This window comes from Cryobacterium sp. Y62 (assembly GCF_002929785.1).
Classification (GTDB): Bacteria; Actinomycetota; Actinomycetes; order Actinomycetales; family Microbacteriaceae; genus Cryobacterium.
In genome coordinates this window covers 115344-229386 of the sequence record NZ_PJJK01000121.1, presented here as the reverse complement: position 1 = coordinate 229386, position 114043 = coordinate 115344, and the positions used below count along the sequence as shown (strand labels likewise).

Genomic DNA, 114043 nt, shown 5'->3' with positions numbered 1-114043 from the left:
GCCACATCGGCTCTCAGATCTTTGGTGCAGACGGATTCGCCGAGTCGGCCGCCCGGTTGCTCGACCTGCACGCCGTCCTGCTCGCCGGCGGCCCGGTCCCCGAACTCAACCTCGGCGGTGGCTTCGGCATCGCCTACACGAGCGCCGACGAACCCACGCCGATTCGCGAGCTCGCCCTGGCCCTGGCCGACATCGTCGCCACCGAGTGCGCCCGACTGAACATTCCGCTGCCGGTCGTCGCGTTCGAACCGGGCCGCGTCATCATCGGTCGGGCCGGCGTGAGTCTCTACCGTGTCGGCACCACCAAAGCCGTCGATGTGTCGGGCATGCAGCGCCTCTACGTCAGCGTCGATGGCGGCATGAGCGACAACGTTCGCCCGGCCCTGTACGGCGCCGATTATGCGGTGCGCCTCGCCGATCGCACGTCGACCGCCGAGCCCGCGCTCGTTCGCATCGCCGGCAAGCACTGCGAGAGCGGCGACATCGTCGTCGACGCCGACTATCTGCCGAGTGATGTGACCCCCGGCGACCTGCTCGCCGTGCCGGCTACCGGAGCGTACTGCTGGGCGCTGTCCAATAACTACAACTACCAGGGCCGCGCGCCCGTCGTTGCCGTATTGAATGGTTCCGCGCGCGTGCTCGTGCGCGGCGAAACGATTGCCGACCTGCTCGCGCGGGATGCCGGGGCACAGCAGCCCTTCAATGGAGGAGAATCTTGAAGATCGAATACCGCAATCTGCGCGTCGCGCTCCTCGGCGGTGGCAACGTGGGCGCCCAGGTGGCCCGCCTCTTGCTGGAACAGGGCCCTGAACTGGCCAACCGCGTCGGCGCCACCCTCGAACTGGTCGGCATCGCGGTGCGCGACGTGAACGCGGAGCGCACGGTCGACCTGCCCCGCGAACTGTTCACGACCAACGCCGAAGAGCTAATTCTCGGCGCCGACATCGTGATCGAGCTGATGGGCGGCATCGAGCCGGCTCGCAGCCACATTCTGCTGGCGATCAATAGTGGAGCGGATGTTGTCACCGCCAACAAGGCGCTCCTCGCCCAAGCCGGACCCGAGTTGTTTGCGGCCGCCGATCAGGTCGGTGCCCAAATCAACTACGAGGCCGCGGTTGCCGGGGCCATCCCCATCGTGCGCCCGCTGCGCGAAAGCCTCGCTGGCGACCAGGTCAAGCGCATTCTCGGCATCGTCAACGGCACCACGAACTTCATTCTCGACCGGATGGATATCGACGGGTCCAGTCTCAAAGACGCGCTGGCCGAGGCGACCGCGCTGGGTTACGCCGAGGCTGATCCGACCGCAGACATAGGCGGATACGACGCGGCGCAGAAGGCGGCCATTCTGGCGAGTCTGGCGTTTCATACGACGGTGCCGCTGGCATCCGTTTATCGCGAGGGCATTGAATCAGTCACACCGGCGCAGATCGAATCGGCCCGCAAGGCAGGCTACGTCGTGAAGCTGCTCGCCATTTGTGAGCGGGTCATCGATGAGAATGGTGTCGACGGTGTGTCGGCGCGGGTCTACCCGGCAATGGTGCCGCGCAGCCATCCGCTGGCCGCGGTACACGGCGCCAACAATGCAGTCTTCGTCGAGGCGGAATCCGCTGGCAGTCTCATGTTCTACGGCGCCGGAGCCGGGGGAGTGGAGACGGCCTCCGCTGTGCTCGGCGACGTTGTTTCTATTGCGCGTCGTCACGTCGCCGGTGGGCCAGGCGTCGCCGCCTCGACCTACGCCGAACTGCCCATCTTTGATATCGGCCGGGTCACCACCCGGTACGCAGTGACTCTCGAGGTCACCGACGAACCCGGTGTGCTCGCGACCATCGCGAGCGTCTTCGGCCAACGCAACGTGTCGCTCGCGCTCGTGGAACAGTCCATGACGCCGGCCGTGATGGCAACGAAGAGTCGTGCAGCCCGTTCGGCCACGGCTACCCTAGTGATCGGGACCCATGACGCAACGGAGGCCGCACTCGCCGCCACCGTGCGAGACCTGGCCACCAACAGTGTTGTTACCGAAGTCGCATCCGTTTTGAGAGTTGAAGGAGTCTGATGTTTAGCCCAAGCGAGACCAGTACCAACCTGACCAAGCCCGGCGCGATCATTAGCAGCCAGTGGCGCGGGGTGCTGAACGAATACTCCGATCGACTGAATATCTCCGAGAAGACTCCGATCATCACCCTCGGTGAGGGCGGCACGCCGCTCATTCCGGCCGCTGCGCTCTCCGCGCGCACCGGCGCCAAGGTGTGGATCAAGTTCGAGGGCATGAACCCGACCGGTTCGTTCAAGGACCGCGGCATGACGATGGCCATCTCCAAGGCCATGGAAGACGGCGCCAAGGCCGTCATCTGCGCCTCGACCGGAAACACGAGTGCTTCCGCCGCCGCCTACGCGACTCACGCCGGCATCACCGCCGCCGTGCTCGTGCCCGAGGGCAAGATCGCCATGGGCAAGCTCAGCCAGGCCGTCGCCCACAACGCGCAGCTGCTGCAGGTGCAGGGCAACTTCGACGACTGCCTCGACATCGCCCGTGACCTCGCCACCAACTACCCGGTGCACCTGGTCAACTCGGTCAACCCTGACCGCATCGAAGGCCAGAAGACCGCCGCCTTCGAGGTCGTCGAGGTGCTCGGCGACGCCCCGGACTTTCAGTTCGTTCCGGTCGGTAACGCCGGCAACTACACCGCCTATTTTCGCGGTTACAGCGAAGAGGTCGCCCGTGGCGCCACCACGAAACTGCCGCGCATGTTCGGTTTCCAGGCCTCCGGCAGCGCCCCGATCGTGCTCGGCCACCGGGTCGAGAACCCCGACACCATCGCAAGCGCTATCCGCATCGGCAACCCGGCATCGTGGGACCTTGCGCTGAACGCGCGTGAGCAGAGCGATGGCTATTTCGGTGCCATCACAGATACGAAAATTCTTGAAGCGCACCGCATTCTCTCGGCCGAGGTTGGGATTTTCGTGGAACCGGCATCCGCTATTGGAGTGGCTGGTCTGCTCGAGCGCGCCGAGGCCGGATTCATTCCCAAGGGCTCGACCGTCGTGATCACCGTCACCGGCCACGGTCTGAAGGACCCGAACTGGGCGCTGCGCACCGCCGACGGTTCCGACGTCGTGCCCACCATCGTTCCGGTCGACACCGCCGAAATCGCCAGCGTGCTCGGCCTGGGCAAGGCATGACCAGTCCTGTCTCGCTGATCGGGCGCGCCGTTTCGGTGCAGGTTCCGGCCACCACGGCCAACCTCGGCCCAGGTTTCGACACGCTCGGCCTCGCGCTGGCCAAGTACGACCAGCTCGAAGTCACCGTGCGCAGCGAACCCGGCGTCTTCGTCGAGGTGCACGGAGTGGGTGCCGGTGAGGTACCCACCGACGAGAGTAATCTCGTCGTGCGTGCGATCATTCACACCTTCGAGGCAGTGGGTCAGCCCATGCCCGGGCTCAACGTCGTCGCGCATAACGTCATTCCGCACGGGCGCGGCCTCGGCTCCTCCGGTGCGGCCATCGTGTCGGGCATTATGGCGGCCAAGGGACTGCTCGAGGGCGTGGTCGACATCGACGCCGAAATGCTGCTCGTACTCGCCACCGAGATGGAAGGGCACCCGGACAATGTCGCCCCCGCTCTGTTTGGCGGCTTGACCATCGCCTGGACCACCCCTGAAGGCCCGCGTCACAAAAAGCTCGTGGTACACCGCGGCGTCAAACCGCTCGTGTTCGTTCCGGAGCAGGAGATGTCCACCGCGCTCGCGCGCAGCCTGCAACCCGCTTCCGTACCGCACGAGGACGCCGTTTTCAACCTGTCTCGCTCAGCGCTGCTGATTGCCGCGCTGATTCAGAGCCCGGAACTGCTGCTGGCCGCGACCGAGGACAAGCTGCACCAGAGCTACCGCGCCGCCGCCATGCCGGAGACGAACAAGCTCATCACCCTGCTGCGCGAAGCCGGCTTCGCGGCAGTCGTGTCCGGTGCCGGGCCCTCCATTCTGGTGCTGGCGAGCGACCCGGGCCAGCGTCTGGTCGCAGCCGAACTCGTAGCGAGCCAGTCAGACACCCCGTGGCGGGCGCTCATGCTCGCCGTTGACGTGCAGGGAGCCACCGTGCATTCGCTCGCTACTGTGAGCACGGCTGAGAGCGCCGCGTAACGCGCGTCTGATCGGGTTGACGTTCCTCGTGCGCGTCGGCCCGCCTGTCGATTCGACCGTCGGTGGAGTGCTATGATTGACTCGCACCCGATAGAAACCGCCCATGGCGAAATCTTCTCCGATGCATTCCCTGTACCTCACTGCTATTGCGATTTCGTGCGTAGCTGTGTGTGTTTACACCAATCCCCTCCATTTGTCGGATTGGATCACCCGCAGCGCACTCGTCGCTGCATACATCTCCTGGCCTGAATTTTTGTTCGGCAGGGGAAAGGAACCCCCTTCGTGACTGATGTCAACCTCCGTGCCACTGGCTCGGATCTTCCCCGTCTGAGTACCCTTCGCGTGTCCGAGCTTCAGGCTCTGGCCCTCGAACTGAAAATCCCCGGCGCTTCCAAACTTCGTAAAGGAGAACTCGTGGAAGCAATCGAAACGGCTCGATCCAGCACCGAACAGGCCGACACCTTGCAGACCAGCACCGCACAGGTCAGCAACCCTGCTCCGGCCCTGACCGTTGCTTCCCTCGACGTTGCTCCCGTAGTTGAGACGGCGCCGGCCGAGTCCGCATCGATCGAGAGCCTCGCTGAGGCCATCGAGACCGCTCCGCGCAAGCGTCCACCACGTCGTGCCAGCACCAGCACCGCGGCTCCCGCCAAGTCCCACGTCAATGCCGACGCCAGCACCGGTTTCGGCATCATCCTGCCCGACGCTCCCGCCGCCGGTTCTCGTATTGCACGCAACGCCCGCGGCGCGGCGGCTGCCACGAGCGCGCCGATAACGGATGCTTCGGCATCCGTTTCTGAAAACACCGGCGAGAACACGGAACCGGTCACCGACAAGCCAGTTCGCCAGGCACGCAAGCGCGTGCAGGTTGCACCGGTTCACCAGGGCGGTGCGGCGTCCGTTGTCATCAAATCCGCCGACAGCGCCCAGATCGAAAGCGAAGCCACCGACAGCGTCGAGGCCGAGAATGCACCGGCCGAGACGGCACCGGCAGCCCGTCGTCCGTCCCGTCGGGCGTCGTCGCAGCGGAACGTTCCCGCGGCCGACGCCGGCACCGACGCCGCCGCGCCGGTCGAGGCGCCCGGCGATACAGCGGACTCACAGGTCGAAGCAGCAGACGAATCAAACGAGTCGACCGACGACTCCAACGAGTCGAACGCGCCGCGTCAGGGCCGCAGCCGCAGCCGCAGCCGTGGTGGCGACCGGGTGCAGGGCACCGACCGCAACCAAGTTGATCAGAACAACCAGAACGACCGCAACCAAAACGGCTCAAACGACGAGGGTATGACCCGCGCGCAGAGCCAGCGTCAGGCGCGCAATGAGCGCANAAACGACGAGGGTATGACCCGCGCGCAGAGCCAGCGTCAGGCGCGCAATGAGCGCAACCAGGAACGCAATCAGGAGCGCGCGCAGGCGCAGGCCGACCGTAACCAGGACCGTAACCAGGACCGCAACCAGGACCGCAACCAGGGCCAGGACCGCAACCAGGGTCAGGATCGTAACCAGGGTCCCGACCGTCTCGACGACGACATGAATAGCCGCGGCAACCGCAACCGCTATCGTGACCGCAAGCGTCGCGGCCCGAACCAGGGCGATGACTTCGAACCGGAGGTCAACGACGACGACGTGCTCATTCCTGTCGCCGGAATCCTTGACGTGCTCGACAACTACGCGTTCGTTCGCACCTCCGGCTACCTGCCCGGTGCGAGCGACGTCTACGTCTCGCTCGGCCAGGTCAAGAAGTACAACCTGCGTAAGGGCGATGCCGTCGTCGGCTCCATTCGCCAGCCGCACGAGGGCGACCAGTCCGGCCGCCAGAAGTACAACGCCATCGTCAAGGTCGACTCGATCAACGGCCAGACCGTTGAAGAAGCCGCGTCCCGCGTCGACTTCCACAAGCTCACGCCGCTGTACCCGACGGAGCGCCTGCGCCTCGAAACCGAGCCGGGCAAGCTTACCCAGCGCATCATCGACCTCGTCGCTCCGATCGGCAAGGGCCAGCGTGGCCTGATCGTTGCACCGCCCAAGGCCGGCAAGACCATCGTCATGCAGCAGATCGCGAACGCCGTTGCCACCAACAACCCCGAGGTTCACCTCATGGTCGTTCTAGTTGATGAACGTCCCGAAGAGGTCACCGACATGCAGCGCACGGTGAAAGGTGAGGTCATCGCCTCCACCTTCGACCGTCCGGCCGAAGACCACACCACGGTCGCCGAGCTCGCCATTGAGCGTGCCAAGCGTCTGGTCGAGCTCGGCCATGACGTTGTCGTGTTACTCGACTCGATCACCCGTCTGGGCCGCGCCTACAACCTGGTGGCGCCGGCCTCCGGTCGCATCCTCTCGGGCGGCGTCGACGCATCCGCTCTGTATCCGCCGAAGCGTTTCTTCGGCGCGGCCCGCAACATTGAGAACGGTGGCTCGCTCACTATTCTCGCCTCCGCGCTCGTGGAGACGGGCTCCAAGATGGACGAGGTCATCTTTGAGGAGTTCAAGGGCACCGGCAACATGGAACTGCGCCTGTCCCGCCAGTTGGCCGACAAGCGCATCTTCCCTGCCGTCGACGTAAACGCATCGGGCACCCGCCGCGAAGAAATGCTGATGAGCGCGGATGAAGTGAAGGTCACCTGGAAGCTGCGTCGCGCCCTTGCTGGGCTCGAGCAGCAGCAGGCGCTCGAACTCATCCTCGGTCGTCTCAAGGAGACCTCGTCGAACGTGGAATTCCTCATGCAGGTTCAGAAGTCGATGCCGACCCTGAACGGGTCAGACAAGGACAAGTAATGTTCGAATCCGTCCTTACGCTGCTGGCAGAGCACGACGACCTGCAGTCGCAGTTGGCGGATCCGGAACTGCACTCGAATCCGGCCCGTTCGAAGAAGGTAAACCGGCGCTATGCCGAGTTAAGTCGCATCATCGCGGCGTACCACGAGTGGAAAGCGGTTGATGACAACCTCGAAGCCGCTCGTGAACTCGCCGACGAAGATGCTGCCTTCGCCGACGAGATTCCTGATCTGGCCGAGCAGCTGGAGGTCACGGCCGAAAAGTTGCGGCGCCTGCTGATTCCTCGCGACGAACTCGACGCCCGCGACGTGATCATGGAGATCAAGATGGGGGAGGGCGGTGCCGAATCGGCACTGTTCGCCGCCGATCTGCTGCGCATGTACCTGCACTACGCCGAGTCGAATCGCTGGAAAACCGAGATCATCGAGCAGACTTCGAGCGACCTCGGCGGCATCAAAGACATTCAGCTCGCCATCAAGGGCAACTCAAGCGACCCCGCCGAGGGTGTGTGGGCGCACCTAAAGTACGAGGGCGGCGTGCATCGCGTACAGCGCGTGCCGGCGACCGAGTCGCAGGGACGCATTCACACCTCAGCGGCCGGTGTGCTCGTGTTCCCCGAGGTCGACGAGCCCGAAGAGGTCGAATTGCACCCGAACGACCTCAAGATCGACGTGTATCGCTCGAGCGGGCCCGGTGGCCAGTCGGTCAACACCACCGACTCCGCCGTGCGCATCACTCACCTTCCGACCGGAATCGTGGTGGCGATGCAGAACGAGAAGTCGCAGCTGCAGAACAAGGAAGCCGGGATGCGCGTGCTGCGGGCCCGGGTTCTGGCGCGTCAGCAGGAAGAAATCGACGCGGCGGCCTCGCTCGTGCGCAAGGGACAGATTCGTACCATGGATCGCTCCGAGCGCATTCGCACGTACAACTTTCCCGAGAACCGCATCGCCGATCACCGCACCGGCTACAAGGCCTACAACCTCGACGCCGTCATGAACGGAGCCCTCGGCCCCGTGATCGATTCCTGCATCCACGCCGACGAGGAAACTCGCCTGGCCGAGCTCGGCGACCCCGAGTAGCACCCGCCTCAACCGACCGGGCTCGGAAAGCGGGCCCGGTCGCAGTACTAGAGGTAGTACTCGGGCTCGAGCGTGCCGCCGCGGGCCGACTCGACGGTCGCTGGAGTTTGCGGGCGAACCGTCGCGGGAATGCCGACCAGCAGTGACCGCGGCGGGGCATCTTTGGTCACGACCGCGTTCGAGCCGATTGTGCTCCAGGCCCCGATGGTGATCGGGCCGAGGACCTTGGCGCCAGCTCCCACGGTTACTCCATCGTCGAGAAACGGATGCCGCCGCACGCCGCGTGAATGCCCGTGCCGGCTTTTGCCGCCCAGCGTCACCGCGTGGTACAGCATCACGTCATTGCCCAGCACAGCCGTTTCGCCGATCACAACGCCCATGCCGTGGTCGATGAACAGGCGGCGCCCGATGGTCGCCCCCGGATGAATCTCAATTCCGGTCAGAAACCGGGTCACCTGAGACAGCAGGCGAGCGGGTAGGTATAATCCTCGCCGCCACAGACAGTTCGCGATCCGATACGACCAGACCGCGTGCAGCCCACTGTAGGCAAGGAACACCTCGGTGTTGCTTCGCGCGGCTGGGTCGTGGGTGCGCGCTGTCACAATGTCTTCGCGGATGCGTCCGAAAACGCTCACTGACTCTGGGGGATTCATTGAGAGGCAGGCAGCCTAGTCGAGCAGGTCTTCGTACAGCACGGTCGAGATGTAACGTTCGCCGAAGCCGGGAACGATGACGACGATGGTCTTGCCCGCGTTCTCGGGCAGTTTCGCCTGCTCCAGTGCGGCCCAGACGGCCGCACCGCCGGAGATGCCGCCGAGGATGCCCTCATCGGTGCCGAGCTTGCGTGCCGTGGCGAGAGAGTCGGCCAGGGTCACATCGGTGATCGAGTCGTAGACCTGGCGGTCCAGGGTTTCCGGCACGAAGTTCGCGCCGAGGCCCTGAATCTTGTGCGGGCCGGGCTTGCCGCCGGTGAGAATGGGGGAGTCGATTGGCTCAACGCCGACGACCTTGAGGCCTGGCTTCTGCTCCTTGAGATAGCCGCCCGCGCCGGAGAGTGTGCCGCCGGTGCCGATGCCTGCCACGAGAATATCGACGGTGCCCTCGGTGTCGTTCCAGATCTCCACGCCGGTCGTCGCGCGGTGGATGGCCGGGTTGGCCGAGTTGGTGAACTGACTGGCCAGCACGGCACCCGGAGTGTTCGCAACGATTTCGGCGGCCTTCTCGACAGCTCCGCGCATGCCATCGGCACCAGCCGTCAGTACGATCTCGGCGCCGTACGCCCGCATCATGACGCGGCGTTCCTTGCTCATTGTTTCGGGCATGGCCAGAATGACCGCGTAACCGCGGGCGGCGCCGACCATGGCGAGGGCGATGCCTGTGTTGCCGCTGGTCGCTTCGACGATGGTTCCGCCGGGCTTGAGCGAGCCATCCTGCTCGGCCGCGTTGATCATAGCGACGCCGATGCGGTCCTTCACGCTGCTGGAGGGGTTGTAGAACTCGAGCTTTGCGAGCACGGTGGCACCGAGGCCTTCGGTCAAACGGTTCAGCTTGACGAGGGGGGTCCCACCAACGGCTTCGGTGATGTCGGAATAGATCTTGGGCACGAGAGCAACTTTCGTTCGGTGAAATTCAATTAAATTCGATGGGTAGGGCCGTCTCCACCCTATGGCCCACGGCCGTCAATGGCCGGGTGCGTTACATTTCACTACGTGCCTTCTTCAGATTCCGCTCTGCCCTCCACCATCACGTCCCTGCGAAACCAGGCGATTGCCCGCCTCAGTGCTGCCGGAATCACCGACCCGGAAGTCGACGCCGACCTGCTGATCGGCCATGTGCTCGGTCAAAGCCGCGGCGAAGTGCAGGCCGCCAGCATCATGGCCAAACCCGTCAGCAAAGCGGATGCCGCCGACATTGACCTCCTGCTGGTCCGCCGCAGCGCCCGCGAACCCCTGCAGCACATAACGGGGCGCGCCCCCTTTCGGACGTTGGCCCTCAACGTTGGACCGGGCGTCTTCGTGCCTCGCCCCGAAACCGAGCAGGTCGCCCAGTTCGCCATCGACGCGCTGCGCTCGATGCCCGACGCTGAGCCGATCGGCGTCGACCTCGGCACCGGCAGTGGCGCCATCGCCCTGGCTCTGGCCACCGAGGTGCCGCACGCCCGCATTTTCGCCGTCGAGAACTCGGCGGAAGCGTACCCGTGGACCTCGCGCAACTTCGCCGAGGTCGCTGCCCCCAATGCCACCCTCGCCTTCGGCGATCTCGCCGACGCCTTCGTCGAACTCAATGGCACGGTCGCCGTCGTCATTTCCAACCCCCCATACATTCCAGCGAATGCAATTCCCCGCGACCCAGAGGTACGCCTGTTCGATCCGGCCCACGCCCTGTTCGGTGGCCCGGACGGCCTCGACGTGGTGCGAAGCGTGTCGGCGACCGGCTTGCGCCTGCTGCGAGCGGGCGGTGTGCTCGTGATCGAGCACGGCGAGCTGCAGGGAGCGGCCATTCGGGCTCTGCTGGCCGCGGACGGCTGGCGCACCCCGGCCACCCACCGCGATTACACGAGTCGCGACCGGGCGACCACGGCGGTGCACCCCTGATTGACTCTGCACCTCTGATCGACGCTTATGTGTGGCAGCAGCCGTGGCATCCGCTTCTCACAACCGCGCGGGGTTAGAATTGCCGGAAATGACACGTATCTACGACTGCACGAGCGACTCGGACACGGGCGAATCCGACACGAGCCAATCGAAATACCAGGCGGCCATCGCGCTGGCGCGCTCGGCGATCGGCCGCGGGGCCCTCGTCGTCATCCCCACCGACACCGTCTACGGGGTTGCCGCCGACGCGTTCAATGCCGAAGCCGTGCAGCTGCTTCTAGACGCAAAGGGGCGCGGGCGCCAATCGCCGCCTCCCGTGCTGATTCCCGCCGTCAGTACCCTCGATGCCCTCGCCGTCGACGTACCGCAGCCGGTACGCGACCTGATCGCGGCGTTCTGGCCGGGCGGATTGACCGTCATCGTCAATGCCCAGCCGTCACTGGTCTGGGATCTTGGCGAAACCCGCGGTACCGTCGCCCTGCGCATGCCGAGCAATCAGGTTGCGCTCGACCTGCTCGCCGCAACTGGCCCGCTCGCGGTGTCCAGCGCAAACCTCAGCGGCGCGCCCGCCGCCCTCGACGCGCTTTCCGCCGAAGCCGCCCTCGGCGAGAGCGTTGAGGTCTATCTCGACGGCGGCACAGCCGGCAACACGTATGAAAGCGCCTTCGGACTGGCCGGTGAGGGCTCCTCGACCATCGTCGACGCGACCGGCTTTGATACTAATGGCGGCCTGCTGCACATCGTGCGCTCCGGGGTCATCTCCCGAGACGCGATCTCAAACGTCATCGGCGCACTGCTGGCCCCGGAGAAAATGCCCGACGCAGCGGTCGACCCGATCGATCCAGTCGAAACGGATGCAACACCCACACTCTCCGCACCCTCTCAGGATGATACGGATACCAGCCGGTAGCCCATGACAGTATTCATTCTGCTCGCGCTCGTATCGGCGATCGTCACCTTCGCGCTGTCGATCGTCGTTTACAAGGTCAGCCACAAGTACCGGCTGTACCCGAAGATTCGTGAACGCGACGTGCACACCCGCCCGACACCACGCCTCGGCGGAATCGCCATGTTTCTCGGCATCCTGGTCGCATTCGGTATCGCCTACCTCACAGCCGGAGCATTCGCGCCGCTGCGCCTGGTCTTTGCCGATCCGCAGCAGATCCTCGCGATTCTCGGCGCGGCGCTGCTGATCGTGCTTGTCGGGGTGGCCGACGATATCTGGGACCTTGACTGGATGACGAAGCTGGCCGGCCAATTCATCGCCGCCGGGCTTGTAGCCTGGCAGGGCGTGCAAATCTACTCCCTGCCGATCGGCGGATTGACGGTCTGGAGCGGCTGGACGTCGATCGTCGTCACGGTTGTCGCCATCGTCGTTGTCATGAACATGATCAACTTCATCGATGGCCTCGACGGTCTCGTCACCGGCGTCGCCCTCATCGCCAACGGCGTGTTCTTTCTGTACAGCTACCTGCTCGTGCGTGATACCTCGCCGACCAACTACTTTAACCTCGCGTCGCTTATTGCTGCCATCCTGGTCGGCGCCTGTGTGGGGTTCCTGCCGTTGAACTGGCATCCAGCGAAGATGTTCATGGGCGACGCCGGTGCGCTCCTGGTGGGTCTGCTCATGGCCACGAGTGCGATAGCCATCACCGGGCAGATCGACCTGACCTCCCTCAACCGTTCACAGCTGTTCCCGGCCTTCATTCCCCTCTTGCTGCCTCTGGCGATCATGATCATCCCGCTGCTGGACTTCGGGCTCGCCGTCCTCCGTCGCGTACACGCTGGCAAGTCACCCTTCAGCGCCGACCGAAAACACCTGCACCACCGCTTGCTTGATATGGGACATTCCCACCTGCATGCCGTGCTGATCTTCTATGGATGGACAGCAGCAGCATCCATCGGATGCCTGCTCTACTACATCCTCCCGGTTTACCTCGGTCTTCCCACCGGCTACGCCACCATCTTCCTGGTCGTGTCCCTGCTTGTCTGCACGATCGTCACCCTCGCCCCGCTCGGCCGCCGCAAGACCGGCGAGTTTGCCAGCCAGTCGGCGCCGTTGCCGGTGATCGTGCTGAATCAGCTCGACCCGCTCGACGTCGCGGCCCAGGGTGCAATCAGCGACACGGCACTATCAGACACAGCACCATCAGATTCTGTACCATCAGGCCCGGAACCATCAGAACCGACGCCATCAGACCGCCCACCATCAGACCCCGTAACGACACGAGCGAACGCCCCGGTGGCGACGCCTGCCGAGGAGAACGCATCATGACCAGCACCAGCCAGCCAGCCTCCACCCAGCCCACCTCGATCCCCGTGCTGCGTCGTATCCTGATCTACGGGGTGTATGTCGCCCTCGCCATCGCCGTGGTCGGGTCCATCGTCGGCTTTGCAGTTGACGGCGGTACCGGAGTGCTCAGTGCCCTGATCGGTACGGCCATGTCGGTCGCTTTTATGGGGATCACGGCCGGCAGCATCCTTCTGGCCAACCGCGTGGCCGGAAGCGAATCCGCCATCGGTGGATTCTTCGGCATCATCATGGGGGGCTGGCTGCTTAAATTCGTCGTTTTCCTGGTGCTTTTGGTGCTGCTGCAGGACCGCGCCTGGATCCAGCCGATGGTGCTGTTTTTCTGCATCATTGCTGGAGTGATCGGCTCCCTCGTGGTCGATGCGGTCGTGGTACTGAAGAGCCGAATGCCCTATACGAGTGACGTTATGTTGCCCCCGGCACCCGGCGACGACTGACCCAGGCACCCAAGCCTCAGCCCATCCGGCTCTCGATTCGGCCCAGCGCCTGATCTTTGCTAGAGTAAACACCGATCCAACCCCGGTTTGCACATGCTTTACAGCGTCGTGAACCTGCCCATATTCGTCGATGCGCGAGCAGAGCTCACCGCCCCGAAACAGGAGAAAGCGCTGCTAAAAATCGCCGTAAACCTGATGGTCCCGTCCGCCACCGGCGACGGTGAATTCCACGGTCCCTCCATCAATGAGTTCTTCCCCGATGTAATCTTCTTCGCCGATACTCCGTTCGAGATCAACCGCATTATTTTGATTCGTTTCCTCGCGGTTGCGGTTCTGATGCTGGTCTTCTGGCTTGGTACACGTCGTATGAAAATCATTCCGACCCGCGGTCAAAGCCTGGCCGAAATGGGGCTCGACTTCGTTCGCGTCAATATCGCCGAAGACTTGCTCGGAAAGAAAGACGGCAAGCGTTTTTTGCCGCTTCTGACCACCATCTTCTTCATGGTGTTGTTCATGAACCTCACGGGAATTATTCCATTCCTTAACATTGCCGGCACCTCGGTGGTTGGGGTTCCGCTGCTACTCGGTGTCATCGCCTACGTGACGTTCATCTATGCCGGCGTGAAGAAGAGCCCGGGAAATTTCTTCCGCAACTCTCTTTTCCCGCCCGGCGTGCCGGTCTTTCTCTACATCATCGTGACGCCGATCGAGTTCATCTCGACGTTCCTGGTGCGACCGTTCACCCTCACACTCCGATTGATGATGAACATGATCGTCGGACACCTTCTGCTGGTGCTGTTTTTCAGCGCAACGCAGTTCTTTTTCTTCACCGCGGATGGCGGGTTCAAGCTCTTCGGCGCTGGTACCCTCGCTTTCGGCTTCGCCTTCACTCTGTTCGAAGTGCTGATTGCCCTCCTCCAGGCTTATATTTTTGCCCTACTCACCGCCGTCTACATCCAGCTTGCGCTGGCTGAGGAACACTAGACACTTTAGGAATCCGGCACTCGCCGAATTCACCATCACGGAAGGAAACATACGTGGACGCAACAACCGTTCTCGCGGAAATCAACGGAAACATCGCTACCGTCGGTTATGGCCTCGCAGCCATCGGCCCGGCAATTGGTATCGGTATCGTCGTTGGCAAGACCATCGAAGGTGTCGCTCGTCAGCCTGAACTGGCCGGCCGTCTGCAGGTGCTGATGTACATCGGTATCGCCTTCACCGAGGCGCTCGCCTTCATCGGTATCGCCACCTACTTCATCTTCACAAACTAGTCCTCTTTACTACTCAGTTAGGAGGCATGATGCTTCACGCAGTAATTGCAGCCGCGACGGAAGAAGTGGCTAAAAACCCGCTCATCCCGGAGATCTACGACATCATTTGGTCGGCGGTCTGCTTTGTCGTGATTTTGTTCTTCTTCTTGAAGGTTGCGCTGCCCAAGATGCAGAAGCTTCTTGACGATCGTGCAGAAGCCATCGAGGGCAACATCGCCAAAGCCGACGACGCCCAGCGCAAGGCCGAAGCTGCGCTCGTGCAGTACACGGCCCAGCTTGCTGACGCTCGCGCCGAAGCCGGTCAGATTCGTGACCAGGCCCGCACCGACGGCCAGCGCATCATCGCTGAGCACAAGGAAGTGGCAACGGCCGAGGCCGGTCGCATCACGTCCAGCGCGAAGACGCAGATCGAAGCCGAACGTCAGGCCGCCGTCGTGTCGCTTCGAAGTGAGGTCGGTACCCTCGCCATTGACCTAGCCTCGGGTGTCATCGGTGAAAGCCTGTCCGACGACGCCAAGGCCAGCGCCATTGTCGATCGTTTCTTGGCCGAACTTGAAGCCAGCGAAGCACCAGTAGCAGGAAAGAACTAGCGAATGGGAAGCGCCACCAGAGAAGCACTCGCCACGTCGAGGGCGGCACTGTTCGTTCCCGGCGGTACAACCGATCTGGCGACGGGCGAGAGCCTGTTCGGCGCCGGTCGCGTGATCGGTTCATCGTCGCAGCTCTTGTCTGCGCTTGGCGACGCATCAGCGGATGCCGCGGCCAAGGTCACCCTCGTTCGTGCCGTCTTCGGCACCAGCGTGACGCCTCGCGCGTTGGACCTGCTCGCGGCCGTCGTCTCCGAACGTTGGTCCAGCCACGACGACCTGCTCGCCGGGATCGAAGAACTGGGCCTTCGGGCATCCGCCCTGTCTGCTTCGGCCGGCATGTCGATCGAGGGCGAACTGTTCGCCTTTGGTAAGACCGTCTCCTCTGACGCGGAGCTCGAACTGGCCCTCGCCAGCAAACTTGGCAAAATCGATGCCAAAGCAGCCCTGGTTGAAAAGCTTCTAGCCGGCAAGGTGTCCGGTCAGACGCTCGCAATCGTTCGCCACTTGGTGCAGCAGCCTCGCGGCCGTCGCATCGGCGAATTGCTGCGACAGGCCGCATCCGTTGTCGCCGATCAAGCCGGAACGTCGATTGCCACCATCACTTCGGCGAGCGTTTTGACGCCCGCCCAGCTTGACCGTCTGCTGAAGAGCCTCCAGGAACGCCATGGCCGCGCACTCACCATCAACCAGGTCGTTGACCCGGCTCTGGTCGGGGGAGTACGCGTACAGATCGGCGATCTGGTCATCGACGGCAGCATTGCAACCCGCCTGGCCGATTTGAGACTCCAGCTCACCAGCTGATTTTTGCGCAGTTTGACAAGACCGGCAGCACCGTAAACCACGCAGTACCAGATTCAGGGCGGCAGCGTCCTGAACAGACAGAACCTGTACAGCCGTACAGAAAAGGGAAGATGATGGCAGAACTAACGATCAGCCCCGATGAGATCCGTGGCGCTCTCCAGGACTTCGTGAAGTCCTATGAGCCCAACAAGACATCGACGACCGAGGTCGGCTACGTCACCACGGCCGGTGACGGTATCGCCCACGTTGAGGGTTTGCCCGGCGTGATGGCCAACGAGCTCATCAAGTTCGCCGACGGCACCCTGGGCTTGGCCCAGAACCTCGACGAAGATGAGATCGGTGTTGTTGTGCTCGGCGAGTTCGCCAGCGTTGTCGAGGGCATGGAGGTTCACCGCACCGGTGAGGTTCTCTCCGTTCCCGTCGGTGACGCCTTCCTGGGCCGCGTCGTCGACCCGCTTGGCGCCCCGATCGATGGTCTCGGCGAGATTGTCAGCGAGGCTCGCCGTGCCCTCGAGCTGCAGGCTCCCGGTGTCATGCACCGTAAGAGCGTGCATGAGCCGATGCAGACCGGTATCAAGGCCATTGACGCCATGATCCCGATCGGCCGTGGCCAGCGCCAGCTCATCATCGGTGACCGCCAGACCGGCAAAACCGCCATCGCGATCGACACCATCATCAACCAGAAAGCCAACTGGGAGTCCGGCGACACGACGAAGCAGGTTCGCTGCATCTATGTCGCCATCGGTCAGAAGGGCTCCACCATCGCTTCGGTGAAGGGTGCGCTCGAGGATGCCGGAGCGATGGAGTACACTACCATCGTCGCCGCTCCCGCCTCTGACCCGGCCGGCTTCAAGTACCTCGCGCCGTACACTGGTTCGGCTATCGGCCAGCACTGGATGTACGCAGGCAAGCACGTTCTCATCGTCTTCGACGACCTGTCCAAGCAGGCCGAGGCCTACCGTGCCGTGTCGCTGCTGCTGCGTCGCCCGCCGGGACGCGAAGCGTACCCCGGAGACGTGTTTTACCTGCATTCTCGTCTGCTCGAACGTTGCGCCAAGCTGTCCGACGCCCTCGGCGCCGGGTCGATGACCGGTCTTCCGATCATCGAGACCAAGGCCAATGACGTTGCCGCCTACATTCCGACCAACGTGATCTCGATCACCGACGGCCAGATCTTTCTGCAGTCCGACCTGTTCAACGCCAACCAGCGTCCTGCTGTCGACGTGGGTATCTCGGTCTCCCGCGTCGGTGGCGATGCGCAGGTCAAGTCGATCAAGAAGGTGTCGGGAACGCTCAAACTTGAGCTGGCTCAGTACCGCTCGCTCGAAGCCTTCGCGATGTTCGCCTCCGACCTCGACGCGGCCAGCCGTCGCCAGCTCGCCCGTGGTGCTCGTCTGACCGAACTGCTGCGTCAGCCTCAGTATTCGCCGTACCCCGTTGAGGATCAGGTCGTCTCGATCTGGGCCGGCATCAACGGCAAGCTGGACGAGGTGCCCGTTCCCGATGTGCTGCGTTTCGAGCGCGAGCTGCTTGACTTCCTTGGGCGCAACACTGAGATCTTGAAGAATCTGCGCGAGACCAACGTTCTCTCCGACGAGACCGTTGCCGCTCTGACCGCTGGTGTCGACAAGTTCAAGCTCGAGTTTCAGACCGGCGAGGGCAAGCCGCTCGCCTCGGTCGGCAAAGAGAAGTTTGAGGCCATTGCCGCCGAAGACGTCAACCAGGAAAAGATCGTCAAGCACCGCCGCTAGTCGCTGATCCGACTTACGGCGCCACTGATCTCATCAAACTGAAAGACAAGGAAGCAGACACATGGGAGCGCAACTTCGCGTCTACCGGCAGAAGATCAAGTCTGCCCAGACGACCAAGAAGATCACTCGGGCCATGGAGCTGATCTCCGCCTCGCGCATCCAGAAAGCGCAGGCGCGAGTCGCTGCGTCAACCCCGTATTCGCGTGCAGTGACACGTGCCGTTTCGGCCGTGGCGACGTACTCGAACGTCGAGCACGTGCTCACCACCGAGCCGGAGAAGATCGAGCGCGCAGCGGTCGTCATTTTCGCCTCCGATCGCGGCCTGGCCGGTGCGTTCAGCTCGCAGGTTCTGCGTGAAGCGGAGTCGCTCAGTGAGCTGCTGCGCGGCCAGGGCAAGGACGTCGTCTACTTCTTGGTTGGTCGCAAGGCCATCGCGTACTTCACCTTTCGGGGCCGCACGTCTGAGCGAGTCTGGACCGGCGGCACCGATCAGCCACAGTTCGAAACGGCCAAGGAAATCGGCGAGGCGTTGCTCGAGTCGTTCCTCACGGACTACGCCGATGGCGGCGTCGATGAGATTCACATCGTCTACAACCGATTCGTGAGCATGGTCACCCAGGTTCCAGAAGTCATTCGACTGCTACCGCTCGAGGTCGTTGAGGGTGTTGAAGAACCGGGTAACAGCACGGTTCTTCCGCTCTATGAGTTCGAGCCTGACGTGGAAACGGTTCTGGACAGCCTCCTCCCGGTCTACATCGAGAGTCGCCTGTACAACGCCATGTTGCAGTCGGCGGCATCCGAGCACGCGAGCCGTCAAAAGGCGATGAAGTCGGCCAGCGACAACGCCGACAAGCTGATCACGGACTACACACGGTTGTCGAACAATGCGCGTCAGTCCGAGATTACCCAGCAGATTTCCGAGATCGTGGGTGGAGCCGATGCGCTCTCATCCGCCAAGAAGTAACCAGAGAAGAGAGAGCAATGACTGACACCGCAACCGCGCCAGTCCGCGCGGAGGATACGGCCGGCTCTGTTGGCCGCATCGCCCGTGTCACGGGCCCCGTGGTCGACATCGAGTTTCCGCATGACTCGATCCCCGGCATCTACAACGCCCTAAAGACCACGATCACCATCGGCGACGAGTCGAACGAGATCACCCTCGAGGTTGCTCTGCACCTCGGCGACGACCTGGTTCGTGCCATCGCGCTCAACCCGACCGACGGACTTGTCCGTGGCCAGGAAGTGCGAGACACCGGCAGCCCGATCACGGTTCCGGTCGGAAACGTCACCAAGGGCAAGGTCTTTAACGTCATCGGCGATGTGCTGAACGCCAAGCCGGGCGAGACAATCGAGATCACGGAGCGCTGGCCGATCCACCGCAAGCCGCCGCCCTTCGACCAGCTCGAGTCCAAGACTCAGTTGTTCGAAACCGGCATCAAGGTCATCGACCTCCTGACGCCGTATGTTCTCGGTGGAAAGATCGGTTTGTTCGGTGGTGCCGGAGTCGGCAAGACCGTGCTCATCCAGGAAATGATCCAGCGCGTTGCGCAGGACCACGGTGGAGTGTCGGTGTTCGCCGGTGTCGGCGAGCGTACCCGTGAGGGCAACGACCTCATCGCTGAGATGGAAGAAGCCGGCGTCTTCGACAAGACCGCTTTGGTTTTCGGCCAGATGGACGAGCCGCCGGGAACGCGTCTGCGCGTGGCCCTCTCCGCCCTCACCATGGCTGAGTATTTCCGCGACGTGGAGAAGCAAGACGTCTTGCTCTTCATTGACAACATCTTCCGTTTCACGCAGGCCGGATCCGAGGTGTCGACCCTCCTGGGCCGTATGCCTTCCGCCGTGGGCTACCAGCCCAACCTGGCCGACGAGATGGGCATCCTGCAGGAGCGAATCACGTCGACCCGTGGCCACTCGATCACGTCCCTTCAGGCGATCTACGTTCCCGCTGACGACTACACCGACCCGGCTCCGGCGACCACGTTCGCGCACCTCGACGCCACGACCGAGCTGTCGCGTGAAATCGCGTCGAAGGGCCTCTACCCGGCCGTCGACCCGCTCACTTCGACCAGCCGTATTCTCGACCCCCGCTACCTGGGTGCCGATCACTACAACACGGCCGTTCGGGTCAAGGCCATTCTGCAGAAGAATAAGGAACTCCAGGAGATCATCGCGATCCTCGGTGTTGACGAGCTCTCTGAAGAAGACAAGGTCACGGTTTCTCGTGCGCGTCGCATTCAGCAGTTCCTCTCCCAGAACACCTACATGGCGAAGAAGTTCACCGGTGTTGAGGGCTCCACGGTTCCGCTGAAGGACACCATTGAGTCCTTCACGGCGATCGCCAATGGTGACTTCGACCACGTGGCCGAGCAGGCTTTCTTCAACGTCGGTGGCATCAACGACGTTGAAGAGAAGTGGGCTCAGATTCAGAAAGAGAACGACTAAACATGGCAAAGTCGCTGTCCGTCAGCGTGGTGTCGGCCGACCAACAGGTTTGGACCGGCGAAGCGACGATGGTTGTCGCCAAAACCGTCGAAGGCGAGATCGGTATTCTTGCCGGTCACGAACCGATGTTGGCGATTCTGGCCGTTGGCGATGTTCGCCTCACTCTGGCCGATGGTTCCAAGGTCGTTGCGAAGGCTGAAGATGGCTTTCTGTCCGTCGACAACGACATTGTGACCGTCGTGGCTCGCAAGGCTGAACTCGTCAGTTCCTAGCAACGTACAGAACACCTTTGCTGATACTGCTACCGCCGTCGGAGACGAAACGCTCCGGCGGCGAAGCTGTACCCCTGGACTGGTCGCTCCTGGCTTATCCGGTACTCAGCGTCAAGCGCCGGTCCCTCGCACGGTCACTGGTGAGCCTGTCCCGGCATCCGGAAGCGGCGATGGCCGCCCTGAAACTCGGTCGTACGCAGCTGTTCGAACTAGACCGCAACCGCGAGCTTCTGCGGTCGCCGACCATGCCCGTCATTGATCGTTACACGGGGGTGCTCTTTGATGGGTTGGACGCTGCCACTCTGACGGCCCTGCAGCGCGAGTTCGCGCATGCCCACCTTGTGGTGCATTCCGCGCTTCTCGGGCCGATCACCGCCTTGGACCCGATTCCGGCCTACCGTCTGTCGCACGACTCGCGGGTGCCGGATCTGACTTTGAACAAGCATTCGCTCAAACAACACTGGTCGGCTGACGTGCAGAAGCTCCTCGGCCATACCGAGGGCCTGCTGCTCGATCTGCGTTCGGAGGCCTACGTCGCCCTCGGCGCCCGACCGGTGCGGCCCGACTCGATTTACCTACGGGTTGTCGCCGACGCCGGCGACGGCCAGAGACGTGCCCTCAACCACTTCAACAAAAAGTCCAAGGGGGAATTCGCGCGGGCCCTGATCGACAACGGGCAGGACTTTGGGGCTGTTGCTGAGCTGATCGACTGGGCCCGATCGGTCGGTATCAGCCTGACACCCGGTGCGCCCGGCGAACTTCAGCTGCTCGTCGAGCAGCACTTGGCCAGCAAGGGCCGGCCGGCGACGTCGACGATCTACACGGCACGGTAACGCAGAAGCATCCTCGGGAACGGGCTAGCGATGCATGATGCTCTCGTGATCGAGTAGCCAGGCTTTGGTAGGGATTCCCTGACCAGCGCTGTAACCGGTGATGCGGCCCGTGGTCGCGAGCACGCGGTGGCAGCCGATGATGATCGGCACCGGGTTGGCGCCGACGGCTCCGCCGATGGCGCGGCCCGACCCGAACCGCCCGATGTCGCTGCCGAGCGCACCGTACGAGATGACCTCGCCGAAGCCCAGAGTTGAGAGGCGAGCCCACACGCTGCGTTGAAAATCGGTGCCGCGGGTCAGGTGCACCGGAAGATCGAAGGAGTGTCGGGTGCCGGCGAAATACTCATCCAGCTGCTTGGCCGCCCGTTGGAGTACCGGGGAGGGGTTCTCGGCGGATTCTTCGAGCGGAAGGTGACCGTCGGTTTCGATCGAGAGTGAGAGGATGCCGTCATCATCGGCGGTTAGTTCAAGCCGCCCGAGGGGGCTCGGTAACCGAAGAAGCGCGGGAGGCGTGGTGGTCATATTTCGACTGTAGCCGCACCCGCATGAGCGCCCTCGCGGGTTTCGGACTTCGATGCCGAACGTCGGCAACGGTGCAGCTGTGCAGGAGACGGTCGGTTTGCGCCGAGCCGCCCGAACGGTCCTAGTCTAAAGGGATGGCTCAGATTGAATATCGCAGACTTGGCTCCTCCGGACTGACCGTTTCAACGATCGGACTGGGTTGCAACAACTTCGGCCGCAGGGGTACGGCGTCGGAGGGACAGGATGGCACGACCGCCGTCATTGATGCGGCCTTCGAGGCCGGGGTCACTCTCTTTGACACGGCAGACATCTATGGCGCCGAGCGAGGGCTGAGTGAGACCCTGATGGGTCACTCGCTGCGCGGCAAACGCGATCAGATCGTGCTCGCGTCCAAGTTCGGCATGGACATGGGCGGGCTGAACGGTCCGGACTGGGGTGCGCGTGGCTCGCGCCGGTACATCCGTTTGGCTGTTGAGGCATCCCTTCGACGCCTGCAGACCGACTGGATCGACCTGTATCAGCTGCACGTGGCCGATTCATTGACACCGATCGAGGAAACGCTTTCCACGCTCGATGATCTCATTACCGAGGGTAAGATTCGTTACATCGGCCACTCCAATCTGGCCGGCTGGCAGATCGCGGAGGCGGAGTTCACTGCGCGAATGAACGGGCATCCCAAGTTCATCTCGAGCCAAAACGAGTACAGCCTGCTGGTGCGCGATGTCGAAGAAGAGGTCCTTCCGGCCGTCACTGCTTACGGCCTGGGTTTTCTACCGTTCTTCCCCCTCTATAACGGGCTGTTAACCGGCAAGTTCTCCCGCGCGGGCGGACCAGCCGACAGCCGCATCATGATGATCCGGCGTCACCTCGCTGACCATGCTCCGTGGGACGTGATCGAGCAGTACCAGCAGTGGTGCGACGCGCGTGGCGTGAGCATGCTCGTAGCGACGTTTGCCTGGCTGCTCGCCCAGCCCGGACTCACGAGTGTGATCGCCGGCGCGACCAAACCCGAACAGATCCGTCAAAATGCCAGCGCCGCCGCTGCATGGCAGCCGAGCGCCGACGAGGTGGCCTACATTTCGGAGCTCTTTGCCTGAACGCCTCATGTGAAGTTTTGCAATAAATCGTTGATTTTTGCGCACGGCGCAATACTTCGGACGGCGCAATACTTCGCACGTCGACGCATCGGAAAGAGTGCACTATTGCATCGAAGGTAGCTGTGCCGACCCATCCGGTCTGGGGCGGTGTTTATGCACGCATCCAGACGGTTCAGTAGGAGAGTTTCGTGCTTTGGTCCTTGCTCGTGAGCTATCTGCGGCCGTACTTGCAACTGCTCACCGGGGTGTTCGTCTTTCAATTGGCCTAGTCGATCGCGTCCCTCTTTCTACCCACTCTGAACGCCGACATCATCGACGAGGGCGTCGCTACCGGCGACACCGGCTACATTCTGCGTGTTGGCGGCTTGATATTGCTCATCACCCTCGCCCAGATCGGGTGCGCGATCGTCGCCGTGTACTTTGGTGCCAAGGTGGCGACGAAAGTCGGCCGGGACCTGCGCGGGGCGGTCTTCAGCCGGGTGGGCGAGTTCTCCGAGCAGGAGGTCACCCGGTTCGGCGCGCCATCGCTGATCACTCGCTCCACCAATGACGTGCAGCAGGTACAGATGCTCGTGCTCACAACCTGCACGTTGCTCGTCTCCGCGCCCATTCTCAGCATCGGCGGCGTGATCATGGCGATCCGTCAGGATGTACAACTGTCTTGGTTGATCGCGGTGAGCGTGCCCATATTGCGCATCGCGGTGGGACTCATCGTCGTAAGAATGGTTCCGCTGTTTCGCAAGATGCAGACTCGCATCGACATCGTGGGCCGGGTGCTGCGGGAACAGCTCACGGGCATCCGCGTCGTGCGGGCGTTTGTGCGGGAAGACGTGGAAATCGCCCGTTTCGCCAAGGCCAACCAGGACGTTACCGACGTGGCCCTGAGCTCGGGCCGGCTGATGGCGCTCATGATGGCCACGTTCATGGCCGTGATGATTCCGCGTTCCGCCGTCTCGGCCGACCGCATCGGCGAAGTGCTGGCCACCGCGTCGAGTGTCGTGCCGCCGGCGAACCCGATAAACGTGCCAGTCGGCCATGGCGAGCTCGAACTGCTCGACGTGGGCTTCGCCTATCCCGGCGCCGAACAGCCGGTGCTGCGTAACGTGAGCTTCATCGCTCGCCACGGCGAGACCACGGCGATCATCGGCAGCACGGGGAGTGGCAAAACCACCCTAGTGAACCTGTTGCCGCGGCTGTTCGACGCCACAAGCGGTTCCGTTCTGGTAGACGGCGTGAATGTGCGCGAGTTGAACCCCGAACTGCTCTGGGGCAATATCGGTCTCGTACCGCAAAAGCCGTACCTGTTCTCCGGCACCGTGCGTAGCAACCTGCTCCACAGCAAACCGGATGCGACAGAAGAGGAACTTTGGCAGGCGCTCACCATCGCCCAGGCCCGCGACTTCGTCACAGAGATGGACGGCGCACTCGATGCCCCGATCACGCAGGGCTGCACCAATGTGTCTGGCGGCCAGCGACAGCGCCTCGCCATTGATTGGGACCTGGTGAAACGACCGAACCTCTACATTTTCGACGACTCGTTCTCGGCGCTCGACCTCACGACGGATGCCCGGCTGCGGCTCGCGCTCAAACAGAGCACCGACGGAGCCACCATGGTCATAGTCGCCCAGCGGGTATCGAGCATCATCGACGCCGACCAGATCCTGGTCCTTGAAGACGGCCGTATCGTCGGCCGAGGAACTCACGAACAGCTGCTCGAGTCCAACACGACCTACCAGGAAATTGTGTCATCCCAGCTCGCCGCGGAGGAAGCAGCGTGAGCGAGACGCGCGCTGATGACAAGCCGTTGCCGCGCCCACAGCGCGGCGGCGGGCCCTTCGGAGGGATGAATCTGCCGGCCGAGAAATCCCTGAATTTCACGGTCTCGGGCAAACGACTGCTGGGCCAGCTGCGACCGGAACACCTGTGGCTCGCGCTCGTGTTCGCCCTCGCTGTGATCAGCGTGACCTTCTCGGTGCTTAGGCCGCGCCTGCTGGGCGAGGGCACCAACCTGATCTTTTCCGGCGTGGTGTCGAAATCGCTGCCGAGCGGCAGCAGTCAAGCCGACGCGATCGCAGGGCTGCGGGCATCCGGTGACAGCACGCAGGCCGACATGCTCAGCGGCATGACGCTCACGCCTGGGCTCGGCATCGACTTCGACTTCGACTTCGACTTCGCTATGCTCTCCGCCTTCCTGTTCTGGGCGCTCGCACTCTACATACTCTCGAGCGTGTTCAGTTGGATGCAGGCCTACGTGCTCAACGGAGTCGTGCAGCGCACCGTCTACCGGCTGCGCGAAGAGATCGAGGCGAAAATCAATCGCCTGCCGCTGAGCTATTTCGATAAGAAACCGCGCGGTGAACTGCTCAGCCGGGTCACCAACGACGTCGACAATATCTCGCAGAGCCTTCAGCAGGCGCTTAGCCAGGTAGTCACAAGCCTGCTCACAGTGATCGGTGTCATCGTGATGATGCTCATCCTCTCGCCCCTGCTCGCCCTGATTGCGCTCGTCACCGTGCAGCTCACCCTCGTGATCACCGCCTTCATCGCCAAGCGTTCGCAGAAACTGTTCGTCGCCCAGTGGGCGAACACCGGGGAGCTGAACGGTCAGATCGAGGAGACCTTCACCGGCAATGACCTTCATTGGCTACCTCGTCTACGTAGCCATCGCGGTCGTCGGTGGCCTGCAGGTCGCCTCCGGTACCATGCAGCTCGGTGACGTGCAGGCGTTCATTCAATACTCCCGCCAGTTCACCCAGCCACTCGCGCAGCTCGGGTCGATGGCCAACCTGCTGCAGTCGGGCGTGGCCTCCGCTGAACGAATATTTGACCTGCTCGATGCCGCGGAGCAGAGCGAAGACGCGGACTCGGTGGAGGCCCCCGCTGAGGTACACGGCCGTCTGGTCTTCGAAAACGTCTCGTTTCGATACACCGAGGACAAACCGCTGATCGAACAACTCAGCCTCGTTGCCGAACCCGGGCAGACTATCGCGATCGTCGGCCTGACCGGGGCCGGCAAGACCACCCTCGTGAACCTCATGATGCGGTTCTACGAGATCAACTCCGGGCGCATCCTGCTCGACGGCGTTGACGTAGCGACCATGACCCGGCACGACCTGCGCAGCCGCATAGGAATGGTGCTGCAGGACACCTGGGTGTTTGGCGGCACCATCCGCGACAACATCGCCTACGGCCGACCGGATGCGACGGAGCAGGATATTCGCGCTGCCGCCGCCGCCACCTACGTGGATCGATTCGTGCACTCGCTTCCGGACGGATATGACACCGTGCTCGACGACGAGGGAGGCAACGTCAGCGCGGGGGAGATACAGCTGCTCACCATTGCCCGAGCATTCTTGGCCAAGCCGAGCGTGCTCATCCTCGACGAGGCAACGAGTTCGGTCGACACGCGCACCGAGGTGCACGTGCAAAAGGCGATGAGCGCGTTGCGGGCCGAACGCACCATCTTTGTCATCGCACACCGGCTGTCGACCATTCACGACGCCGACCTGATTCTCGTGATGGAGTCTGGCCGCATCGTGGAGCAGGGCAAGCATGTGCACTTGCTCACCGCGAACGGTGCCTACCAGGCGCTGTATGCGGCGCAGTTCGCGGCCCCGGTCGCCGACGAGGTGTAAAGCGTCTCCTCTACAGGGGGCCTGCCGCCGAGGTGATCCCCAGATACGCGCTCAGCAGCGGCGGGTTTGCGCGCGACCGGGCACAGTGGCGGCATGCAACCAACCCGTGTTAAAGCCCAGAAGACCCAGGACTTTCTGGCACTTGTTCCCCAGCTGCTCGGGTTTCTGCCCGAGACCAGCGCGGTTCTCGTCGCGTTTCGCGGCAATCGCACCTGCGGCGCCTTGCGCTTCAACCTGCCCGAGGATGGCGCATCGCAGAAGGTGTACAAACGCATCGCCACGACACTGGCCGGGATGCTCTGCAAAATTCCCGGCGTCGACGCTGTCGTTCCCGTCATCTACACGGAAGACTCCTTCGTCGAAGCTCGCGGAATCCCACGTGAGGGTTTTGCGGAGATATTGAACCGGCGGCTCGAGCTCAGCGGTTTTCTGTTGCGTGATTCTCTCTGCGTGTCAGTGGATGCCTGGGGCAGCTATCTCGATCCGCAGTGCCCGGCGGGCGGACATCCGCTCAGCGATATTGCCGAGTCTCCACTGAACCACGAGGTGGCCGACCAGGCTGAGCGACCGCTCGGCACGCTGCAGAACGGCGCGGAACCGGTCGGCGTTAATCTGGCCACCAAAGAACGCCTCGCCAGGGTCTACCGGCGTTACCACCGCCTGATCGCGCGGGCCGAAAATGCCCCGGAGTTGTTTCCTACCCTCGGCGCGCTGCTCGACCCGGTCGCGATCGCGGAGGAAGCGCTGACCTGGAGCAACCCGCCCACCGAGGACGACGCAGCAGCGCTGCTCGTGCTCGTGCAGTCGCCGCCTAATCGCGACCAGATCATGGTGCAGTTCGCCTTCGGCCGCGAGGAAGGCGTGCGCGCCCATGCGGTGAACCAGCACTATGCCCGGCTGCAGCAGAAAACTGGGCGCAGCCTCGACGATATCGTCGCGGAAGAGATGGACTCCGGGGATGCGAGCGCCCAGCATACTGGGGACATTATGCTCGGGCTGCAGCAGGAACGACCGGATGTCGACCGGATCCGGATGGCCATCACCTTGCTGCGCACCGTGGTTGCGATGGCGCCGCATTCGGCCAGGCCGGCGCCGCTTTGCATGCTGGCTTGGCTATCCTGGGCTCTCGGCAGTGGCTCGGTGGCCGGAATCTTTGTAGACCAGGCGCTCGGCATCGACCCTCAATACAGTATGGCGAACCTGCTGGAAGTGCTGCTCGAATCGGGACACCTGCCGGAGTGGGCGTTCGCGATGCCACGCCAGGACGACGAGACGAGCGACGATCTCGGCTACGAAAACGACGAAGACTTTGGCGAAGACGCCACGCTCAGCGACGACGCTCTGTGGGCTTTCGAGAGCGAGCACAACGAAGACGACGACGAGGTGCGGGCCGCCGGCGGTTGAGGCGGGTGCGGCCAGACGGCGACCCGATCGCGCATCCAATTGGAGGCGAGACCGGGTCGCAGTGAATGAACTACATGTGCTTCGGTGCCTCCGAGAGCACGCCGCGCAGAATCTCGCCGATCTCGGCGAATTCCTTCGGGCCCATGGTCAGCGGGGGTGCGAGCTGGATGACCGGGTCGCCCCGGTCATCGGCGCGGCAGTACAGGCCGGCTTCATACAGCGCCTTAGATAGGTAGCCGCGCAGCAGGCGTTCAGACTCTTCGTCGTTGAACGTCTCCTTGGTGCCCTTGTCCTTGACCAGCTCGATGCCGAAGAAATAGCCGGCACCGCGCACGTCACCGACGATCGGCAGGTCGAGCAGCTTCTCGAGCTCTTTGCGGAACAACGGCGAGTTCTCGCGCACGTTCTCATTGAGCTTTTCCTCCTCGAAGATGTCGAGGTTAGCCAGGGCGACGGCCGAAGAGACGGGGTGGCCGCCAAAAGTATAGCCGTGATAAAACGTCGTATCGCCGTGCTTGAACGGTTCGTAAATACGGTCGCTGATGATGGTCGCGCCGATCGGTGAGTATCCGCTCGTCATGCCCTTAGCACAGGTGATCATGTCGGGCTGAATGTCATAGGTCGTTGAGGCGAACATGTTGCCGATGCGACCGAAAGCTGTGATGACCTCATCGGCGACCAGGAGCACGTCGTACTTGTCACAGATCTCCCGCACGCGCTTGAAATAGCCGGGAGGCGGCGGGAAGCAGCCGCCGGAGTTCTGGACCGGTTCGAGGAACACGGCGGCTACGGTCTCTGGTCCTTCGAACTCGATCATCTCTTCGATGCGGTTGGCGGCCCACTGACCGAACATCTCGAGGTTGTCGCCGAGGCCAAGGCCCGGGCTCATTTCGTCGGCTCGGTAGAAGTTGGTGTTGGGAACACGGAAGCCGCCGGGGGTGACCGGCTCGAACATTTCCTTCATTGCCGGAATGCCGGTGATGGCCAGCGCACCCTGCGGGGTGCCGTGATAGGCGACGTTGCGGGAGATGACCTTGTGCTTGGTCGGTCGCCCCATCAGCTTCCAGTAGTACTTGGCGAGCTTGAACGCGGTTTCGACGGCTTCGCCGCCGCCGGTCGAGTAGAACACGCGGTTGAGGTCGCCGGGCGCGTAAGAGGCGAGGCGGTCAGCGAGCTCGATCGCGTTCGGGTGGGCGTACGACCAGATCGGAAAGAATGCGAGTTCTTCGGCCTGCTTAGCGGCGACCTCGGCCAGACGCTTGCGTCCGTGTCCGGCGTTGACGGTAAACAATCCGCTCAAGCCGTCGATGTACTGCTTGCCCTGGGAATCCCAGATGTGGTGGCCCTGGCCCTTGACGATGATGGGCACTCCAGCGCCGGATTCCATCACGGACTGACGGGAGAAGTGCATCCAGAGGTGATCCTTGGCCTTTTGCTGCAACTCGGCGTTGTGCGCGTCGCTGAAGGCAACTGGTGAATCGATGGGTGTGGTGAGTGTCATTTTCTTTACCGTGTTCCCCAGTTATAGAACTGTTTGTGGAGTTTGAGATAAACGAAGGTCTCGGTGGAAAGAACCCCATCGAGATTGCGGATCTTGGAGTTGAGCAGTTCAAGTAATTCGTCGTCGTCTTCGCAGACGACTTCGGCGAGAATGTCAAAGGTGCCGGCCGTGAGTACGACGTAGTCGACGGCATCAATCGCTGCGAGCTGTTCGGCGAGAATCCGGGTGTCGGCCGAGGCTCGAATGCCGATCATCGCCTGGCGAAAGAAGCCCAGCTGCATCGGGTCGGTGACGGCGACAACCTGCATGACGCCGGAATCGGTGAGCTTTTGCACTCGCTGCCGCACGGCCGCCTCGCTGAGGCCGACAGCTTTGCCGATCTCCGCGTACGACCGACGTCCGTCGACCTGCAGTTGTTCGATGATCTTCTTCGACACATCGTCGAGCTGGGCCGGCTTGGGCGGGTGACCACGCCTTTGTCCATTCATGCATCGATTGTGTCAGTCAAAATGCACTTCAGCAAGTGAATCCGTAGCAGTCTTCGCAAAACACTGCGGATTTCATTTGTGAATCTGGGTGCGTATTAAACCGAAATAGATACACTGGGCCGCATGAGCGCCCCCGAACTACGCAACTTCATCAATGGCCAATACTCTGATTCGACGTCGACGGAACGGTTCGACCTGATCGATCCGGCGACCGAAACGGTCTATGCCAGCAGCCCGGTCTCGAACACGACCGACGTCGATGCTGCATACCGAGCCGCGGCATCCGCTTTTGAAATTTGGGGAGAAACAACCCCGGCGGTACGGCAGCTCGCGCTGTTTCGCATAGCGGATGCCATGGAGACGCGTGCCGAGGAATTCGCAGACGCCGAGTCGCTCGACACCGGCAAGCCGCGCTCGACCCTCGTTGACGACGAGATTCTGCTCTCGGTCGACCAGATTCGTTTCTTCGCCGGAGCAGCCCGCAATCTGGAGGGCCGCGCGGCCGGTGAGTATCTGACCGACCACACCTCGTTCATTCGCCGCGAACCGATCGGTGTCGTCGGTCAGGTCACGCCCTGGAACTACCCGCTGAACATGGCGGTCTGGAAATTCGCACCCGCGCTCGCCGCGGGCAATACGACCGTGCTCAAGCCCTCCGACACGACGCCGAGCGCGACGCTCCTGCTCGCCGAGATCGCCGCGGAGTTTCTGCCGAAGGGCGTGCTCAACGTGATCACCGGTGACCGCACGACCGGTGCGGCCATGATCGACCACAAGACTCCCCAGCTGGTATCGATCACCGGATCGGTGCGGGCCGGTATGGCCGTCGCTGAAGCCGCCTCACATGATCTCAAACGAGTGCACCTCGAACTTGGTGGCAAGGCACCGGTGATCGTTTTCGACGACGCAGATATCGAGCTCGCCGTGGCCGGCATCGTTGCCGCCGGCTTCTTCAACGCCGGCCAGGACTGCACCGCTGCGACCCGGCTGCTCGTGCAGGCCGGAATTCACGACGAATTCGTCGCCGCGCTAGCCCTCTACGCTCGGGAGAACGCGCGCACTGGAGCTCCCAGCGAGCAGGGAGTCTTGTTCGGCCCGGTCAACAACGCCAACCAGCTCGCTCAGGTCTCCGGTTTCGTCGACCGGCTGCCCGACCACGCAGTGCTCGAACTCGGCGGTCATCGTGTCGGCCAGGCCGGCTATTTTCACGAAGCGACCATCGTCAGCGGACTGCTGCAGACCGACGAGGCCGTGCAGCACGAGATTTTCGGCCCGATGATGACCGTGCAGTGTTTCACCGACGAGGCCGAGGCGCTGCGCTGGGCGAACGACGTGCAGTATGGTCTTGCGTCGTCGGTGTGGACGCAAGATCACGGTCGGGCGATGCGCTTTGCCAAGCACCTCGACTTCGGGTGCGTCTGGATCAACACCCACATACCGATCGTTGCCGAGATGCCGCACGGCGGTTTCAAGCACTCCGGGTACGGCAAGGACCTCTCGATGTATGGCTTCGAGGATTACACCCGGATCAAGCATGTGATGAGCTACATCGGACACTAGGCCGGTACGGTGTCAACGGACGGTGACGTTATTATGGTTCGAGTCCTTCGGTGAACGTTGGAACGGCGGGGCCGGCTTCGCGCCCCACACTCGGAAGGCACTACCCGTGACCCAGATTGGTCAAGGTTCGACCGAATTTCGTGTCGAACTGCCCAGCGTTGGAACGACGCTAACGCTGGCGTGGGCTGCCCTGACCGACGTTGGTCATCGCCGAGAGGTCAACGAAGACAGCCTGCTCGCCGCGCCGCCGCTGTTCGCCGTCGCTGACGGTATGGGTGGGCATTCGGCCGGCGATGTCGCCAGTGCCGCCGTCGTCAACCGGCTGGCCGAGCTATCCGGAACGCTCGTTGCCGAGGCCGGTTCGATTGACCGGGCCCTCGTGCTCGCCGTCGACGATATGGCGCAGGGTGTCGGAGTCACCGACCAGGGCACCGGAACAACGGTGACCGGGGTTGCACTGGCCCTGGTCTCGGATGCCGTCAGTTGGATCGTCTTCAACATCGGCGACTCCCGGGTTTATCAGTTGTTCAACGGTGTACTCGAGCAGGTCACCAACGACCACTCGGTCGTGCAGGAACTCGTCGATGCCGGGCGCATTACCCGCGAAGAGGCCGACGTACACCCGCACAGCAACATCATCACCCGGGCAGTCGGCTTTCACGAACCGCCCATTCCTGACTATCGCATTCTGCCGATTCAGGCCAGCATGCGCATCCTGGTTTGCTCAGACGGGCTCACCAAGGAACTGACCTCGTACGGTATCCGTCATTTTTTACTCGAGAAGAAGCTGGCAGCGGACGCCGTCTCCGCGATGGTCGAGGCGGCCCTCGAAAACGGTGGTCGCGACAACGTCACCGCGATCGTGGTTGACGTGCTCGCAGTCGAACCCTACGAGGCGCCGGAAGCCTGATCGCACTGGGCGCGGAGTCGAACGCTTACGTGATCGTGATGGCCGAACCGCTCACGATGATTCCGCCGGTTCGCGGGATATCGACGGTGAGCAGGCTCGGCCGCCCGATATGACTGCCCTGGTGGACCAGCACGCGCGTTGGCCCGTCGACGAGTGCCAGTTCGCGCAGATACCCGCCCAGCGCGGCCGCGGCCGAGCCGGTAGCGGGGTCTTCGAGTATTGTACCAACGGGAAACAGATTGCGGGCGGCGAATATATTCGGGGCCAGTGCGAAGAGCGTGGTGACCGTGCCGGTCCAGTTCTGCTCTTCGATCAGGCTGGCCATCGGTTCGACGTCGAACTGGAACGTGTCGAACGTCGTCTGGTTGGCGAAAACCAGAATCGGATGCCAATTTCCCGCAAAGGCAACCTGCGGCGCATACTGGGGATCCAAGTCGCCCCGGCCGATGCCGAGCAGATCCAGCAGCCGATCAAGGACTCCGTCGGAAAAATCGGCCAACCGCGGTTCCACACTCGTGAACGACGCGATGATGGCACCCTCGTTTAGTGTGGTCGTGATGACGATGACACCAACTGCCGTCTCGAACCGGAGAGTTCCCACGCCGTCGCGGGTCGCCAGGGCGATCGCTGTGGCGATAGTGGCGTGACCGCAGAAGGGCACCTCGGCGAGTGGGGAAAAGTACTTGATGCGGGCGTGTCGTTGGTCGCCGTCGATGGCAGGTTCGGTCAGAAATGCTGTTTCGGCATACCCGACTTCCGTGGCAATGTCCTGCATCTGCCCATCATCGAGATTCCGAGCGTCGAGGAGCACGCCGGCCGGGTTGCCGCCGCCGGGCTCGGCCGCGAATGCGGCGAGGCGCAGCAGGGATGGCGGAAGAGTCATGCCTTCAATCTAGGGCAGTGTCTTCCTCACATCGTGGTGCGAGAACCGGATCGCCAAGGAATGGCACGTTCGGGTCCGCTCACCCTACGCCACCGACTCCACCAGTCCCACCCATGAGTATTCCGTGGAACTCCGTCTGGAATATTGACAACCCCCACTTCCCAACCGTTCTGATTACCGGGTGAAGTGATTGATCAGATCATGCCATCAGTACACGCAGCGCCAGTGTAGACCAAGCGGTGAACTGGCCTGCATTGCGCTGCGGTTCGGTGGGGGCATTTTTTGCTAGATGGCATGCACAGCTATTAGGTCTCGCCGACTACCTGCTCGATGTTGATAGTCATGACGCAACCACCGAGTGTTCCGGCAGTGCAGCAAGACGCGCAGTCCTTACGCGGTGTGCTGCCCATGCTGATCCTGAGCCAATTGCACCGCGCCGAATCGTACGGCTACGAACTCGTTGTGCGGCTGCAAGACATTGGTCTCAGTGACCTCGCGACCGGCACCGTCTACCCGGTGTTGTCACGGCTGGAGCAGGACGGCTCGCTCACGAGCCGCCTGGTCGCGTCGACAGCGGGACCCGCCCGCAAATACTACACACTCAGCCCGGCGGGAAAGGAAGCCCTCAAGCTTTCGACTGCTCGATGGCGCTACCTGGTTGCGATCGTGCACATGGGCCTCGGTCCCATCCCGACAGATGAACCAGACCAGCCAGAATCACTCCGGGAGGAACCGAAATGAAAACCCAAACCACCCAGACCCGATCCGCGTTCGGAGTCTGGCGTCGCCGGGAGTCCTACCTGTTTCGGCTCGACCTCTGGCTCGAAGAATTGGTGTCGATGCGCGAACGCCGATCGATCCTGCGTGAGATTCGCGGCAACATCAAAGTGGATGCCGCCGCCCGCGACATCGACACCACCCTCGACTCGCTCGGCCCACCGCGCACCCTGGCCCGAAGTTTCGCCGAAACCAACCGCAGCAACCGGCCATTCTGGAATCGGGCTATCTACTGGTTCACCGGCCTCCTGCTTCTCTGGTTCACCCTGTCCTTCTTCTACACGGCCGGCATGTTGTCGGCACTGCTGTCCTCCGGAGCGCATTCGGCCGAGTCTTACTTCCTCGGGCTGCCGGTCTCGGCGTTCAACCGCGAGTCCGGAATCGGGATCGGTCGCCGATAGCCGGCGCAGGCAATCGCGTATTATAGAACGAGTGAATGAGACCTTGCCCCCGTGCCCTGAATGCTCCAGCGACCTGACCTACGAAATGGGCGCGCTGCTGGTTTGCCCGCTCTGCGCCCACGAATGGTCGAACGAACCGGTTGAAGAAGAGCAGGAAGCCGTCGTCAAAGACGCCTTCGGCACCATCCTGATCGACGGCGACACCGTGTCGATCATCAAGGACCTCAAGGTCAAGGGTCAGGCCCTGTCGATCAAGGTCGGCACTAAGGTGCGCAACATTCGATTGGTCGACCCGGTTGACGGACACGACATCGACTGCAAGGTCGATGGTTTTGGTTTCATGCAGCTCAAGTCCAGCTTGGTCAAGAAGGTTTAAGTGAGCCGGTCGTGACGTGTCAGATTTGCGGTGCCTGGCTGCCGGTTGGTGCCATGTTTTGCGGCGAGTGCGGTAGCTCTCGATCGGCTACCGTGGAATCGCGTAAGCGCCCGGATCCGCGCCCGAACGACACGACCATCATCGCGCGCCTTCCGCGAAAGGCAGTGATCATCTCCGTTCCGATTCCCGCACTCGTGCCCGTTCCGGTGCGCGCGGCCGCCGCCGTTACGAACGATCCCCCCGCAGCATCGACGCTGCCGAGCAGCAGGACCTTCGTTTTGACCTTCAGCACCGGTCAGAAAGTGACCGTCCAGGGGTCGGGCCTGATCGGGCGCAAGCCTCTGCCGCAACCTGACGAGATCTTCGACGATCTTATTCGGGTAGTGGATGCCGACCGCTCGGTCTCCAAGACTCACCTCGAGTTCGGCCAGCACGACGGCGAGTTCTGGGTCAGTGACCGGGTCTCCGGCAATGGCACCGTAATTCGCCGGCCCGGCGAAACGGCCGAGCCGCTCGAACCGGGACGACGCTACGTGCTACCGCACGGTACGCGGGTCGAAATCGCCGACCACTCGTTCACCGTCGCCTGAGCCGTTTGCCGTGGCGGGTTGCTCCTCCACCAGGCACCCAAACGCGGATTACGCACGGATAGCTCTCGCCCGCCCCACGCGGAGCCGATCCTCTGGTCTGCTGGTGCTGTGTCGACCGTTGACGAGAACCTCAGCCTGCCGCCGGCGTCCTCCGCGGCGCCACCGGCCGGATTTCCGCTTCTCGCCACTGTGGCACCACTGGCTGCCGCCGGCCTGATCTGGTCGATCACCGGGTCAGCGTTCGCACTGATCTTCGCCGTGCTCAGCCCGCTCATCGCGGTGGCCAGCATGGTCGACTCGCGGCGCGCCGGGCGCAAACGCCGCCGGACCGAAACTGCCGCACAGGCCGACGCCGTCGCGGTGCTTCGGGTGGCGATCACCGAACGCCAGGCCCGCTGGAGGGAGGACGCCTGGCAGCAGACTCCCTCGGCCAGGGACATCGTGCTCGGCCGTACCTCCGCCGCGCGCTGGCGGCAAACGGATGCCACGCTCGTCACCCTGGGCTGTGGCCCGGCACCGAGTGGCATTCGGTTGGGCGGGGCGACAGCTCCGAACGACCATCGAGAACTTCGTGACTGGGCCGCGATCATCACCGACGCTCCGATCGTCGTCGACCTGACGCACGGACTCGGCATCGTCGGGGCTGCACCTCTTCCCGAAGCCCTGGCCCGGGCGGTGCTCGTGCAGCTGTGCTTCGCACTGCCCCCGACCGACGTCGGCCTGGACCTGGATACCGGCCCCGAGTGGGAGTGGGCAGCCGCGTTTCCACACGACGACGTGCGACCAGCAACTCGGCACATCGTGCTGCATCAGGCGACGTCGGGAACATCGGCACGCACCGCGCGCGACCGCGGCCAGGGGCGACTGTTGGTCGCCGTTGCGACCCGGCTCGACGATCTGCCGCCGGGGTGCGGAACCGTTGTGCGGGTGATCGGTCCCGGCCGAGCGCAGCTGGTCCGGTCGCCGAATCGGGCGCCGGCCATCGATTTCTTCCCGGAACTGCTGACCAGGGCCGCGGCCACCGACTTTGCAGCGGCGCTCACCCGCCAGGCCAGCGACGCCGGCCTCGTCACCTCGGCCGGGGCGATCCCGGTCGGCGTTACCCTGACAGACTTACTCACGGCAGGCGGCAGCGCAACCGCCGACCCGGCGTCGGTTGCCCCGACCGGCCTGGGTTGCGTGATCGGAGTCGGACCAGCTGGGCCGGTACTCATCGATCTAGTGCGAGCCGGACCGCACGCCATCGTGGGCGGCACGACCGGCAGCGGCAAGAGTGAGCTCTTGACGACCTGGGTGGCGTCCCTGGCCGCTGTGCATTCAGCGGAACAGGTGAATTTCTTACTCGTTGATTTCAAGGGCGGCGCCGCATTTGCGCCCCTCAGCCGGCTTCCGCACTGCGTCGGGCTCATCACCGATCTCGATTCCCAGACGGCTGCCCGCGCCCTGGCCAGTCTGGGGGCCGAACTGCGCTTCCGAGAGCGGATGCTCAGCACTGCTGGCGCGCGGAATCTGACCGAGCTGGAGCATCCGCTGCCCCGACTGGTCATCGTTGTCGATGAATTCGCGGCCATGCTCGGGGCCTTTCCGGAGCTGCACGCCCTGTTCGTCGACATTGCTGCGCGCGGGCGGTCGCTCGGCGTGCACCTGATCTTGTGCACTCAACGACCGGCCGGGGTGGTGCGCGATGCCCTGATGGCCAACTGCAGCCTGCGCCTTTCGCTGCGGGTCAATAACCGGGCTGACAGCCAGGCCGTGATCGGAACGGATGCTGCGGCCACGCTGGATCCAAATCAACCCGGTCGGTGCGTGATCGCCACCGATACCGTCGAGCCGGTGCTCTGCCAGGTCGCCTCGACCGGGGAGAGCGACATTCTGGAGATTGCGGCGCGTTTCTCCGGCGGTACTGCACCGCGGCGCCCGTGGCTGAATGCGCTGCCGACGCTGGTGACCGAGGCCGATCTGCGCCGGTTCACCGTCGAGGGTGTCCCGGCTCCCGGCTACCCCCTCGGTGTGCTCGACGAGCCCGACAGCCAGCGGTACCGCGTGTTCGCCTACGCCCCCGAGATTGACGGTCACCTGCTCGTCGTGGGCGGGTCCGGCTCGGGCAAGTCCACGCTGCTGTGCACCATCGCCCGGGTGGCCGAACGCGAGCGTGGTGCCCAAATCGCCATTGAATTAGTGAACGCCGACGTCGAGTCGACCTGGGACGCATTGGAACGGGTGAGCATGCGCATTGAAAGCGGACAGCAGACCACAGCGCTGCCGCGACTGTTGCTGCTCGACGACTTCGATTCGGTTTCGGCGCGCTGGCAGCCGGATCATCGACTAGCCGCCGCCGATCTGCTCACTGGATTACTGCGCGATGGCCCTGCCGCCGGCGTGCACCTCGTCGTCGCCGTGCAGCGGCTGACCAGCGCGGTTCCCGGACTCGCTTCCCTCTGCCCGAGCACCCTGTTGCTCAAACTTTCCAGCGTGCAGGATCATCTCGCCGCCGGCGGGCTGTCGGCCAACTACCACGCCTCCCTGCCGGCCGGTGGGGGAGTCTGGCACAACACCTGCGTGCAACTGCTGGCTCCGGTGCCCGTGCAGGTGCAACTCACCCCGCTCGCCCGATCGACTCCGCAGCTGCCCGACCACGGCCCGCTGCTTGTCGTATCGTCGTCACCGGCGCGCACCGCCGCGCGACTGCGCGCTGTGCTGAGGGTGCCGGTGGTGGAGCTGGCGGGAACGACCGGGCCGACAGCATCCGCCCTGATCAGCGTCGAAACCGGTCAAACGGATGCTCCCGGCCGGCTGGTCGTCGTCGGTGACGCCGAAATCTGGCAGGCACACTGGACCCTGCTGACTCGGCTGCGTGGCCAGATTACAAGTGGGCAGACTGCACGCGGTCGGCTCAACGGCGGGCCGGCCAGCATCGTATTCGATCGGTGTGGCCTGTCCGATTTTCGGATGGTCAGTCACCGCCGTCAGTTGCCGCCACCGCTGGCTCCCGGGCGCGGCCGAGTCTGGGTGCTGCACCCCGATGGCGACGTGACTCGGGCGGTCCTGCCGGAACCGGACGGCAGCTTGGCGAGCGGCTAGGCCAGCACCTCGGCGAGCTGCCGGTGCGTCATCCCGTGGGCGAGCGCGACCGGGGGACTGATCAGGCGGCCGCCGAACACGTTGAGTCCCTGCGCCAGCGCGGCATCGGCGCGCAGTGCATTCACCCAGCCGAACGTGGCCAGGGCGCGCACGTACGGCAGGGTCGCATTCGTCAAGGCATAGGTCGAGGTGTGCGGCACAGCGCCAGGCATATTGGCGACACAGTAGAACAAGGATCGGTGCACGGTGAAGGTGGGGTCGGCGTGAGTGGTCGGATGGCTGTCAGCAAAGCAGCCGCCCTGGTCAACGGCGATGTCCACGAGCACGCTGCCCGATTTCATGCGCGACACTAGCTCGTTGCTGACCAGCTTGGGTGCCTTGGCACCAGGAATCAGCACCGAACCGATGACCATATCGGCCTCCATGACGGCTTTGTCGATCTCGAAGCTATTCGAGGCGATGGTCTTGACCCGACCGAAGTGCAGGGCGTCGATCTCACGCAGCCGAAACAGATTCGTGTCGAGCACGGTCACCTCCGCGCCGAGGCCGAGCGACACCTGCATCGCAGCGGTTCCGGCGACACCGCCGCCAAGCACGGCGATCTTGGCCGGATGCGTGCCGGGAACGCCGGGCACCAGCAGACCCGGGCCACCGTTCGGTTTGAGCATGGCATTGGCACCCACGATCGGTGCGAGGCGACCGGCGACCTCGCTCATGGGCGCGAGCAGCGGAAGCGCACGGGAGGGTAACTGCACGGTTTCGTAGGCGATCGCGGTGACCTGACTCACAAGCAGCGCCCTCGTCAGGTCGGGTTCGGCGGCGAGGTGCAAATAGGTGAACAGCACCAGATCGTCCCGAAAATAGCCGTACTCGCTCGCTATCGGTTCTTTCACCTTGAGCAGGAGGTCGGCGGCCGCCCAGACGCTCGCGGCGTCCGGCAGAATCGTCGCACCGGCCGAGCGATACTGCTCATCGCTGATCGAGGAACCCGCCCCAGCCCCGGCCTGCACGACCACATCGTGACCGTGCAACACAAGATCGTGCACCCCCGCCGCGGTGATCGCGACCCGAAATTCATTATTCTTGGTCTCGGTGGGAACTGCGATTCTCATGGTGTCCCTCTCTCGCTCCTGGCCACCACCCTAGTCTCGGTGAAGCGACGATTTCACGGGCGAATGTTGCAAGTATGTGCTGATTTCGTGACAAATCGGTTCCAAGATCAATGTTTTGAACACTTTTAAGTGTAATTTCCACCGATATGTGCAACTATCGACCAACTCGCAACGTCGTTAGCCCTGACAGTCTGCGTGCTCAGAATGCTAGGAGAACCAGATGAAGTCCAAGCCGCTGCCTGCTGATCCCATGATCCGCCAGCTCATTCGTCGGGCGCAGAACTCGCAAATGGGCCGTCGTACACTGCTGGCCGGCGCCGGTGCCGGCGCTACCGCGCTCGCGCTCGCCGCGTGCTCCTCCGGCGCCACAGCCAAACCCACCGCCGCGGCCGATACCTCGGCCACTGACAAGTCCATCCGCTGGGACAACTGGGCGCTCTACATCGACGTGGATGATGCCGGCAGCTATCCGACCCTCGACGCGTTCAAGGCACAGACCGGCATTTCGGTCAAGTACACCGAAGCCGTCGACGATAACAACTCCTATTACGGCAAGGTCAAGGACCAGCTCGCCCTTGGCCAGGACATCGGTGCCGATGTCGCCTGTCTGACCGACTGGATGGTCAGCCGCATGATTCGATTCGGCTACACCCAGGAACTCGATCACGCCAACATTCCCAACCTCGCCAATCTGCTGCCGTCGCTGCAGGACGTCGACTTCGACCCGGGGCGGGCCATGAGCGTGCCGTGGCAGGGTGGCTTCGCGGGTCTGGCTTGGAACAAGGAGAAGTATCCCCAGGGGTTGGCCTCGGTCGAAGACCTTTGGGCTGCCGACCTGAAGGGCCGCGTCGGTGTGCTCTCCGAAATGCGCGACACGATGGGCCTGATCATGCTCGATCAAGGCGTCGACATCTCCGGCGACTGGGGCGAAGATGAGTTCACCGCGGCTATCGACGAATTCGAGAAGCAGGTCTCTGACGGCCAGATCCGAAACATCAAGGGCAACTCCTATAAGGAAGACCTCGCCAACGAAGACACCCTCGCCGCCATCGTCTGGTCCGGCGACATCGTGCAGCTCAACGCCGAAAACGGCGACAAGTGGGGCTTCATCGTTCCCGAGAGGGGTGGCACCCTCTGGAACGACAACTTCGTGGTGCCGATCGGCTCGCCCGGTAAGAAGAATGTCGAGGAGCTCATCAACTACTACTACGACCCGGCCGTCGCTGCCGAGGTCGCCGCCTACGTCAACTACATCACCCCGGTCGTCGGGGCCAAGGAAGCCATGATGGCCATCGACCCGGCGTTGGCCGAAGACCCGCTGATCTTTCCCGACGATGCCACTCTCGCCAACGCCTACGTCTTTCGCGGTCTCGACGGCACCGAAGAGCAGACGTTCAATAACCAGTTCCAGGCGATCCTGCTGGGCGCAGCCTGATGGCCGTCGGTGCGTTCGCCGATCGTGGTGCTGACCTGGAACTGGTCGGCGTCGAAAAACGTTTCCCCGGGTTCACCGCCATTGAAAACCTCAACCTCACCATTCCGGCCGGATCGTTCTTCGCGCTGCTGGGCCCCTCGGGCTGCGGAAAAACGACGACCCTCCGCCTCGTCGCCGGACTGGAAGAACCGACCAGCGGCCGCATCCTGATCGCGGGAGCGGATGTGACGAATCGGAAATCCTTTCAACGTCCGGTCAACACCGTGTTCCAGAGCTACGCACTGTTTCCGCACATGACCGTGCTGGAGAACGTCGCCTTCGGGCTGCGCCGACGCAAAATCGCAGGCCCGGTGGCCAAGGCGCACGAGGCGCTTCTCCTGGTGGAGCTCGACCACCTCGCCCACCGTAAACCGCAGCAACTATCCGGCGGCCAGCAACAACGCGTTGCCCTCGCTCGCGCCATCGTCAATCGGCCCGCGCTGCTGCTGCTCGATGAGCCGCTCGGCGCCCTCGACCTCAAACTGCGGCGTCAGATGCAGCTCGAACTGAAAACCATCCAGGAGGAGGTGGGCCTGACCTTTCTGCACGTGACCCACGACCAGGAGGAAGCCATGACCATGGCCGACACCATCGCGGTCATGAACAAGGGCCGAATCGAGCAGATGGGTGAGCCGCAGCAGCTTTACGAACTACCCAAGACCTCGTTCGTCGCAAACTTTCTGGGCCAGTCCAACCTGTTCACCGGTCCGGTCGTGTCCACCACGAGCACCGCCATCGCCGTCGACGTTTCTGGCCAGAAGATCGTGGTGCCGCTGGAGCGAGCCCACCGAGTGTCGGGCGAAGTCACCATCGGTGTGCGTCCCGAGAAGGTCATCCTGCACGCTGAAGCACCGGTCCAGGACACCGGCCGCAACGTGCTGGGCCCGGGCCGGGTCATCGATGTGTCGTTCAGCGGGGTCAGCACGCAATACCTCGTCGACGTGCCGGGCGTCGGCACCCTGGTGGTATTCGCCCAGAACATGGTCTTCGGCCCGGCCGCGCACGTCGGCGCCTCTTGTTGGCTCAGCTGGAATGTCGTCCACGGCTTCGGTCTCGACGACGATCCCGCCCAGAGTCCGAGATTCGAAGCCGACCTCGACACCAAGACAATCGCCCAGCAGCGTCGGTCATCGCTGCTCACGGAGCTCGAGGAGGCCTGAGATGGCCTTCGCCGCATTTTCCTCGACCGCGCCGCCACCCACGACCGCGCCGTCGACCGATCCGGCCGCCAGGCGCCGCAGCCCGGTGGCCTTGTTTCTGCTGCTGCCGGGCATCCTGTATCTGGTGCTGTTCTTTCTCACCCCGCTGGTGTCGCTTTTGCTGACCTCGTTCCAGGCGCCGCGGGAGTTCGGGGATATCGGTCAGTACGATTACGCCTTCCGCTGGCAGAACTACGTCGAAGTTGTCACGACTTACTGGCCGCACATCGTGCGTTCGTTCAGTTATGCGCTCGCGGCGACGTTCTTCGCTCTGCTGATCAGCTACCCGTTGGCCTACTTCATCGGGGTGAAGGCGCGAAAGTGGCCGCTACTGCAGAGCCTCATGCTCGTGCTCGTGATCGCGCCGTTCTTCATCAGCTTTCTGCTGCGCACCCTGGCCTGGAAGCAACTGTTCTCCGATGAGTCCTTCGTGGTGCAGACGCTCAAGGCACTGTCGCTGATGGCGCCGGAAGCGCACGTGACCGGCACCGCGTTCTCGGTGATCTTCGGTCTCACCTATAACTTCATTCCGTTCATGACCCTGCCGCTCTACACGACCCTTGAGCGGCTCGACGTGCGCTACCTCGAGGCGGGCAGCGACCTGTACGCGAGCCCGTTCCACGTGTTCCGCAAGGTCACCATTCCGCTGTCGATGCCCGGTATCGTCGCGGGCACGTTGCTCACCTTCATTCCCGCGGCGGGCGACTATATCAATGCCAGCCGGGACTTTCTCGGCGGTACCGGCACCCAGATGATGGGTAACGTGATTGAAACCAACTTTCTGGTGCTGCAGAACTTTCCGGCAGCCGCTGCCCTGTCGATCATTCTGATGACCGTGATCCTGGTGATCGTCAGCATCTACGTCAAACGATCCGGAACGGAGGAGCTGCTGTGAAACTCTCCCTCGGCAAATGGTTGCTGCCGGCTTACAGTGCCTTGGCCCTGCTGTTCCTGATGATTCCGATCGGGTACACCTTCGTCTACTCCTTCAACGACTCGCTCAAGTCGAACATCACCTGGCAGGGCTTCACCTTAGATAAATGGCGGGGCGTCTGCAATGTGCAGAACGGAGCCGTCTGTCAAGCCTTCGGCAACAGCCTGTTCATCGGGGTTGTCGCCACCGTTATTGCGACGACCTTCGGCACCATGATCGCGATCGCCATCGTGCGCTACCGGTTCAAGTTTCGGTCGCAGACCAGCCTGCTGCTGTTTCTGCCGATGGCGACCCCGGAGGTCGTGCTCGGTGCCGGCCTGGCTGCACAGTTTTTGTCGGTCGGGGTGCCGAAAGACATGCTGACGATCATTCTCGCTCACACCATGTTCTGCATCAGTTTCGTGGTGGTCACGGTCAAGGCCCGGGTCGCGAGCCTCGACCCGGCGCTCGAAGAGGCTGGTCGTGACCTCTACGGTTCTGCCGCGCAAGTGTTCGCCCGCATCACCTTTCCGTTGTTGTTGCCGGGGATCCTCGCAGCCGCTCTGCTGTCGTTCGCCCTGTCCTTCGATGACTTCATCATCACGAACTTCAACTCCGGCGCGGTGTCGACATTCCCAAAATATATCTATATTTCGGCGGCCCGCGGCATTCCGGCTGAGGCCAACGTGCTCGCCTCGGCCGTGTTCATTATTGCCATCATCGTGGTCGTGACGGTGCAGGTGGCGGGAGCGGCCAAGGCGCGACGCCTGGCCAGGCTCAGCTAGACGCGAGGAGCGACGAGCCGGTCCGCCGGGACCCGCCCGATTCGGGCAAGCCGGTCGCGCAGATCGTCGAGATCGAGGGCGCCCTTGCACCACCACGTAATCGCACGCGATCACAAACCGTGGCTGGCCGCCGACATCGGCGGTCAGATCGCGGTGGGCAGCGTCTATGCAGGCATTGATTCGCTCACCTCAGCGGTGGTCAACCGGGTGCACCGCCTGGTGGCAAAGTTGCAATTACCCGAAGTCACCGTTCAGATTGCACGGGCCGTCGCCATCGACTCGGTTAGACGTAGCTGGCGCGAATTTCCCCCACCGGCCGGCCACCGCCGGTCACGGTGAGGCCGAGCTCAGGCAGCAACTCTTCGACATCCAGTCGCTTGATCGCACCGGCGTCGGCGAGCAGACCCACGGCAACCGCCGCTGCGGCGCGCAGGTTGCCGTCCAGAATCTTCAGCGCCACGGTGGTGCCGTTTTCGGCGGAGGCCACCATGATGCCCTCGGCGCCGCCCTTCACGAACAGGCCGAGCCGGTCGATGACGATGCTGTCGGAGTGACCTGAGCCGGCCACGACCCAGCCGTTGGCACGAACAGCTTCGGCCAGAAAACCGGCTTCACGGTAGATCGCGAACGGCGAGTTGGACTTGCTCGTGGCGATGCGGGCGATGCCGCGGGCCAGGCCGGTGAGCGAAATGGCGTGCACGGGAGCGCCGCAACCATCAATGCCCGAGGCCAGCGGACGTTCGCCGGTGAACCGCTCGAGCACGTCGAGAATACGTTTTTGCAGCGGATGCTCCGGCTGCAGATAACCCTCGATCGCCCAGCCGTTCTGCTGGCAGGCGACGAGCATTGCCGCGTGCTTGCCCGAGCACTCCATGTACACCGGAGCTTTGCCGGCCCCGCGTTTCACCAGCGCATCCCGCGCGGCGGAGTCGATCGGCCACGCCGCCGGGCAGGCGAGTGCCGTTTCGGGCACTCCGGCCCGGGCGAGCAGCCCGCGAACCAGTGCGATGTGTTCCGCGGTACCGATGTGACTCGCGGTGGCGATGGCAGCATCCGCTCCCCGTAGGGCGACGCCACTCGCCATGACCGCGACAGCCTGGAACGGTTTCATGGCCGAGCGCGGAAAGACGGCGCTGGTGACATCGCCGAGGGCACGCAGCACTTCGCCGTTGGTACCGAGCACGACAGCCGAACCAGCGTGCCGGGATTCGATGAACCCGCTGCGTTCGACGACGGCGAGCTCGACGGAACCGTCAACCGTGAAAGTTTCAGTCACGGCGTCAGCGGGTGGGCGCGGTCAGTGCAGCGATAGCATCGTCGATCACCGAGAGGGCGTCGATGATGAGCGCATCGGAGAGCGCGAGGCTCGGCAGGAACCGCAGCACGTTGCCGTAGGTGCCGGCGGTGAGCAGCAGCACGCCGTTCTGGCTGGCGTATGCGGAGATGGCGGTCACCGCAGCGGCGTTCGGGGCCTTCGTCGTGTCGCCGGTACCGGGCTGCACGAGTTCGATCGCCATCATGGCGCCGCGGCCGCGAATCTCACCGATGATGTCGTACTTGTTCTTCAGAGCGGTCAGACCCGCGGTGAGGGACTTCTCGATGCGCTGCGCCTGAGCGAGCAGGTTGTTGGCCTCGATCGCGTCGAACACGGCGATCGCCGCGGCGCAGGAGACGGGGTTGCCGCCGAAGGTGCCGCCGAGGCCGCCGGCCTGGGAGGCGTCCATGATCTCGGCGCGGCCGGTGACGGCCGCGAGCGGGAAGCCGCCGGCGATGCCCTTGGCGGTGAGGACGAGGTCGGGGATCCAACCGAAGTGCTCGCTTGCGTAGTACTTTCCGGTGCGGGCCATTCCACTCTGAATTTCGTCGGCGATCATGACGACACCGTTTTTGGTGCACCATTTCTGCAGGGCGGGCAGGTAGCCATCCGCCGGCACCATGAAACCACCCTCACCCTGAATGGGTTCGACGACGAGGCAGGCCAGGTCGGATGCCCCGATTACCTTGTCGAGGTAGGCAACGGTGCGCACGGCCGCTTCGGCCCCGGTGAGACCGTCGTGATACGGGTAGGAGCTCGGTGCGTGGTAGACGTCGCTGGCGAGCGGGCCGTAACCGGCGGCGTAGGGCATGGCCTTGTAATTCATGGCCATGGTCAGCACGGTACGGCCGTGGTAGGCGTGGTCGAGCACCGCGACGGCTCGACGGCCGGTGTACTTGCGGGCGATCTTCACGCCGTTCTCGACGGCTTCGGCGCCGGAGTTGATGAGTACGCTTTTCTTGGCAAAGTCACCGGGGGTGTGCTCGGCGAGCAGCTCGGCGACCCGAACGTATTCTTCGTAGGGGGTCACTGTGAACAGGGTGTGGAGGAAGTCCTGGGACTGTTCGACGGCGGCCGCGACGACGCTCGTTTCGGTGTGTCCGATCGTGGTGACGCCGATGCCGGCACCGAGGTCGATGAACTGGTTGCCGTCCACGTCGACCAGGATCGCTCCGTTGGCCTTGGCAATGTAGACGGGCAGCATGGAACTGACTCCGTCGGAGACGACTGCCCGACGTCGCTCGTGCAGTGCCGCCGAGATCGGACCGGGAATGGCCGTGACGATCTTTCGTTCCTGCGCTACAGAGTAAGTGGTGGCGGCAACGGTGGCAGAGTTCGTGAGAGTGTCAGTCATGATGATCCAACTGTACCCAATTGTGCTGGACCGACCGAGGGCGCGGTGTTCCTGAGCAGCCTGCAAGAATCTTGTAAAGCAGAATCTTGCATAGATAGAGGAGAAATATGAACGGAGTGCACGAATATGCGGTGCGGGTCGAGTGGACCGGCAATCGCGGCACCGGAACAAGCCATTACCGTGCCTATGGGCGCGACCATCTGATTTCGCCGGCCGGGCGGGCTTCCGCTGAGAAGTTACCGATCAGCGGCTCGTCGGACCCGACTTTTCACGGCGACAACGACCGCTGGAACCCTGAGGAACTGCTGCTCGCCGCGCTCAGCCAGTGCCACCTGCTGTCGTATCTGCACGTGGCGGCCCGAAACGGGGTCACGGTGACGGCGTATACGGATACCCCGGTCGGCACGATGGAACAGGTGTCGGGAGGTGGCGGCCACTTCACGACGGTGACCTTGCGGCCACGGGTCACGATTACCGACCCCGAGCAGATTGAGTTCGCGCAGTCCCTGCACGCTGAGGCCGCCCGCGAATGCTTTATCGCGGCCTCGGTGAACTTTCCGGTCGGTCACGAGCCGGTCACGGTCACCTGAGATGTAGCGGAAACTCAAGGCTCGGCGCGAGGGTTCAGATTGCGCATGGCACGGTAGCGCGGATTGCGTAGTAGTGTGGGGTGCGTTGAGGGTCAGGCCGATCGAAGGGAAGCCGATGGATACTACCCAGTTACTCAAGGGGGTGCTCGACATGGCCGTCCTGGCCGTGATCATCGAAGATGACGGCTACGGCTATGACATCGTGCGCCGGTTGCGCGCCGCCGGGCTCGATGAGGTCGGTGACGCGTCGGTCTACGGCACCCTGCGCCGGCTGTACAGCGCGGGGGCGCTGTCGAGCTATGTCGTGCCGTCCGACGGCGGTCCGCACCGCAAGTATTACGGAATGAACGAGAACGGCAGGGCCATGCTCGCCGAACAACGCGTGAACTGGACCGCCTTCGCCGATACCCTCACCCAGCTGCTCGAAAAGCCGCAACCCACAGCCCACCTACGTACGATCGGTGACAAGTCATGAGCCAAACCGCCACCACCCATTCCATTCACGACTTCGCCTTGGCAGTGCGGGCGGCCCTGAGCGACCTTCCGGCTGATGAAATCGATGACCTCACCGACGGCCTTGAAGCCGACCTGACCGAGCAGGCCGCTGACTTCGATGATGCCGGCGCCCCTGCCGATGCGCCAGACTTCGACCTCGGCGATCCGGTCGCCTACGCCGACGAGCTGCGCAGCGCGGCCGGGCTCCCCGTGCGGGGAACGGCACCCACCGTTCGGGTGTCGGGGCTGCGCCGGCTGCGAATTCGGGTCGGAGGCATTCGGGTGAACGTGACTCGGTGCATCCGCTCGACTGCGGCCGGTGCAGCGGTCCTCGACTTTCTGCTCGTCTTGCGCCCGCTGTGGTGGGTGTTGCGCGGCTGGGTGGTCTACGCGGTCGCGGAGATCTTTGTGGGCGGCGCGATCAGCACCCTGCCGACCAACCCGGTGCGCGCTCTCGCGCTCGGGGCCTTCGTGGTTCTGAGCGTGCAATGGGGGCGCAGCCGATGGCTGCCCTGGCGCTGGCTGCCGCGCTTTCGCACCGTGGTCAGCGTGTGCGCGGTCCTGGCGCTGCCGTGGGTGCTTATTCTTACGGCGCACCAGGCGGCGAATGCGCAGGCCGGCGGGTATGTGGAGTACGACCCGTACAGCATGCCGGGACTGATGCAGAACGGCCAGGAAGTGACCAACGTGTTCGCCTACGACGCCGACGGCCAGCCACTCACCGACGTGCAGCTGTTCGACCAAGACGGCCGCGCGCTCAACGTGGTCAACGACCCGGCCAATACGCACTACCTGCCCCAACTTCTTGATGCGACCGGCGAGCAGGACATGGTGGTGCCGAGCCTGTTAGTGCCGGGCGGCAGCGGCTGGAACGTGTACCCGCTGCGTCTGGTGAGGTCAGCGGATGTCGACTCCACCTACGACTATCTCGGGCAGGCTTACCAAGCGGATGCCGCGCCGTCGCCGTTCCCGTTCGCCCAGGTCCGGCCGCTCGTCGTGGTGCCGGCGGCGGGGGAGCCATCGCCCACGCCTACGCTCACGCCGTCGCCGACGCCGTCACCCGCGCCCACGCTATCGCCGGAACCGAGAGTACTCGGTGCGCCAGTGGCCGAACAATGACGCGCCCGTCCGACGTGCCGACCGTCATCAGCCCGTCTGCACTCGACCTGCCGCCGCCCTAGTCTCTTGACATCACCGACTGGGTTGCCGCGGGCGACTACGCGGGGTAGGCGCGAACCTCGACCCGAAGGATTGCACGGGTTAAGGTAGCACGAGGGGGAACCATGAGTCGAAACACCGCCAGAGGGCCGCGCAATCTGTCGGTTGCGCGAACACGATGGCTTGGCGCGGGTGCTGCGGCGACCGTTGCAGTGCTTGCACTGACCGGCTGCGCTACCGGTGAGAGCGTCGCTGCCGACATGGTCGACCACATCGCTGCGGAGCTCACCGACGACCTGGACTCGCCGGTGTCGCGGGTACGCGATGCGGAGTGGTTTGCGGCCACCTACATCACTCCGCTGAATTCCGCGGCAGGCGCCCGCGGATCCACGGTCTACGCGGACACACTCGCCTGGAGCGGGAGCTCTGGTGACGAGTCCGGCGCCCGCATCGAAGTGCGCATCCGGGTAGACGTGGAGCAGAAGAATGCGGGCGGGATCGGCGACTCCTCGTACGGCGAGGGCAGCGCCACGAAATGTTTTCGCTACGAGGTCTTTCGTCTGCCGCATCCGGTCACGCGAAAGGGCATCAACTGCCCGGACAACCCTGCTATCACGACCCCGACCGCGGCGCCGCTCCCGGCCTTACCCGACGACGCCGAGGCCGTGCTCGCGGCGGTTCTCGGTGCCGCGTCGAGCGGGAGCCTCCAGTACGACGTGGAAGCGGCGTTCCACGAGGAGTTCATGACCGTCGACACTGCTGTCGTAGATGGCGAGTTCCTCGCCGCCGTCGGTGTTCCGGGCGAACGCGAGTGCATCGTCGCGGTGCGCGGTGCGGACGGCGTCGTGGAATTTTGGGGCTTCGATCGTGCCTGGATCGAGCCTGGCGAGCTGGGGTGTACGACGCGCATAGTGACGAGCCCACCGCTGTAGTAGTTACCCGTCGCCGAGCCGGGGGGTTTGAGGCCATTTCAGCGTTGAACTGGCCTCACACTCACGGCTCGCTGGCCGAAACTCACGGCTCGGCGAGGGGGCGGGACGCGGCCTCGGGTTACGCGGGGTAGGCGGCGACCAGGGCGGTGATAGCCTCTTCGAGCACGGTCGCCGCGTCGTCGATGAGCTCGTCGGAGATCACGACACTCGGCATGATGCGCAGCACGGAATCCCAGCTTCCGGCATCCAGCGCGATGACGCCGTTCGTCGTGGCGTGCTTGATCACGGCGGTGAGCGCCTCGGGGTACGGCTTCTTGGTGCCGGGGTGCACGAGCTCGACGCCGAACATGGCGCCCTTGCCGCGCACCTCGCCAACGATGGAGAACTTCTGCGCCCAGTCGCCGATGCGCGCCCAGAGCGCGGCCTCGACGCGTTTCGCTTCGTCGAGCAGGTTGTCGCGCTCGATCAGGTTAAACACCGCGAGGGCGGCTGCGGTCGAGACCGGGTTGCCGCCGAAGGTGCCGCCGATGCCGCCGGGCTGCACTGAATCCATGATGTCGGCACGTCCCGTGACGGCGGCGAGCGGAAAGCCGCCGGCGATGCCCTTGGCCGTGGTGACCAGGTCGGGCACGACGTCGTGGTGCTCGATCGAGTACCAGACCCCGGTGCGGGCCAGGCCAGCCTGAATCTCATCGGCCACGAAGACGATGCCGTTCTCGGTGCAGAATTCGCGAATGCGCTTGAAGTAACCGGGCGCGGGAATGACGATGCCACCGTCGCCCTGGATCGGCTCGACGAAGAACGCCGCGATCTCGGTCGCGCCGATGTGGGTCGTGATGTAATCGATGGTCTTCTCGGCCGCTTCGAGCCCGCTCAGGCCATCGCGGAACGGGTAACTCGTCGGCACACTGTAGATTTCTCCGGGGAACGGGCCCATGCCGGCCCGTTCCGGCCAGGGCCGGTACGTCATCGCCATGGTTAGGTTGGTGCGTCCGTGGAAGGCGTGGTCGAGTGCCACGATGGCGCGGCGACCGGTGAACTTGCGGGCGATCTTCACCGCGTTCTCCACGGCCTCTGCGCCGGTGTTGACCAGAATCGAGTGCTTCTCAAAGTCGCCGGGAGTGATGTCGGCGAGCTTCTCAGCCACGGCCACATAGTTCTCGTACGGCGTCACAGTGAATAGGGTGTGGGTCAACTTCGCTGCCTGAGCGGATGCTGCCGCCGCGACATCCGGATGCGCATGACCGATCGTGGTCACGCCGATACCGCAGCCGAGGTCGATGATCTGGTTACCGTCGACGTCGACCAGAATGGCCCCAGCGCCGTGATCCATGTAGATGTTGGCGAGGGTTCCGGCGCCGCGGGCGACCGTCTTCTCACGCCTGGCCTGAAGTTCAACCGACTTGGGGCCGGGAAGAGCCGTCACGAGTTTGCGTTGCTGGGGCACCGAATACGTTGCAGTCATTCATCCAGCCTATGACCGTCAGCGCGTCAGGCAGACCGCCGCTATAGGCGTTCGCGCGGAAACACCCGGTGAGCGAGGCGATTTAGGGTGCCGACCGGCGGGGATTCGTTGTAGGCGTTGGCCAATTCCTGACCGGACAGCTGATGAATAGCCGCCATGATCTCATCCGTTGCCTGCCGGCGGGCCTTGCCGGAGGTGGCCGGGCCGTGGTGGCCGAGGTCGAGCGGTTCGCCGAAGGTGACGGTGACCTTGCGGATGCGGGGCACCTTGGTACCGACCGGCTGAATCTCCTGGGTACCGATCAGTCCGACCGGAACGACGACGGCTCCGGTGGCGAGTGCCAGCCAGGCGACGCCGGTGCGGCCCTTGTAGAGGCGTCCGTCGAGGGAGCGGGTTCCCTCCGGGTAAATAGCGAAGGCGCCCTCGGCGTCGAGCACGCAGCGGCCGGCGTCGAGCGCGACCTGCGCGGCCTGTCCGGCTCCGCGTTCCACTCCGATGGCGCCGATCGCGGTGAAGAAGGTGCGGGACACCCAGCCGTTGAAACCGGTTCCGGTGAAGTAGGTCGATTTCGCCAGAAACTGCACGCGGCGGGTGGCGACAAGCGGAATGACGATGCTGTCGATGAACGAGAGGTGGTTGCTCGCGAGAATGACACGGCCGGTCGCCGGGATGTTCTCGCGGCCCACGATATTCGGTCGAAAAACGATTCGAGCGACGGGCGCCATGATGCCATAACCGAGAAAATAGACGAATCCCGGGCGCTTGACCCGCTCCGGTTCGTCCTGCACATCGTCAGGGGCGACTGGCTCTGAAGTGTCGATCGTGATGGTTTTAGCGTTGTCTTTGAGTTCTGCATCGGCACCAGTCACCCGTTGACACTACGCCAAGACTGGCCAGCATCGAACATACGCCGCGCCCGGCACCTAGCATGGAGGTATGCGCAGAGTTATCATTCTCGGGTCTACTGGCTCGATCGGAACCCAGGCCCTGGACGTCGTTCGCGCCAACCCAGAGCGGTTCGAGGTGGTGGGTCTGTCGGCCGGGCGCAATCGCGAATTGCTTGAGCAGCAGGCGGCTGACTTCGCTGTCGACGACACCGCGCTTGGCGCAGACGAGGCCGAGCAGCTCGTTCGGGACGTCGACGCCGATGTTGTGCTGAATGGCATCACCGGCTCGGTCGGCCTCGGTCCGACCCTGGCCGCGCTGAAGGCCGGGCGCACCCTGGCCCTGGCCAACAAGGAGTCGCTGATTGTCGGCGGCGACCTCGTGAAGAGTCTTGCTGCGCCGGGGCAGATCGTGCCGGTGGACTCCGAACATTCGGCGATCGCGCAGGCGTTACTCGCGGGGACCCAGGGTGAGGTGCGTCGGCTCGTGCTGACGGCATCCGGTGGACCCTTTCGCGGTTTCAGTTTGGACGAGCTCGCTCGAGTGACCCCGGCGCAGGCGCTCGCACACCCGACCTGGAACATGGGGCTCGTGGTGACCACGAACTCGGCGACCCTGGTCAACAAGGGCTTAGAAATTATCGAAGCGCACCTGCTGTTCGACGTGGAGTACGACCGCATCGACGCCGTCGTACACCCGCAATCCGTGGTGCATTCCATGGTTGAATTCGTCGATGGTTCGACGATCGCTCAGGCCTCGCCCCCGGACATGCGGCTGCCGATTTCGCTTGGGCTGGATTGGCCGAACCGGGTCGCCGCCGTCGGCACCCCGATCGACTGGACCGTGCCGCATAGCTGGACCTTCGAACCGCTCGACGATGCCGCTTTTCCGGCGGTCGAGCTGGCCAAGAGGGTCGGCCGCAAGGGCGGCACCTATCCCGCGGTGTTCAACGCGGCCAATGAGCAGGCCGTGGCAGCTTTTCACGCCGGACGCATCGGCTTTCTCGATATCATCGACACGGTGCTGCGCGTGGTCGAATCCCACGAACAGGGCGGCGAGCTCAGCCGGGAGTCGCTGGCCGAGGCCGAACGCTGGGCGCGTGCCGCCGCCGACAAGCTCATCGCAGCTCAGTAACGCGCCGGTCAGTCGTCGCGGTCTTCTTTAGCTTTCTCAGCGTCTTTCTTGGCGTTTTCCGCGTTTTCCTTGGCCTGCTCGGCGCGATCCTTAGCATTTTCGTCGTTCTGCTGCTGGGCAGCAGCTGCAGCCTCCGCTGCTGCCTGAGCTGCCGCCTCGGCGGCAACCACAGCGGCATCGATCTCAACGGTCAAGTCGCGGCGCACCGAATTGATCGCGGACTGAATCGACGCTGAGCGCTCGGTGCTGACCTGGCCGGAAGCAGCCGCCGTGCGCAGATTCGCCTGTAACGCGGTGAGCAGCGACTGGGCGTTGCTGAAGTCGCCGGCGGCGGAAGCCTCGGTGATCGCCAGAATCTCTGTCTGCAAATTCGCGGCCGTGGCGGCCTGCAGGTCGACCGGGTCGGCCGTGCAACCGGACAGCGGCAGTAGCAGCCCGACGGCCAGAACGAGGGTCAATCGCTTGCGTCGATTCATGGGTTCACGCTTTCCTGAAGCTCCTGAAGGTGGGTGCCGAGCGTGCCGTCGACGGTCGGGTAGCTCGGTGGCAGCACGGCGGGTGCCTCGGCCGGGTTGAGCAGGAACAGAGCCACGACGGCGAGGGCGATGAGGAGGAGTCCACTTACGACCACGGCCAGCATTCGCCGGTGCGCCGGGCGGCGCGGCTTGGCCGGGCGCGCCGCCGCAGTGCTGGCGGCTGGAACGCTGGCGGGAGCATCCGCTTTCAGCATCTCGGTCGGAGCCGCATCGGCCGGCAGTAGCAAGGTGGCTGCGGGAGTCACGGCCGGTAGTACCAGGGTGGGGTCGGGCGCGGCAGCCGGTACCGCCGGCAGCAGCAGCACGGTAGGTACATCCGTGCTGCTGCTGCCGGCGGCGAGCGCACGTAGCACCTCGGCGGCCTCGGCAGCAGTGGGGCGGTCGGCGGGGTCGCGGGCGGTCATCGTGCGCAGAACTTCGGTCCATTCAGTGCCGAGACTGCTTGGGATCTCCGGCTGACGCTGCAACCGGGCCATGGCCGATTCCACGGCGGTACCGGGATAGGCGCGCATTCCGGTGAGGCATTCGAGCAGCACCAGGCCGAGCGAGTAGACATCCGTTGGCGCACCGATAGCGCCACCGAGCGCCTGCTCCGGGCTGAGATAGCTGGCGGTGCCAAGCAGCGACCCGGTCGCCGTCAGCCTGGTTTCGTCGAGCAGCCTGGCGATGCCGAAGTCGGCGAGCTTGGCGTGCATGCCGCGGCCCGGAAAACCGGAGGGTGCCAGTAGCACGTTGGCCGGCTTGACATCCCGGTGGATGATGCCCCGCTCGTGCACGTAGTGCAGCGCCTCGGCGAGGTCGGCGCCCATGCCGGCCACGTCGACGCTCGGCACCGGGCCGTCTTCGATACGGGTGCGCAGGTCGGGGCCGTCGACGAGTTCCATCACGATGAAGGTGCGCGGAGCGCCGTCGACCGTGGTAGTTCCGGCATCGAACAGGGTGACCAGCGCGAAATGGTTCAGACTCGCGAGCAGGGCGATCTCGCCGCTCTGGCGTTCGGGCTCAGTGCCACCGCCGTCGGCACGAAACAGCTTGACGGCGACGGTACGGCCCAAGGCGGTGTCGGTGGCCCGATAAACGGATGCCATCCCCCCGGTGCCGATCAGATTCTCGATGCTGAAACGGTCGGCCAATAGACTGCCGACGGGGCCGAGAGTCGGCGGCACGGCTGGAGCGGGTGCTGGAAGCTTCTGCGTAGGCATGGTTTCGTGAGACAAGGGGACCTCCTAGTGCGTCCGACCTCTAGCCAACCACATGCGTCCCCTCCTGGGGGAGGTTGGTCGGCATAACCAGCCGCTTTGCAGCTTGATGCGGTTACTCTACGACAGTGGAAACCGTACTGCTGTTCATACTGGGCGTCGCCATTGTCGTCGTTGGCCTCGCCCTCTCTATTGGCCTGCATGAAATCGGCCATCTGGTGCCCGCAAAGCTGTTTGGCGTCAAGGTCACCCAGTACATGATCGGCTTCGGCCCGACACTCTGGTCGCGCACCAAGGGCGAAACCGAGTACGGAGTCAAGGCCATCCCCATGGGCGGCTATATCGCCATGATCGGCATGTTCCCGCCGTCGAAGAAGGGTGGAGCGCCGCGGAGCACGACTACCGGGTTCTTCGATCAAATGGTGCAGGAGGGCACGCCGGAGAAGAAGATGAGCGCCCTGTCGACCCTGGCCGACGACGCCCGCGAGGCGAGTGCCGAGACCATCGGCGAGGGTGAAGACCACCGCGCCTTCTACCAGCTGCCGGTCTACCAGCGTGTGATCATCATGCTCGGCGGGCCGACCATGAACCTGCTCATCGCGATCGTTATGTTCTCGATTCTACTGATGGGATTCGGCTCCCCGCAGATCAGCACCACCGTCGGCAGCGTGAGCGAGTGCGTGCTGCCAGCATCGAGCGATCGCCAGACCTGCACGGCAAGCGACGAAGCCTCACCCGGAGCCGCCGCCGGCCTGCAACCGGGTGACCGCCTGGTCAGCATCGGCGGAACCGCCATCTCGACCTGGGAACAGTCCACTGACATAATTCGTGCTTCAGCCGGGCGCACCGTCGCGGTCGTGGTCGAACGTGACGGTGCCGAGCTTGACCTCTCGCTGGCCCCCAAATTGACCGAACGCTACGTCTATACCGACGAAAACGAAATCAAAACGGAGGCCTCCGGCACCGCGGTCACCGAGGAGGTCGGGTTCGTCGGCATCGGAGCAGCCGCCGAAATGGTGCCTCAGCCAGCAACCGCCGTGCTGCCCATGGTCGGCGACAGCATTGCCAATGTTGCTCACCTGATTCTCAACCTGCCCGACCGGCTCGTGGCCGTGGCCAACGCGGCGTTCGGGCCGGGGGAGCGTGACCTAAACGGCCCGATCAGCGTGGTCGGCGTCGGCCGAGTGGCCGGCGAGCTCGCCAGCATCGACACCATTCCGGTCGCCGACAAGGTCGCGAGCATGCTCGGCCTGCTCGGATCCCTCAATATCGCCCTGTTCGTGTTCAACCTGGTGCCCCTGCTTCCGCTGGACGGCGGCCACGTGGTCGGCGCGCTGTGGGAAGGCATCCGTCGATTCTTCGCAAAGCTCTTCGAACGGCCAGACCCAGGGCCGGTCGACATGGCCAAGCTCATGCCGCTCACCCTCGTGGTCATCATTCTGCTCGGCGGCATGAGTCTGCTGCTGATCTACGCTGACATCGTCAAGCCGATCAACTTCTTCGGCTAGCTGGCGCTGGCGGGCGCCTTACCGGGACAGCAGGAGGGCCTCGCCCTGGCCGCCGCCGCCGCACAGGGCCACCGCAGCCTTGCCGGAGCCGCGCCGCGACAGTTCGAGAGCAGCGTGCAGGGCGATACGCCCGCCGCTCGACCCGATTGGGTGGCCGATCGCGATGCCGCCGCCGTGAATGTTCACCACGTCGGAAGACACCCCGAGCAGCTTGGACGACTGGTGGACAACGGAGGCGAACGCCTCGTTGATCTCGACCAGATCGAGGTCGGCGGCGGTCCAGCCCTCGCGCTTCAGCGCGTGCGCGATGGCATTGGCCGGCTGGGAGTGCAGGGAGTTGTCGGGGCCGGCGACCTGGCCGTTCGCCTTGATCACGGCGAGCCACGGCAGGCCGTGCTTTTCGGCCCAGGCGCGGCTGGTCACAACGACAGCGCTCGCACCATCACTCAAGGGAGCGGCGTTTCCGGCGGTGATGCTCCCTGCCGGGTCGAACGCCGGACGCAACCGGCCGAGCGTCTCGGTCGTGCTATCGGCCCGCACGCCCTCATCGGTGCTGATCATGAGCGGCTCGCCCTTACGCTGCGGCACGCTGATCGGGGTGATCTCGTCGTGGAACACGCCGGCGGCGCCGGCTGCGGCGGCACGCTGGTGCGACGCTGCAGCGATTTCGTCCTGCTCGAGGCGGGTCTGGCCGAGCCGGGCGTTGGCGCGCTCAGTCGAGAGCCCCATCGAGAGCCCATCGAACGCGTCGGTGAGTCCGTCGTGCGCGGCATGGTCGAGCGCCGACACGGTTCCGTAGTTCCAGCCCTGGCGGGAACCCGGCAATAGGTGGGGCGCGCGGGACATGGACTCCTGGCCACCGGCCACGACGACATCCGCTTCACCGAGCCGCACCAGACGGGCGGCATCGATGACCGCGGCCAACCCGGAGAGACAGACCTTGTTGAGCGTCATGGCCGGTACGTTCCACGGGATGCCTGCTGCGACGCTGGACTGCCGGGCCGGGTTCTGCCCGCAGCCAGCCTGCAAGACCTGCCCCATGAGCACGAAGTCCACCTGATCCGCAGCGACTCCGGCGCGGACGAGGGCGCCCGCGATGGCCGCGGCGCCGAGGTCGACGGCGGTGAGGGACGAGAGCTGCCCGTTCACGCGTCCCTGCGGGGTGCGCGATCCGGCCAGAATTACAACGTCGGTTTCGGTCATGGGGACTCCTTTGTCAATGAGGTGATGTTTTCAGCATATTGGCCATGTCTGGGTATCGGTTCACGGTCCCCTTGGCAGTAACGATGGTTGTCCATAGATTTCTGACACCTGAACCACCTGTCAGGTTCTGCGCCACAGCTCTCCCCACCCCAACACATCAGAACGAGAGGCACCCCAACGCATCAGAACGAGAGGCAAATTTCATCCGGGTAACAAAGTTGTTCCTGGCTCCGGCGGTCAGCACCGCCCGGGCCCTGACCCTGGTCGGCTGCGCACCAACGACCACGTCAGTGACAACCGGAGACGAGGACTCCACCACCACGCCTTCCGTTCCGGCCGCCAGACCTACGAAGACGTCGCGACAGCCGGAGCCTTCATCGGCGACCGGGCTGACTGAGCTGGAATTGGACAACTGCGGCCACTCGCCGCACCTCGAACACCCGGCTGAGTTTCTTGCGACACTGCTGGCCCAGCTGGAGCGGTAACCCGAGGTGGCATTCAGCTTGTCCGGGTGTCGGCAACTAAGCTAGGCAAGTGGCTGCAATCAATTTGGGGATGCCCAAAGTACCTGAGGTACTCGCTCCCAGACGTAAATCCCGTCAGATCAAGGTCGGTAAGGTTCTGGTCGGTGGCAATGCTCAAGTGAGCGTGCAATCGATGACGACTACCCCGACCACCAACATCAACGCGACGCTTCAGCAGATCGCCGAGCTCACAGCGAGCGGATGCGACATCGTGCGCGTCGCTGTCCCCACCCGGGATGACGCAGAGGCTCTGCCGATCATCGCCAAGAAAAGCCAGATTCCGGTCATCGCAGACATCCACTTTCAGCCGAACTATGTCTTCGCCGCGATCGACGCCGGCTGCGCCGCCGTACGAGTGAACCCGGGCAACATTCGCAAGTTCGACGACCAGGTCGGCAAGATCGCCGCCGCCGCCAAGGCCGCCGGCGTGAGCCTGCGCATCGGGGTCAATGCCGGCTCGCTCGAGCCGAGCCTGATGCAGAAGTACGGCAAGGCCACGCCGGAAGCGCTCGTGGAGAGCGCAGTCTGGGAGGCGAGCCTGTTCGAGGAGCATGACTTTCACGACTTCAAGATCTCGGTCAAACACAACGACCCGGTGATCATGGTGAAGGCCTACCGCCTGCTCGCCGAGCGTGGCGATTGGCCGCTGCACCTCGGCGTGACCGAGGCCGGTCCGAGCTTTCAGGGCACCATTAAAAGCGCGACTGCGTTCGGTTTGCTGCTCGGCGAGGGAATCGGCGACACCATCCGAGTATCGCTCAGCGCTCCGCCGGTCGAAGAGATCAAGGTCGGCCTGCAAATTTTGCAGTCACTCAATCTACGCGAACGCAAGCTTGAGATTGTCTCTTGCCCCAGTTGCGGCCGGGCACAAGTGGATGTCTACAAGCTCGCCAATGATGTCACCGATGGGCTCGAAGGCATGACCGTGCCGTTGCGGGTGGCCGTCATGGGTTGCGTCGTCAACGGACCGGGCGAAGCCCGCGAGGCTGACCTCGGTGTTGCGAGCGGCAATGGCCGGGGCCAGATCTTTGTGCGCGGCGAGGTCATCAAGACCGTTCCGGAGTCCGAGATTGTGGCCACGCTCATCGAAGAGGCCAACCGCCTCGCCGCCGAGATGCCGGCCGCCGAGCTCGGCAGTCCCACGGTGTCCGTCGGCGCGAAGTAGCCGATCCGCGCGAACTTGATTGGCGTCAGGAAAGCCGTCTGCTTACAGATACGTGAGTTTCACGGGTGGCACCTTCCGATCACGCGAGCAGCGATTATGGTTCGCGATTGCCCGTTGCCCTGACTTCGCGTACAATTTCTTGTACGTCGAAGGAGAGAATATGAAAACAATCACCTATTCGGAGTCGCGGGCAAACTACGCGGCGACGCTCGACTCTGTGCTGGACGATCGCGAGGAAGTCATCATTACGAGAGCGGGCCGAGACCCGGTCGTTCTCGTTGCCCTCGATGATTACGAATCTCTTAAGGAGACGGCCTATCTCTTGCGCAGCCCTGCTAATGCTCGCCGCTTACTGGGCTCCATTGAGCGCCTTGAAGCTGGCCAGGGTGCTGAGCACGATCTCGCCGAATGAGGCTGGTCTGGGATGAGCGTGCCTGGCAGGACTATCTGTACTGGCAGACGCAAGACCGCAAGATCGTCAAGCGGATCAACGCCTTACTCAACGACATTCAACGCAATGGCAACGACGGAAACGGCAAACCCGAAGCGTTGAAGTACGGCTTTCGCGGATACTGGTCTCGAAGAATCACCGACGAACACCGACTGATCTACAGGGTGACGGACGATCAGACCCTCATCGCCCAGTGCCGCTACCACTACGAGTAACGCTTGCATTTCTGACAGGTGTCATAATATAGTTACACCTATCAGGAGGCGTTGTTATGAACATGGAACAGCTCAGCGCGACCCTCGCAGCGGTCGCCAGCCCGCAGCGCATGTTGATTCTGGCCGAATTGCAGGGCGGGCGCGTGCACGTCAGCGAGCTGGCACGACGCGTCGGAATGTCGCGGGCGCTGCTCTACATGCACCTCGCGAAGCTTGAGGGTAGCGGATTTGTAACCACGTCGCTGGAGCTCTCTCCGGAGGGAACCGCTCTCAAGCACGTCGCGCTCGCTCCATTCTCAATCACCGTCACCATCGTTACCATCGCCGATGCCGTGGCAAACGCCGCGGCATCATCCCATTAAAGGAATCACCATGGATTATGCCTTCGCTTTTCTGGTCCCCATCGTCGCGATCATCGGCGGAATCACTTACTCAATTTTCAATCAGTACTTCAAAACTCGTCGCCACGTGGCAGAGGCAGAAGGGTCGCCGGCGCTGAGGGAAGCGCTGGCTAGGAGTAACGAGATTAATGCCGCGCTGTTGGAGAAATTGACCGCAATGGACTCTCGGCTGGGCGCGATCGAGCGCACCCTGAGCGAGGTCGGCTGAGCCGGTTCGGTGACGTCGCTCGTAGCCATCGATGAAATCGATCACCAGCACCGCGCCCGTGGGGGAGCGCTCGGCGGCGCGCGCGTAAGGTAGACGGGTGCCTACACGTCTCTCCAACTACTTCCTCCGTACTCTCCGCGAAGACCCCTCCGACGCCGAGGTGACCAGCCACCGCCTGCTCGTGCGGGCCGGCTACATCCGCCGCCAGGCCCCGGGCATTTTCGCCTGGCTGCCGCTCGGCCTCCGGGTGAAAGCAAAAGTGGAGCGCATCATCCGTGAAGAGATGACGGCGGCCGGCGCGCACGAGGTACATTTTCCGGCCCTGCTGCCGCGCGAGCCCTACGAGCTGACCGGCCGCTGGGATGAATACGGCGAGGGCTTGTTTCGTCTGAAAGACCGCAAGGGCTCCGACATGCTGCTCGCGCCGACCCACGAAGAGGTCTTCGCGCTGCTCGTCAAGGACCTGTACAGCAGCTACAAGGACCTGCCGCTGTCGATTTACCAGATTCAGGACAAGTACCGCGACGAGGCACGCTCGCGCGGCGGACTGCTGCGCGGCCGCGAATTCACCATGAAGGACGCCTACTCCTTCGACTACACCGACGCTGGCCTAGACGTAAGCTACCAGTTGCAGCGCGACGCCTACGAGCGCATCTTCAACCGGTTCGGCCTCAAATACGAGATCGTCCAAGCGGATGCCGGCGCCATGGGTGGTTCCAAGAGCGAAGAGTTCCTGCACCCCACCCCGGTCGGAGAAGACACCTTCGTGCGCAGCGCGAGCGGCTACGCGGCCAACATCGAGGCGTTTCGTACCCTCGTTCCGGAAGACAAAGACTTCAGCGCGCTGCCCGCTGCGCAAGTCTTCGATACCCCGAACACTCCGACCATTCAGACGCTCGTCGACAAGGCCAACGCCGAGCACCCCCGCCTCGATGGTCGCGACTGGACGGCAGCCGATACCCTCAAGAACGTCGTGCTCGCGCTCACGAGCCTTGACGGCACCCGTGAACTCATCGCGATCGGCGTTCCCGGCGACCGCGAGGTCGACCTTAAGCGTGTCGAGGTCGCCTTCGCCCCCGCCGAGGTGGAAGCCGCCAACGAGGGAGACTTCGCTAAGAACCCCGGCTTGGTCAAGGGCTATATCGGCCCGTGGGGAGCGGACGGCGCCGTTCTCGGCGCGAAATCGACCACCGGTATCCGTTTTCTGGTCGACCCGCGCGTGGTCTCCGGAACCGAGTGGATCACCGGCGCCAACGAAGAGAACCGGCACGTGTTCGGCCTCGTCGCCGGCCGCGACTTCGCCATTGACGACGTCGTCGAGTCCTCCGACGTGCGCGCCGGCGACCCGGCCCCCGACGGCTCTGGCCCGGTCGAACTCATTCGCGGCATGGAAATCGGGCACGTGTTTCAGCTCGGTCGCAAGTACGCCGAGGTGCTCGGTCTCAAGGTTCTCGACGAGAACGGCAAGCTGGTCACGGTCACGATGGGTTCATACGGCATCGGTGTCACCCGCATTCTCGCGGTCATCGCCGAACTCAACAACGACGCAAAGGGCTTGATCTGGCCCGAATCGGTCACTCCGTTCGACGTGCACGTGATCGCCACAGGCCGGGACGAGATCGTCTTCGACACCTCGGAAGCCGTCGTCGCCGCGATCGAAGCCACCAATCGTGAGGTGCTCTACGATGACCGCCGCAAGGTCTCGCCGGGCGTCAAATTCGGTGACGCCGAGCTCATCGGTGTGCCGTGGATCGTCATCGTCGGCCGCGGCGCTGCCGACGGCATCGTCGAGCTGTGGAACCGCCGCACCGGCGACCGTGAGCAGGTCGACGTCGCCGACGTGGCCAAACACTTCGTCTAAGAAACGTTTGATCGAGAACGGATGCTGCCAGCCAACTGAGCCGGCAGCATCCGTTCTGCAGAGAACCAGCGCTGGACCAACCCACGGCGGGGAGAATGGGTGACGGGACGCCGCAGATTCGAGTACCGTAGTATCCAGCCCGCTGCGCGGTTTCGCGGCGGCAAGATCTGAATAGAGGAGGCCGGCCATGGACATCGACCTCAGTGTTTTGCGGCTACTGGAGCGCGAAAAAGAGATTCCCTTCGAGGAACTCGTGCAAATCATCGAACAGGCGATTCTGACTGCCTATGTCAAGCACATCCAGCAAGACGTGTCGAAGCTCGAAGCTTCGAAGATTGCTGAAGCCAAGCACGATATTCAGGAGGTGCCCGAAGCGCGCGTCGTTCTCGACCGCAAGTCCGGGCACGTGGACATTTTCATTCCCGAGCACGACGACGACGGCAACGTCATCGGCGAAGCTGTCGACAACACCACCGACTTTGGTCGCATCGCTGCCTTCGCCGCCAAGCAGGTCATCAACCAGCGTCTGCGTGATCTGGCCGATGACGCTGTTCTCGGTGAATTCAAGGGCCGCGAGGGTGACATCGTCGCCGGAATTATTCAGCAGGGCCCAAACCCCCGCATGATTCACGTCGACCTCGGCACCATCGAAGCGATCATGCCCCCTGAGGAGCAGGTTCCCACTGAGAGCTATGTGCACGGCGCGCGCATTCGCGTGTTCGTGACGGCCGTCGGTCGTGGGCTCAAGGGCCCGCAGATCACCGTATCGCGCACCCACCCCTCGCTCGTGCGCAAGCTGTTTGCACTCGAGGTGCCCGAGATCGCCAGCGGAGTCGTCGAGATCGTCTCTCTCGCCCGCGAAGCCGGCCACCGCACCAAGATCGCCGTGCGCGCCACCGAACCCGGCGTGAACGCCAAGGGTGCCTGCATTGGCGAGCTCGGCCAGCGCGTGCGCGCCGTGACTGTTGAGCTCAACAACGAGAAGATCGACATCGTCGACTTCTCGCCGGACCTCGCTACCTTCGTCGCGAGCGCTCTGTCGCCGGCCAAGGTGACGAGCGCCTACGTGATCGACGAGTCGATCAAGGCTGTGCGTGCGCTCGTACCCGACTACCAGCTATCGCTCGCGATCGGCAAAGAGGGCCAGAATGCGCGCCTCGCAGCCAAGCTGACCGGTGCGAAAATCGACATCCAGCCGGACAGCATTCTGGAGGATGCCGAATAAGGGGTACGATGAATTCCGTTAGAACGTGTATTGGCTGCCGTTCGCGCGCCCCTCGATCCTCACTTTTGCGGATCGTTGCTGGGAAATCAGAAGTTGTGGTGGATGAAACCGCCACAATCCCCGGTAGAGGTGCGTGGCTGCACGCCCGCGACTCGTGCTTTCTGGATGCCGTGAGGCGCCACGCTTTCGGGCGTGCTTTTCGCGTGACCAGGTCACTGGACGCGAAACAACTAGAGAACAGGCTGAATTGGCTTATGGACAACTAATGAGCGGCTCGAAATGAGACCCGTCCGTTATTAACGGTCTGCCCCTTTCCGGGTGCAGACCCGGAACAGGAGAATTGTGGCTGCGAAACCACGCGTACACGAGATCGCTACTGAGCTCGGAGTCGACAGCAAGGTAGCACTTGCTAAATTGAAGGAAATGGGCGAGTTCGTAAAAGGACCGTCTTCCAGTGTTGAACCGCCAGTAGCACGTCGCCTTCGCGCTGCGCTTCAGGCGGAAAGTGCCGCAGCGAAGGCTGCCACCCCGCCGCCCGCCGCTGGAGCTGCTGCCACCCCGGCAACGCCTGCTCGTCCGAGCCACGGCGCGAAGCCGGGTGCTCGCCCGGGCCCCAAACCGGCCGCCGAGCCCGCTGCTCCGGCCGTCGCCCCGGCAGCGGATGCTGCGCCCGTTCCGGTGGCGCCGCTCACCGTCGCCGAGCGCCAGGCTCAGGCCGCTGAGAAGGCCGCAGCTGCTGAGAAGGCCGCAGCCGCCGAGGGTGACAAGCTCAACAACGGCACCTCCGAAGCGAAGTCCACGGAGGGATCGGCTACGCCGGTCAAGCCGGGCATGCCTCGCCCGGGAGCTGCACGACCGGGTAACAACCCGTTCGCCAGCAACCAGGGCATGGGTCAGCGTCCAGCTCAGCCGCCGCGTCCGGGGAACAACCCGTTCGCGAGCGCACAGGGCATGGGCCAGCGCCCCGCAACACCTACTCCCAGCAACATTCCGCGCCCGGCGGCTCCTCGCCCCGGCGCCCCCCGCCCCGGTGGACCTGGCCAGGCGGCACGCCCGACCGGATTCGGTCAGCGCCCAGGCGCCTTCCAGCGTCCCGGCGGCGCCCCGGGTGGAGCCGGTGGAGCACGCCCCGGATTCACGCGTCCCGGAGCTCCTGCCGGAGCCCCCGGTTTCGGCCCGCCCCGGCCTGCCGGCGGAGGAGGCGGTGCCGGTCGCGGTCGTGGCCCGGGCGGTGGCACAGCTGGTGCCTTCGGTCGCGGTGGCGGCAAGAACAAGGCGCGCAAGTCGAAGCGTACGAAGAGAGCAGAGTTCGAGCTGCGCGAGGCCCCGTCGCTGGGTGGAGTATCCGTACCGCGCGGCGACGGTGGAACAGTTGTTCGTCTTCGCCGCGGAGCATCCATCACGGACTTCGCTGACAAGATTGACGCGAGCCCCGGAAACCTTGTGACCGTGCTGTTCCACCTCGGTGAAATGGCCACGGCAACGGAATCCCTCGACGAGGCCACATTCGACGTGCTCGGCAGCGAGCTCGGTTACAAGATTCAGATGGTCTCGCCCGACGATGAAGACCGTGAGCTGCTGCTCGCGTTCGATATCGACATCGATCAGGAACTCGCAGACGAAACCGACGAAGACCTCGCGATTCGTCCTCCCGTCGTCACCGTCATGGGCCACGTCGACCACGGTAAGACCGCGCTGCTTGACGCGATCCGTAACGCCAAGGTCGCCGAGGGCGAAGCCGGTGGTATCACGCAGCACATCGGTGCGTACCAGATCATCACCGAGCACGAGGGCATCGACCGTGCCATGACGTTCATCGACACACCGGGTCACGAGGCATTCACCGCTATGCGTGCTCGTGGTGCGCAGGTCACCGACATCGCGATCCTCGTGGTCGCTGCCGACGACGGCATCATGCCGCAGACGATTGAGGCGCTCAACCATGCCCAGGCCGCCAACGTGCCGATCGTGGTTGCAGTGAACAAGATCGATAAGCCCGGAGCCAACCCGCAGAAGGTACGTCAGCAGCTCACCGAATTCGGCCTCGTCGCCGAAGAGTACGGCGGAGACGTCATGTTCGTCGACGTGTCGGCCAAGAACAAGACCGGTATCAAGGAAATTCTTGACGCCGTACTCCTGGTCGCCGATGCCGCACTCGACATGCGCTCCAACCCGAACAAAGATGCCCGCGGTGTCGCCATCGAGGCTCGCCTCGACAAGGGCCGCGGCGCGGTGGCAACCGTGCTCATCCAGTCCGGAACGCTGCACGTCGGAGACTCCATCGTCGCCGGAACGGCCTATGGCCGTGTTCGTGCGATGGCCGACGAAAACGGCGTTGCCGTTCTCGCCGCCACGCCGTCTCGCGCAGTTCAGGTGCAGGGTCTGTCGAGCGTTCCCCGCGCCGGCGATACCTTCCTCGTCATCGCGGAAGACCGCACCGCCCGTCAGATCGCCGAAAAGCGTGAAGCCGCCGAGCGCAACGCACTGCTGGCCAAGGCCCGCAAGCGCATCAGCCTCGAAGACTTCACCCGTGCCCTCGAAGAGGGCAAGGTCGAGTCGCTCAACCTCATCATCAAGGGTGACGTTTCCGGTGCCGTTGAGGCGCTGGAAGAGTCGCTGCTCAAGATTGAGGTCGACGATTCTGTGCAGCTGCGCATCATTCACCGTGGTGTCGGTGCTGTCACGGAGAGCGACGTCAACCTCGCGACCGTCGACAACGCCATCATCATCGGGTTCAACGTTCGCCCGGACACGAAGGCCCGCGAGCGTGCTGCTCGCGAAGGCGTCGACGTGCGCTTCTACTCCGTCATCTACTCCGCCCTCGAGGACATCGAGAGTTCCCTCAAGGGAATGCTCAAGCCCGAGTACGAAGAGATCCAGAGTGGTATTGCCGAAATTCGCGAGGTCTTCAGCTCGTCGAAGTTCGGAAACGTCGCCGGTGTCATCGTGCGCTCCGGTACCATCACCCGAAATGCCAAGGCTCGAGTTATTCGCGAGGGCATCGTGGTGGGGGACAACCTGGGTATCGAGTCGCTGCGTCGTTTCAAGGACGATGTCACCGAGGTTCGTACGGACTTCGAGTGTGGTATCGGACTGGGCAAGTTCAACGACATCCGAATTGGCGATGAGATCGAGACCATCGAGATGAAGGAGAAGCCGCGCGTCTAGCGTTGGTTTTGGGGGGTCGGGCTCGTATTTCGGGTCAGGCCCCGCACGGGGTCAGATCTGCGCAAATTTCCTCCGAAAAGGAAAGAGCGGGGACTCCCACCCCGATTCCCTGCTGTGCATATTAACAGCGGGGAAAATTTACTCCGCCCTTTCGTTGGGTAAGGAGCATCCGTTTAATGCGGTGAAAAAGTACAGAATGACCGGGCGCTTTGGCGGCCGGCTAACAAGGAGTATTGCAATGGCAGATCCGGAACGCGCCAGAAAAATGGCGGACCGCATTAAGGTCATCATCGCCAAGCGGCTGGAGCGCGGCTTGCGCGATCCCAGGCTCGGGTTTGTGACCATCACGGACGTGAAGGTGACCGGGGATCTGCAGCACGCCTCGGTGTTCTACACCGTCTATGGCTCGATCGAGGAACGCACGGACAGCGCAGCTGCGCTCAAGGCCGCAACCGGCCTGATGCGCAGCGAGGTCGGTAAGAACATCACGGCACGGCTCACCCCGTCGATCGAGTTCATCGCCGACGGTATTCCGGAGAACGCCGCGCTTATTGACGACCTACTGCGTGAGGCCCACGATCGCGATACCGCGACCGAGGACAGCAAAGGCACTGCGACCTATGCCGGCGACGCCGACCCGTACAAGAAACCGCGCGACTACGACCTCGAAGACGACGAGGCCGTTGAGGCCGACGACTCTGACGATCTCGACGCGCCCGACACTGCCAGCACCGGCAGGCACTAGAACCATTTCGGTACCTTCGACCGGGCCGGGGTCCGGAAAGGTTTAAGGATGCGGGTTATGGGGCTGGATCCGGTTCGGGGACGCGCTGGTAGCGCGCGAAACGGTAGCTCAGGCCTTCGCTGGAGCGGAGCCATCCGCTGGTTGGATTGGTGTCTACAAGGCTCCAAGCGGCGGTTAGGGCTGGGGCGAGCGTGTCGCCGGCGAACTGTTCGTCGATCTCGGTCAGCTCGAGTGTGTCGGCGTGGCAAACGGCGAGGCGAAAGATTTCGGCGCCGCCGATCACCCAGACCGGCCCGGCGGCAATCGCGAGTGCGTCGTCGAAGCTGTGCACAGCAAATGCCCCGGGCGCGTCCCAGTCACGTTGGCGCGTGACCACGACGTTGTGGCGGCCCGCAAGAGGACGGAAGCGTTTGGGAATCGATTCCCAGGTGCGCCGACCCATGACGACGGCGCCACCTCGCGTGACGGAACGAAAGTGGGCGAGGTCCTCGGGCAGCTGCCAGGGCAGGCCGCCGTCGGCTCCGATCACACCCCCACGGCTTTGCGCCCAGATTAGACCGATGCTCATAATATTCCGTCGGGCAGGGTATAGCCGTCGGGAGAGTCGACCGCGAGGCCGTCGGCTACGAGGCTGTGCAGTGCGCGCTGCAGCTGAGCCGCGTCGGGCCAGAGCGAGTCAATCTCGGCGTCCGTCACGCCGCGGTGGGTGGAGCGCAGCTCGGCCATGATCAGGCCGCGCACCTGCCGGTCACTGCCCGCGAACTTCTTCTGCACGGTCTTGCGCGTTCCGGTGTATTCGGGATAGTCGAGGGCCCGCCAGGCACAGTCATTCCGGATCGGGCAGATGTCGCAGTTCGGACCGCGGCTGGTGCAGACGACCGCGCCGAGTTCCATGATCGCTGCGTTGAACAGCGCCGCCTCGAGGGCGCTTTGCGGCAAGAGAGCACCCATCGCCTCGAGGTCACGACCGCGGCGGGGGGGTGCGGGTTCCCCTGAACCGGCGATGGCACGGGCGATCACCCGCCGCGTGTTGGTATCGACGACCGGATGCCGGTGGCCATACGCGAACGCTGCCACCGCGCGCGCGGTGTAGTCCCCGATCCCGGTCAGGGCGAGCAGCGCATCGATGTCGGAGGGCACAACGCCGCCGTGTTGCTCGGTGATCTGCACGGCGGCAGCGTGCAACCATAAGGCGCGTCGCGGGTACCCGAGGCTGGACCAGGCGCGCACCGCCTCGCTTGGCGGCACCGCAGCGAGATCGGCGGGTGTCGGCCACCGCGCCAGCCACTCCTGCAGCCGGGGGATGACCCGGTTCACCGGGGTTTGTTGCAGCATGAATTCGCTCACCAGGATTCCCCAGGCGCCGAATCCCTCGCGGCGCCATGGCAGGTCGCGGGCGTTCGCCAGGAACCAGGCGTTGAGCGTGGTGCTGATATCCGCTGCTCGGTAGCCTGCTGCGCTGCCGCGAGCCGTCCTACTGCCGGCCGCCGTGCCAACAACGACTTCAGGAGCTGCGTTGTCTCCGGTTCCAGCAGTTGTGACGGGCACATCGGGCGCGTTCTTCAACGCGGCGGTATGACTCGAGGGCGCGATGTTCATCCGTTCTAATCTAGGCTCGTTTCATGAAGCTGGTTTCCACACCCCGGATCGAATTTCTGCGCACCCTGGCCGCCGAGATTCTGCACAATTACGGCCGAGGTCGCACGATCATTGCCGTCGACGGCAATGAGAGAGCGGGTCGCGTCAGCTTCGCCGACGACCTCGCGGCCGTCTTCCGCGAGAGCGAACACCCCACGTTTCGAGCCAGCCTACGTAATTTTCAGCACTCGCGCGCCGAGCAACAGCGCCTCGGCGGAGACCGCCTCGATGTTTCGGAGCGGTTGTATCGGGTCGGATACGACTACTCGACACTGCGCCGCGTACTCGTCGAACCCTTTCGCCTGGGCAGCAGTACCGGGTTCGTCACCGAAGAATTCGACCCCGACCGGGATGCCTGGATTCAACCGACCTGGCAAACCGCCCCGGCCGACGCCATTCTCATCGTTGACGGTGCCTACAGCAATCGACCGGAGTTGCACGGGCTGTGGCTGTTCAGCGTACTGCTCGAATCGGTGTCAGGAAGCGAATCCGACCGGCAGTACCTCGCCGATGTGCACCCGCGGGACATAGTCTCGGCGGTCGTCGACAACACCAACGCCGACCTTCCACGTCGGGTCTTAACCGACCGCTGCTAGTGGCTGGTGGTGGTGAGCTGATCGAACTGGGCCACGACCTCGTCTGGTTTCAGGAATACCCGGCTGCTCTCCACCTCGTGCACCAGCGCGGTCAGGAGAGCGTTGACCGGTGCCGGTCTTCCCGCCAGCTCGGCCTGACGCACGACAGCACCGTTGAGGTGGTCGATTTCGGTCAGGTGGGCCCGCTTGATGCTCTGCAGGGTCGACCCCAGATTGGCGACCGCACCCATTTTTGCGCCCATGCGCAGCGGCAAGGTCTGTCCGAGGGCCATCGGCAGCCGTGCGAACACGCGCAGGCTGCGATCGCTCATCCCCTGCAGGGACCCAAAGGTGACGTAGCGAGCCATGCCCACCTGCACGGTCTCCTGCATGCTTGCGGTCAGAATTCGGCGCAGCGGTGCATCGGCGATGACCGCCTGCACGCTCAGCCCGGTGATGGCCGGCAAAGCGTTGAGCATGTTCACTACGAGCTTGGTCCACTGGGTGCCCACGAAGTTGTCAGTGGCGACAGTGGGAAACGCCTCGTCCAGCACCGCCTGCCAGTGCTGGGTGGCAGCATCTGCTTTGCCGTCACCGCGACCGAGGTAGCTCGATGCTGAGGTGGTGACCCGCACGCGACCCGGCCCAATGTAATGCGCGGCGATGAGGGTGAGCAGACCGAAGCATTCCGAGTTCGGCAGCAGGTTCTGGGCTATTCGCAGCCCGTCGAGCCCGTTCTGCACGACGATCACCGGTGAGCCGTCGAGCGGCTCGGCATTCTCGGCGATGGCGGCCGTGGCATCCTGCGCCTTCGTGCAGACCAGTGTCAGATCCGGAGTTTCGGTCAGAGTCTCCTGCACCTGCACGCGGCATTGCGCATCCCCGTATCCTCCGGTGAGTCGGATTCCGTTCTCTTGAATCAGAGACCTGGCCACCTCGCGGGCCGTGATGGTGAGATCGTGGCCGGCCCGGGCGAGCAGGGTCGCGTAGAGACCGCCCAGGGCGCCGGCGCCGATCACAGCAATTTGCATAGCCCCAGCCTAGATTGCGTTTCGGGCGAGGGCGTTCCACGCTGGTACCCTCTAGAAGTGACTAGCGGCCTCCTCCTCATTGACAAGGCGCAGGGCTGGACGAGCCATGACGTTGTCGCCCGAACCCGGCGCCTGGCCGGAACCCGCAAGGTCGGCCACGCCGGTACCCTCGACCCGATGGCCACCGGCCTGCTCGTGCTCGGCATCGACAGCGCAACTCGGCTCCTCACCTACGTGGTCGGTCAGGGCAAGGAATATCTCGCGACCATTCGCTTGGGACAGTCCACCACGACTGATGACGCCGAGGGCGATGAACTCACTCGCGCACCGGTTGAACAGGTCGCCGCGATCACCCCCGAAGCAGTGGCCGCCGGCATTGAAAACCTCACCGGCGATATCAGCCAGCAGCCGAGCGCCGTCAGCGCCATCAAGGTAGACGGAAAGCGGGCCTACGCCCGGGTACGTGCCGGCGAAGACGTGCAGCTGCCCTCGCGCCCGGTCACGGTGAGTGGTTTCGAACTGTTCGCAAGCACGCCCGGCGACGGTTTTCTCGACCTCGAGGTGCGCGTCGAGTGCAGCTCCGGCACCTACATTCGTGCGCTCGCCCGCGACCTCGGTGTGGCGCTCGGCGTTGGCGGCCACCTCACCGTTCTGCGCCGCACCAGAATCGGCCCGTTCCGCATCGAGAACGCTGCTACCCTCGAGCAGATCAATGTCGTCGCCAACCTCATTTCTCCAGCGGATGCCGCCACCCGGCTGCTGGCGCGTCTCGACCTGTCCGTGGAGCAAGCCATCGACCTCGGACATGGCAAACGCATTACCGTGAAGGAAGACACCACCCGCACCGGTCCGGTCGCCGCCATTGCACCGGATGGCCGCCTGGTCGGACTGGTCGAGTATCGCGGCGACCAGGCCAAGTCGCTGCTGAACTTTCCGCCAGATCTTCCTGGCAAAATAGCCGAGCCGCCGGCATCCGTCATCGAACCGGAACAGGGCTCATGATCGAATGGTTTACCTGGCTGCAGCTGGGAATCGCCGTGCCCGGCGGAGTGCTCTGCGTCATCCTCGGCCTGCTGGGACGCAAACCCACCGACCTCACCATGGGCGCGGCCGCCCTCGTCGAATTGCTGCTCATCGTGCAGCTTGCTGCCGCGATTGCGGCGCCACTGGCCGGCAACGACGCCACCGGCAGTCTGCTCGAGTTTTACACCTACCTGGTCAGTGCCATTGCGCTGCCGGTCGTGGCCGGATTCTGGGCGCTGGTCGAGCGTAGCCGCTGGAGCACCGTCATCCTCGGTGTGAGCTGCCTGTCTGTCGCCGTCATGCTCTACCGCATGAACCAGATCTGGAACGTTCAGGGGAGCTGACCCGGTTCCGGCTGCCTCGCGGAAGCTGCAATAATTATCTAACCAGATGACGAGTGAGTTATGACTACAACAGAGCGATGACAGAATCCCCGACTGAGAAGCCCGCCTCCGCCAAGCGGGTGAGGGGCGTCGGTCGACTCCTCATCGCCGTTTATGGCGTGCTGGCCCTCGCCGCCACCGGCCGGTCCTTCGTACAAATCGTGCGAGCCTTCGATGAAGCCCCGCTCGCCTATGCCTTGTCTGCTCTCGCCGCGGTGGTCTACATCGTGGCCACGGTGGCCCTGATGCGGCGCAGCATTCGCTGGTATCGCATCGCCTGGATCACGATCAGCTTTGAAATGCTTGGCGTACTCGTCGTTGGCACCCTGAGTCTGGTTGATCCGGCGCTGTTCGAGCACGCGACCGTCTGGTCGATCTACGGCAGTGGATACCTCTTTATTCCCCTCGTGCTGCCTCTGCTGGGCATGTGGTGGCTCGCCCGCCACCGCGTCGCGCCCGTGAGCGAGGGGCGCGCATGAAGATTCTGAACGGTGTCGAGTCCGTACCGAGCGACTGGCCCGACTCGGCCGTGAGCATCGGAAAGTTCGATGGCGTGCATGCCGGACACCGTGCGGTCATCACCGAGCTCCAGACCGTCGCCGAGCGCGAGCAGCTGGCGGCCGTCGTCGTGACGTTCGACCGGCATCCGCTCGCCCTGCTCTCGCCGCAAAACTGCCCGAGCACGCTCGTCAGCGCAGAGCAGAAACTCAAACTGATCGCCGAGACCGGGGTTGACGCGACCCTGTTGCTCGAGTTCAACCACGCCCTGTCAAGCCTGCCACCGCGCGAGTTCATCGAAAGCATTCTGGTCACCGCTCTGCACGCCCGGTTCGTGCTCGTCGGTTGTGACTTTCGATTTGGAGCCAAGGGGGCCGGTGATGTTGCCCTGCTGCGGCAACTCGGCCTCGAATACGGCTACACCGTTGGACTGATCGAGGACGTGAAACCCGACGGTGAACGGCGGGTCTCGTCCACCTGGATTCGCGAATTGCTCGCCACTGGTGCGGTGCGTGCGGCTGGAGACCTGCTTTGTCATCTGCCGACCGTGCGAGGCATGGTGGTACACGGCGCAGCCCGCGGCCGCGAGCTGGGTTTTCCCACCGCGAACCTGTCCGCCGATTCCGAGGGGCTGATTCCGGCCGACGGCGTCTACGCCGGTTGGCTGACGGATGCCGGTGCTCGCTATCCGGCGGCGATTTCGGTTGGCAACAATCCCACCTTCGACGGAGTGGCACAGAAGCAGGTCGAGGCCTACGTGCTCGATGAGACCGAGTTAGACCTCTACGACCGCGTCGTCGACGTTGCGTTCGTTGAGCGGATTCGCGGCATGGTCGCCTACGCGGGCATCGACCCGCTGATCAAACAGATTCGCGACGACGTGGCGCGGGTGCGCACGATCCTGGGCCCGTAATTCCGGGCCTGGTTTAGTCCAGTCGGAGCCGGTTACCGACGGCGAACCAGGCGGTCGCGCCGAACACCGGGGCGAGCAGCACAGCGAGAACCCAGTTGGTGCGCTTGGTTGGACTCAGGTGTGCGGCCCGCCCGATCTGCATGATGGCGACGAGGGAAAGAGTGAGCACGACCAGCCCGGCGAGTACTGCCACCAGGATGCCGACCCAGTCGTGAACGCCGATGTTCTCCATGCCCAAAACCATACCAAACAGTATGTTTATTGTTGCGCGCAATGAGGTATTGGTGATTGGAGACTGGCACGTGGGCATAGCCCCAAAAGGGGGTGCGGTCGAGGCCCTCGGGGGATTCGAGGGGGGTCGTCGCCCCCGGTATTCTAGAAACTCGAGCATTTTCCGGGAGATCCAATGTCACAACAAGTACGAGCGATCGAAACGCGCGCCGCGATAATTCGCGGTGCAGCAGCGGCCTTTGAGCAGCGCGGTTACGGGAGCACGTCCCTTGCACAGGTCAGCAGTGCGGCTGGCGTCACCAAGGGCGCCCTGTACTTCCACTTCGATTCCAAAGAAGCTCTCGCCCTCGCCATAATCGCCGCGCAGCACGCGGCATCGGCGGCGGCCGGCCAGAAACTGCTCGATGACAACTACCCCGGTTTGCACGCCCTCGTATCGATGTCCTATGAGCTCGCGCGTCAGCTGCGCGACGACCTCGTCGTGAGCGCCGGAATTCGTTTGACCATCGAAGCGGTGAATTTTTCCACCCCCGTGGCCGGGCCCTACCTCGACTGGATGGTTGCCTGCGAGGAATTCCTCCGCCGGGGGATGGCCTCCGGCGATATCAACCCCGATCTGGACGTTCGTGCGGCCGCCCACTTCTGTACAGCGGCCTTCACCGGCGTGCAGGTCGTCTCCGATGTGCTGACCAAACGGGCCGACATCGACCAGCGTCTCACTGAGATGTGGGCCATGCTGCTGCCAGCCCTCGTCGCTCCCGAACGCTGGGAGGAGCTGAAAGACCTCCCCGAGCGTATCCGGCGGGAGCGCGCGGGGCTGTAGCCGTCGCATCCGCTCGGCTGGCCGGGCCTGCCTCGCGCCCTAGACTGACCGAGTGACTATCGCAGCCCCCAGCCCCCTCTGGCCGGGACGCGGCCTGGCCCTGCTGGGCATCATTCTGGTCGCGGCAAATCTCCGGAGTGCGGTTACCGCTCTCTCGCCGATTGTCGCCGAGATCAACGTCGATATTCCGCTCAGCGCGGTATCCCTCGGCGTGCTCGGCATGCTTCCGCCCGTTTGTTTTGCCGTTTTCGGCATCTTCACCCCAATGATCAGCCGTCGCCATGGCCTCGAATTGCCCCTCGTGCTCGCCGTCCTGGCGATCCTGGTCGGTCATTTCACTCGCGGGGTATCCGGCTCGATCACCATGCTCATCATCGGCAGTGTCATCGCCTTCGCCGGCCTCGGCGTTGGCAATGTGCTCCTGCCGCCGCTGGTCAAAAAATACTTTCCGGACCGGATCGGCCTCGTCACGTCCCTGTACGCCACCGTGATGTCGCTGAGCACCCTGGTTCCTCCGCTCATCGCCGTTCCGGTGGCGGATGCCGCGGGCTGGCGAATTTCGCTCGGCATGTGGATGCTGCTGGCTCTGCTGGCGCTGGTGCCGTGGATCACCATGCTCGTGCGGCACCGTACCGAGCAATCGCCAAGCCCCGTGGTCGACGAGGCCGATGCGGCCATTCTCGGTCGACTGTGGCGATCCTCGATCGCCTGGGCCATCGCCGGCGTGTTCGCGACCTCGTCGCTCAACGCCTATGCCATGTTCGCTTGGCTGCCACAGCTCCTCGTCGACGCAGCGCAGGTGACTCCTACCCAGGCGGGGACGCTCCTCGCGGTCTACGCCGGCATGGGCATCCCGTGCGCCCTGATCATTCCGATCCTCACCGCCCGCCTGAAGAACATCGGCCCACTCGTCTACGTGGGCGTATTCGCGTTCGTGATCGGCGACCTGGGGCTAATGTTCCTACCGAAGACCATGACCTGGCTCTGGGTGTCGCTGGCCGGGCTTGGGCCAATGTTCTTCCCGCTGGCTCTTGTGCTCATCAACCTGCGCACCCGCACCCACGCCGGTGCGGTTGCACTCAGCAGCTTTGTGCAGGGTATCGGTTACACACTCGGTGCCCTGGGTCCGCTGGTTTTTGGCCTGTTGCACGAACTGAGCGGTGGGTGGACCTGGCCGATGGTCTTTCTCCTCGTAACGGCGCTTGCCGTGCTCGTTGCTGGAGCGGTGATCGGTCGACCGCACATGCTCGAGGACGACCTGGCACGCTCCCGCTGAGCCAGGCGGCTACGGCACCAATTCTGCGCGGTGAATCAACGCCGCAGCGCCGATCAGCGGGCCGTCGCCCGAGAGAGCCGAGTGCACCAGGCGTACCCGGGTTGCGTAGGCGAATTGCACGCGTTCCAGGATCGCCGCGCAGGCGAAATCCAGCAGGTCGGGGGTGACATTCGAGAAACCACCACCAATGGCGACCATGTCGAGGTCGAGCAGCGTCGCCGCGGAGGCGATCGCCTGGCCGAGGGCCCGGCCGCTGCGCTTCACGGCCAGAATCGCGATCGGGTCGGCTGCCGCGTAGGCCGCCGCTAGGTCCTCGCCGGACTCGCCGGTGAAGCCCTGAGATCTGGCCCAGGCGACGGTTTTCGGCCCGGAGGCGATCGCCTCAATGCAGCCGGTTCCGCCGCAGGCGCAGGCATCCAAGAAGCCGCCGACCTCGATATGGCCGATATGGCCGGCATTGCCCGTTGGCCCGGATACCGTGACGCCGCCGAGAATCAAGCCGCCACCGACACCGGTCGACACGATCATGCCCATCAGGTTGTCGACGCCCCGGCCCGCGCCCACCCAGTGTTCGGCTAGCGTGATGCACAGGCCGTCCATGCGCAGTCGCACGTCCAGACCGGGAACCAGCCCGGCCACGAGCTCCTGGAGCCCAAACTCGCGCCATACCGGCAGATTCAGCGGCGACACCGCCCCCGCACCCAGGTGAATCGGCCCGGCACAGCCGATGCCGACTCCGATCAGGGGATAGCCCAGCGGCACGCTCGCGAGGGTCGCCAGAATGACAGTTCTGACAGCGGATGCGAGCTGCTCACTGGTCGCGCTGGCCCCGGTCGTCGCGCGGTGCCGGCTGCTCGGAAGCACTGTGCCTCGGTCGTCCACGAGTGCGGCTTCGACCTTGGTCCCCCCAACGTCGACGGCGAGAACGTACTCGAAGGCTTCACTGGTGCGCATGCACTGATCGTATGGGATGGGTCCGCTCAACGCGCCAGCGGTGGCCGCTGCTCAAGAGAGCAAGATCGCCTACAGCTGTTGATTCGCGCGTCGGGCTCACGTAGGCTGAATTCGAAAGATTGGACCGTGAACCGTATGAGTGACACCGACGAACTCCTCTCCATCCGCGCGGCCGAGTTGTACTACGAAGAAAACCAGACCCAGGATGAGATCGGTGTCATTCTGCGCCTCACCCGCTGGAAGGTTGGCCGGCTGCTCGCGAGCGCTAAGGCCAACGGCTTCATCCGCATCGAAATCGTGCACCCGCGCGCCCGGCGACTACCGATCGAACGCCGCTTACGCGAATCGACCGGCTTGACCGACGCGATCGTGGTCTCCTCCGCCGGGGTGTCGAGCGACGCTGAGCTGCAGTCGCGTACCGCGCAGGCCGCCGCCGACTATCTCACGAGCCTCCGCCCGATTCCACGCACGCTCGGCATCAGCTGGGGTCGCACCCTGCACGACGTGTCCCTGCACCTCAAACAGGGCTGGGCGCCGGGAGTGAACGTGGTGCAGATCAACGGTGGCGTCAGCCTGAATCAGCGCACCGGCACCGCGGCATCCACTGCGGTGACCATCGCGCACAAGGCCGACGGGTCGGCCACTCTGCTGCCCAGCCCGGCCATCTTCGAACGCCTTGAAACCAAACAGGCGATGGAGGCCGACCGCACGGTTGCCGGGGTGCTTGCCCTGGCCCGCAATGCCCAGGCCTACGTCTTCAGCGCCGGTCAAGCAGATGCAAATTCCGCCCTGGTCGATAGCGGCTACCTGACGGTCGCCCAGATCGACGACCTCGTGACGCGCGGTGCAGTCGGCGACGTTGTCGGCCGCTACATCGATCAAAACGGCCGAATCGTCGACCCCGAACTCAACGAACGCACGGTCGGCATTCAGCTCGACCAGTTGCGGCGCGCCCCGCTCACCATCGCCGTCATTTCCGGACGCTCCAAACACGCCATCGCCCGCGCCGTCGTGCGCAACGGGCTGTGCACCGTTCTGGTGACCGACGAAGACACCGCGAACGCCCTCCTCCAAGACTGAAGATACCCGTGCCACCGCTCAAAAGGACACCCCATGACCAGTAGCCCCTTGGCCACCTACCAACCCGATCAGCGCGCCCTCGCGTTGATCGGCGGGGAAGCCACCGACGCCAACCTGCGCCGGTACCTGCACGGCATCCCCGGAATCGACGCCGTCGGCCTCGAAGCCCGCGCTGCCGACCTCGGTACCCGCTCGATCAAGACCAGCTCCAAGCGCTGGGCGATCGACACCATTATTGGACTGATCGACCTCACCACCCTCGAAGGAGCCGACACCCCTGGCAAGGTGCGTTCGCTCGTCGCCAAGGCGCTGGTACCTGACTCTGGTGACCCCGGCTGCCCGCGCGTCGCCGCGGTCTGCGTCTACGGCGACATGGTCGGCACGGCCGTCGTTGCGCTCGGCGCTGCCCACGCCAACGGCGGCACCGAGGGAGTCAACGTGGCCGCCGTCGCCACTGCTTTTCCCAGCGGACGCGCATCGATTAGCGTCAAGCTCGCTGATGTGCGCGCCTCGGTCGCCGCCGGCGCCGACGAGATCGACATGGTCATCGACCGTGGCGCCTTTCTGGCCGGCCGATTCGGCCAGGTTTACGACGAGATCGTGGCTGTGAAAGATGCCTGCCGCCGCGCCGACGGATCGATGGCTCACCTCAAGGTCATCCTCGAGACCGGCGAACTGAACACCTACGACAACGTGCGCCGCGCCTCCTGGCTGGCCATTTTGGCTGGCGGAGACTTCATCAAGACCTCCACCGGCAAGGTAACCCCGGCTGCGACGCTGCCGGTGACGTTGTCGATGCTTGAGGTCGTGCGCGACTGGCACCGCCTCACCGGCGTGCGCATCGGAGTGAAGCCGGCCGGCGGCATCCGCACCTCGAAGGACGCCATCAAGTACCTCGTGACAGTCGCCGAAACCGTGGGGGAGGAGTGGCTCGTACCGCACCTGTTCCGGTTCGGCGCGTCCAGCCTGCTGAACGACGTGCTATTGCAGCGCCAGAAGATGGCGACCGGGCACTACTCCGGCCCCGACTACGTGACGATTGATTAGGAACGACCATGAAATTTCTTGACTACGCTCCGGCCCCCGAGTCGCAGGCCCTGCTGGGCCTCAAAACCGATTACGGTCTGTTCATCAACGGTGAGTTCACGGCCGGCCGGGGCACCCCGTTTCAGACCATCAACCCGGCCACCGAGCAGCAGATCGCCATGATCGCGACCGCCAATGAAGCGGATGTCGACGCCGCCGTTGCCGCCGCCCGTCACGCCTACGACGGGGTCTGGTCCCGCCTGTCCGGCAGCGACCGAGGTAAATACCTGTTTCGCATCGCTCGTCTGGTGCAAGAACGCGCCCGCGAACTCGCCGTCGCCGAAACTCTCGACAACGGCAAGCCGATCAAGGAAACCCGCGATGTCGATATTCCCCTCGTCGCCGCCTGGTTCTTCTACTACGCCGGCTGGGCCGACAAGCTCGATCACGCCGGAGTAGGCCCGAACCCGGCCTCGCTCGGCGTTGCGGCCCAGGTCATCCCGTGGAACTTTCCGCTCATGATGCTCGCCTGGAAGATTGCCCCGGCCCTCGCCGCCGGTAACACCGTCGTTCTCAAGCCCGCCGAAACCACCTCGCTCACCGCGCTGCTGTTCGCCGAGATTCTGCAGCAGGCCGATCTGCCCGCCGGTGTCGTGAACATCATCACCGGTGCTGGCAGCACCGGGCAGACCCTCGTCAACCACCCCGGCGTCAACAAGGTCGCCTTCACCGGGTCAACGTCGGTCGGGCGGGCTATTGCCCGTTCGGTCGCGGGAACCGACAAGAAGGTCAGCCTCGAACTCGGCGGCAAGGGCGCCAACATCGTCTTCGACGACGCCCCGATCGACCAGGCGATCGAGGGCATCGTGCGCGGCATCTTCTTTAATCAGGGCCACGTCTGCTGCGCCGGCAGTCGCCTGCTCGTGCAGGAAAGCATCCACGACGACGTCATAGATCGGCTCAAGCGTCGTATGCAGACGCTGCGCCTGGGCGACCCGCTTGACAAGAACACCGATATCGGCGCCATCAACAGTGCAGAGCAGCTCGCCCGCATTCGCGAACTGTCCGAGCTGGGTCAGCGGGAGGGCGCCGAACGCTGGAGTGCCGACTGCGTCATCCCTACGACTGGTTTCTGGTTCGCGCCGACCATCTTCACCAACGTGTCGACCAGCCACCGCATAGCCCGCGACGAGATCTTCGGCCCGGTGCTCTCGGTGCTCACCTTTCGCACCCCGGCCGAGGCCATCGCCAAGGCGAACAACACCCCGTACGGTCTCTCCGCCGGAATCTGGAGTGACAAGGGCAGCCGCATCCTGGCCGTCGCCGACAAGCTACGCGCCGGCGTGATCTGGGCGAACACCTTCAACCAGTTTGATCCGTCGAGCCCATTCGGCGGCTACAAGGAGAGCGGCTACGGCCGTGAGGGAGGCCGCCACGGCCTCGCCGCGTACCTCAAGCCCGCCGTACGCACTGGTTCGCGGTCCGCCGCCGCTGTTCACGCGACACCGGTCACCAAGAAGTCCACGTCTGCAAAGAAGGCCGCCAAGTGAACCGCCTCGCCATCCCCAAAACCTACAAGCTCTATATCGGCGGCAAGTTTCCGCGCAGCGAATCCGGACGCGTCTACGAGGTGCTCTCGCACAAGGGCGAGTTTCTGGCCAATGCAGCCAAGGGCAGCCGCAAGGATGCCCGCGACGCTGTCGTTGCCGCTCGTAGCGCGCTCGGTGGCTGGGCCGGAGCCACGGCCTACAACCGCGGCCAGGTGCTGTACCGCATCGCCGAACTGCTCGAGGGTCGTCGGAGCCAGTTCATCGACGAAATCATGAGCTGCGAGGGCGTCAATGCCGCAGCGGCGAGCGCCCAGGTCGACGAAGCCATCGACCGTTGGGTCTGGTATGCCGGCTGGGCCGACAAGTACGTGCAGGTTGCCGGCAACGCCAACCCAGTGTCCGGACCGTTCTTCAACCTGTCCGTGCCAGAACCCACCGGCATCGTGGCGATCATCGCGCCACAGAGCGCCGAATCGCTCCTCGGACTGGTCAGCGCCATCGCCCCGGCCCTCGTCGCCGGAAACACCGTCGTCGTCGTCGCCAACGAGAGTGCGCCGCTGCCTGCAATCAGCCTCGGCGAGGTGCTCGCCACGAGTGATGTGCCCGGTGGGGTGGTCAACATCGTGACCGGTTCGCCGGCCGAGATCGCGCCCTGGCTGGCCAGCCACGCCGACGTCAACGCTCTCGACCTCGTCGGAGCCAACGACCTCGACTGGGTCGAGCTGCAGATCAGCGCTGCCGACACGCTCAAGCGGGTGCTACCACCCGAGACGGGAGCGGATGCCGCAGCACCGGCGTTGTCGCGCATCCTCGCCTTCACCGAACTGAAGACGGTCTGGCACACCAAAGCCATTCTCTAATTCGGATCCGAAGTACCCAGCGGGGGGTCAAGCGGACGGGATAAACTCCGCCGCATGACCTCACGCAGAGCACTTGTCACGGGAGCGACCGGCTACATCGGTGGACGCCTCGTACCCAAACTCCTCGAAGCCGGTTTCACGGTGCGGGTGTTCGTGCGCACCCCGTCAAAGTTACGCGATGTGCCCTGGGCCGACCAGGTCGAAATCGTCGAGGGCGACCTTGGTGACCTGGCCTCGGTACAGCGCGCCTGCATCGACGTCGACGTGCTCTACTACCTCGTGCACTCGATGGGCGCGGCCGGTGACTTCGAAGAAACCGAGCACCTGGCTGCCGAAAACGTCGCCCAGGCGGCTGTCGGCGCCGAAATCGGGCGCATCGTTTACCTCGGCGGGCTGCATCCCGAAACCGGCGCGTTGTCGGCCCACCTGAACTCCCGCAGGGAAGTCGGCCGCATCCTGCTTGCCAGCGGTGTACCGACCGCGGCCTTCCAGGCCGGCGTTGTCATTGGCTCCGGCTCGACCTCGTTCGAGATGATTCGTCACCTCACCGATGTGCTGCCCTATATGCCGGCGCCGAAGTGGGTGCGCAACAAGATCCAGCCGATAGCCGTGCGTGACGTGCTCTACTACCTGCAGGCCGCGGCCGACCTCGCCCCCGAAGTAAACCGCACCTTCGACATCGGCGGCCCCGACGTGTTGCGCTATGGCCAGATGATGAACGGCTACGCCCTCGAAGCCGGACTGAAACAGCGGGCCATCGCCGCCCTGCCAGTGCTCACCCCGTGGCTCGCCTCGCAGTGGGTGAACCTGGTCACACCCATTCCGCGTAACCTCGCCATTCCCATCATCGCGTCGCTGCAGTATGACTGCGTCGTGCATGAGAGCGACATCGACCAGTACATTCCGCAGCCGGAGGGCGGCCTCACCGGCTACCGGCGCGCGGTGCGCCTGGCGCTGGGCCGCATGCGCGACGGCGACGTCGAGACCAGCTGGCGTAACTCCTCGATCGAGGGCGCTTCGAGTAACCCGCTCCCAAGCGACCCGGACTGGGCCGGCCACGCCGTCTACACCGACCTGCGCGAGAAGACCACCCCAGCTGCCCCGGCCGCTCTCTGGCGGGTTATCGAGAGCATCGGTGGCGAAAACGGCTGGTATTCTTTCCCGCTGGCCTGGGCTGTGCGTGGCCTGATGGACAAGGCTGTTGGCGGGGTGGGCCTGCGCCGCGGCCGCCGAAACCCCGACCACCTGCACACGGGTGAGGTGCTCGACTTCTGGCGGGTCGAACAGATCGACCACGGCAGCTTTCTGCGATTGCGCGCCGAGATGCGCGTTCCCGGGCGGGCCTGGCTCGAAATGAGCGTTACACCGACGGATGCCGGTGGCTCGCTCTATCGGCAGCGCGCGGTGTTCTTTCCCCGCGGCCTCGGCGGTCGGCTGTACTGGGCGGTTATTTTTCCGTTTCACGGGATCATTTTCGAGGGCATGGCCACGCGCATCACGGCCGCGGCTGCGGCGGAACAGGAAGCCGAGGCGGAGCATTCGCTTTCGTCGGCTACACGCTCCGACAACGCCTGATGGTCGGGTAGATGTGTCGATAAAGCGTGCGTATACTCTGGGAATTCTGGCGACTCTGCCCGGTTCGGGGCATGATGGGTAGCGGATAGGAGGCCTATTATGACAGTTTCACTCGCCTTCCTGGGCGACGGCCTCACCGCGAATGGTCAGTGGGAAGAATGGTTTCCCGAGCACGAGGTACACAATCTCGCTGCGAGCGGCAACACCACCGATGAGGTTATTTCACAACTTGATCAGGTGATTAAGTTGCGGCCCAATGCCATTGTGATCGGGGTCGGCACCAACGATCTCGGCTGGCGCAAATCCGACGAGTACGTCGTGCGTAACCTCGAAACCATCCTGCACACACTGCGCCGTGCCCTGCCGGAGACCCGCATCATGGTGCAATCGGTGCTGCCGCGCGACCGAGACTTCGCCGGCACAATCCGCTCCATCAACCGGCACGTCTGGCAGTACGCCCCCACCCAACACGTGCAATACCTCGACCTGTGGCCGGCACTGGCGTTGCCAGACGGTGAACTCGACCCGACCTTCGGAATCGACCGGTTGCATCTGAACGAGGCCGGCTATGCCGCCTGGCTGGCCGAGTTGCGGCCGGGGCTGGAGATGCTGTTCGAGCGCCCGCCGTCGACGACGTCGATTCCGATTCAGCACGCCTGACCCGGGCGGCGGCCGGGCCAGTACGGCTCGGTAGAGTGGACTTATGCCCCGATCGGTTCGCCCAGCACGTTTCCTGGCCCTCGGTGCGCTGGTCGTGGCGGTGATCGGTGCTGTCATTGGGGGAGTCGTGCTCGCCGCGGCTCCAACCGCCCAGGCCGCTGTGCCAACCCTGACCATGCGGCAGGACGTCAACGACTACAGCTTCGACTCCTTCGGCGCCGAGTATGAACTTGCCCGGGACACCGACGGTCGGTCAACCCTCACGACGGTGGAAACGATCGTCGCCCGATTCCCCGACACCGACCAGAACCACGGCATCCGCCGCGCCATCCCCACCCGGTATGACGGTCACCCCACCGGCATCGTGATCGACAGCGTCACCGACGAAAACGGCACGCTGCGCTCGTTCGACACCGACACCGACACCGACACCACGAGTGAAGACCGTGACCAGGAATTCATCGACGTGACGATTGCGACCGATGAGTTCGTGCACGGTGCGCAGACTTACGTCATCAGTTATCACCAGTCCAACGTGATCCTGTACCCGTCCGACGCGAACACCGAAGAGTTCTACTGGGATGTCAACGGCACCGGCTGGGACCAGAGCTTCGGTCTGGTGACCGCGACGGTGCACTTCGATCCGCAACTGGTGGACCACCTGGCGGGCGACGTGTTCTGTTTTCAGGGATCGGAGCTCGCGGACCAGCCGTGTGACGGCATCCGCTTGACCGGCTTGGCCACTGACCCGACCGTGTCGGCGACGGCCACCGATCTGGGGGCGCGGGAGAATGTCACGGTCGTGGTGCAGTTCGAGCCGGGCACCTTCGTGCCCCGCGACGACTCCTTCACAGCCAACGCTTGGCCGGGCATTGCGCTGGTCGCGGCGATTTTTGGGCTGTTGACGGCACTCGTCGCTGGGATCCTGCGGGCCACCCGGTGGCGCGCTGCGCCGGGCCGGTTCACCATCATCGCCGAATATCTTCCGCCGCGAGGCGTCAATCTGCTCACCTCCGGCGACGTCGTCGGTGCCGCTGCCAAGGCGATGGCCGCACAATTCATCAGCTTCGCCGTGCGCGGCAACGTGCGCATTCTTGATGCCGACGACAAGAAGAATCACTTTCTGCTGGAATTCGTGCACGCCGAAGCTGTTGACGAGACCGAAAGCCGCATTCTCGGCAAGCTTTTTCCCGGCTTGCGGCCCGGCGACCAGCGCGACCTGAAGAAAAAAAGCGTTTCACTCAGTAAGGCACTGCAGAAGGAACCGTTGGCGACCCGCGCTGAATCGCTGCGCCTGGGACTGCGGGAGAAGCAGAACGATGGGCTGCGGGTCTGGTTGTTCCTGCTGGCCAGCGTAAGCGCTCTGGCCGCGCTGGCGGCGAGTCTCGGGGCCATCATCACGGTCGTGGGCGGCTTCTGGCCGCTGCTGTTCATCGTGCTGGGTATCGCGGCCGCGGTGGCCACCTTCGTCTGTGCCGGAAATCTGCGACCGCTCACCGACAGCGGCGCTGAACTGCGTGACTATTTGAAAGGCGTCAAGTTGTATATAGGTCTTGCCGAAGCCGAACGGCTTCGTATCCTGCAGAGTCCAAAGGGGGCCGTGCGGTCCGTTTACCGGACAGAGAACGGTCGTTCCGATCTGACCAGAGCTACCATCACAGCGGATGCCCCCTCCCTTCAGATCGTGAAACTCTACGAGCGCGTGCTGCCCTTGGCGGTACTGTTCGGCCAGGAGAAGGAATGGTCGAAGGTAATGGGCGGGTATTACGCCGAGAGCGGCACCCAGCCCGACTGGTATTCCGGAACGGGAATGTTCCAGGCTGCGCTGTTTACCGGTGCTATCAGCAGCTTCTCGGCGTCCTCTGCCGCGTCGTGGTCGGGCACCGCCACGAGCTCTCCGNGGGGGGCGGGGGCGGCGGCGGCGGCGGCGGGGGCGTCTGATGGGACGTGTAATGGGTACACCAGCCGAACCGACCTTCACCCGCGCTGCCCTCGCACCGGGCCTGCTGGGGGCAATCGCCCTGCTCGCCGGCCTCGCCCTGCTGGATAGCGAAAGCTTCATCATCATCCGCTACGCGGTGAGCATCCTCGCGCTCATTCTCTGCGTCTTTGTGCTGCAGGCGCGTTCCTGGTTCTGGCTGATCGGCCTCGTGCCGATGGCGATTCTGTGGAACCCCGTCGTGATTCTTGACCTCAGCGGGCAGGGCTGGGTCTCGGCCCAGTTCATCGCCGCGATCATTTTTATCGCAGTCGGCCTGCGCACCAAGGTACCGGTTCGCAAGAATTGAACGGGGGCGTAGACTACTACCGCGTTGAGAGAACCGGGTCAGGTCTCTACCGTGCACTCGCTGGCGATGGCCGTACTCGTTGAACCAACGCCTGTAAAGGCGCGTGATTCGACGGCACCACCGCTGCGACAGCATCCGCTTGACCACGAGTTTTGCGTGATGATCGCGACCCGTACTGTGTTTCGTGAATCGTTTATTTCTGAGAACTCATCAGAACGATTGGCGGGCTGCAGTGTTCCGGCAACAGTTGGAGGCCGTGACCGGCTCGCGTGGACGGTTACAGCCGGTACCCGTACCGTGCTGCTTTTGAGTGGAGAACAATGGCTTATACCCGCACCGATGCCTCGGGCAGCCGGAACAACCTCGGCCGCGGCGGTATCACCCGCAATCGGGCACACCCGCGTTCGCGTGACGACGACGCGCCGATCATCCCGATTCTTGCCCGCAAGGTGCGCGAGGTCGAGGCGAAGGCGCAGTCCGGGACCAAGCTCGGGCCGACCAACCGCACCAAGTATCAGGTCATTGCCCTGCTCATGCGCGAGGAACGCGCCAGGATCAAGGGCGATAAGGACCTCTCCGACGCCAACCGGGCCGAGCTGCTCAAACGCCTCGATGGTATCGCCCAGATTTTGGCCAAGACCGCAGCTCGCGACACGAGCCTGATCACCCTGCTCGAACCCGATGCCGGCGTCTCCACCGTGGCTCAGCGGTTTCGGCGGGACTGGCTGCTGGAATCCGGTGCCGAACTGAGCCCTGACGAACTCATCATCACCCGCGAACCCGAAGCCAAACCGGTCGTGCTGCAGAACCAGGTCGTCCCCCAGTCGGTCAAAGCCCGGCAGCTAGCCAACCCGTTTCTCGCCCCCGACTTCAGTGCGGCAGCGCAACCGATCGTGCATCCGCGCCGGCTCGCCAATTGGGAACTGCTCGGCCCCCTATTCAAATCGTTTGAGTACGGCGCGGGCGGCCAGGCCGCCAGCATGGATATGCCGGAGGCCCCCAGGCTTGACCGACTGTCGCCGAATGGTATGGAGCTCATGCGGCACCAGGCGCGGTTCATCGAGAGCGCTCGTCTGGGCCACCGCAGCTATCTGCTCGCCGATGAGCCCGGCCTCGGCAAGACGGCGCAGAGCCTGCTGGCGGCATCCGTTGCCAACGCCTACCCTCTGCTGGCCATCGTGCCCAACGTCGTCAAGATGAACTGGGCTCGCGAAGTGGAAATGTGGACACCGAACCGGCGTGCCACCGTCATCCACGGCGATGGTGACACCCTAGACGCCTTCGCCGATGTGGTCGTGGTCAACTACGACGTGCTCGACCGACACCTGGCCTGGCTGGGCACCCTCGGGTTCAAGGGCATGGTCGTCGACGAGGCCCACTTCATCAAGAATCTCGCCTCCCAGCGCTCCAAGCACGTGCTCTCGCTGGCCGACCAGATTCGGCGTCGTACCCCGGGCGGGAACCCGCTGCTGATGGCCCTGACCGGAACACCCCTGATCAACGACGTCGACGATTTTCGGGCCATCTGGCAGTTCCTCGGCTGGATTGACGGCGACAAGCCAGCCCCCGCATTGCTGAAACGCCTCGAAGAAACGGGCCTCACGCCGGCCGACATGGGGTTCTACAAGGAAGCACGCGCTGCTGTCATCGACATGGGCATTGTGCGTCGCCGCAAGATCGACGTCGCCGCTGACCTGCCGGCCAAGCGCATTGCCGATCTCCCGGTCGAGCTCGACGACGACCTCGGTCGGTCCATCCGCCAGGCCGAACGTGAACTCGGTGCCCGGCTGGTTATCCGGTACCGTGCTCTCGTGGCCGCCCGGCACACGGGCTCTGGCGGTCCGGCCCTTCCCGACGAGGACCAGCGGGACGCCTACATTCGCGCCGTCGCGCACGCCGAACTCGAAGATTCCAAGGGCCAGAGCACCGGTGAGAACGTCTTCACAATGGTGCGCAAAATCGGTCAGGCCAAGGCCGGTCTCGCGGCCGACTACGCGGCTCAGCTGGCCCGGTCGGTCGGCAAGGTCGTGTTCTTCGCCAAGCACATCGATGTCATGGACACCGCTGAGGAGATCTTCGCCAAGCGAGACCTTAAAACGGTCTCGTTGCGCGGTGACCAGAGCGCGCTTGCCCGGCAGGCAGCGATCGACGCATTCAACAACGATCCCGACGTTGCGATCGCGGTCTGTTCGCTCACCGCGGCCGGCGTCGGCGTCAACCTGCAGGCCGCCTCGAACGTTGTGCTGGCCGAGCTGAGCTGGACCGCAGCCGAGCAGACCCAGGCCATCGACCGGGTGCACCGCATCGGGCAGGATGAGCCTGTCACCGCCTGGCGCATTATCGCCGCGCACACCATCGATGCGCGCATTGCCGATCTGATCGGCAGCAAGCAGGGCCTTGCTGCTCGTGCGCTGGACGGTTCGCAGGAAGAGTACGCCGCGGCCGACTCTGTGCAGGAGAGCGCCCTGATCTACCTGCTGACCCAGGCACTCGACGGAAAACTGTGAGGCCGTGCGCGACCGACCGGGGCGGGTCGATTTGAGCCGTGCTCGGTCAGGCAGCATGATTGTCAAGCGTGCATCTTTGATGCGCTTGTTCTGACATTGATTGGTGGCGCGCGTCGCGTCATGATCAATCGACCGGATTCGCCCAGCTACCAGGATCGGCCAGCAATGAAGATCGGTATTCTTACTAGCGGCGGCGACTGCCCCGGGCTCAACGCGGTCATTCGCGGTGCCGTGCTCAAGGGCGTGCGCACGCACGATTTTGAGTTCGTCGGAATTCGCAACGGTTGGCGGGGCCTGGTGCAGAGCGAATTCATGCCGCTCGACCGGCACAGCGTTCGCGGGCTGTCTCGTCAGGGCGGCACCATTTTGGGTAGTTCCCGCACCAATCCGTTCGAGGGTGAGAACGGCGGACCGGAGAATATCCAACGCACCCTCGATGAGAACGGCATCGACGCCGTGATCGCCATTGGCGGCGAGGGCACGCTCACCGCCGCGCATCGCCTGACCGAAGCCGGCCTCAACATTGTCGGTGTGCCCAAGACCATCGACAACGACCTTGAAGCCACCGACTATTCCTTCGGCTTCAACACGGCCGTCGAAATCGCCACCGAAGCCATCGACCGGCTGCGCACCACCGCTGAATCCCACGGCCGCTGCATGGTGGTCGAGGTGATGGGACGCCACGTTGGTTGGATCGCCCTGCATTCCGGCATGGCGGGCGGCGCCCATGCCATCCTTATCCCGGAGCAACCGAAGTCGATCGAACAGATTTGCAACTGGGTCGAGCATGTGCGCGACCGCGGCCGTGCCCCCGTCATCGTGGTCTCCGAAGGCTTTCTGCTCTCTGGAATGGAGGAGGCGCACTCTACCAAGGGGTTGGACGCTTTCAATCGTCCCCGCCTCGGTGGAATCAGCGAGGTCATCGCTCCGCTGATCGAAGAACGCACCGGCATCGAGAGCCGAGCGACCGTGCTCGGCCACACCCAGCGCGGCGGCGCCCCCTCGGCTTATGACCGCGTGCTCGCGACTCGACTCGGCATGGCCGCCGTCGACGCGATCCACAACTCGCAGTGGGGATCGATGGTGTCACTGCGCGGCACCGAGATCGACGTCGTGAGCATCGCCGCCGCCACCATCGGTCTCAAGCGCGTCACACCGGCCCGCTACGACGAGGCCGCGGTACTCTTCGGTTAGACAGGCCGTCCGCGCGCGTCGCGGCAGGCTTTGCGTTCTTGGCTCGGGTTCGAACCAGTGCCAATTTCTCAAATGCAGGCCACGACACCGATCGTCGCTGCGACAGCGCAAATCAGATCAGCGCAAATCAGCCGAGTTTGGCCTGAACCTGTGCCAGCGACGGATTGGTCGCCGCTGAGCCGTCGGGGTATAAAATCGTCGGCACAGTCTGGTTGCCGTTATTGAGGCTCATGACGAGCTCCGACGTACCATCAACCCGTTCGATATTCACCTCGGTGTAGCTAATTCCGACGGTGTCGAGCTGCTTCTTCAATCGTTTGCAGTAACCACACCAGTCGGTCGTGAACATGGTGATGGTTCCGGTAGCTGGTACAAAATTCATAATCGGAGCTTATCCGAGCTGCCTCCCAACCAGCTGCGCGCGCGTTAAGATGAGGTAATGACTTTGCCCCAGGTATGTGTGTGCTACCTCACTCGACTATCTGCCGAAGGCAACCAGCAGGTTCTGCTGGGGCGCAAGAAGAAAGGCCTCGGCATGGGAAACATCGTCGGTCTGGGTGGCAAGCTCGAAAGCGGCGAAACCGCAGTGGATGCTGCGGTGCGCGAAATCGAAGAGGAGTCGGGACTCGTGGTGGCGGCATCCGCTTTGACCGAACTGGGCCTGCTCACCTACCTGTTTCCACACCGCAACGAGTGGAGCCAGGAGTCGACCGTCTTCGTCTGCGAGGAGTGGTCGGGAACGCCGCGGGAATCCAACGAGCTGAACCCTCTCTGGTTCGACGTGACGACCCTCCCGGTCGATGAGATGTGGGACGACGCCCGCCATTGGCTGCCCGGTGTGCTCGCCGGTGTGCCCGTGCGCGCCACCTTCACCTTCGGCGCCGATCTAAAGAGCGTGGTGTCCCGTGCCTGATTTCAGCCTCATCATCGTGTTGGTCGTCGCCCTGGCCCTCATTTTCGACTTCACCAACGGCTTTCACGACACGGCAAATGCTATGGCGACCCCGATCGCGACCGGCGCCATGAAGCCCAAGGTCGCCGTCGGTGTCGCCTCGATTCTCAACCTGGTCGGGGCATTCTTGTCGACTGAGGTCGCCCGCACAATCTCGGGCGGCATCATCAAAGAGGGTGACGGCGGGGTGCTGATCACCCCCGAGCTGATCTTCGCCGGTCTGATCGGCGCGATCGTCTGGAACCTGGTCACCTGGCTGATGGGGCTCCCGTCGAGCTCCAGCCATGCCCTGTTCGGCGGTTTGATCGGCGCTACCATCATCGGTGTCGGCACTCAGGCCGTCGACTACAACGTTGTCGCCGCGAAGGTCATTCTGCCCGCCCTGATCGCGCCCGTGATCGCCGGCGTTGTCGCCCTCGTTGCTACCCGCCTCGCGTATATGATCACTCGCCGGGACGTCGGTCAGCCCGACGGGCGCGGCGGCTTTCGCTACGCGCAGATCTTCTCCTCCTCGCTCGTCGCCCTCGCCCACGGCACCAACGATGCACAGAAGACGATGGGTGTGATCACCCTGACCCTGATCGCCGGCGGATTCCAGGCCGTCGGCAGCGGGCCAACGTTCTGGGTGATCGCCGCCTGCGCGCTGGCGATCGCGATCGGCACCTACACTGGCGGCTGGCGCATCATTCGCACCATGGGCACCGGACTGACCGAGATCAAGCCCGCACAGGGCTTTGCCGCTGAAACCAGCACCGCCGCGACCATCCTGGCCTCGAGCCACCTCGGCTTCGCGCTCTCCACCACCCAGGTCGCCTCCGGTTCGGTGATCGGCTCAGGGCTCGGCCGCCGTGGCTCGACGATTCGCTGGGGCATGGCCGGACGCATCGCGCTCGGCTGGGTTATGACGTTGCCCGCCTCGGCCATCATGGGTGCATTCGCGGCCGGGCTGGCCTTGCTCGGCCCGATCGGCATTGTGCTGGACATGGTGATTGGAACCATCGTGATCATGGTCCTGTTCCGCTGGTCCCGGCGCAATCGGGTCACTCACCACACACTGCTCAACGATATCGACGATGCCGGCCGGGTTGTCAGCATCAAGAAAACGCCGCGGCGACTCTCTCGTTCAGCCCGCAGGAAGGTGTCGCTTTGATCGACTGGGCGGCGTTCCTCATCGTTTCCGCAGCGTCGCTCGTCTCGGCGGCACTGGTGGTGAGCCTTTACTCGCTCGGTCTGCGCTTGTTCACCACGGCCGGCCGCATCCCCCTGGTGGGGCCGCACGAGTTCACCGGCGCAATTACCGTGCTGAGCCCCAAGAAGGCCGCGAAGCAGGTCAAGCGAGCGCGCAAGGCTGCCGCGGCGAACCCGCTGTCGGACGCCCAGAAGCGTTTGGCCCTGTACGCCGGCTGCGTTTGCTTTATCCTGTGCGCGGTCGCCGTGCTCTACGGCGTCTATCTGATCGTGCCCGTCCTGCACGCCTAGCCCTGCCACAGTGCCCGGACCCGGGAGATGGTTGGAGGGGGCGCTAGGCGGTTCTGCGTACCCGGGCGACCCAGGTCATCAGGTGGTAGATCACGATGGCAGCGACCGTGCCGAGCGCGATGCCGTTGAAGCTGAGGGTGCCGGCGTTCAGCGTGAAGTCGGCGATGCCGATGATGAGCGCTGTCGCCGCAGTGAACTGGTTGACCGGCTTGGAGAAGTCGACCTTGTTGTCGAGCCAGATCTTCACACCGATGACGCCGATCAGCCCGTACAGCGCGGTGGTGACGCCGCCGAGCACCCCGTCGGGAATCGTGAAGATGATCGCACCGACCTTGGGGGAGAGGCCGAGCAGGATCGCGACAATTCCGGCGACCCAGTAGGCCGCCGTGGAGTAGATGCGCGTCGCCGCCATCACGCCGATGTTCTCGCCGTAGGTCGTGGTTCCGCTACCGCCGCCGAAGCCGGCGAGCATGGTGGCCAGCCCATCGGCGAGCAGCGCCCGCCCGGTGAGCCGGTTCACTTTCGCATCCGTCATTTGCGCTACACCCTTGATGTGGCCGACGTTCTCGGCGATGAGCACGAGCACGACCGGCAGGAAGGCGGGAAGCACCCCGAACACGGCGGCCGGGTTCTCGAATGGGTTGGCCGGGGCGGTGAACGGCGGCAGGCCGATCCAGGCAGCCTCGGCGACGCGGCTGAAGTCGACCTCGCCAAAGAATACGGCCGCCACATAGCCCACCAATACGCCGAGAAAGATCGACAGCCGACCCAGGATGCCGCGAAACAACACCGTGCACAAAATGACCGCGACGAGGGTGATGAGCGCGGTGAGCGGCGCCTTGTCGAAGTTGGCTTTGGCGACCGGGGCCAGGTTGAACCCGATCAGGGCGACGATGGCGCCCGACACGATCGGCGGCATCAGCCGGTCGATCCAGCCGGTGCCGGTGAGCTGCACGATCAACCCGACGAGCGCGAGCAGCAGGCCGACGACCAGAATTCCGAACAGGGCGCTGTCCACGCCCGCCGAGGCCGTTGCCGCGGTGATCGGCGCGATGAACGCGAACGATGAGCCGAGGTAGCTCGGCAGTTTATTGCCGGTGATCAGCAGAAACAACAAGGTTCCTATGCCGGAGAAGAGCAGAGTCGTGCTGGGAGGAAAATCGGTGAGCAGCGGCACCAGAAAGGTGGCGCCGAACATCGCGACGACGTGCTGCGAGCCGATTCCGATGGTCAGCGGCCAGCTCAGGCGTTCGCCCGGGCCGACGACCTCCTGCGCGCCAACCGTTCTTCCGTTTCCGTGCAGGGTCCAGGGCAGTGCCATAACGTTCTCGTTTCTTCTGTTCCGTGATCAGGTTTGAGCGTAGCCTGCGCAGCAATAGACTCGAGCCCATGAGCCAGCTCGCTGATCAGACCACCAATCAGGGTCTCGAGGTGCGAGTGGCCACCGGACTGCTCCGCGGCGTGCGTGAACGCGGCGTACTCGCCTGGCGCGGCATTCCCTACGCGGCGGCTCCGGTGGGCGACCTACGGTTTCGCTCCCCGCAGCCCGCCTCGGCGTGGACCGGCGTGCGGGACGCGAGCCAGTGGGGCCTGATCGCCCCGCAAAGCCACAAGGGTCAGTTTCGCGGCGCCCATCCGCGCATTCCGCAGGGTGAAGACTGCCTCAATCTCAACGTGATCGCCCCCGATGAGCGGATGCGTGACGGCGCGCGATTGCACGGTGCCACTCAACCAGGCAGCGCCCTCCGACCGGTCATGGTGTTCATCCATGGCGGTGCCTACAGCGTCGGATCCAGTCGCGAGGTTCCGCGCCAGGGTGAGGGATTGGTACGGCGCGGCGGTATCGTGTACGTCAGCTTCAACTATCGACTGGGCGCTCTCGGGTACCTGGACTTTTCCCGGTTTGCCTCGCCGGAGCATCCGTTTGAGAGCAATCTGGGGCTGCGCGACCAGGTCGCAGTGTTGAAGTGGGTGCGGAACAACATTCGCGCGTTCGGCGGGGACCCGGATGCCGTCACTCTGTTTGGCGAGTCGGCTGGCGGCAATGCGGTCACCACGTTGATGACGGTGCCAAGCGCGGCCGGCCTGTTCCACCGGGCCATCGCGCAGAGCGCTCCGCCGAACGCGGTCTATCCGAGTGAGCTCACCGCGCGCTGGGCCGGCGAATTCGTAGACAGCCTGAACCAAGGCTCCGCAGACTACGGCGACGAACAAGCGGCCAGCCAGCTGCTCTCCGTCGTCCCGGACGTGCTCGCCGCCGCGACCACCGCGCTGACCGTGCGCACGCCGGATCAGGATCCGGGCACGATTCCGCTCTGCCCGGTCATCGACGGCGATTTTCTGCCGGAGCGGCCGCTCGATGCCTTTCGCGACGGCCGGGCCGCGCGCATCCCACTGATCATCGGTACCAATGCGCGTGAGGGTTCGCTGTTCAGTGGTCGTATCGACATTCTCGCCACCACACCCGCGCGAATCCACACGATCTTCAAGAAAACCAAGAAGAAGGCCAAGAAGGCGCTCAAGGCGCAGTATCCGGGCATTCCGGCGCTGCGGGCCGCACTCGATTTTGGGGGTGACTACTCTTTTTGGTATCCGAGCGTGAAGGTCGCCGAGCGGCACTCCCGATACGCTCCGGTGTACTTCTACCGCTTCGATGCCGCTCCTCGTCTGCTGCGGCTGATGGGCCTCGATGCCACGCACGGCCTCGAACTCTTTCCGCTATTCGACCGCCTCGACGGCTGGTTCGGCCGCGGCATGACTGCCCTCGGCGGGCGCCGCGCCTTTCAGGACATTGGAACAAGAATGCAGGGCTGGTGGCTCGGCTTCGTGCACGACGGGGTGCCTTCGGCTGAGTGGCCGCGGTACGAGGAAGGCACCAGGGAGACCCTCATCATCGATCGGGAGGACCAGGTCGAATCCGACCCGCACCGCGAACGGCGCCTGGCCTGGGGCAGGTTCGTGCCGCACGTCTAAGCCAGCGCCGGCCCGGTCGTAGACTGGAACCTTGCGTTAGAGCCACGGCACCGGGAGCACACCATTAGCAGCACTGAAACACCCACTCAAGCTGCCTCGCCGCAGCCGGCATCGCGTGGTTTGAAGGCCCGCGTCGACTCCTACTTTGAGATCACCAGCCGCGGCTCCACCTGGTCCCGCGAATTCCGCGGGGGAGTCGTCACCTTTGTCACGATGGCCTACATCGTCATTCTGAACCCGCTGATTCTCGGCGGGTTCAGCGCCGACCAGGCTGCCGTCGACGTTGAGGGCGGCTGGCTGCCCAACGAGCAGGTCGCCGCCGTCACCGCGCTGACCGCCGGCGTCATGACCATTCTGTTCGGCGTTATCGCCCGCTTGCCCTACGGCTTCGCCGCCGGTCTCGGCATCAACTCCTTCCTCGCCGTGAGCGTCGTCGGCCAGGTCACCTGGGCCGAAGCAATGGGCCTGGTCGTCATAAACGGCCTCATCATCGTGCTGCTCGCCTCAACCGGCCTGCGCGAACTCATCTTCAACGCCATCCCGCGCCCGCTGAAAGTCGCCATCACGGTCGGCATCGGCCTGTTTATCGCGTTCATTGGACTAGTCGACTCCGGCTTCGTGCGCGCCAGCGGCGCCAACTCGCCGCCGGTGCAGCTCGGCGATGCTGGCTCGATCGCCACTCTGCCGACCGCGATCTTCGTGATCGGGCTGATCATCATGGGTGTGCTGCTGGCTCGCAAGGTCAAGGCCGCCCTGCTGATCGGCATCGTTGCGACCACCATCATCGCCGTCATTCTGGAAGCCATCTTCAAGGTCGGGCCGTCGTTCGGTACGAACCCGGCCGGGTGGAACCTCAACGCCCCGGTGCTGCCGACGAGCGTCGTCGCCCTGCCCGACCTCGGCCTGATCGGCGAGGTCTCCTTCGGCGCTTTCGAGCGCATCGGCATGCTCGCCGCCGTGATGCTGGTCTTCACCCTCGTCTTCACGAACTTCTTCGACGCCATGGGCACCATGACCGGCCTGGCCAGTGAAGCCGGCCTCGCCGACAAGGACGGCAAATTTCCGCGGCTGAAGTCTGCCCTGATCGTCGAGGGCATCGGAGCCGTCGCCGGCGGTGCGACGAGCGCCTCCTCGAACACCGTGTTCATCGAGTCCGGCGCCGGCATCGGCGAGGGAGCCCGCACCGGCGTCGCCAACGTGATCACCGGCATCCTCTTTCTAGCCGCCATGTTCTTCACGCCGTTGACCCAGATCGTGCCGCTCGAGGTGGCCGCAGCCGCCCTCGTCATTGTCGGAGCGCTCATGGTGTCGCAGATTCGCCACCTCGACTTCACCGAATTCTCCAGTACCCTGCCAATCTTCCTCACCATCATCGTGATGCCGCTGACCTACTCCATCGCCAACGGTATCGGCGCCGGCTTCATCAGCTGGGTGCTCGTGCGCAGCCTGTCTGGCAAGGCGCGTGAGATCAGCCCGCTGCTCTGGGTCGTCGCCGTCGGGTTCGTGCTCTACTTCGTGCGCGGCCCGGTCGAGGCGCTCATCGGCTGAGCGACCCGACAAACGGATGCCGCGACGCGGCTACTCGAGAAAACCGCGCAGCAGCAGCGCTGTACCGGCTAAATGCTCTCGCATAGCCTGCGCGGCGGCATCCGCTCGACCGGACAGAATGGCCAACACAATCTGCTCGTGTTGCGCGTCGGAGTGAGCGATGTTCGGACCGAGCGAGGGAATGGAATCAAGCAGTTCGTTGACCCGCATTCGCACATCGGCCAACAGCGGCACGAGCAACGAAGAACCCGCCAACTCACCGATATAGAGGTGTAACCGGGCGTCGAGGCGCCGGTAATCCTCGGGGCTGGCCTCGCGTGCGGCACCCAAACTGGCCCAGAGCAGCTCGCGCTCAGCGGCCGGCAGCACCCGGCTGGCGGCGGCCCGGGCAGCGCCGATTTCGAGAATGTCGCGCAGGGTGAGCACATCGTCGATCGCGGCGGAGACGAGCGCAGGCGCGGCACCTTCGGGGCCGGGCAGCGTGGGAATCACCGCGGTGACGAAGGTGCCACCGTATCGCCCACGCCGAGAAACCAGATAGCCAGCCTCGGCGAGGGAGGCAATGGCGTCGCGCAGCGTGTCCCGACTGACATTCAATTGGGCGGCCAGATCACGCTCGGACGGCAGTCGTTCCCCGGGCGCGACCAAGCCCAGTCGAACCGTCTGCAACAGCCGTTGCACGGTCTCCTCGAAGGCATTGCTGCCCGACACCGGGCGCAGCAGCAGACCGCTATCGAGGCCGCTGACTCCGGGTAGATCGGCCATTATTCTGGGGTGACGTAGGCCGAGCTGATTCCACCGTCGACCAGAAAGGTCGAGCCGGTTATGAACGAGGAATCATCGCTCGCCAGGAAGGCCACAGCCGCCGCGAGCTCTTCGGGCTCGGCGAACCTGCCGACCGGAATATGCACGAGCCGCCGTGCGGCTCGCTCCGGGTCTTTCGCGAACAGCTCCTGCAACAACGGTGTGTTCACCGGGCCGGGGCAGAGGGCGTTCACCCGAATGCCCTGGCGGGCGAACTGCACGCCGAGTTCGCGGCTCATCGCCAGCACTGCGCCCTTCGACGCGGTGTAGGAGATCTGGCTCGTCGCCGAGCCGAGCACGGCGACAAAACTGGCGGTGTTGATGATCGATCCACTGCCCTGTCTGACCATGTGGCGAAGCGCCGCCCGGCAGCACAGATACACCGATTTCAGGTTGACGTCCTGCACGTTTTGCCAGGCGGGCAGTTCGGTGGTTTCAATGGAATCGTCGTTGGACGGTGAAATACCGGCGTTGTTAAACGCCACATCGACCGAGCCGTAGGTGTCGAAAGTGGTGTCGAACAGGTGATTCACTTCATTTTGATCGGTGACGTTGACCTTAACGAACAGCCCGCCGACCAGCGCGGCGGCCGCCTGCCCGGCGGTTTCGTCAAGATCGCCGATCACGACCATCGCCCCCTCAGCGGCAAACCGTTTGGCTGTGGCCAGCCCGATACCGCTTGCCCCGCCGGTGATGACGGCGACCTTGCCGGCCAGGCGCTGGGTCAGGTCCATTCGCGCGATGCTGCTCACGATTTTCTCCTTCAATCTTTGACAAGCGGACGCTTCGCGCAGGTGGTGCGCTAGTCGACCGCGATGAAAACGTTCTTGGTGTCGGTAAAGTTCAGGGGGGCATCCGGCCCCAGCTCACGCCCGAGGCCCGACTGTTTGAAACCGCCGAACGGGGTCGAGTAGCGCACGGAGGAGTGCGAGTTGACCGACAAGTTGCCCGATTCGACGCCGCGTGCCACGCGAAGGGCCCGACCGACATCGCGGGTCCAGATGGAGCCGGACAGCCCGTATTGGGTGTCGTTGGCCAGGCGCACTGCGTCGGCTTCGTCGTTAAACGGCAGCACGACCACGACCGGGCCGAAGATTTCGTCGGTGACACAGCGATCGGTGCGGCTTGCCGGGGTGAGCACGGTTGGTGCGACCCAGAATCCGGGACCGGTCGGGGCGTGGCCTCGAAACGCCACCGGAGCATCCGCTGGCAGATAGGCGGACACCGCCGCGTGGTGCTGGCGAGAGACGAGCGGTCCCATTTCGGTGGCGGGGTCGGCCGGGTCACCCACCGTTACGGCGGCGACGGCCGGTTCGAGCAGCTCCAGGAACCGGTCGAACTTGCTCGCCTGCACCAGAATACGGCTGCGGGCGCAGCAATCCTGGCCGGCGTTCTCAAACACACCGGACGGCGCGGCGGCTGCCGCCCGTTCGAGGTCAGCGTCGGCGAAGACAATGTTGGCGCTCTTGCCACCAAGCTCAAGGGTGACTCGTTTCACCTGCTCGGCGCAGCCCGCCATGATCTGCTTCCCGACCGCGGTCGATCCGGTGAAGACGATCTTGCGCACGTCCGGATGGGTGACGAACCGGGTTCCGACGACGGAACCGCGCCCCGGAAGCACCTGGAACAGCCCATCGGGCAGTCCGGCCTCGAGGGCGAGGGCAGCGAGCCGCAGGCTCGAGAGTGGGGTCCACTCGGCCGGTTTCAGCAGCACGGCATTGCCGGCCGCGAGGGCCGGCGCGAAACCCCAGGCACCGATCGTCATCGGGAAGTTCCACGGTGTGATCACCCCCACCACTCCGAGCGGCTCGTGAAAGGTCAGGTCGATGCCGCCGGCGACCGGAATCTGCTGCCCGAACAGACGCTCGGGCGCCGCCGAGTAATACTCGAGCACGTCACGAACGTGCCCGGCCTCCCAACGGGCCTGCGTGATCGGATGCCCCGAGTTGCGCACCTCGATACCGGCCAGGTTCTCCCGGTTGCTGTCGACGGCCGCGGCGAATCGGCGCAGCATTCGGGCCTTATCGGCCGGATCGACGGCCGCCCACAGCTTCTGGGCCGTGACAGCCCGGGCGATGGCCTCGTCGGTTTCGTCCACGCCGACGTGCTCGATGGTCTCTGCGATCGACTCATCGGCCGGATTGACGATGGTGTAGCTGCTCACGGGATTGCTCCTTCAATCTGGGCCGCCCGATATTCGGTGGCGGCCACAATGAGCCCGCTGAACAGGCGGAGGTCCTCGGGCGACTGTTCCGGATGCCATTGCACGGCTACCCCGAAGGGTACCGCCGGCAGTTCGACCGCCTGCACGATGCCGGCATCCGTTTTCGCCGTCACGGAGAGGCCGTCGGCGACCCGGTCGATGGACTGGTGGTGGTATACCGGAACGGCAGGCAGTTGGGTTTGGCCGTCGAGCAGTGTACTGAGGGTCGTGTTCGGTTCGATGACGACATCGACGACGTTGAACACGCCTCCGCCTGCCTGGTAGCTGGTGTCGCCGACCAGATCGGGCAGATGCTGGTGCAGACTACCGCCGAGGGCAACGTTGAGCATTTGGGCACCGCGACAGATGCCCAGAAATGGCAGTTCGCGGGCGATAGCCTCGTGCAGTAGCAGGTCTTCCCAGGCGTCACGGTCTGGCCGGGATTCATCGGTCTGCGCGTGCGGTGCCTGCCCGTACCGGGCCGGGTCGACGTCTTTTCCGCCGGTGATGATCAGGCCGTCGAGGCCGTCGAGCACCCGCCGGGCGATGGCGGCATTCACCGGCTGGGGTGGCAACAGCACGGCGATCCCGCCCGCACTCGTGACCGCATCGAAGTACACCCGCGGCAGGATCGCTGCCGGCACGTCCCACACCCCCGTCTGGGCCTGTTCTAGATAGGTGGTCAGACCGATGATCGGTCCCGGAGCATTAGAGACGTTCAAAGCCACGCACCCGCTCCCAGTCGGTCACGGCGGCGTCGAAGGCCTCCACCTCGATACGGGCGTTGTTGGCGTAGTGCTCAACGACCTCGTCGCCGAAGGCCTCCCGGGCGATAGCGGACCCGGTGAATAGATCGGCCGCTTCGCGCAGAGTTGAGGGCACCCGGGGCAGGCCGCTGGTATAGGCGTTGCCGGCATAGGCCGGCTCCAGTTCGAGTTCGTGCTCGATGCCGTAGAGACCGGCCGCGATCAGGGCGGCGACGGCGAGATACTGGTTGACGTCGCCGCCGGGCACCCGGTTCTCCACCCGGATGCCGGGGCCATGACCGACCACGCGCAGGGCGCAGGTGCGGTTGTCGATGCCCCAGCCGAGCGCGGTTGGGGCGAAACTACCCGGTACGTAGCGCTTGTACGAATTAATGTTGGGGGCCGAAAAAAGAGTAAGTTCGCGCATCACGGCGAGCTGGCCGGCCACAAATTGGCGGAACAGGGTCGACATGCCAGCTTCGGCATCCGCTTGATAGAACGCTGATTCACCGCCGGGGCGCTGCAGGCTGATATGGATATGGCAGCTGTTGCCCTCGCGCTCGTTGTATTTGGCCATGAAGGTGATGCTCTTACCGTGCGCGTCGGCGATTTCCTTGGCGCCACTTTTGTAGATGGAATGGTTGTCGCAGGTGGCCAGGGCTGTGGCATAGCGAAACCCGATCTCCTGTTGACCGAGGTTGCACTCACCCTTGACGCCCTCGCAGTACATTCCGGCGCCGTCCATGGCCAGGCGGATTTCCCGCAGCAGCGGCTCTATTCGAGTGGATGCCAGCAGCGAGTAGTCGATGTTGTAGTCGCTGGCGGGGGTCAGGCCCCGATACCCCTTCTGCCAGGCGGCGCGGTATCCATCGTCGAACACGATGAATTCCAGCTCGGTCGCGCAAAACGAGACGAGACCGTGTGCGGCCAGCCGGTCGAGCTGCCGCCGCAGAATCTGCCGTGGCGAGGCGACGACGGGGGTGTCGTCGGGCCAGTACAGGTCAGCGGTGACCAGGGCGGTTCCGGGCAGCCACGGCGCCAGACGCAGGGTATCGAGGTCGGGCCGCATCGCCATATCCCCATAGCCGCGGCCCCAGCTCGACATAGCGTAACCCTCGACCGTGTTCATTTCCACGTCGACGGCGAGCAGATAGTTGCAGCACTCAGCGCCGTGCGCCGCGGCATCCTCGAGAAACAGGCGAGCCGAGAGACGCTTGCCGACCAGTCGACCCTGCATGTCCGTGAAGGCGACGATCACCGTATCGATTTCGCCGCGCGCAACCCGCGTGGTCAGCTCGTCCAGCGTGAGGTTTCCGGTCTGGGTAGTCATTGAGCTTCTCCTCGGAGCTGGTCTAGCGAAACGAGTCGGTCACGGCAATCAATCGTGCAATTTTCAACCATTAGACCACAGACGCGGCAGCGTAGGGAAGGGTGGATTGCCTTCGCTGAGTGAATTTTATTTGCACAAAGGTATATACACCCAACCAATCAAGCCATAGCATCGTGCCAACCTCACTGAACCAGTGCTCACCGGCCGAAGATATTTTGGGGGTGTTTAATGACCGGGCGCGCACCAGAGCGCAAAGGAAAAACGGATGTCCAAAGACTCCTTGAAAGTTTCAGGCGTGCAGTACACCACCGCAGAAGCCGGGTACTTCGAGAAACGCAGGCTCAAACGTAGCGCCGGTATTTGGGGCTTGTGGGGACTGGCCGTCGCGGCGGTCATTTCCGGGGATTTCTCCGGCTGGAACTTCGGCATCGGGTTTGCCGGGTTCGGAGGGATGCTCATCGCCTTCTTACTGCTCATCGTCATGTACTACGGCATGATTTTCAGCATCGGGGAAATGGCGGCGGCCATGCCGCATACCGGCGGTGCCTACTCCTTCGCCCGGGCGGCGATGGGCCCGTGGGGCGGATACGTCACGGGGCTTGCTGAGACCATCGAGTACGTCGCAACCACCGCCGTCATCGTCTACTTCTCGGCCAGCTATGCCGACGGGATCACGTCGGAACTGCTCGGCATCTCCTTGCCACCCTGGCTCTGGTGGCTGCTGCTCTATGCCGCATTCATCGCGCTGAACGCCGCCGGAGCGGCGATCTCGTTCAAATTCGCTATCGTCGTGGCCATTATTTCGATCGCCATCCTGCTCGTGTTCTCGGCCATGGCCGCTCTGTCCGGCCTGTTCAGCTGGGACAACCTGTTCAATATCGCGCCGGATGCAGGCCAGAGCGCGTTCCTGCCGCACGGCATCATTCCAATTCTGTTCGCCCTGCCCTACGCCATGTGGTTCTTCCTCGGCATCGAAGAACTGCCGCTCGCCGCCGAGGAAGCGCACAATCCGGTGCGGGACATTCCACGCGCCGGATTCATCGCTCGCTCGACCCTGATCGTGACCGGGCTGCTCGTGCTGTTCCTCAACACCGGAGTGGTCGGTGCTTCGCAAATTGCCGGATCGGAAGAGCCCCTGCTCGATGGATTCCGGGAGATCGTCGGTGACGGCCTGGCGGCCGTGCTGGCCCTGTTTGCGCTGATCGGTTTGCTAGCTTCGCTGCAGGGAATCATGTTCGCCTACGGACGTAACATGTATTCGCTCTCGCGGGCGGGCTACTATCCGAAATTCCTCTCGCTCACCGGAAAACGTCAGACCCCGGCCATCGCCCTGCTGGTCGGCGCGATCATCGGTTTCGTGGCGCTCGTGCTGGTCGAGACCCTGGGTGGCTCCGGCGGCGTCGCCGGAGCCATCGTGCTGAACATCGCCGTCTGGGGCGCCGTGATCGCCTACGTGCTGCAGATGGTGTCGTTCGTTCTGCTGCGCAAGAAGTACCCCAATGCGAGCCGACCGTACCGCAGCCCGTGGGGTATCCCCGGAGCGGTCATCGCCGGCATCCTCTCGCTGGCCATTTTCTTCGGGTTCTTCATCAATGAACCGGCTCGGCCGGCGATCGCGGCCATCGCCGTGGTCTACGTTGTCATGCTCGCGGCCTTCGCTCTCTGGGGTCGCAAGCGACTCGTGCTCTCACCGGAGGAAGAATACGCGGTGTCCGGTGGGTTGCACCGAGACCCGCAGCGGGAAGGCTACGGCGGCACGGTCGAAGACTCGATCCTCGAAAGCGACGATCAGGTCAACCCGCGACCCTGACGCAGGATCGGGTAGGTCGGCGGCATCCGCTTTCTCGATACGTGATTCTGTTCGGCTGCACCAGCGGATGCGGCCGAACAGGTCAATCGGCCGCCTGGATCTGCCGCTAGATTTCGCGGCAGTGCGTCGTGAGCATGCCGATCTTGTCGATCGAAATGGTTACGGTCGAGCCGTCGCGCAGAAAAATGGGGGGCTTGCGGCTGTACCCGGCGCCGCCCGGGCTGCCGGTGGAGATGAGCGTGCCCGGCAGCAGGGTCGAGGTCTTCGACAGGTAAGAGATGATCTCGGCGACGGTGCGCACCATGTCGGCGCTCGAGGCATCTTGCAGGATACGGCCGTCAACGTGGGTGGTCAGCCAGAGGTCCTGCGGGTCACCGATCTCGTCGGCCGTGACGACGAGCGGGCCGGTCGGGGTGAAGCCGTCGAAGGACTTGCAGCGCGACCACTGCGCCTCCGAGAATTGCAGGTCGCGTGCGGTGATATCGTTCACGACGGTGTAGCCGAAGACGTAATCGAGGGCCTTGGCGACCGTCACGTTGCGGGCCGGACGGCCGATGATCACGCCGAGTTCCGCCTCGTAATCGACCTGTTTGGTCAGGTCGCGCGGCCAGATGACGGTCGAGCCGTGCCCGGTGAGCGAGTTGGGCCAGAGCGAAAACACGGTCGCTGCGGTTTCGAGGCGCAGGCTCAGCTCAGAGGAGTGCGCGGCGTAGTTGGCGCCGATGGCGATGATCTGCGGCGGGCGCAGCACCGCGGAGGAATGTCGCAGCTCGTCAACCGGGGTCAGCACTGCCCCGTTGGAAACCGCGTCGAGGCTGATCGCGCGCACGTGCTCGTAGCCGGCATCGCCGCGTTCCAGCAGGTCTTGCAGGTCTCGCGGCGCGTCGTCCATGACGTTGTCGAGAAACAGAGCCGCGTCGTCAAAGACCACGGCCAATCGAGGAATGGAATGGCCGTCAACTCTGAGATGCGCAAATTTCACTCTTCTAGGCTAGCGGCCCGGGCGGCGGCCCACCCTGTGGGGTACTCCAACCCTCATCCGATCCGCTTGGAGGAAACGGGGGAAATGGGCGATTTCGGGAGAGCGGCTGCCCGCCACAGGTGCATTCCCGCGTAGCTGCGCCACGGTGCCCAGCCGGTGCCCCGGGCCGCGAGTGAGCTTGGGGCGACCGGCAGGCCGAGCCGGCCGGCGCCCTGCCGCAGGGCCAGGTCGCTGGTCAACAAAATGTCCGGGCTGCCGAGCACCCGCATTGCCACGTACCCGGCCGTCCATGGTCCGATGCCCGGCAACGCCATCAAACTCGCCTCAAGCTCGGCCCGGGTCTGCCCGAACGAGAGCGCGAGTTCGCCCGATGCCAGCAGTTCGGCTACGTGCAGAATCGTATTGATCCGGGCGCCAGGCCCACGCAGCACCGCCCGCCCGCCGGCCGCGATCTGCGCCGCCGTCGGAAAAAGCAGGCACTGATCGCCGCTCGGCCCCGGCATTCGCTCGCCAACCGCGTCGGCCAGCCGGGCGAGCGCCGTGCGCGCGCCCGCGACCGACACCTGCTGACCGATCAGCGCCCGAAACAGGGTCTCCTCGGCGTCCATGCTGCCTGGTACGCGCAGGCCGGGCGTCTGGGCGACCGAGTCGGCGAGCGCGGGATCGGCGGCGAGCTGGGCGTCGATCGCCTGCGCGTCAGCGTCGAGGTCGAACAGACGCCGCACTCGGCTGACCAGCGGTGCAAGGTCGGCGAGATGCGACAAACGGATGTTGCAGGAAACTGCGGGGGCAGCATCCGTTCCCGACCGGGTCACCTCTACCACGCCCGTGCCATGCGGCAGGCGCACGGTGCGCGTGTAGCTGGAATCGGTGGCCGACTCGACGCCGGTCAGGGCTCTGGTAGCGAGAAAGCGCAGCACACTGGCACCGTCGAACGGCGCCCGGGCGGGAAGCTGGAGCAGAATTTTGGTCTCGGCCTGGTCCTCGTGGGGGAGCGGCCCTGGCCTGCCCAGCCGAGCCGCCCGCACCTCGGAGGGGGTGCGCTCGTAGACGGCGGCGACGGTGTCGTTGAACTGGCGTACGCTGCCAAAACCGGCTGCGAACGCGACGTCGGTGATCGACAGTTCCGTGTTCAGCAGCAGCAGCCGGGCAGTCTGGGCGCGGTGCGCGCGGGCCAGGGCGAGCGGTCCGGCACCGAGCTCGGCGACCAGCACCCGGGTCACGTGCCGGCAAGTGTAGCCGAGGCTGGCCGCGAGCCCCGGCACGCCGTTCCGCTCCACGATGCCGTCCGAGATCAGCCGCATCGCCCGGGCAGCGAGATCGTCACGCATGTTCCAGGCCGGTGAGCCGGGCACGGCGTCGGGCAGGCAGCGTTTGCAGGCCCGCAGGCCGGCTTCGTGCGCGGCCGCAGTGGTGAGGTAGAACGACACATTGCCGGGCTTGGGAGTCGTGGCCGGGCAGCTCGGCCGGCAGTAGATGCCGGTCGTGTGCACGCCGGTGATGAACTGGCCATCGAACCGGGCATCGCGCGAGGACATGGCCCGGTAGCGCTCGGCGAAGACCTGGTCGGCCATTGGCGGGTCGGCGGCGGCAGTTAAGCGGTTCATCCTTTCAGCCTGCCACGCCCGCGTACACACCGGTAGCGAAAATCAGACATCGTGCGGCTCGATAGGCTGAACGGATGAACGCACTGACGCGCCTCCAGACCGAGCTTGGCGACATCGTCGGCATCGACCCGATTGACCTTACGGCCAGCCGCACCGACAAGTCCGGCTGGGTCGCCGACGGCACACCGCTCGCCGTAGTTCACGCCACCGCAGTGGATCAGGTGCAGGCGGTGCTGCGCATCGCAACGGAATTTCGGGTGCCGGTGGTGACCCGTGGGGCTGGCACAGGCCTGTCCGGGGGAGCCTGCGGCACCGACGGCTCGATCGTGCTGAGCGTGGCCGGCCTGAACCGCATCCTCGAAATCAATGCCGACGACGAACTCGCCGTCGTAGAAGCCGGCGTGATCAACCAGCAGCTCAACGACGTGCTGGCCGAACAGAAGCTCTGGTTTGCACCCGATCCGGCGAGCAAGGCCATTTCTACGGTCGGCGGCAACATCGCCACGAACGCCGGCGGGCTGCTCTGCGCCAAGTACGGCGTCACCCGGGAGGCCGTGCTCGGCCTCACCGTCGTGCTCGCCGACGGCAGTCTGCTGCGCACCGGCCACCGCACCATCAAAGGCGTCACCGGCTACGATCTCACCGCACTTCTGACCGGATCGGAGGGAACCCTCGGCGTCATCGTCGAGGCGACGGTGCGGGTGCGCGCGTTGACCACGGGCACGGTCGCGACCATCGGCGCGGTCTTTGAGACTGTCACCGCGGCGGCTGCAGCGAGCGCTGCCATCACGGCCGCGTGCATCCGCCCCGCCGTGATGGAACTGATCGACCCGGTCGCCCTCGCTCACGTCGCGACCTACCTGGGCCCGGCCGGATCGGCCGGGTTGCCGCTGGGCCGCGGCGCATTTCTGCTCGTGCAGACCGATGGGCCGGCCGCGCTCGCCGAAGCCGAGCAAGCCCTCATCGTGCTGCGCACCGCCGGCGGCGAGGCTACCCTCTCAACGGACGCCGCTTCCGGCGAACGCCTGCTCGCCATCCGCCGCGCCATGCACCCGGCCCTCGAGCAGCTGGGTCAGGTTCTCATTGAAGACGTGTCGGTGCCGCGCTCGCGCATGGCCGAGATGTTCGCCGCGATCGCCGGCATTAGTGCCCGCACCGGAATTCCCATTCCCACGGTCGCCCACGCCGGCGATGGAAACCTGCACCCCAATTTCGTGATAGAGCGCCAACCCGGTCAGGCGGCGGATGCGCCGGTGCCCGACGAGATCTGGGCGGCGGCCGACGAAATGTTCCGGGCAGCGCTCGCGTTGGGCGGCACCCTCACGGGTGAACACGGTGTCGGCGTACTCAAGCGCCGGTGGCTGCGCGATGAGATCGGCGACCGTAGCCTGGACCTGCAGCGCCAGCTCAAGGCGGTGTTCGATCCGCTGGGCATACTCAACGCCGGCACCATGTTCGACGCCTGAGCACTGGCGGGGTTGGCCCGGTATTCTCAAATAATGAGTCTCGACCAGCCGCCGGGCCAGCCGTCCCCCGAGCGCCTTCCCGTGCAGCCGAGCCCGACCCCCGTGCAACCCGTCTGGCGCCGGGCGGTGCGCCCCTCGCGCGCCGGTGCGATCGTGCTCGGCGTTGTCGGAATCGTGCTCGCCGGGCTGGCCTTGCTGGCCGTTATTTTGTATCTGACCACGTTCCTCGGCACCGGGGCGCTGCTGCTTGGACTGATCCTGGCGCTGCTGCCGCTCGCAGTCGTGCTACTGGCGGTGCGCTGGATCGATCGCTGGGATCCGGAGCCGCGCCCGGCGCTCATCTTCGCCTTGCTCTGGGGCGCTGGCATCTCCATCGTGAGCGCACTCGTCTTCGACCTCGGGGTGCAGATCACGATTGCGGCCAGTTCGGGGGCACTCGCCGGGAGTGATTTCGCATCCTCTGTTATTCAGGCGCCCGTAGTCGAGGAAATCGCCAAAGGATTCGGTGTTCTGGTCTTGTTCTGGGCGGTGCGCCGGCATTTTGATGGACCGCTCGATGGCGTCGTCTATGCCGCAACCATCGCCGCCGGCTTCGCGTTCTCCGAGAATATTCAGTACTTCGGCCTGGCCCTGGCCGATGGCGGCGCGCAAAACTTGGGCGTTACGTTCTTGCTGCGCGGTGTCTTCTCACCGTTCGCGCACGTCACCTTCACTATCTGTACCGGACTGGCCCTGGGCTTGGCGGCCCGGCGCGGCGCCTCAAAGAGTGGGGCGTTCGGATTCTTTCTGCTCGGCCTTATGCCGGCAATCGGCCTGCACGCGCTCTGGAACGGTGCCACCTTTGTGCTGGCCGGTGACGCATCCGTTCTGATCTACTACGTCGTCGTGCAGGTGCCGCTGTTCATCGTCGCTATTCTCGTCGTGGTATTTTTTCGCCGTCAGGAGGCGCGCATCACCCTGCGACGGTTGCACGAATATTCGCAGGCCGGCTGGTTTACCGCGGTCGAGGTTTCCATGCTCGGCACTGGGGCCGGGCGGCGTCAGGCGCTGGCCTGGGGCGCCCGTCAAACGCGCTCGCGCCAGCTGGCCATGCGCCATTTCATAGCGGATGCGACCCGCCTCGCCTTTGTTCGCGACCGCCTCGTTCGCGGCCAGGGAACCCCGGCGCTGCACGCCCGCGAGGCACTCCTGCTCGGGTTGCTCATGAGTCACCGGGCCGCGGTGTTGGGCCAGCAGCCTCCCGGGGCAGCGACGCAGCCGTGACAGACGGGGTCGGACGGTCCGCACCTACAGAAACTCGCCGCTTCGGTGGTGTGGCAATGCCGACGACTCTACCGATGCGACGAGTTGGTGTACGACTAGAGTGCACCCGCGGCGCCGTGGATGCAAGCATTATTTTTTTTGGATCTCGCCGGTGTGCAATCGGGCGCAAGATCCGGTTGGATGGGTACATGACTGATATGAACTCCAAGCCCGAAATCGACTTTCCAGAGGGCGCTGCGCCCAAGCAACTTGAGGTCACCGATATCGTTGTCGGGGACGGCGCTGAAGCAGCTGCCGGCGCGACCGTCGACGTGCATTATCTCGGTGTTGAGTTTGAGTCCGGCGACGAGTTCGACTCGTCCTGGAGCCGCGGCCAGTCGATCAACTTTCCGTTGCGCTCGCTCATTGCGGGCTGGCAGGAAGGTATCCCCGGCATGAAGGTCGGCGGGCGTCGCAAGCTTGTTGTGCCCCCGCATCTCGCCTACGGTCCGGCCGGCTCGGGCCACCGTCTTTCCGGCCAGACCCTGATCTTCATTATCGACCTGCTCGGCGTTAGCTAAAGCCCCACTGAGAACGAACCGAAACGGGAGGTGGCTGCTGCAGTCGCGTCCCGTTTCGTCTGCCGGGCTACGACCGGTCGATGCGCAAATGCTTGATCTTGGAGGTGTGACCGCGAATGATGCTCACATCACGCTTGGGCACCTTGAAATGCTTGGCCAGCAGCGCGACCAGGGCATCGTTGGCAGCGCCCTCCACCGCGCGCTGCTGCAGAAAGACCGTCACGGAGGCGTGTTCCGGAGTGCTCTCGGCATCGTCGACCACGAGAGGGCCCTTGCGGCTGCCCGGCTTTACATGCACGGTCAGGTTGAGCATGGCGGGCACGGCACTCCTGTTCCCCCGGTTGGATGACAAAGGGCGCACCTCAACGGTACTGCGCCCGGCCACCGGTTCTACATCAGCGCCGTTGTGGGTTCCGGGCCGAGTGTGAACCGCCGCCCGGTGATCGTGGTGGGCACGATTTCGACGAAGGTCGGCTTGACCGTGGGAATCAGGGGCCGAAGCAGCAGGGTGGCGGCCGCGTCAATCTCACGCTGGGACTCGAGCGCCCGTGCCGTTCCGTGCACGACGACGCTCCATGCTTCGTCGCGACCCACGCCATCCGTTTCAAAGGCCACCGTGTGGTTCACGGTGAGTTCCAAAAGTTTGGTGCCGGCCGCCGTGCGAAATAGCAGTCGACGATCGGCCGCGACGAAATTCACTGGAAAAATGTCGGCAACGCCGCCGATGGCGACAGCGAGGCGGCCCAGGCTCGCCGAGAGCAGTGCATCCCAGCACTCTTCTTCCGTGAGGCTGTGCACGGGGTTGTGGGTGGCGTCGACATCGTCGTTGGTCATGGTCTATAGTCACACGGTCCGGCGCTCAGATCGAGGGGTACAACGGTAAAAGTCGGCCTGTCCCTGAGAAAATCTCCTGCTCCCCCCTTTGCGGCACGCTTTACCGGTAAGCTGGAATTTTGCCCAGCGGGGTACCTACCTGGCGGCGCAGCAACGGTTTCTATCGTGCGGCACAATCTATTCTTTGAGAAGGTTCACCGTGAGTGCACTACCCGACGTACCGGCGAAAACGCCGAAAATCAGCCCCCATCGACCCCGACGATTTGTTATTCCGGCACCTCGTGTGTTTTATCCGGCTCTCGGAATCATTCTGGCCGTCGTGATCGTCGCCATCGCCTTCCCGGTACGCACCGGCAGCGTGCTTGCCCTGCTGCAGGGTTGGGTCGTCGCCGGTCTCGGACCGTACTACATGGTCATTGTGGCCGCCTTCGTGGTATTCGCCATTTGGATGGGCGCGAGCCGTTTCGGCGACATCAAGCTCGGGCAGGATGACGACAAGCCGGAATTTGGCATCATGAGCTGGTTTGCGATGCTCTTCGCCGCTGGCATGGGTATCGGCCTCGTCTTCTGGGGAGCGGCTGAGCCCCTCACGTTCTTCACCGACCCCAAGCCGGGCGTGACCGGAGACTCGCGGGAGCTGGCTGCGGCTGCCATGTCGCAGACCTTTTTGCACTGGGGCTTTCATGCCTGGGCCATCTACGCCGTTGTTGGGCTCGCTCTCGCCTACTCCATCCACCGCAAGGGACGCCCGGTATCCATCCGTTGGGCGCTGGAGCCGCTGCTCGGGGACCGGGTCAAGGGCCGCCTCGGTGACGCCATCGACGTCATCGCCATCGTCGGAACTCTGTTCGGCGTGGCTACCTCACTCGGACTCGGGGTCAAGCAGATTGCGGCCGGCCTGAGCTACCTCGGCGTCGTGGGAGACGTCAACAACACCCTCCTGGTCGTGCTCATCATCGTCATCATCGCCATCGCCACCGTCTCCGTGGTGAGTGGAGTCGGCAAGGGCATCAAGTGGCTCTCTAATATCAACCTCGGTATGGCCGGGCTGCTGCTGATCGCTGTACTCGCCCTCGGCCCCACGCTCTACCTGTTCCGCCTACTCGTCGAGTCCATCGGCGGGTATTTTCAAAACGTCGTCGGCCTCACCTTCGACGCCGGTTCTTTCACCGGCCAGGCGGGAATCGACTGGCAGGGCGCCTGGACAATCTTCTACTGGGGCTGGTGGATCTCCTGGGCGCCGTTCGTCGGTGTTTTCATCGCACGCATTTCGCGCGGCCGTACCGTGCGTGAGTTCATCGCCGGCGTGCTGCTCGTGCCTACCCTGGTCACCTTCGTCTGGTTCGCCGTTATGGGCGGCAGCGCCATCCGCCTCGCCTGGGAGGGCGACGGCGGAGGGCTCTTCGACCCAGCTGTCGGCATCATCTCCGAGAACGTGCTGTTCAACTTCCTCGGCCAGCTACCGCTTGGCGGCATCCTCTCGGTTATCGCGGTCATCGTGGTGGCGATCTTCTTCATCACCTCGGCCGACTCTGGTTCGCTCGTGATCGACATGCTCGCCTCGGGCGGCGACACTAACCCGCCCAAGTGGAGCCGCATCATGTGGGCGAGCCTCGGCGGAATCGTCGCGATCGCCCTGCTGCTGGCCGGCGGGCTCGCTGCCTTGCAAACCGGCGCAATTCTGACCGCGATACCGGTCAGCATCGTCATGATCGGTATGTGTATTGCCACCTACAAAGCGTTCCGCGTCGAACACGAGGTTCTGGTCAGTGCCGAACGGCGTCAGCGTCGTGAGGAGATGGCCCGCCGCATCGGCAAGACGGTGACCGCGCACCTCGAGGAGAACTTCGACGACCACTTCGGCGATCAGGTCGACGGCCACATCGAGGCTGCGCTGATCGACGATCCGGCCCGTCGCCCCCGATGGGGCCGTCGCTCGAAAGAATAACCAGCACCACCGCCGGGTCAGGGCCGCCTACATTCCGTTGGCGGCCTTGACGCGGTTGACTAGGTCGCGCCACGGACCGTTTACCTCGGGCTCGGCGAGCACCACCTCGTGCGGGGCGCATCGAATGCGATAAGCGAACCGGTCTACAGTTGCCACGCTGTCGGTGACGTCGTCCCAGGGCAGCGAATCGAGAAAATCCGCCCAGATTGCGGGGTCGGGTTGCTCTTCAACCCGGACTTCCCAGGTGAGGCGGATCCCGGCCATCCCGCCGCTGCGCGACACAATGACTTTCATACCGAAAGGTTACCCCCCTGGTTGCCCTGCGATCGGCCCGCGCTGCGGCCCAGACGGAGGCGGTGTCAGCGGGTCGACCAGCGGGGTCGAATACGCTGGCGGCAGGGAGATACCAGGGGCGCTCGGAGTGCCGATCGTGCTGGGCGACGGCGAGGGAACGGCGGCCACTACCCCGACCGTGGCCCAGGCCCGCAAGACCGCGTCGTGGGCGGTCGAACCGTTTCCGTAGAGGCGAGCCGCGGTATCCGCCGTCGCAGCCGCGAAGGCAGCAAAATCGCTCTGTGGACGAAGCGCCGTTCCGGTGAGCGTCTCATACCAAATGCGGCCCGGCGTTTTCCAGGCGTTGCCGCCGATGGCCTCTGCGACCAGGTAGAAAGCGCGGTTGGGAATGCCCGAATTGAGGTGCACCCCACCGTTGTCGTCGTCCGTCTCGACGTAACCGGCCATGCTGTCCGGCTGCGGATCCTTGCCGAGCACATCATCGTTGTACGCCGTGCCGGGCGCTTTCATCGAGCGCAGGGCGATGCCCTCGACCTGCTCGGTGAACAGGCCCTCGCCGATCAGCCAGCTGGCCGCACTGGTCGACTGTCCCCGCAGATTTTGCTCGACGAGCGCGCCGAACACATCGGAGATGGACTCGTTGAGCGCGCCGGACTGCCCCTGGTACTTCAGGTTCGCCGTAAATTGGGTGACTCCGTGCGTGAGCTCGTGACCGATCACACTCGGCGAAATGGTGAACCGGTTGAAAACCTGGCCATCTCCGTCGCCGAACACCATGCGTTCTCCGTCCCAAAAGGCGTTGTCGTATTTTTGGCCATAGTGCACCGTGGCATCCATCGGCATACCGCCGTTATCGATACTGTCGCGTCCAAACTGGTTCCAGTACATCGCCTGGGTGGCTCCGAGGCTGTCATACGACTCGGTCACCGCCGGGTCCGTTCCGGCGGGCTGCCCCTCCGTACGCACCTGCCGACCGGGCAGGCGTTCGAGGCCACCGGCATCCGAAATGGTGCGATCAGATTCCCCCGGTGTGCGGGTCGGCAGGCTGCGCGCACCCGGGTGGGCCAGTGGATGCGCCCCGTCGCGCAATCGCCGTATCCGCGAGTCTCGCAGCAGCGAATCCCTGGCGGCAGCTGCGGCCCGCGCGAATTTGGGATCGGCAAGTTGCGCCAATCGTGTCAGCAGGTACGGCGGCACGATCGTGCAGTAGCGGGGGATCAGCGGCGATTGAATCTGCGGAGTGTCCATGTGCAGAGTCTGGCACCGGGCACCGGGCACCGACATTGCAACAGTGCCGAAGCGCCCCGCTGAATAGACTCGCCTCATGCGCTTTGGAATCGTCATTCTTCCGCAAGACCCATGGCCGCGTGCACGCAAGAAGTGGCTCGGTGCCGAGCAGTACGGCTTCGACCA

At 64.2% G+C, this 114043-nt stretch carries 109 protein-coding genes and 2 pseudogenes (2 of these 111 only partly in view); 79 read left to right on the top strand and 32 right to left on the bottom strand.

What is annotated here, in order from left to right; translation table 11 throughout:
* The 6 genes from lysA to prfA form a co-directional block, all read left to right on the top strand.
* Positions 1-719 carry the 3' portion of a diaminopimelate decarboxylase gene (lysA, locus tag CXY71_RS20400; RefSeq protein WP_233204734.1) on the top strand. Its footprint begins 709 nt before the window's first position, so the window shows 719 of its 1428 coding nt (coding positions 710-1428); its start codon lies off the left edge, out of view; it ends in the stop codon at positions 717-719.
* On the top strand, positions 716-2053 hold the full coding sequence (locus tag CXY71_RS20395) for a homoserine dehydrogenase (protein WP_233204733.1): 1338 nt from the start codon (positions 716-718) through the stop codon (positions 2051-2053). Before lysA ends, CXY71_RS20395 begins: the two co-directional genes overlap by 4 nt.
* A gap of 50 nt (positions 2054-2103) precedes the next feature.
* Positions 2104-3180 carry a threonine synthase gene (thrC, locus tag CXY71_RS20390; RefSeq protein WP_104140065.1) on the top strand — a complete coding sequence of 359 codons (1077 nt, stop codon included), beginning with the start codon at positions 2104-2106 and terminating at the stop codon, positions 3178-3180.
* Positions 3177-4136 (top strand): homoserine kinase, encoded by a 960-nt coding sequence (gene thrB, locus CXY71_RS20385; RefSeq protein WP_104139972.1) that lies wholly within the window; start codon positions 3177-3179, stop codon positions 4134-4136. Before thrC ends, thrB begins: the two co-directional genes overlap by 4 nt.
* 282 nt (positions 4137-4418) lie before the next feature.
* Positions 4419-6914 (top strand): transcription termination factor Rho, encoded by a 2496-nt coding sequence (gene rho, locus CXY71_RS20380; RefSeq protein ID WP_104139969.1) that lies wholly within the window; start codon positions 4419-4421, stop codon positions 6912-6914.
* Positions 6914-7993 (top strand): peptide chain release factor 1, encoded by a 1080-nt coding sequence (prfA, locus tag CXY71_RS20375; RefSeq protein WP_104139966.1) that lies wholly within the window; start codon positions 6914-6916, stop codon positions 7991-7993. The genes rho and prfA overlap by 1 nt, the downstream gene beginning before the upstream one ends.
* Before the next feature lie 47 nt (positions 7994-8040).
* Here the strand turns inward: prfA and epsC are convergent, their stop codons facing one another.
* Together epsC and cysK are read right to left on the bottom strand one after the other, a co-directional pair.
* Entirely contained in the window at positions 8041-8628 is a 588-nt protein-coding gene (epsC, locus tag CXY71_RS20370) for a serine O-acetyltransferase EpsC (protein ID WP_104139963.1), read from the bottom strand.
* A 33-nt stretch (positions 8629-8661) separates the two neighbouring features.
* Positions 8662-9597 carry a cysteine synthase A gene (gene cysK, locus CXY71_RS20365; RefSeq protein ID WP_104139960.1) on the bottom strand — a complete coding sequence of 312 codons (936 nt, stop codon included), beginning with the start codon at positions 9595-9597 and terminating at the stop codon, positions 8662-8664.
* A gap of 126 nt (positions 9598-9723) precedes the next feature.
* On the opposite strand from cysK, the gene prmC reads away from it, so the two are divergent.
* The 13 genes from prmC (at position 9724) to CXY71_RS20300 (ending at position 21301) form a co-directional block, all read left to right on the top strand.
* Positions 9724-10587, top strand: a complete 864-nt coding sequence (gene prmC / locus CXY71_RS20360; RefSeq protein ID WP_233204737.1) for a peptide chain release factor N(5)-glutamine methyltransferase — start codon at positions 9724-9726, stop codon at positions 10585-10587.
* An 88-nt stretch (positions 10588-10675) separates the two neighbouring features.
* The gene (locus tag CXY71_RS20355) at positions 10676-11497 is read left to right on the top strand and encodes an L-threonylcarbamoyladenylate synthase (protein ID WP_104139954.1); all 822 of its coding nucleotides are present in this window, start codon (positions 10676-10678) and stop codon (positions 11495-11497) included.
* A 3-nt stretch (positions 11498-11500) separates the two neighbouring features.
* Positions 11501-12862 carry an MraY family glycosyltransferase gene (locus CXY71_RS20350; protein WP_104139951.1) on the top strand — a complete coding sequence of 454 codons (1362 nt, stop codon included), beginning with the start codon at positions 11501-11503 and terminating at the stop codon, positions 12860-12862.
* The gene (locus CXY71_RS20345) at positions 12859-13335 is read left to right on the top strand and encodes a hypothetical protein (protein WP_104139948.1); all 477 of its coding nucleotides are present in this window, start codon (positions 12859-12861) and stop codon (positions 13333-13335) included. Before CXY71_RS20350 ends, CXY71_RS20345 begins: the two co-directional genes overlap by 4 nt.
* 195 nt (positions 13336-13530) lie before the next feature.
* Positions 13531-14319: a F0F1 ATP synthase subunit A gene (atpB, locus tag CXY71_RS20340; protein ID WP_233204736.1), complete on the top strand. Its 789-nt coding sequence runs from the start codon at positions 13531-13533 to the stop codon at positions 14317-14319.
* A gap of 53 nt (positions 14320-14372) precedes the next feature.
* Positions 14373-14609 carry an ATP synthase F0 subunit C gene (gene atpE / locus CXY71_RS20335; RefSeq protein WP_104126466.1) on the top strand — a complete coding sequence of 79 codons (237 nt, stop codon included), beginning with the start codon at positions 14373-14375 and terminating at the stop codon, positions 14607-14609.
* A gap of 29 nt (positions 14610-14638) precedes the next feature.
* A complete protein-coding gene (locus CXY71_RS20330) occupies positions 14639-15199 on the top strand; it encodes a F0F1 ATP synthase subunit B (RefSeq protein ID WP_104140062.1) in 561 nt (186 codons plus the stop codon).
* Positions 15200-15202: 3 nt separating this feature from the next.
* Entirely contained in the window at positions 15203-16000 is a 798-nt protein-coding gene (locus CXY71_RS20325) for a F0F1 ATP synthase subunit delta (RefSeq protein ID WP_104139942.1), read from the top strand.
* Between the two features lie 113 nt (positions 16001-16113).
* Positions 16114-17751 carry a F0F1 ATP synthase subunit alpha gene (gene atpA, locus CXY71_RS20320; RefSeq protein ID WP_104140059.1) on the top strand — a complete coding sequence of 546 codons (1638 nt, stop codon included), beginning with the start codon at positions 16114-16116 and terminating at the stop codon, positions 17749-17751.
* Positions 17752-17812: 61 nt separating this feature from the next.
* Positions 17813-18715: a F0F1 ATP synthase subunit gamma gene (locus tag CXY71_RS20315; RefSeq protein ID WP_104139939.1), complete on the top strand. Its 903-nt coding sequence runs from the start codon at positions 17813-17815 to the stop codon at positions 18713-18715.
* A 17-nt stretch (positions 18716-18732) separates the two neighbouring features.
* Positions 18733-20196: a F0F1 ATP synthase subunit beta gene (gene atpD, locus CXY71_RS20310; protein ID WP_104139936.1), complete on the top strand. Its 1464-nt coding sequence runs from the start codon at positions 18733-18735 to the stop codon at positions 20194-20196.
* A 2-nt stretch (positions 20197-20198) separates the two neighbouring features.
* Positions 20199-20468, top strand: coding sequence for a F0F1 ATP synthase subunit epsilon (locus CXY71_RS20305; protein ID WP_104139933.1), 270 nt, complete (start codon positions 20199-20201; stop codon positions 20466-20468).
* Positions 20469-20485: 17 nt separating this feature from the next.
* On the top strand, positions 20486-21301 hold the full coding sequence (locus CXY71_RS20300) for a YaaA family protein (RefSeq protein ID WP_104139930.1): 816 nt from the start codon (positions 20486-20488) through the stop codon (positions 21299-21301).
* A gap of 24 nt (positions 21302-21325) precedes the next feature.
* Here the strand turns inward: CXY71_RS20300 and CXY71_RS20295 are convergent, their stop codons facing one another.
* Complete coding sequence (locus CXY71_RS20295) at positions 21326-21823, bottom strand: methylated-DNA--[protein]-cysteine S-methyltransferase (protein WP_104139927.1); 498 nt, start codon at positions 21821-21823, stop codon at positions 21326-21328.
* A gap of 134 nt (positions 21824-21957) precedes the next feature.
* Between CXY71_RS20295 and CXY71_RS20290 the strand changes: the two genes are divergently transcribed.
* The 4 genes and pseudogenes from CXY71_RS20290 to CXY71_RS20275 all read left to right on the top strand — a co-directional run bounded on the left by CXY71_RS20290 (position 21958) and on the right by CXY71_RS20275 (position 27959).
* Positions 21958-22920 (top strand): aldo/keto reductase, encoded by a 963-nt coding sequence (locus CXY71_RS20290; RefSeq protein ID WP_104139925.1) that lies wholly within the window; start codon positions 21958-21960, stop codon positions 22918-22920.
* Between the two features lie 188 nt (positions 22921-23108).
* Positions 23109-24698: pseudogene (locus CXY71_RS20285) on the top strand (ABC transporter ATP-binding protein).
* A gap of 65 nt (positions 24699-24763) precedes the next feature.
* A pseudogene (locus tag CXY71_RS20280) lies at positions 24764-26555 on the top strand (ABC transporter ATP-binding protein).
* Positions 26556-26648: 93 nt separating this feature from the next.
* A complete protein-coding gene (locus CXY71_RS20275; protein ID WP_104139922.1) occupies positions 26649-27959 on the top strand; it encodes a DUF4192 domain-containing protein in 1311 nt (436 codons plus the stop codon).
* A 70-nt stretch (positions 27960-28029) separates the two neighbouring features.
* On the opposite strand, the gene CXY71_RS20270 is transcribed toward CXY71_RS20275, so the two are convergent.
* Both CXY71_RS20270 and CXY71_RS20265 read right to left on the bottom strand, forming a co-directional pair.
* Positions 28030-29460 carry an aspartate aminotransferase family protein gene (locus tag CXY71_RS20270; RefSeq protein ID WP_104139919.1) on the bottom strand — a complete coding sequence of 477 codons (1431 nt, stop codon included), beginning with the start codon at positions 29458-29460 and terminating at the stop codon, positions 28030-28032.
* Positions 29461-29465: 5 nt separating this feature from the next.
* Positions 29466-29948 carry an Lrp/AsnC family transcriptional regulator gene (locus CXY71_RS20265; RefSeq protein WP_092448738.1) on the bottom strand — a complete coding sequence of 161 codons (483 nt, stop codon included), beginning with the start codon at positions 29946-29948 and terminating at the stop codon, positions 29466-29468.
* Between the two features lie 123 nt (positions 29949-30071).
* Here CXY71_RS20265 and CXY71_RS20260 point away from each other — a divergent pair, with 123 nt between their 5' ends.
* Positions 30072-31508, top strand: a complete 1437-nt coding sequence (locus CXY71_RS20260; protein ID WP_104139916.1) for a gamma-aminobutyraldehyde dehydrogenase — start codon at positions 30072-30074, stop codon at positions 31506-31508.
* A gap of 106 nt (positions 31509-31614) precedes the next feature.
* Positions 31615-32418, top strand: coding sequence for a protein phosphatase 2C domain-containing protein (locus CXY71_RS20255; protein WP_104139914.1), 804 nt, complete (start codon positions 31615-31617; stop codon positions 32416-32418).
* A 25-nt stretch (positions 32419-32443) separates the two neighbouring features.
* Here CXY71_RS20255 and CXY71_RS20250 read toward each other — a convergent pair whose 3' ends face one another.
* Positions 32444-33301, bottom strand: coding sequence for a PhzF family phenazine biosynthesis protein (locus tag CXY71_RS20250; RefSeq protein ID WP_104139911.1), 858 nt, complete (start codon positions 33299-33301; stop codon positions 32444-32446).
* 342 nt (positions 33302-33643) lie between these two features.
* Between CXY71_RS20250 and CXY71_RS20245 the strand changes: the two genes are divergently transcribed.
* From CXY71_RS20245 to CXY71_RS20225, 5 genes are all read left to right on the top strand, one after another.
* A complete protein-coding gene (locus tag CXY71_RS20245; RefSeq protein WP_104139908.1) occupies positions 33644-34042 on the top strand; it encodes a PadR family transcriptional regulator in 399 nt (132 codons plus the stop codon).
* Complete coding sequence (locus tag CXY71_RS22265) at positions 34039-34479, top strand: hypothetical protein (RefSeq protein WP_104139905.1); 441 nt, start codon at positions 34039-34041, stop codon at positions 34477-34479. Before CXY71_RS20245 ends, CXY71_RS22265 begins: the two co-directional genes overlap by 4 nt.
* A 31-nt stretch (positions 34480-34510) precedes the next feature.
* Positions 34511-34855, top strand: a complete 345-nt coding sequence (locus CXY71_RS22260; RefSeq protein ID WP_104139902.1) for a zinc ribbon domain-containing protein YjdM — start codon at positions 34511-34513, stop codon at positions 34853-34855.
* Positions 34856-34947: 92 nt separating this feature from the next.
* The gene (locus tag CXY71_RS20230; RefSeq protein ID WP_233204732.1) at positions 34948-35445 is read left to right on the top strand and encodes an FHA domain-containing protein; all 498 of its coding nucleotides are present in this window, start codon (positions 34948-34950) and stop codon (positions 35443-35445) included.
* A 108-nt stretch (positions 35446-35553) separates the two neighbouring features.
* On the top strand, positions 35554-38526 hold the full coding sequence (locus tag CXY71_RS20225; protein WP_104139899.1) for an FtsK/SpoIIIE domain-containing protein: 2973 nt from the start codon (positions 35554-35556) through the stop codon (positions 38524-38526).
* Here CXY71_RS20225 and ald read toward each other — a convergent pair.
* A complete protein-coding gene (ald, locus tag CXY71_RS20220; protein WP_104139897.1) occupies positions 38523-39638 on the bottom strand; it encodes an alanine dehydrogenase in 1116 nt (371 codons plus the stop codon). The genes CXY71_RS20225 and ald overlap by 4 nt on opposite strands.
* Positions 39639-39858: 220 nt before the next feature.
* Here ald and CXY71_RS20215 point away from each other — a divergent pair, with 220 nt between their 5' ends.
* From CXY71_RS20215 to CXY71_RS20200, 4 genes are read left to right on the top strand one after another with little or no spacing between them, the layout of a single operon-like run.
* Positions 39859-41073 (top strand): PotD/PotF family extracellular solute-binding protein, encoded by a 1215-nt coding sequence (locus CXY71_RS20215; RefSeq protein ID WP_104139894.1) that lies wholly within the window; start codon positions 39859-39861, stop codon positions 41071-41073.
* The gene (locus tag CXY71_RS20210; protein ID WP_104139891.1) at positions 41073-42272 is read left to right on the top strand and encodes an ABC transporter ATP-binding protein; all 1200 of its coding nucleotides are present in this window, start codon (positions 41073-41075) and stop codon (positions 42270-42272) included. Before CXY71_RS20215 ends, CXY71_RS20210 begins: the two co-directional genes overlap by 1 nt.
* Before the next feature lies 1 nt (position 42273).
* On the top strand, positions 42274-43206 hold the full coding sequence (locus tag CXY71_RS20205) for an ABC transporter permease (protein WP_104139888.1): 933 nt from the start codon (positions 42274-42276) through the stop codon (positions 43204-43206).
* Positions 43203-44009, top strand: coding sequence for an ABC transporter permease (locus CXY71_RS20200; RefSeq protein WP_233198191.1), 807 nt, complete (start codon positions 43203-43205; stop codon positions 44007-44009). Before CXY71_RS20205 ends, CXY71_RS20200 begins: the two co-directional genes overlap by 4 nt.
* Before the next feature lie 283 nt (positions 44010-44292).
* Here CXY71_RS20200 and CXY71_RS20195 read toward each other — a convergent pair whose 3' ends face one another.
* Positions 44293-45285, bottom strand: coding sequence for an asparaginase (locus tag CXY71_RS20195; RefSeq protein ID WP_104139885.1), 993 nt, complete (start codon positions 45283-45285; stop codon positions 44293-44295).
* A 4-nt stretch (positions 45286-45289) separates the two neighbouring features.
* Positions 45290-46678 (bottom strand): 4-aminobutyrate--2-oxoglutarate transaminase, encoded by a 1389-nt coding sequence (gabT, locus tag CXY71_RS20190; protein ID WP_104139882.1) that lies wholly within the window; start codon positions 46676-46678, stop codon positions 45290-45292.
* A 107-nt stretch (positions 46679-46785) separates the two neighbouring features.
* On the opposite strand from gabT, the gene CXY71_RS20185 reads away from it, so the two are divergent.
* The 4 genes from CXY71_RS20185 to CXY71_RS20170 all read left to right on the top strand — a co-directional run bounded on the left by CXY71_RS20185 (position 46786) and on the right by CXY71_RS20170 (position 49853).
* Positions 46786-47268 (top strand): OsmC family protein, encoded by a 483-nt coding sequence (locus CXY71_RS20185; RefSeq protein WP_104139879.1) that lies wholly within the window; start codon positions 46786-46788, stop codon positions 47266-47268.
* 115 nt (positions 47269-47383) lie between these two features.
* The gene (locus CXY71_RS20180; protein WP_104139876.1) at positions 47384-47743 is read left to right on the top strand and encodes a PadR family transcriptional regulator; all 360 of its coding nucleotides are present in this window, start codon (positions 47384-47386) and stop codon (positions 47741-47743) included.
* Positions 47740-48882: a hypothetical protein gene (locus CXY71_RS20175; protein ID WP_104139873.1), complete on the top strand. Its 1143-nt coding sequence runs from the start codon at positions 47740-47742 to the stop codon at positions 48880-48882. The genes CXY71_RS20180 and CXY71_RS20175 overlap by 4 nt, the downstream gene beginning before the upstream one ends.
* A gap of 164 nt (positions 48883-49046) precedes the next feature.
* Positions 49047-49853: a hypothetical protein gene (locus tag CXY71_RS20170; RefSeq protein WP_146072883.1), complete on the top strand. Its 807-nt coding sequence runs from the start codon at positions 49047-49049 to the stop codon at positions 49851-49853.
* 118 nt (positions 49854-49971) lie between these two features.
* Here the strand turns inward: CXY71_RS20170 and CXY71_RS20165 are convergent, their stop codons facing one another.
* Positions 49972-51318 carry an aminotransferase class III-fold pyridoxal phosphate-dependent enzyme gene (locus tag CXY71_RS20165; RefSeq protein ID WP_104139867.1) on the bottom strand — a complete coding sequence of 449 codons (1347 nt, stop codon included), beginning with the start codon at positions 51316-51318 and terminating at the stop codon, positions 49972-49974.
* Positions 51319-51359: 41 nt separating this feature from the next.
* On the bottom strand, positions 51360-52043 hold the full coding sequence (locus CXY71_RS20160) for a 1-acyl-sn-glycerol-3-phosphate acyltransferase (protein ID WP_104140050.1): 684 nt from the start codon (positions 52041-52043) through the stop codon (positions 51360-51362).
* 211 nt (positions 52044-52254) lie between these two features.
* Here CXY71_RS20160 and dxr point away from each other — a divergent pair, with 211 nt between their 5' ends.
* Positions 52255-53337, top strand: coding sequence for a 1-deoxy-D-xylulose-5-phosphate reductoisomerase (dxr, locus tag CXY71_RS20155; RefSeq protein WP_104139864.1), 1083 nt, complete (start codon positions 52255-52257; stop codon positions 53335-53337).
* Positions 53338-53345: 8 nt separating this feature from the next.
* Here the strand turns inward: dxr and CXY71_RS21320 are convergent, their stop codons facing one another.
* Positions 53346-53813, bottom strand: a complete 468-nt coding sequence (locus CXY71_RS21320; RefSeq protein ID WP_158253169.1) for a mucin-associated surface protein — start codon at positions 53811-53813, stop codon at positions 53346-53348.
* Positions 53810-55090 (bottom strand): serine/threonine-protein kinase, encoded by a 1281-nt coding sequence (locus CXY71_RS20145; RefSeq protein WP_233204731.1) that lies wholly within the window; start codon positions 55088-55090, stop codon positions 53810-53812. Before CXY71_RS20145 ends, CXY71_RS21320 begins: the two co-directional genes overlap by 4 nt.
* A gap of 110 nt (positions 55091-55200) precedes the next feature.
* Here CXY71_RS20145 and CXY71_RS20140 point away from each other — a divergent pair, with 110 nt between their 5' ends.
* Positions 55201-56580, top strand: coding sequence for an RIP metalloprotease (locus CXY71_RS20140; protein ID WP_104139858.1), 1380 nt, complete (start codon positions 55201-55203; stop codon positions 56578-56580).
* Between the two features lie 18 nt (positions 56581-56598).
* On the opposite strand, the gene CXY71_RS20135 is transcribed toward CXY71_RS20140, so the two are convergent.
* Positions 56599-57783 carry an acetyl-CoA C-acetyltransferase gene (locus tag CXY71_RS20135; protein ID WP_104139855.1) on the bottom strand — a complete coding sequence of 395 codons (1185 nt, stop codon included), beginning with the start codon at positions 57781-57783 and terminating at the stop codon, positions 56599-56601.
* A gap of 290 nt (positions 57784-58073) precedes the next feature.
* Here CXY71_RS20135 and CXY71_RS22255 point away from each other — a divergent pair, with 290 nt between their 5' ends.
* The 11 genes from CXY71_RS22255 to rbfA all read left to right on the top strand — a co-directional run bounded on the left by CXY71_RS22255 (position 58074) and on the right by rbfA (position 67746).
* Positions 58074-58268: an alpha/beta fold hydrolase gene (locus CXY71_RS22255; protein WP_146072882.1), complete on the top strand. Its 195-nt coding sequence runs from the start codon at positions 58074-58076 to the stop codon at positions 58266-58268.
* Between the two features lie 49 nt (positions 58269-58317).
* A complete protein-coding gene (ispG, locus tag CXY71_RS20125; protein WP_199184386.1) occupies positions 58318-59472 on the top strand; it encodes a flavodoxin-dependent (E)-4-hydroxy-3-methylbut-2-enyl-diphosphate synthase in 1155 nt (384 codons plus the stop codon).
* 160 nt (positions 59473-59632) lie between these two features.
* Positions 59633-59884 carry a type II toxin-antitoxin system Phd/YefM family antitoxin gene (locus tag CXY71_RS20120; protein ID WP_104140047.1) on the top strand — a complete coding sequence of 84 codons (252 nt, stop codon included), beginning with the start codon at positions 59633-59635 and terminating at the stop codon, positions 59882-59884.
* The gene (locus CXY71_RS20115) at positions 59881-60138 is read left to right on the top strand and encodes a Txe/YoeB family addiction module toxin (protein WP_104139846.1); all 258 of its coding nucleotides are present in this window, start codon (positions 59881-59883) and stop codon (positions 60136-60138) included. The genes CXY71_RS20120 and CXY71_RS20115 overlap by 4 nt, the downstream gene beginning before the upstream one ends.
* A gap of 56 nt (positions 60139-60194) precedes the next feature.
* Positions 60195-60500, top strand: a complete 306-nt coding sequence (locus CXY71_RS20110; protein ID WP_104139843.1) for a winged helix-turn-helix domain-containing protein — start codon at positions 60195-60197, stop codon at positions 60498-60500.
* Between the two features lie 10 nt (positions 60501-60510).
* The gene (locus CXY71_RS20105) at positions 60511-60747 is read left to right on the top strand and encodes a hypothetical protein (protein ID WP_104139840.1); all 237 of its coding nucleotides are present in this window, start codon (positions 60511-60513) and stop codon (positions 60745-60747) included.
* Positions 60748-60844: 97 nt separating this feature from the next.
* A complete protein-coding gene (locus tag CXY71_RS20100) occupies positions 60845-62608 on the top strand; it encodes a proline--tRNA ligase (RefSeq protein WP_104139837.1) in 1764 nt (587 codons plus the stop codon).
* 187 nt (positions 62609-62795) lie between these two features.
* Positions 62796-63833 carry a transcription termination factor NusA gene (gene nusA, locus CXY71_RS20095; protein ID WP_104139834.1) on the top strand — a complete coding sequence of 346 codons (1038 nt, stop codon included), beginning with the start codon at positions 62796-62798 and terminating at the stop codon, positions 63831-63833.
* Between the two features lie 8 nt (positions 63834-63841).
* Positions 63842-64099, top strand: a complete 258-nt coding sequence (locus tag CXY71_RS20090) for a YlxR family protein (RefSeq protein WP_104139831.1) — start codon at positions 63842-63844, stop codon at positions 64097-64099.
* Between the two features lie 76 nt (positions 64100-64175).
* Positions 64176-67001 carry a translation initiation factor IF-2 gene (infB, locus tag CXY71_RS20085; protein ID WP_104139828.1) on the top strand — a complete coding sequence of 942 codons (2826 nt, stop codon included), beginning with the start codon at positions 64176-64178 and terminating at the stop codon, positions 66999-67001.
* Positions 67002-67239: 238 nt separating this feature from the next.
* Positions 67240-67746, top strand: a complete 507-nt coding sequence (rbfA, locus tag CXY71_RS20080) for a 30S ribosome-binding factor RbfA (RefSeq protein WP_104139825.1) — start codon at positions 67240-67242, stop codon at positions 67744-67746.
* A 55-nt stretch (positions 67747-67801) separates the two neighbouring features.
* Here rbfA and CXY71_RS20075 read toward each other — a convergent pair whose 3' ends face one another.
* On the bottom strand, positions 67802-68314 hold the full coding sequence (locus CXY71_RS20075; RefSeq protein ID WP_104139822.1) for a dihydrofolate reductase: 513 nt from the start codon (positions 68312-68314) through the stop codon (positions 67802-67804).
* A complete protein-coding gene (locus tag CXY71_RS20070; protein ID WP_104139819.1) occupies positions 68311-69345 on the bottom strand; it encodes an A/G-specific adenine glycosylase in 1035 nt (344 codons plus the stop codon). Before CXY71_RS20070 ends, CXY71_RS20075 begins: the two co-directional genes overlap by 4 nt.
* Positions 69346-69368: 23 nt before the next feature.
* Between CXY71_RS20070 and CXY71_RS20065 the strand changes: the two genes are divergently transcribed.
* Positions 69369-69980 (top strand): hypothetical protein, encoded by a 612-nt coding sequence (locus tag CXY71_RS20065; protein ID WP_104139816.1) that lies wholly within the window; start codon positions 69369-69371, stop codon positions 69978-69980.
* On the opposite strand, the gene CXY71_RS20060 is transcribed toward CXY71_RS20065, so the two are convergent.
* On the bottom strand, positions 69977-70990 hold the full coding sequence (locus CXY71_RS20060; protein ID WP_104139813.1) for a ketopantoate reductase family protein: 1014 nt from the start codon (positions 70988-70990) through the stop codon (positions 69977-69979). The two genes, CXY71_RS20065 and CXY71_RS20060, sit on opposite strands and share 4 nt — an antisense overlap.
* Positions 70991-71047: 57 nt before the next feature.
* On the opposite strand from CXY71_RS20060, the gene truB reads away from it, so the two are divergent.
* The 4 genes from truB to CXY71_RS20040 all read left to right on the top strand — a co-directional run bounded on the left by truB (position 71048) and on the right by CXY71_RS20040 (position 73807).
* Entirely contained in the window at positions 71048-71992 is a 945-nt protein-coding gene (gene truB, locus CXY71_RS20055; RefSeq protein ID WP_104139810.1) for a tRNA pseudouridine(55) synthase TruB, read from the top strand.
* Positions 71989-72357, top strand: coding sequence for a hypothetical protein (locus CXY71_RS20050; protein WP_104139807.1), 369 nt, complete (start codon positions 71989-71991; stop codon positions 72355-72357). Before truB ends, CXY71_RS20050 begins: the two co-directional genes overlap by 4 nt.
* Before the next feature lie 77 nt (positions 72358-72434).
* Positions 72435-72875 (top strand): hypothetical protein, encoded by a 441-nt coding sequence (locus tag CXY71_RS20045; protein ID WP_104139804.1) that lies wholly within the window; start codon positions 72435-72437, stop codon positions 72873-72875.
* Complete coding sequence (locus CXY71_RS20040) at positions 72872-73807, top strand: bifunctional riboflavin kinase/FAD synthetase (RefSeq protein ID WP_104139801.1); 936 nt, start codon at positions 72872-72874, stop codon at positions 73805-73807. The genes CXY71_RS20045 and CXY71_RS20040 overlap by 4 nt, the downstream gene beginning before the upstream one ends.
* Positions 73808-73820: 13 nt before the next feature.
* Here CXY71_RS20040 and CXY71_RS21315 read toward each other — a convergent pair whose 3' ends face one another.
* Positions 73821-74051 (bottom strand): PLDc N-terminal domain-containing protein, encoded by a 231-nt coding sequence (locus CXY71_RS21315; protein WP_233204730.1) that lies wholly within the window; start codon positions 74049-74051, stop codon positions 73821-73823.
* Positions 74052-74213: 162 nt separating this feature from the next.
* Here CXY71_RS21315 and CXY71_RS20030 point away from each other — a divergent pair, with 162 nt between their 5' ends.
* Entirely contained in the window at positions 74214-74861 is a 648-nt protein-coding gene (locus CXY71_RS20030) for a ScbR family autoregulator-binding transcription factor (protein ID WP_104139795.1), read from the top strand.
* Between the two features lie 52 nt (positions 74862-74913).
* Positions 74914-76137 carry a CynX/NimT family MFS transporter gene (locus CXY71_RS20025; RefSeq protein WP_104139792.1) on the top strand — a complete coding sequence of 408 codons (1224 nt, stop codon included), beginning with the start codon at positions 74914-74916 and terminating at the stop codon, positions 76135-76137.
* Between the two features lie 9 nt (positions 76138-76146).
* Here CXY71_RS20025 and CXY71_RS20020 read toward each other — a convergent pair whose 3' ends face one another.
* A complete protein-coding gene (locus CXY71_RS20020) occupies positions 76147-77091 on the bottom strand; it encodes an ROK family protein (protein ID WP_104139789.1) in 945 nt (314 codons plus the stop codon).
* 135 nt (positions 77092-77226) lie between these two features.
* On the opposite strand from CXY71_RS20020, the gene CXY71_RS20015 reads away from it, so the two are divergent.
* The 10 genes from CXY71_RS20015 to CXY71_RS19970 all read left to right on the top strand — a co-directional run bounded on the left by CXY71_RS20015 (position 77227) and on the right by CXY71_RS19970 (position 89831).
* Positions 77227-78171, top strand: a complete 945-nt coding sequence (locus tag CXY71_RS20015) for a sugar-binding transcriptional regulator (protein WP_104139786.1) — start codon at positions 77227-77229, stop codon at positions 78169-78171.
* 33 nt (positions 78172-78204) lie between these two features.
* The gene (gene deoC / locus CXY71_RS20010) at positions 78205-79218 is read left to right on the top strand and encodes a deoxyribose-phosphate aldolase (protein WP_104139783.1); all 1014 of its coding nucleotides are present in this window, start codon (positions 78205-78207) and stop codon (positions 79216-79218) included.
* 8 nt (positions 79219-79226) lie between these two features.
* Positions 79227-80747, top strand: a complete 1521-nt coding sequence (locus CXY71_RS20005; protein WP_104139780.1) for an aldehyde dehydrogenase family protein — start codon at positions 79227-79229, stop codon at positions 80745-80747.
* Complete coding sequence (locus CXY71_RS20000) at positions 80744-81607, top strand: aldehyde dehydrogenase (RefSeq protein ID WP_104139777.1); 864 nt, start codon at positions 80744-80746, stop codon at positions 81605-81607. The genes CXY71_RS20005 and CXY71_RS20000 overlap by 4 nt, the downstream gene beginning before the upstream one ends.
* Positions 81608-81661: 54 nt before the next feature.
* On the top strand, positions 81662-83182 hold the full coding sequence (locus CXY71_RS19995; RefSeq protein ID WP_104139774.1) for an SDR family oxidoreductase: 1521 nt from the start codon (positions 81662-81664) through the stop codon (positions 83180-83182).
* Between the two features lie 99 nt (positions 83183-83281).
* Positions 83282-83842 carry a GDSL-type esterase/lipase family protein gene (locus CXY71_RS19990; protein WP_104139771.1) on the top strand — a complete coding sequence of 187 codons (561 nt, stop codon included), beginning with the start codon at positions 83282-83284 and terminating at the stop codon, positions 83840-83842.
* A gap of 43 nt (positions 83843-83885) precedes the next feature.
* A complete protein-coding gene (locus tag CXY71_RS19985; protein ID WP_104139768.1) occupies positions 83886-85892 on the top strand; it encodes a DUF2207 domain-containing protein in 2007 nt (668 codons plus the stop codon).
* Entirely contained in the window at positions 85795-86130 is a 336-nt protein-coding gene (locus CXY71_RS19980) for a DUF6804 family protein (RefSeq protein WP_233198434.1), read from the top strand. The genes CXY71_RS19985 and CXY71_RS19980 overlap by 98 nt, the downstream gene beginning before the upstream one ends.
* Positions 86131-86450: 320 nt before the next feature.
* A complete protein-coding gene (locus CXY71_RS19975) occupies positions 86451-88637 on the top strand; it encodes a DEAD/DEAH box helicase (protein ID WP_104139762.1) in 2187 nt (728 codons plus the stop codon).
* 165 nt (positions 88638-88802) lie between these two features.
* Positions 88803-89831, top strand: a complete 1029-nt coding sequence (locus CXY71_RS19970) for a 6-phosphofructokinase (protein WP_104139760.1) — start codon at positions 88803-88805, stop codon at positions 89829-89831.
* A 127-nt stretch (positions 89832-89958) separates the two neighbouring features.
* Here CXY71_RS19970 and CXY71_RS19965 read toward each other — a convergent pair whose 3' ends face one another.
* The gene (locus CXY71_RS19965; RefSeq protein ID WP_104139757.1) at positions 89959-90213 is read right to left on the bottom strand and encodes a mycoredoxin; all 255 of its coding nucleotides are present in this window, start codon (positions 90211-90213) and stop codon (positions 89959-89961) included.
* 57 nt (positions 90214-90270) lie between these two features.
* Between CXY71_RS19965 and CXY71_RS19960 the strand changes: the two genes are divergently transcribed.
* From CXY71_RS19960 to CXY71_RS19950, 3 genes are read left to right on the top strand one after another with little or no spacing between them, the layout of a single operon-like run.
* Positions 90271-90744 carry an 8-oxo-dGTP diphosphatase gene (locus tag CXY71_RS19960; RefSeq protein WP_104139754.1) on the top strand — a complete coding sequence of 158 codons (474 nt, stop codon included), beginning with the start codon at positions 90271-90273 and terminating at the stop codon, positions 90742-90744.
* Positions 90737-91933 (top strand): inorganic phosphate transporter, encoded by a 1197-nt coding sequence (locus CXY71_RS19955; RefSeq protein ID WP_233198433.1) that lies wholly within the window; start codon positions 90737-90739, stop codon positions 91931-91933. Before CXY71_RS19960 ends, CXY71_RS19955 begins: the two co-directional genes overlap by 8 nt.
* Positions 91930-92262, top strand: a complete 333-nt coding sequence (locus tag CXY71_RS19950) for a peptidase (RefSeq protein ID WP_104139751.1) — start codon at positions 91930-91932, stop codon at positions 92260-92262. The genes CXY71_RS19955 and CXY71_RS19950 overlap by 4 nt, the downstream gene beginning before the upstream one ends.
* A gap of 43 nt (positions 92263-92305) precedes the next feature.
* On the opposite strand, the gene CXY71_RS19945 is transcribed toward CXY71_RS19950, so the two are convergent.
* Positions 92306-93583, bottom strand: a complete 1278-nt coding sequence (locus CXY71_RS19945) for a uracil-xanthine permease family protein (RefSeq protein ID WP_104139749.1) — start codon at positions 93581-93583, stop codon at positions 92306-92308.
* A gap of 68 nt (positions 93584-93651) precedes the next feature.
* Between CXY71_RS19945 and CXY71_RS19940 the strand changes: the two genes are divergently transcribed.
* A complete protein-coding gene (locus CXY71_RS19940) occupies positions 93652-95235 on the top strand; it encodes a carboxylesterase/lipase family protein (RefSeq protein WP_104139745.1) in 1584 nt (527 codons plus the stop codon).
* Positions 95236-95355: 120 nt separating this feature from the next.
* Positions 95356-96783 carry an NCS2 family permease gene (locus CXY71_RS19935; RefSeq protein ID WP_255411400.1) on the top strand — a complete coding sequence of 476 codons (1428 nt, stop codon included), beginning with the start codon at positions 95356-95358 and terminating at the stop codon, positions 96781-96783.
* A gap of 30 nt (positions 96784-96813) precedes the next feature.
* Here the strand turns inward: CXY71_RS19935 and CXY71_RS19930 are convergent, their stop codons facing one another.
* The 5 genes from CXY71_RS19930 to CXY71_RS19910 form a co-directional block, all read right to left on the bottom strand.
* Positions 96814-97548 carry a FadR/GntR family transcriptional regulator gene (locus tag CXY71_RS19930; protein ID WP_104139739.1) on the bottom strand — a complete coding sequence of 245 codons (735 nt, stop codon included), beginning with the start codon at positions 97546-97548 and terminating at the stop codon, positions 96814-96816.
* Complete coding sequence (locus CXY71_RS19925; protein ID WP_104140041.1) at positions 97548-98321, bottom strand: 3-oxoacyl-ACP reductase; 774 nt, start codon at positions 98319-98321, stop codon at positions 97548-97550. The genes CXY71_RS19930 and CXY71_RS19925 overlap by 1 nt, the downstream gene beginning before the upstream one ends.
* A gap of 68 nt (positions 98322-98389) precedes the next feature.
* A complete protein-coding gene (locus CXY71_RS19920) occupies positions 98390-99751 on the bottom strand; it encodes an aldehyde dehydrogenase (protein WP_104139736.1) in 1362 nt (453 codons plus the stop codon).
* Positions 99748-100518 carry a gamma-glutamyl-gamma-aminobutyrate hydrolase family protein gene (locus CXY71_RS19915; protein WP_199184385.1) on the bottom strand — a complete coding sequence of 257 codons (771 nt, stop codon included), beginning with the start codon at positions 100516-100518 and terminating at the stop codon, positions 99748-99750. Before CXY71_RS19915 ends, CXY71_RS19920 begins: the two co-directional genes overlap by 4 nt.
* Positions 100499-101866 carry a glutamine synthetase family protein gene (locus CXY71_RS19910; protein WP_104139733.1) on the bottom strand — a complete coding sequence of 456 codons (1368 nt, stop codon included), beginning with the start codon at positions 101864-101866 and terminating at the stop codon, positions 100499-100501. The genes CXY71_RS19915 and CXY71_RS19910 overlap by 20 nt, the downstream gene beginning before the upstream one ends.
* Before the next feature lie 265 nt (positions 101867-102131).
* Between CXY71_RS19910 and CXY71_RS19905 the strand changes: the two genes are divergently transcribed.
* Positions 102132-103676 (top strand): amino acid permease, encoded by a 1545-nt coding sequence (locus CXY71_RS19905; protein ID WP_104139730.1) that lies wholly within the window; start codon positions 102132-102134, stop codon positions 103674-103676.
* 106 nt (positions 103677-103782) lie between these two features.
* On the opposite strand, the gene CXY71_RS19900 is transcribed toward CXY71_RS19905, so the two are convergent.
* Together CXY71_RS19900 and CXY71_RS19895 are read right to left on the bottom strand one after the other, a co-directional pair.
* Positions 103783-104658: a fumarylacetoacetate hydrolase family protein gene (locus CXY71_RS19900; RefSeq protein WP_233198432.1), complete on the bottom strand. Its 876-nt coding sequence runs from the start codon at positions 104656-104658 to the stop codon at positions 103783-103785.
* 53 nt (positions 104659-104711) lie between these two features.
* Positions 104712-106265 carry a DNA-3-methyladenine glycosylase 2 gene (locus CXY71_RS19895; protein ID WP_104139727.1) on the bottom strand — a complete coding sequence of 518 codons (1554 nt, stop codon included), beginning with the start codon at positions 106263-106265 and terminating at the stop codon, positions 104712-104714.
* 74 nt (positions 106266-106339) lie between these two features.
* Here CXY71_RS19895 and CXY71_RS19890 point away from each other — a divergent pair, with 74 nt between their 5' ends.
* The 3 genes from CXY71_RS19890 to CXY71_RS19880 all read left to right on the top strand — a co-directional run bounded on the left by CXY71_RS19890 (position 106340) and on the right by CXY71_RS19880 (position 109554).
* Positions 106340-107731 carry an FAD-binding oxidoreductase gene (locus CXY71_RS19890; protein ID WP_104139724.1) on the top strand — a complete coding sequence of 464 codons (1392 nt, stop codon included), beginning with the start codon at positions 106340-106342 and terminating at the stop codon, positions 107729-107731.
* A 33-nt stretch (positions 107732-107764) separates the two neighbouring features.
* A complete protein-coding gene (locus tag CXY71_RS19885; RefSeq protein WP_104139721.1) occupies positions 107765-108994 on the top strand; it encodes a PrsW family intramembrane metalloprotease in 1230 nt (409 codons plus the stop codon).
* A 188-nt stretch (positions 108995-109182) separates the two neighbouring features.
* Positions 109183-109554, top strand: coding sequence for an FKBP-type peptidyl-prolyl cis-trans isomerase (locus tag CXY71_RS19880; protein ID WP_199184384.1), 372 nt, complete (start codon positions 109183-109185; stop codon positions 109552-109554).
* Between the two features lie 67 nt (positions 109555-109621).
* On the opposite strand, the gene CXY71_RS19875 is transcribed toward CXY71_RS19880, so the two are convergent.
* Complete coding sequence (locus tag CXY71_RS19875; RefSeq protein ID WP_104139718.1) at positions 109622-109867, bottom strand: DUF167 domain-containing protein; 246 nt, start codon at positions 109865-109867, stop codon at positions 109622-109624.
* Positions 109868-109944: 77 nt separating this feature from the next.
* A complete protein-coding gene (locus CXY71_RS19870; protein ID WP_104139715.1) occupies positions 109945-110388 on the bottom strand; it encodes a pyridoxamine 5'-phosphate oxidase family protein in 444 nt (147 codons plus the stop codon).
* Positions 110389-110587: 199 nt separating this feature from the next.
* Here CXY71_RS19870 and CXY71_RS19865 point away from each other — a divergent pair, with 199 nt between their 5' ends.
* Positions 110588-112336: a BCCT family transporter gene (locus CXY71_RS19865; RefSeq protein WP_233198431.1), complete on the top strand. Its 1749-nt coding sequence runs from the start codon at positions 110588-110590 to the stop codon at positions 112334-112336.
* Between the two features lie 27 nt (positions 112337-112363).
* Here the strand turns inward: CXY71_RS19865 and CXY71_RS19860 are convergent, their stop codons facing one another.
* Positions 112364-112630: a protealysin inhibitor emfourin gene (locus tag CXY71_RS19860; RefSeq protein WP_146071809.1), complete on the bottom strand. Its 267-nt coding sequence runs from the start codon at positions 112628-112630 to the stop codon at positions 112364-112366.
* Between the two features lie 9 nt (positions 112631-112639).
* Positions 112640-113878: a M4 family metallopeptidase gene (locus tag CXY71_RS19855; protein ID WP_199185425.1), complete on the bottom strand. Its 1239-nt coding sequence runs from the start codon at positions 113876-113878 to the stop codon at positions 112640-112642.
* A 76-nt stretch (positions 113879-113954) separates the two neighbouring features.
* On the opposite strand from CXY71_RS19855, the gene CXY71_RS19850 reads away from it, so the two are divergent.
* Positions 113955-114043 carry the 5' portion of an LLM class flavin-dependent oxidoreductase gene (locus tag CXY71_RS19850; RefSeq protein ID WP_104139706.1) on the top strand. The gene runs 856 nt beyond the window's last position, so the window shows 89 of its 945 coding nt (coding positions 1-89); it begins with the start codon at positions 113955-113957; its stop codon lies beyond the right edge, outside the window.

What these genes read in the sequence shown, in the direction of transcription:
- thrB (WP_104139972.1), top strand. Translation starts at nt 3,177, where the DNA reads ATGACCAGTCCTGTCTCGCTGATCGGGCGCGCCGTTTCGGTGCAGGTT.
- prfA (WP_104139966.1), top strand. Translation starts at nt 6,914, where the DNA reads ATGTTCGAATCCGTCCTTACGCTGCTGGCAGAGCACGACGACCTGCAG.
- CXY71_RS20355 (WP_104139954.1), top strand. Translation starts at nt 10,676, where the DNA reads ATGACACGTATCTACGACTGCACGAGCGACTCGGACACGGGCGAATCC.
- CXY71_RS20350 (WP_104139951.1), top strand. Translation starts at nt 11,501, where the DNA reads ATGACAGTATTCATTCTGCTCGCGCTCGTATCGGCGATCGTCACCTTC.
- CXY71_RS20345 (WP_104139948.1), top strand. Translation starts at nt 12,859, where the DNA reads ATGACCAGCACCAGCCAGCCAGCCTCCACCCAGCCCACCTCGATCCCC.
- atpB (WP_233204736.1), top strand. Translation starts at nt 13,531, where the DNA reads ATGGTCCCGTCCGCCACCGGCGACGGTGAATTCCACGGTCCCTCCATC.
- CXY71_RS20330 (WP_104140062.1), top strand. Translation starts at nt 14,639, where the DNA reads ATGCTTCACGCAGTAATTGCAGCCGCGACGGAAGAAGTGGCTAAAAAC.
- CXY71_RS20325 (WP_104139942.1), top strand. Translation starts at nt 15,203, where the DNA reads ATGGGAAGCGCCACCAGAGAAGCACTCGCCACGTCGAGGGCGGCACTG.
- atpA (WP_104140059.1), top strand. Translation starts at nt 16,114, where the DNA reads ATGGCAGAACTAACGATCAGCCCCGATGAGATCCGTGGCGCTCTCCAG.
- CXY71_RS20315 (WP_104139939.1), top strand. Translation starts at nt 17,813, where the DNA reads ATGGGAGCGCAACTTCGCGTCTACCGGCAGAAGATCAAGTCTGCCCAG.
- atpD (WP_104139936.1), top strand. Translation starts at nt 18,733, where the DNA reads ATGACTGACACCGCAACCGCGCCAGTCCGCGCGGAGGATACGGCCGGC.
- CXY71_RS20305 (WP_104139933.1), top strand. Translation starts at nt 20,199, where the DNA reads ATGGCAAAGTCGCTGTCCGTCAGCGTGGTGTCGGCCGACCAACAGGTT.
- CXY71_RS20295 (WP_104139927.1), bottom strand. Translation starts at nt 21,823, where the DNA reads ATGACCACCACGCCTCCCGCGCTTCTTCGGTTACCGAGCCCCCTCGGG.
- CXY71_RS20290 (WP_104139925.1), top strand. Translation starts at nt 21,958, where the DNA reads ATGGCTCAGATTGAATATCGCAGACTTGGCTCCTCCGGACTGACCGTT.
- CXY71_RS20275 (WP_104139922.1), top strand. Translation starts at nt 26,649, where the DNA reads ATGCAACCAACCCGTGTTAAAGCCCAGAAGACCCAGGACTTTCTGGCA.
- CXY71_RS20270 (WP_104139919.1), bottom strand. Translation starts at nt 29,460, where the DNA reads ATGACACTCACCACACCCATCGATTCACCAGTTGCCTTCAGCGACGCG.
- CXY71_RS20265 (WP_092448738.1), bottom strand. Translation starts at nt 29,948, where the DNA reads ATGAATGGACAAAGGCGTGGTCACCCGCCCAAGCCGGCCCAGCTCGAC.
- CXY71_RS20260 (WP_104139916.1), top strand. Translation starts at nt 30,072, where the DNA reads ATGAGCGCCCCCGAACTACGCAACTTCATCAATGGCCAATACTCTGAT.
- CXY71_RS20250 (WP_104139911.1), bottom strand. Translation starts at nt 33,301, where the DNA reads ATGACTCTTCCGCCATCCCTGCTGCGCCTCGCCGCATTCGCGGCCGAG.
- CXY71_RS20245 (WP_104139908.1), top strand. Translation starts at nt 33,644, where the DNA reads ATGACGCAACCACCGAGTGTTCCGGCAGTGCAGCAAGACGCGCAGTCC.
- CXY71_RS22265 (WP_104139905.1), top strand. Translation starts at nt 34,039, where the DNA reads ATGAAAACCCAAACCACCCAGACCCGATCCGCGTTCGGAGTCTGGCGT.
- ald (WP_104139897.1), bottom strand. Translation starts at nt 39,638, where the DNA reads ATGAGAATCGCAGTTCCCACCGAGACCAAGAATAATGAATTTCGGGTC.
- CXY71_RS20215 (WP_104139894.1), top strand. Translation starts at nt 39,859, where the DNA reads ATGAAGTCCAAGCCGCTGCCTGCTGATCCCATGATCCGCCAGCTCATT.
- CXY71_RS20210 (WP_104139891.1), top strand. Translation starts at nt 41,073, where the DNA reads ATGGCCGTCGGTGCGTTCGCCGATCGTGGTGCTGACCTGGAACTGGTC.
- CXY71_RS20205 (WP_104139888.1), top strand. Translation starts at nt 42,274, where the DNA reads ATGGCCTTCGCCGCATTTTCCTCGACCGCGCCGCCACCCACGACCGCG.
- gabT (WP_104139882.1), bottom strand. Translation starts at nt 46,678, where the DNA reads ATGACTGACACTCTCACGAACTCTGCCACCGTTGCCGCCACCACTTAC.
- CXY71_RS20185 (WP_104139879.1), top strand. Translation starts at nt 46,786, where the DNA reads ATGAACGGAGTGCACGAATATGCGGTGCGGGTCGAGTGGACCGGCAAT.
- CXY71_RS20180 (WP_104139876.1), top strand. Translation starts at nt 47,384, where the DNA reads ATGGATACTACCCAGTTACTCAAGGGGGTGCTCGACATGGCCGTCCTG.
- CXY71_RS20175 (WP_104139873.1), top strand. Translation starts at nt 47,740, where the DNA reads ATGAGCCAAACCGCCACCACCCATTCCATTCACGACTTCGCCTTGGCA.
- CXY71_RS20170 (WP_146072883.1), top strand. Translation starts at nt 49,047, where the DNA reads ATGAGTCGAAACACCGCCAGAGGGCCGCGCAATCTGTCGGTTGCGCGA.
- CXY71_RS20165 (WP_104139867.1), bottom strand. Translation starts at nt 51,318, where the DNA reads ATGACTGCAACGTATTCGGTGCCCCAGCAACGCAAACTCGTGACGGCT.
- CXY71_RS20160 (WP_104140050.1), bottom strand. Translation starts at nt 52,043, where the DNA reads ATGGCGCCCGTCGCTCGAATCGTTTTTCGACCGAATATCGTGGGCCGC.
- dxr (WP_104139864.1), top strand. Translation starts at nt 52,255, where the DNA reads ATGCGCAGAGTTATCATTCTCGGGTCTACTGGCTCGATCGGAACCCAG.
- CXY71_RS21320 (WP_158253169.1), bottom strand. Translation starts at nt 53,813, where the DNA reads ATGAATCGACGCAAGCGATTGACCCTCGTTCTGGCCGTCGGGCTGCTA.
- CXY71_RS20135 (WP_104139855.1), bottom strand. Translation starts at nt 57,783, where the DNA reads ATGACCGAAACCGACGTTGTAATTCTGGCCGGATCGCGCACCCCGCAG.
- CXY71_RS20120 (WP_104140047.1), top strand. Translation starts at nt 59,633, where the DNA reads ATGAAAACAATCACCTATTCGGAGTCGCGGGCAAACTACGCGGCGACG.
- CXY71_RS20115 (WP_104139846.1), top strand. Translation starts at nt 59,881, where the DNA reads ATGAGGCTGGTCTGGGATGAGCGTGCCTGGCAGGACTATCTGTACTGG.
- CXY71_RS20110 (WP_104139843.1), top strand. Translation starts at nt 60,195, where the DNA reads ATGAACATGGAACAGCTCAGCGCGACCCTCGCAGCGGTCGCCAGCCCG.
- CXY71_RS20105 (WP_104139840.1), top strand. Translation starts at nt 60,511, where the DNA reads ATGGATTATGCCTTCGCTTTTCTGGTCCCCATCGTCGCGATCATCGGC.
- nusA (WP_104139834.1), top strand. Translation starts at nt 62,796, where the DNA reads ATGGACATCGACCTCAGTGTTTTGCGGCTACTGGAGCGCGAAAAAGAG.
- CXY71_RS20090 (WP_104139831.1), top strand. Translation starts at nt 63,842, where the DNA reads ATGAATTCCGTTAGAACGTGTATTGGCTGCCGTTCGCGCGCCCCTCGA.
- rbfA (WP_104139825.1), top strand. Translation starts at nt 67,240, where the DNA reads ATGGCAGATCCGGAACGCGCCAGAAAAATGGCGGACCGCATTAAGGTC.
- CXY71_RS20075 (WP_104139822.1), bottom strand. Translation starts at nt 68,314, where the DNA reads ATGAGCATCGGTCTAATCTGGGCGCAAAGCCGTGGGGGTGTGATCGGA.
- CXY71_RS20070 (WP_104139819.1), bottom strand. Translation starts at nt 69,345, where the DNA reads ATGAACATCGCGCCCTCGAGTCATACCGCCGCGTTGAAGAACGCGCCC.
- CXY71_RS20065 (WP_104139816.1), top strand. Translation starts at nt 69,369, where the DNA reads ATGAAGCTGGTTTCCACACCCCGGATCGAATTTCTGCGCACCCTGGCC.
- CXY71_RS20060 (WP_104139813.1), bottom strand. Translation starts at nt 70,990, where the DNA reads ATGCAAATTGCTGTGATCGGCGCCGGCGCCCTGGGCGGTCTCTACGCG.
- CXY71_RS20050 (WP_104139807.1), top strand. Translation starts at nt 71,989, where the DNA reads ATGATCGAATGGTTTACCTGGCTGCAGCTGGGAATCGCCGTGCCCGGC.
- CXY71_RS20045 (WP_104139804.1), top strand. Translation starts at nt 72,435, where the DNA reads ATGACAGAATCCCCGACTGAGAAGCCCGCCTCCGCCAAGCGGGTGAGG.
- CXY71_RS20040 (WP_104139801.1), top strand. Translation starts at nt 72,872, where the DNA reads ATGAAGATTCTGAACGGTGTCGAGTCCGTACCGAGCGACTGGCCCGAC.
- CXY71_RS21315 (WP_233204730.1), bottom strand. Translation starts at nt 74,051, where the DNA reads ATGGTTTTGGGCATGGAGAACATCGGCGTTCACGACTGGGTCGGCATC.
- CXY71_RS20030 (WP_104139795.1), top strand. Translation starts at nt 74,214, where the DNA reads ATGTCACAACAAGTACGAGCGATCGAAACGCGCGCCGCGATAATTCGC.
- CXY71_RS20020 (WP_104139789.1), bottom strand. Translation starts at nt 77,091, where the DNA reads ATGCGCACCAGTGAAGCCTTCGAGTACGTTCTCGCCGTCGACGTTGGG.
- CXY71_RS20015 (WP_104139786.1), top strand. Translation starts at nt 77,227, where the DNA reads ATGAGTGACACCGACGAACTCCTCTCCATCCGCGCGGCCGAGTTGTAC.
- deoC (WP_104139783.1), top strand. Translation starts at nt 78,205, where the DNA reads ATGACCAGTAGCCCCTTGGCCACCTACCAACCCGATCAGCGCGCCCTC.
- CXY71_RS20005 (WP_104139780.1), top strand. Translation starts at nt 79,227, where the DNA reads ATGAAATTTCTTGACTACGCTCCGGCCCCCGAGTCGCAGGCCCTGCTG.
- CXY71_RS19995 (WP_104139774.1), top strand. Translation starts at nt 81,662, where the DNA reads ATGACCTCACGCAGAGCACTTGTCACGGGAGCGACCGGCTACATCGGT.
- CXY71_RS19990 (WP_104139771.1), top strand. Translation starts at nt 83,282, where the DNA reads ATGACAGTTTCACTCGCCTTCCTGGGCGACGGCCTCACCGCGAATGGT.
- CXY71_RS19980 (WP_233198434.1), top strand. Translation starts at nt 85,795, where the DNA reads ATGGGTACACCAGCCGAACCGACCTTCACCCGCGCTGCCCTCGCACCG.
- CXY71_RS19975 (WP_104139762.1), top strand. Translation starts at nt 86,451, where the DNA reads ATGGCTTATACCCGCACCGATGCCTCGGGCAGCCGGAACAACCTCGGC.
- CXY71_RS19970 (WP_104139760.1), top strand. Translation starts at nt 88,803, where the DNA reads ATGAAGATCGGTATTCTTACTAGCGGCGGCGACTGCCCCGGGCTCAAC.
- CXY71_RS19965 (WP_104139757.1), bottom strand. Translation starts at nt 90,213, where the DNA reads ATGAATTTTGTACCAGCTACCGGAACCATCACCATGTTCACGACCGAC.
- CXY71_RS19960 (WP_104139754.1), top strand. Translation starts at nt 90,271, where the DNA reads ATGACTTTGCCCCAGGTATGTGTGTGCTACCTCACTCGACTATCTGCC.
- CXY71_RS19945 (WP_104139749.1), bottom strand. Translation starts at nt 93,583, where the DNA reads ATGGCACTGCCCTGGACCCTGCACGGAAACGGAAGAACGGTTGGCGCG.
- CXY71_RS19940 (WP_104139745.1), top strand. Translation starts at nt 93,652, where the DNA reads ATGAGCCAGCTCGCTGATCAGACCACCAATCAGGGTCTCGAGGTGCGA.
- CXY71_RS19930 (WP_104139739.1), bottom strand. Translation starts at nt 97,548, where the DNA reads ATGGCCGATCTACCCGGAGTCAGCGGCCTCGATAGCGGTCTGCTGCTG.
- CXY71_RS19925 (WP_104140041.1), bottom strand. Translation starts at nt 98,321, where the DNA reads ATGGACCTGACCCAGCGCCTGGCCGGCAAGGTCGCCGTCATCACCGGC.
- CXY71_RS19910 (WP_104139733.1), bottom strand. Translation starts at nt 101,866, where the DNA reads ATGACTACCCAGACCGGAAACCTCACGCTGGACGAGCTGACCACGCGG.
- CXY71_RS19905 (WP_104139730.1), top strand. Translation starts at nt 102,132, where the DNA reads ATGTCCAAAGACTCCTTGAAAGTTTCAGGCGTGCAGTACACCACCGCA.
- CXY71_RS19895 (WP_104139727.1), bottom strand. Translation starts at nt 106,265, where the DNA reads ATGAACCGCTTAACTGCCGCCGCCGACCCGCCAATGGCCGACCAGGTC.
- CXY71_RS19890 (WP_104139724.1), top strand. Translation starts at nt 106,340, where the DNA reads ATGAACGCACTGACGCGCCTCCAGACCGAGCTTGGCGACATCGTCGGC.
- CXY71_RS19885 (WP_104139721.1), top strand. Translation starts at nt 107,765, where the DNA reads ATGAGTCTCGACCAGCCGCCGGGCCAGCCGTCCCCCGAGCGCCTTCCC.
- CXY71_RS19880 (WP_199184384.1), top strand. Translation starts at nt 109,183, where the DNA reads ATGACTGATATGAACTCCAAGCCCGAAATCGACTTTCCAGAGGGCGCT.
- CXY71_RS19875 (WP_104139718.1), bottom strand. Translation starts at nt 109,867, where the DNA reads ATGCTCAACCTGACCGTGCATGTAAAGCCGGGCAGCCGCAAGGGCCCT.
- CXY71_RS19870 (WP_104139715.1), bottom strand. Translation starts at nt 110,388, where the DNA reads ATGACCAACGACGATGTCGACGCCACCCACAACCCCGTGCACAGCCTC.
- CXY71_RS19860 (WP_146071809.1), bottom strand. Translation starts at nt 112,630, where the DNA reads ATGAAAGTCATTGTGTCGCGCAGCGGCGGGATGGCCGGGATCCGCCTC.
- CXY71_RS19855 (WP_199185425.1), bottom strand. Translation starts at nt 113,878, where the DNA reads ATGGACACTCCGCAGATTCAATCGCCGCTGATCCCCCGCTACTGCACG.